111 protein-coding genes and 1 tRNA gene (2 of these 112 only partly in view) are annotated in these 113,140 nt (G+C 67.6%); 47 read left to right on the forward strand and 65 right to left on the reverse strand.

What is annotated here, in order from left to right; translation table 11 throughout:
- The 15 genes from ilvC to VFB33_06545 form a co-directional block, all read right to left on the reverse strand.
- A protein-coding gene (gene ilvC / locus VFB33_06475; protein ID HZO81324.1) for a ketol-acid reductoisomerase crosses the window boundary here: on the reverse strand, window positions 1-959 show its 5' portion. Its footprint begins 58 nt before the window's first position; the window shows 959 of its 1,017 coding nt (coding positions 1-959); it begins with the start codon at window positions 957-959; the stop codon falls past the left edge of the window.
- A 9-nt stretch (window positions 960-968) separates the two neighbouring features.
- A complete protein-coding gene (ilvN, locus tag VFB33_06480; protein ID HZO81325.1) occupies window positions 969-1,493 on the reverse strand; it encodes an acetolactate synthase small subunit in 525 nt (174 codons plus the stop codon).
- 44 nt (window positions 1,494-1,537) lie between these two features.
- Window positions 1,538-1,768 carry a hypothetical protein gene (locus VFB33_06485; GenBank protein HZO81326.1) on the reverse strand — a complete coding sequence of 77 codons (231 nt, stop codon included), beginning with the start codon at window positions 1,766-1,768 and terminating at the stop codon, window positions 1,538-1,540.
- Window positions 1,711-2,478, reverse strand: a complete 768-nt coding sequence (gene tsaB / locus VFB33_06490; protein HZO81327.1) for a tRNA (adenosine(37)-N6)-threonylcarbamoyltransferase complex dimerization subunit type 1 TsaB — start codon at window positions 2,476-2,478, stop codon at window positions 1,711-1,713. The genes VFB33_06485 and tsaB overlap by 58 nt, the downstream gene beginning before the upstream one ends.
- 34 nt (window positions 2,479-2,512) lie before the next feature.
- Entirely contained in the window at window positions 2,513-3,886 is a 1,374-nt protein-coding gene (gene rseP, locus VFB33_06495) for an RIP metalloprotease RseP (GenBank protein HZO81328.1), read from the reverse strand.
- 54 nt (window positions 3,887-3,940) lie between these two features.
- Window positions 3,941-4,726 (reverse strand): phosphatidate cytidylyltransferase, encoded by a 786-nt coding sequence (locus tag VFB33_06500; protein ID HZO81329.1) that lies wholly within the window; start codon window positions 4,724-4,726, stop codon window positions 3,941-3,943.
- Window positions 4,713-5,504 carry an isoprenyl transferase gene (locus tag VFB33_06505; GenBank protein ID HZO81330.1) on the reverse strand — a complete coding sequence of 264 codons (792 nt, stop codon included), beginning with the start codon at window positions 5,502-5,504 and terminating at the stop codon, window positions 4,713-4,715. Before VFB33_06505 ends, VFB33_06500 begins: the two co-directional genes overlap by 14 nt.
- 49 nt (window positions 5,505-5,553) lie before the next feature.
- Complete coding sequence (frr, locus tag VFB33_06510) at window positions 5,554-6,126, reverse strand: ribosome recycling factor (protein HZO81331.1); 573 nt, start codon at window positions 6,124-6,126, stop codon at window positions 5,554-5,556.
- On the reverse strand, window positions 6,116-6,865 hold the full coding sequence (pyrH, locus tag VFB33_06515) for a UMP kinase (protein HZO81332.1): 750 nt from the start codon (window positions 6,863-6,865) through the stop codon (window positions 6,116-6,118). Before pyrH ends, frr begins: the two co-directional genes overlap by 11 nt.
- A gap of 31 nt (window positions 6,866-6,896) precedes the next feature.
- Window positions 6,897-7,514: a translation elongation factor Ts gene (gene tsf / locus VFB33_06520; protein ID HZO81333.1), complete on the reverse strand. Its 618-nt coding sequence runs from the start codon at window positions 7,512-7,514 to the stop codon at window positions 6,897-6,899.
- A gap of 95 nt (window positions 7,515-7,609) precedes the next feature.
- Window positions 7,610-8,365 (reverse strand): 30S ribosomal protein S2, encoded by a 756-nt coding sequence (gene rpsB, locus VFB33_06525; GenBank protein HZO81334.1) that lies wholly within the window; start codon window positions 8,363-8,365, stop codon window positions 7,610-7,612.
- Window positions 8,366-8,471: 106 nt separating this feature from the next.
- The gene (gene rho / locus VFB33_06530; protein HZO81335.1) at window positions 8,472-9,980 is read right to left on the reverse strand and encodes a transcription termination factor Rho; all 1,509 of its coding nucleotides are present in this window, start codon (window positions 9,978-9,980) and stop codon (window positions 8,472-8,474) included.
- 275 nt (window positions 9,981-10,255) lie between these two features.
- On the reverse strand, window positions 10,256-11,269 hold the full coding sequence (locus tag VFB33_06535; GenBank protein HZO81336.1) for an RluA family pseudouridine synthase: 1,014 nt from the start codon (window positions 11,267-11,269) through the stop codon (window positions 10,256-10,258).
- Between the two features lie 69 nt (window positions 11,270-11,338).
- The gene (leuD, locus tag VFB33_06540; protein HZO81337.1) at window positions 11,339-11,929 is read right to left on the reverse strand and encodes a 3-isopropylmalate dehydratase small subunit; all 591 of its coding nucleotides are present in this window, start codon (window positions 11,927-11,929) and stop codon (window positions 11,339-11,341) included.
- Window positions 11,930-12,148: 219 nt separating this feature from the next.
- Window positions 12,149-12,640 (reverse strand): hypothetical protein, encoded by a 492-nt coding sequence (locus VFB33_06545; protein HZO81338.1) that lies wholly within the window; start codon window positions 12,638-12,640, stop codon window positions 12,149-12,151.
- A 504-nt stretch (window positions 12,641-13,144) separates the two neighbouring features.
- Between VFB33_06545 and VFB33_06550 the strand changes: the two genes are divergently transcribed.
- Entirely contained in the window at window positions 13,145-13,660 is a 516-nt protein-coding gene (locus VFB33_06550) for a hypothetical protein (GenBank protein HZO81339.1), read from the forward strand.
- Between the two features lie 90 nt (window positions 13,661-13,750).
- Here the strand turns inward: VFB33_06550 and leuC are convergent, their stop codons facing one another.
- The gene (gene leuC, locus VFB33_06555; protein ID HZO81340.1) at window positions 13,751-15,157 is read right to left on the reverse strand and encodes a 3-isopropylmalate dehydratase large subunit; all 1,407 of its coding nucleotides are present in this window, start codon (window positions 15,155-15,157) and stop codon (window positions 13,751-13,753) included.
- A gap of 105 nt (window positions 15,158-15,262) precedes the next feature.
- Here leuC and VFB33_06560 point away from each other — a divergent pair, with 105 nt between their 5' ends.
- Complete coding sequence (locus tag VFB33_06560) at window positions 15,263-16,297, forward strand: lysylphosphatidylglycerol synthase transmembrane domain-containing protein (protein ID HZO81341.1); 1,035 nt, start codon at window positions 15,263-15,265, stop codon at window positions 16,295-16,297.
- 24 nt (window positions 16,298-16,321) lie between these two features.
- Here the strand turns inward: VFB33_06560 and dinB are convergent, their stop codons facing one another.
- The 4 genes from dinB to hemE are packed head-to-tail and all read right to left on the reverse strand — an operon-like array spanning window position 16,322 to window position 21,963.
- The gene (dinB, locus tag VFB33_06565; protein HZO81342.1) at window positions 16,322-17,593 is read right to left on the reverse strand and encodes a DNA polymerase IV; all 1,272 of its coding nucleotides are present in this window, start codon (window positions 17,591-17,593) and stop codon (window positions 16,322-16,324) included.
- Complete coding sequence (gene hemG, locus VFB33_06570) at window positions 17,590-19,035, reverse strand: protoporphyrinogen oxidase (protein HZO81343.1); 1,446 nt, start codon at window positions 19,033-19,035, stop codon at window positions 17,590-17,592. Before hemG ends, dinB begins: the two co-directional genes overlap by 4 nt.
- Before the next feature lie 28 nt (window positions 19,036-19,063).
- Complete coding sequence (hemH, locus tag VFB33_06575) at window positions 19,064-19,990, reverse strand: ferrochelatase (GenBank protein ID HZO81344.1); 927 nt, start codon at window positions 19,988-19,990, stop codon at window positions 19,064-19,066.
- A complete protein-coding gene (gene hemE, locus VFB33_06580; GenBank protein ID HZO81345.1) occupies window positions 19,987-21,963 on the reverse strand; it encodes a uroporphyrinogen decarboxylase in 1,977 nt (658 codons plus the stop codon). Before hemE ends, hemH begins: the two co-directional genes overlap by 4 nt.
- Before the next feature lie 146 nt (window positions 21,964-22,109).
- Between hemE and VFB33_06585 the strand changes: the two genes are divergently transcribed.
- From VFB33_06585 to VFB33_06595, 3 genes are all read left to right on the forward strand, one after another.
- The gene (locus VFB33_06585) at window positions 22,110-23,792 is read left to right on the forward strand and encodes a tetratricopeptide repeat protein (GenBank protein HZO81346.1); all 1,683 of its coding nucleotides are present in this window, start codon (window positions 22,110-22,112) and stop codon (window positions 23,790-23,792) included.
- A 121-nt stretch (window positions 23,793-23,913) separates the two neighbouring features.
- Window positions 23,914-24,684 (forward strand): enoyl-CoA hydratase, encoded by a 771-nt coding sequence (locus VFB33_06590; protein ID HZO81347.1) that lies wholly within the window; start codon window positions 23,914-23,916, stop codon window positions 24,682-24,684.
- Window positions 24,685-24,755: 71 nt separating this feature from the next.
- The gene (locus tag VFB33_06595; protein HZO81348.1) at window positions 24,756-25,634 is read left to right on the forward strand and encodes a hypothetical protein; all 879 of its coding nucleotides are present in this window, start codon (window positions 24,756-24,758) and stop codon (window positions 25,632-25,634) included.
- Window positions 25,635-25,652: 18 nt separating this feature from the next.
- Here VFB33_06595 and VFB33_06600 read toward each other — a convergent pair whose 3' ends face one another.
- The 7 genes from VFB33_06600 to tolQ form a co-directional block, all read right to left on the reverse strand.
- A complete protein-coding gene (locus VFB33_06600) occupies window positions 25,653-26,576 on the reverse strand; it encodes a bifunctional riboflavin kinase/FAD synthetase (protein HZO81349.1) in 924 nt (307 codons plus the stop codon).
- A gap of 83 nt (window positions 26,577-26,659) precedes the next feature.
- A complete protein-coding gene (gene bamD, locus VFB33_06605) occupies window positions 26,660-27,577 on the reverse strand; it encodes an outer membrane protein assembly factor BamD (GenBank protein HZO81350.1) in 918 nt (305 codons plus the stop codon).
- A 47-nt stretch (window positions 27,578-27,624) separates the two neighbouring features.
- Window positions 27,625-28,167 carry a peptidoglycan-associated lipoprotein Pal gene (gene pal, locus VFB33_06610; protein ID HZO81351.1) on the reverse strand — a complete coding sequence of 181 codons (543 nt, stop codon included), beginning with the start codon at window positions 28,165-28,167 and terminating at the stop codon, window positions 27,625-27,627.
- On the reverse strand, window positions 28,160-29,491 hold the full coding sequence (gene tolB / locus VFB33_06615) for a Tol-Pal system beta propeller repeat protein TolB (protein ID HZO81352.1): 1,332 nt from the start codon (window positions 29,489-29,491) through the stop codon (window positions 28,160-28,162). The genes pal and tolB overlap by 8 nt, the downstream gene beginning before the upstream one ends.
- Before the next feature lie 83 nt (window positions 29,492-29,574).
- On the reverse strand, window positions 29,575-30,615 hold the full coding sequence (locus VFB33_06620) for a TonB family protein (GenBank protein ID HZO81353.1): 1,041 nt from the start codon (window positions 30,613-30,615) through the stop codon (window positions 29,575-29,577).
- A complete protein-coding gene (gene tolR / locus VFB33_06625) occupies window positions 30,596-31,057 on the reverse strand; it encodes a protein TolR (protein ID HZO81354.1) in 462 nt (153 codons plus the stop codon). Before tolR ends, VFB33_06620 begins: the two co-directional genes overlap by 20 nt.
- A gap of 26 nt (window positions 31,058-31,083) precedes the next feature.
- On the reverse strand, window positions 31,084-31,797 hold the full coding sequence (tolQ, locus tag VFB33_06630) for a protein TolQ (GenBank protein ID HZO81355.1): 714 nt from the start codon (window positions 31,795-31,797) through the stop codon (window positions 31,084-31,086).
- A 311-nt stretch (window positions 31,798-32,108) separates the two neighbouring features.
- On the opposite strand from tolQ, the gene gap reads away from it, so the two are divergent.
- The 5 genes from gap (at window position 32,109) to VFB33_06655 (ending at window position 35,731) form a co-directional block, all read left to right on the forward strand.
- Window positions 32,109-33,113, forward strand: coding sequence for a type I glyceraldehyde-3-phosphate dehydrogenase (gene gap / locus VFB33_06635; GenBank protein ID HZO81356.1), 1,005 nt, complete (start codon window positions 32,109-32,111; stop codon window positions 33,111-33,113).
- 42 nt (window positions 33,114-33,155) lie between these two features.
- Window positions 33,156-34,334, forward strand: coding sequence for a phosphoglycerate kinase (locus VFB33_06640; protein ID HZO81357.1), 1,179 nt, complete (start codon window positions 33,156-33,158; stop codon window positions 34,332-34,334).
- 59 nt (window positions 34,335-34,393) lie between these two features.
- Window positions 34,394-35,167, forward strand: a complete 774-nt coding sequence (gene tpiA, locus VFB33_06645) for a triose-phosphate isomerase (GenBank protein ID HZO81358.1) — start codon at window positions 34,394-34,396, stop codon at window positions 35,165-35,167.
- A 34-nt stretch (window positions 35,168-35,201) separates the two neighbouring features.
- Window positions 35,202-35,591 (forward strand): preprotein translocase subunit SecG, encoded by a 390-nt coding sequence (gene secG / locus VFB33_06650; protein ID HZO81359.1) that lies wholly within the window; start codon window positions 35,202-35,204, stop codon window positions 35,589-35,591.
- Window positions 35,592-35,644: 53 nt separating this feature from the next.
- Window positions 35,645-35,731, forward strand: a tRNA-Leu gene (locus tag VFB33_06655).
- Here VFB33_06655 and VFB33_06660 read toward each other — a convergent pair.
- Entirely contained in the window at window positions 35,710-36,735 is a 1,026-nt protein-coding gene (locus VFB33_06660; GenBank protein ID HZO81360.1) for a radical SAM protein, read from the reverse strand. The two genes, VFB33_06655 and VFB33_06660, sit on opposite strands and share 22 nt — an antisense overlap.
- Window positions 36,736-36,919: 184 nt before the next feature.
- Between VFB33_06660 and VFB33_06665 the strand changes: the two genes are divergently transcribed.
- Window positions 36,920-37,381: a universal stress protein gene (locus tag VFB33_06665; protein HZO81361.1), complete on the forward strand. Its 462-nt coding sequence runs from the start codon at window positions 36,920-36,922 to the stop codon at window positions 37,379-37,381.
- Window positions 37,382-37,396: 15 nt separating this feature from the next.
- Here VFB33_06665 and VFB33_06670 read toward each other — a convergent pair whose 3' ends face one another.
- Together VFB33_06670 and VFB33_06675 are read right to left on the reverse strand one after the other, a co-directional pair.
- Window positions 37,397-38,425, reverse strand: coding sequence for a hypothetical protein (locus VFB33_06670; protein ID HZO81362.1), 1,029 nt, complete (start codon window positions 38,423-38,425; stop codon window positions 37,397-37,399).
- A 217-nt stretch (window positions 38,426-38,642) separates the two neighbouring features.
- The gene (locus VFB33_06675; protein ID HZO81363.1) at window positions 38,643-39,563 is read right to left on the reverse strand and encodes a methionyl-tRNA formyltransferase; all 921 of its coding nucleotides are present in this window, start codon (window positions 39,561-39,563) and stop codon (window positions 38,643-38,645) included.
- A gap of 177 nt (window positions 39,564-39,740) precedes the next feature.
- On the opposite strand from VFB33_06675, the gene VFB33_06680 reads away from it, so the two are divergent.
- Window positions 39,741-40,577: an enoyl-CoA hydratase-related protein gene (locus VFB33_06680; protein HZO81364.1), complete on the forward strand. Its 837-nt coding sequence runs from the start codon at window positions 39,741-39,743 to the stop codon at window positions 40,575-40,577.
- 94 nt (window positions 40,578-40,671) lie between these two features.
- Here the strand turns inward: VFB33_06680 and VFB33_06685 are convergent, their stop codons facing one another.
- Entirely contained in the window at window positions 40,672-42,000 is a 1,329-nt protein-coding gene (locus VFB33_06685; GenBank protein HZO81365.1) for an alkaline phosphatase family protein, read from the reverse strand.
- Window positions 42,001-42,099: 99 nt separating this feature from the next.
- On the opposite strand from VFB33_06685, the gene VFB33_06690 reads away from it, so the two are divergent.
- Window positions 42,100-43,932 (forward strand): alkaline phosphatase family protein, encoded by a 1,833-nt coding sequence (locus VFB33_06690; protein HZO81366.1) that lies wholly within the window; start codon window positions 42,100-42,102, stop codon window positions 43,930-43,932.
- A gap of 34 nt (window positions 43,933-43,966) precedes the next feature.
- Here VFB33_06690 and VFB33_06695 read toward each other — a convergent pair whose 3' ends face one another.
- Window positions 43,967-45,265, reverse strand: a complete 1,299-nt coding sequence (locus VFB33_06695) for an MFS transporter (protein HZO81367.1) — start codon at window positions 45,263-45,265, stop codon at window positions 43,967-43,969.
- A gap of 110 nt (window positions 45,266-45,375) precedes the next feature.
- On the opposite strand from VFB33_06695, the gene sppA reads away from it, so the two are divergent.
- Window positions 45,376-47,127, forward strand: coding sequence for a signal peptide peptidase SppA (gene sppA / locus VFB33_06700; GenBank protein HZO81368.1), 1,752 nt, complete (start codon window positions 45,376-45,378; stop codon window positions 47,125-47,127).
- Between the two features lie 62 nt (window positions 47,128-47,189).
- Window positions 47,190-47,606 carry a DUF6306 domain-containing protein gene (locus VFB33_06705; protein HZO81369.1) on the forward strand — a complete coding sequence of 139 codons (417 nt, stop codon included), beginning with the start codon at window positions 47,190-47,192 and terminating at the stop codon, window positions 47,604-47,606.
- On the opposite strand, the gene VFB33_06710 is transcribed toward VFB33_06705, so the two are convergent.
- The 4 genes from VFB33_06710 to VFB33_06725 form a co-directional block, all read right to left on the reverse strand.
- The gene (locus tag VFB33_06710; GenBank protein ID HZO81370.1) at window positions 47,603-47,872 is read right to left on the reverse strand and encodes a hypothetical protein; all 270 of its coding nucleotides are present in this window, start codon (window positions 47,870-47,872) and stop codon (window positions 47,603-47,605) included. The genes VFB33_06705 and VFB33_06710 overlap by 4 nt on opposite strands.
- Window positions 47,873-47,923: 51 nt before the next feature.
- Window positions 47,924-49,195 carry a CoA transferase gene (locus tag VFB33_06715; protein HZO81371.1) on the reverse strand — a complete coding sequence of 424 codons (1,272 nt, stop codon included), beginning with the start codon at window positions 49,193-49,195 and terminating at the stop codon, window positions 47,924-47,926.
- Window positions 49,196-49,337: 142 nt separating this feature from the next.
- On the reverse strand, window positions 49,338-49,832 hold the full coding sequence (locus tag VFB33_06720; GenBank protein ID HZO81372.1) for a Fur family transcriptional regulator: 495 nt from the start codon (window positions 49,830-49,832) through the stop codon (window positions 49,338-49,340).
- A 15-nt stretch (window positions 49,833-49,847) separates the two neighbouring features.
- Window positions 49,848-50,144, reverse strand: a complete 297-nt coding sequence (locus VFB33_06725; GenBank protein HZO81373.1) for a hypothetical protein — start codon at window positions 50,142-50,144, stop codon at window positions 49,848-49,850.
- Between the two features lie 66 nt (window positions 50,145-50,210).
- Here VFB33_06725 and VFB33_06730 point away from each other — a divergent pair, with 66 nt between their 5' ends.
- Window positions 50,211-51,047, forward strand: a complete 837-nt coding sequence (locus VFB33_06730; GenBank protein ID HZO81374.1) for a universal stress protein — start codon at window positions 50,211-50,213, stop codon at window positions 51,045-51,047.
- 108 nt (window positions 51,048-51,155) lie between these two features.
- Here the strand turns inward: VFB33_06730 and glmS are convergent, their stop codons facing one another.
- The 3 genes from glmS to VFB33_06745 form a co-directional block, all read right to left on the reverse strand.
- Entirely contained in the window at window positions 51,156-52,991 is a 1,836-nt protein-coding gene (gene glmS / locus VFB33_06735) for a glutamine--fructose-6-phosphate transaminase (isomerizing) (GenBank protein HZO81375.1), read from the reverse strand.
- Between the two features lie 85 nt (window positions 52,992-53,076).
- The gene (gene glmU / locus VFB33_06740; protein ID HZO81376.1) at window positions 53,077-54,519 is read right to left on the reverse strand and encodes a bifunctional UDP-N-acetylglucosamine diphosphorylase/glucosamine-1-phosphate N-acetyltransferase GlmU; all 1,443 of its coding nucleotides are present in this window, start codon (window positions 54,517-54,519) and stop codon (window positions 53,077-53,079) included.
- Window positions 54,520-54,588: 69 nt separating this feature from the next.
- Entirely contained in the window at window positions 54,589-54,885 is a 297-nt protein-coding gene (locus VFB33_06745) for a hypothetical protein (protein ID HZO81377.1), read from the reverse strand.
- Window positions 54,886-54,989: 104 nt separating this feature from the next.
- Between VFB33_06745 and VFB33_06750 the strand changes: the two genes are divergently transcribed.
- The 13 genes from VFB33_06750 to dapA all read left to right on the forward strand — a co-directional run bounded on the left by VFB33_06750 (window position 54,990) and on the right by dapA (window position 68,007).
- Complete coding sequence (locus tag VFB33_06750) at window positions 54,990-55,892, forward strand: tyrosine recombinase XerC (GenBank protein HZO81378.1); 903 nt, start codon at window positions 54,990-54,992, stop codon at window positions 55,890-55,892.
- Complete coding sequence (gene hslV / locus VFB33_06755; GenBank protein ID HZO81379.1) at window positions 55,879-56,433, forward strand: ATP-dependent protease subunit HslV; 555 nt, start codon at window positions 55,879-55,881, stop codon at window positions 56,431-56,433. Before VFB33_06750 ends, hslV begins: the two co-directional genes overlap by 14 nt.
- 63 nt (window positions 56,434-56,496) lie before the next feature.
- Window positions 56,497-57,867, forward strand: a complete 1,371-nt coding sequence (gene hslU, locus VFB33_06760) for an ATP-dependent protease ATPase subunit HslU (GenBank protein HZO81380.1) — start codon at window positions 56,497-56,499, stop codon at window positions 57,865-57,867.
- A 116-nt stretch (window positions 57,868-57,983) separates the two neighbouring features.
- The gene (gene argB / locus VFB33_06765; protein ID HZO81381.1) at window positions 57,984-58,835 is read left to right on the forward strand and encodes an acetylglutamate kinase; all 852 of its coding nucleotides are present in this window, start codon (window positions 57,984-57,986) and stop codon (window positions 58,833-58,835) included.
- A gap of 239 nt (window positions 58,836-59,074) precedes the next feature.
- Window positions 59,075-60,277 (forward strand): acetylornithine transaminase, encoded by a 1,203-nt coding sequence (locus VFB33_06770; protein ID HZO81382.1) that lies wholly within the window; start codon window positions 59,075-59,077, stop codon window positions 60,275-60,277.
- Between the two features lie 29 nt (window positions 60,278-60,306).
- On the forward strand, window positions 60,307-61,314 hold the full coding sequence (argF, locus tag VFB33_06775; protein ID HZO81383.1) for an ornithine carbamoyltransferase: 1,008 nt from the start codon (window positions 60,307-60,309) through the stop codon (window positions 61,312-61,314).
- A 31-nt stretch (window positions 61,315-61,345) separates the two neighbouring features.
- Window positions 61,346-62,578 carry an argininosuccinate synthase gene (locus tag VFB33_06780; GenBank protein HZO81384.1) on the forward strand — a complete coding sequence of 411 codons (1,233 nt, stop codon included), beginning with the start codon at window positions 61,346-61,348 and terminating at the stop codon, window positions 62,576-62,578.
- A gap of 15 nt (window positions 62,579-62,593) precedes the next feature.
- The gene (locus tag VFB33_06785) at window positions 62,594-62,770 is read left to right on the forward strand and encodes a hypothetical protein (protein ID HZO81385.1); all 177 of its coding nucleotides are present in this window, start codon (window positions 62,594-62,596) and stop codon (window positions 62,768-62,770) included.
- A 105-nt stretch (window positions 62,771-62,875) separates the two neighbouring features.
- Window positions 62,876-64,333, forward strand: coding sequence for an argininosuccinate lyase (argH, locus tag VFB33_06790; protein ID HZO81386.1), 1,458 nt, complete (start codon window positions 62,876-62,878; stop codon window positions 64,331-64,333).
- The gene (locus VFB33_06795) at window positions 64,330-64,845 is read left to right on the forward strand and encodes a hypothetical protein (protein ID HZO81387.1); all 516 of its coding nucleotides are present in this window, start codon (window positions 64,330-64,332) and stop codon (window positions 64,843-64,845) included. The genes argH and VFB33_06795 overlap by 4 nt, the downstream gene beginning before the upstream one ends.
- A gap of 104 nt (window positions 64,846-64,949) precedes the next feature.
- Window positions 64,950-66,218, forward strand: coding sequence for a diaminopimelate decarboxylase (gene lysA / locus VFB33_06800; protein ID HZO81388.1), 1,269 nt, complete (start codon window positions 64,950-64,952; stop codon window positions 66,216-66,218).
- The gene (dapF, locus tag VFB33_06805) at window positions 66,218-67,117 is read left to right on the forward strand and encodes a diaminopimelate epimerase (protein HZO81389.1); all 900 of its coding nucleotides are present in this window, start codon (window positions 66,218-66,220) and stop codon (window positions 67,115-67,117) included. Before lysA ends, dapF begins: the two co-directional genes overlap by 1 nt.
- Before the next feature lie 17 nt (window positions 67,118-67,134).
- The gene (dapA, locus tag VFB33_06810) at window positions 67,135-68,007 is read left to right on the forward strand and encodes a 4-hydroxy-tetrahydrodipicolinate synthase (GenBank protein HZO81390.1); all 873 of its coding nucleotides are present in this window, start codon (window positions 67,135-67,137) and stop codon (window positions 68,005-68,007) included.
- Between the two features lie 16 nt (window positions 68,008-68,023).
- Here dapA and VFB33_06815 read toward each other — a convergent pair whose 3' ends face one another.
- The 4 genes from VFB33_06815 to VFB33_06830 form a co-directional block, all read right to left on the reverse strand.
- Entirely contained in the window at window positions 68,024-68,308 is a 285-nt protein-coding gene (locus VFB33_06815; GenBank protein HZO81391.1) for a cupin domain-containing protein, read from the reverse strand.
- 24 nt (window positions 68,309-68,332) lie between these two features.
- A complete protein-coding gene (locus tag VFB33_06820; GenBank protein HZO81392.1) occupies window positions 68,333-69,484 on the reverse strand; it encodes a hypothetical protein in 1,152 nt (383 codons plus the stop codon).
- Window positions 69,485-69,609: 125 nt separating this feature from the next.
- Window positions 69,610-70,851 carry a cytochrome P450 gene (locus VFB33_06825; GenBank protein ID HZO81393.1) on the reverse strand — a complete coding sequence of 414 codons (1,242 nt, stop codon included), beginning with the start codon at window positions 70,849-70,851 and terminating at the stop codon, window positions 69,610-69,612.
- 65 nt (window positions 70,852-70,916) lie between these two features.
- Window positions 70,917-71,111, reverse strand: a complete 195-nt coding sequence (locus tag VFB33_06830) for a ferredoxin (GenBank protein HZO81394.1) — start codon at window positions 71,109-71,111, stop codon at window positions 70,917-70,919.
- Window positions 71,112-71,290: 179 nt separating this feature from the next.
- Between VFB33_06830 and VFB33_06835 the strand changes: the two genes are divergently transcribed.
- The 3 genes from VFB33_06835 (at window position 71,291) to VFB33_06845 (ending at window position 74,062) form a co-directional block, all read left to right on the forward strand.
- Complete coding sequence (locus VFB33_06835) at window positions 71,291-71,560, forward strand: hypothetical protein (GenBank protein ID HZO81395.1); 270 nt, start codon at window positions 71,291-71,293, stop codon at window positions 71,558-71,560.
- 67 nt (window positions 71,561-71,627) lie between these two features.
- Window positions 71,628-72,764, forward strand: a complete 1,137-nt coding sequence (locus VFB33_06840; GenBank protein HZO81396.1) for an FAD-binding oxidoreductase — start codon at window positions 71,628-71,630, stop codon at window positions 72,762-72,764.
- Window positions 72,765-72,874: 110 nt separating this feature from the next.
- The gene (locus VFB33_06845) at window positions 72,875-74,062 is read left to right on the forward strand and encodes an acyl-CoA dehydrogenase family protein (GenBank protein HZO81397.1); all 1,188 of its coding nucleotides are present in this window, start codon (window positions 72,875-72,877) and stop codon (window positions 74,060-74,062) included.
- 27 nt (window positions 74,063-74,089) lie between these two features.
- Here VFB33_06845 and VFB33_06850 read toward each other — a convergent pair whose 3' ends face one another.
- On the reverse strand, window positions 74,090-74,908 hold the full coding sequence (locus VFB33_06850) for an SDR family NAD(P)-dependent oxidoreductase (protein ID HZO81398.1): 819 nt from the start codon (window positions 74,906-74,908) through the stop codon (window positions 74,090-74,092).
- A 164-nt stretch (window positions 74,909-75,072) separates the two neighbouring features.
- Between VFB33_06850 and VFB33_06855 the strand changes: the two genes are divergently transcribed.
- Window positions 75,073-76,104, forward strand: a complete 1,032-nt coding sequence (locus VFB33_06855; GenBank protein HZO81399.1) for an NAD-dependent epimerase/dehydratase family protein — start codon at window positions 75,073-75,075, stop codon at window positions 76,102-76,104.
- A 35-nt stretch (window positions 76,105-76,139) separates the two neighbouring features.
- On the opposite strand, the gene VFB33_06860 is transcribed toward VFB33_06855, so the two are convergent.
- Genes VFB33_06860 through VFB33_06880 form a run of 5 tightly spaced genes read right to left on the reverse strand, consistent with a single transcriptional unit; the run spans window position 76,140 to window position 83,825 of the window.
- Window positions 76,140-76,988 carry an SDR family oxidoreductase gene (locus tag VFB33_06860; protein HZO81400.1) on the reverse strand — a complete coding sequence of 283 codons (849 nt, stop codon included), beginning with the start codon at window positions 76,986-76,988 and terminating at the stop codon, window positions 76,140-76,142.
- 7 nt (window positions 76,989-76,995) lie between these two features.
- Window positions 76,996-79,620, reverse strand: coding sequence for a hypothetical protein (locus VFB33_06865; GenBank protein ID HZO81401.1), 2,625 nt, complete (start codon window positions 79,618-79,620; stop codon window positions 76,996-76,998).
- A 57-nt stretch (window positions 79,621-79,677) separates the two neighbouring features.
- On the reverse strand, window positions 79,678-80,715 hold the full coding sequence (locus tag VFB33_06870; GenBank protein ID HZO81402.1) for a polyprenyl synthetase family protein: 1,038 nt from the start codon (window positions 80,713-80,715) through the stop codon (window positions 79,678-79,680).
- A 24-nt stretch (window positions 80,716-80,739) separates the two neighbouring features.
- Window positions 80,740-81,594, reverse strand: coding sequence for a hypothetical protein (locus tag VFB33_06875; protein ID HZO81403.1), 855 nt, complete (start codon window positions 81,592-81,594; stop codon window positions 80,740-80,742).
- Window positions 81,591-83,825 (reverse strand): NAD(P)-binding protein, encoded by a 2,235-nt coding sequence (locus tag VFB33_06880; protein ID HZO81404.1) that lies wholly within the window; start codon window positions 83,823-83,825, stop codon window positions 81,591-81,593. Before VFB33_06880 ends, VFB33_06875 begins: the two co-directional genes overlap by 4 nt.
- A gap of 206 nt (window positions 83,826-84,031) precedes the next feature.
- On the opposite strand from VFB33_06880, the gene VFB33_06885 reads away from it, so the two are divergent.
- The 5 genes from VFB33_06885 (at window position 84,032) to VFB33_06905 (ending at window position 88,250) form a co-directional block, all read left to right on the forward strand.
- Complete coding sequence (locus VFB33_06885; protein ID HZO81405.1) at window positions 84,032-85,639, forward strand: sigma 54-interacting transcriptional regulator; 1,608 nt, start codon at window positions 84,032-84,034, stop codon at window positions 85,637-85,639.
- A gap of 43 nt (window positions 85,640-85,682) precedes the next feature.
- The gene (locus VFB33_06890) at window positions 85,683-86,078 is read left to right on the forward strand and encodes a hypothetical protein (GenBank protein ID HZO81406.1); all 396 of its coding nucleotides are present in this window, start codon (window positions 85,683-85,685) and stop codon (window positions 86,076-86,078) included.
- Window positions 86,079-86,439: 361 nt separating this feature from the next.
- Complete coding sequence (locus VFB33_06895; protein ID HZO81407.1) at window positions 86,440-86,895, forward strand: hypothetical protein; 456 nt, start codon at window positions 86,440-86,442, stop codon at window positions 86,893-86,895.
- Window positions 86,896-86,925: 30 nt separating this feature from the next.
- A complete protein-coding gene (locus VFB33_06900) occupies window positions 86,926-87,270 on the forward strand; it encodes a hypothetical protein (GenBank protein ID HZO81408.1) in 345 nt (114 codons plus the stop codon).
- Between the two features lie 71 nt (window positions 87,271-87,341).
- A complete protein-coding gene (locus tag VFB33_06905) occupies window positions 87,342-88,250 on the forward strand; it encodes a Tad domain-containing protein (GenBank protein ID HZO81409.1) in 909 nt (302 codons plus the stop codon).
- Window positions 88,251-88,424: 174 nt separating this feature from the next.
- Here VFB33_06905 and VFB33_06910 read toward each other — a convergent pair whose 3' ends face one another.
- The gene (locus VFB33_06910; protein HZO81410.1) at window positions 88,425-89,765 is read right to left on the reverse strand and encodes a sigma-54 dependent transcriptional regulator; all 1,341 of its coding nucleotides are present in this window, start codon (window positions 89,763-89,765) and stop codon (window positions 88,425-88,427) included.
- Between the two features lie 604 nt (window positions 89,766-90,369).
- On the opposite strand from VFB33_06910, the gene VFB33_06915 reads away from it, so the two are divergent.
- The 8 genes from VFB33_06915 to VFB33_06950 all read left to right on the forward strand — a co-directional run bounded on the left by VFB33_06915 (window position 90,370) and on the right by VFB33_06950 (window position 98,592).
- Entirely contained in the window at window positions 90,370-91,482 is a 1,113-nt protein-coding gene (locus VFB33_06915; GenBank protein ID HZO81411.1) for a cobalamin-independent methionine synthase II family protein, read from the forward strand.
- A gap of 115 nt (window positions 91,483-91,597) precedes the next feature.
- On the forward strand, window positions 91,598-93,268 hold the full coding sequence (locus VFB33_06920; protein HZO81412.1) for a L,D-transpeptidase family protein: 1,671 nt from the start codon (window positions 91,598-91,600) through the stop codon (window positions 93,266-93,268).
- Between the two features lie 71 nt (window positions 93,269-93,339).
- A complete protein-coding gene (locus tag VFB33_06925) occupies window positions 93,340-93,855 on the forward strand; it encodes a hypothetical protein (protein HZO81413.1) in 516 nt (171 codons plus the stop codon).
- A 72-nt stretch (window positions 93,856-93,927) separates the two neighbouring features.
- Window positions 93,928-95,382 (forward strand): amidase, encoded by a 1,455-nt coding sequence (locus tag VFB33_06930; protein HZO81414.1) that lies wholly within the window; start codon window positions 93,928-93,930, stop codon window positions 95,380-95,382.
- Window positions 95,383-95,441: 59 nt separating this feature from the next.
- Window positions 95,442-96,404 (forward strand): ABC transporter ATP-binding protein, encoded by a 963-nt coding sequence (locus VFB33_06935; protein HZO81415.1) that lies wholly within the window; start codon window positions 95,442-95,444, stop codon window positions 96,402-96,404.
- A complete protein-coding gene (locus VFB33_06940) occupies window positions 96,397-97,419 on the forward strand; it encodes an ABC transporter ATP-binding protein (GenBank protein ID HZO81416.1) in 1,023 nt (340 codons plus the stop codon). Before VFB33_06935 ends, VFB33_06940 begins: the two co-directional genes overlap by 8 nt.
- 13 nt (window positions 97,420-97,432) lie before the next feature.
- Window positions 97,433-97,870: a polymer-forming cytoskeletal protein gene (locus VFB33_06945; GenBank protein HZO81417.1), complete on the forward strand. Its 438-nt coding sequence runs from the start codon at window positions 97,433-97,435 to the stop codon at window positions 97,868-97,870.
- Window positions 97,871-97,887: 17 nt separating this feature from the next.
- Window positions 97,888-98,592, forward strand: a complete 705-nt coding sequence (locus VFB33_06950) for an iron-containing redox enzyme family protein (GenBank protein ID HZO81418.1) — start codon at window positions 97,888-97,890, stop codon at window positions 98,590-98,592.
- 71 nt (window positions 98,593-98,663) lie between these two features.
- On the opposite strand, the gene rplS is transcribed toward VFB33_06950, so the two are convergent.
- The 3 genes from rplS to VFB33_06965 form a co-directional block, all read right to left on the reverse strand.
- Window positions 98,664-99,005: a 50S ribosomal protein L19 gene (gene rplS, locus VFB33_06955; protein ID HZO81419.1), complete on the reverse strand. Its 342-nt coding sequence runs from the start codon at window positions 99,003-99,005 to the stop codon at window positions 98,664-98,666.
- 120 nt (window positions 99,006-99,125) lie between these two features.
- Window positions 99,126-100,184, reverse strand: coding sequence for a hypothetical protein (locus VFB33_06960; protein HZO81420.1), 1,059 nt, complete (start codon window positions 100,182-100,184; stop codon window positions 99,126-99,128).
- Window positions 100,185-100,409: 225 nt separating this feature from the next.
- Window positions 100,410-101,300 (reverse strand): hypothetical protein, encoded by an 891-nt coding sequence (locus VFB33_06965; GenBank protein ID HZO81421.1) that lies wholly within the window; start codon window positions 101,298-101,300, stop codon window positions 100,410-100,412.
- Window positions 101,301-101,903: 603 nt separating this feature from the next.
- Here VFB33_06965 and VFB33_06970 point away from each other — a divergent pair.
- Window positions 101,904-102,962: a NosD domain-containing protein gene (locus VFB33_06970; GenBank protein HZO81422.1), complete on the forward strand. Its 1,059-nt coding sequence runs from the start codon at window positions 101,904-101,906 to the stop codon at window positions 102,960-102,962.
- A 57-nt stretch (window positions 102,963-103,019) separates the two neighbouring features.
- On the opposite strand, the gene VFB33_06975 is transcribed toward VFB33_06970, so the two are convergent.
- From VFB33_06975 to VFB33_07030, 12 genes are all read right to left on the reverse strand, one after another.
- A complete protein-coding gene (locus VFB33_06975; GenBank protein ID HZO81423.1) occupies window positions 103,020-103,247 on the reverse strand; it encodes a hypothetical protein in 228 nt (75 codons plus the stop codon).
- A 50-nt stretch (window positions 103,248-103,297) separates the two neighbouring features.
- A complete protein-coding gene (locus tag VFB33_06980; GenBank protein ID HZO81424.1) occupies window positions 103,298-103,855 on the reverse strand; it encodes an RNA methyltransferase in 558 nt (185 codons plus the stop codon).
- A gap of 9 nt (window positions 103,856-103,864) precedes the next feature.
- A complete protein-coding gene (gene trmD, locus VFB33_06985) occupies window positions 103,865-104,563 on the reverse strand; it encodes a tRNA (guanosine(37)-N1)-methyltransferase TrmD (GenBank protein ID HZO81425.1) in 699 nt (232 codons plus the stop codon).
- Between the two features lie 17 nt (window positions 104,564-104,580).
- On the reverse strand, window positions 104,581-105,201 hold the full coding sequence (gene rimM, locus VFB33_06990; protein ID HZO81426.1) for a ribosome maturation factor RimM: 621 nt from the start codon (window positions 105,199-105,201) through the stop codon (window positions 104,581-104,583).
- 6 nt (window positions 105,202-105,207) lie between these two features.
- Window positions 105,208-105,444: a KH domain-containing protein gene (locus tag VFB33_06995; protein ID HZO81427.1), complete on the reverse strand. Its 237-nt coding sequence runs from the start codon at window positions 105,442-105,444 to the stop codon at window positions 105,208-105,210.
- Between the two features lie 24 nt (window positions 105,445-105,468).
- Entirely contained in the window at window positions 105,469-105,714 is a 246-nt protein-coding gene (rpsP, locus tag VFB33_07000) for a 30S ribosomal protein S16 (GenBank protein HZO81428.1), read from the reverse strand.
- A gap of 25 nt (window positions 105,715-105,739) precedes the next feature.
- Window positions 105,740-107,077 carry a signal recognition particle protein gene (ffh, locus tag VFB33_07005; protein ID HZO81429.1) on the reverse strand — a complete coding sequence of 446 codons (1,338 nt, stop codon included), beginning with the start codon at window positions 107,075-107,077 and terminating at the stop codon, window positions 105,740-105,742.
- A gap of 288 nt (window positions 107,078-107,365) precedes the next feature.
- On the reverse strand, window positions 107,366-108,781 hold the full coding sequence (locus VFB33_07010; GenBank protein HZO81430.1) for a DUF2330 domain-containing protein: 1,416 nt from the start codon (window positions 108,779-108,781) through the stop codon (window positions 107,366-107,368).
- Entirely contained in the window at window positions 108,705-109,673 is a 969-nt protein-coding gene (locus VFB33_07015) for an RnfABCDGE type electron transport complex subunit D (protein HZO81431.1), read from the reverse strand. Before VFB33_07015 ends, VFB33_07010 begins: the two co-directional genes overlap by 77 nt.
- 113 nt (window positions 109,674-109,786) lie before the next feature.
- On the reverse strand, window positions 109,787-111,613 hold the full coding sequence (locus tag VFB33_07020; protein HZO81432.1) for a hypothetical protein: 1,827 nt from the start codon (window positions 111,611-111,613) through the stop codon (window positions 109,787-109,789).
- 59 nt (window positions 111,614-111,672) lie between these two features.
- A complete protein-coding gene (locus VFB33_07025; protein ID HZO81433.1) occupies window positions 111,673-112,536 on the reverse strand; it encodes a sigma-70 family RNA polymerase sigma factor in 864 nt (287 codons plus the stop codon).
- 98 nt (window positions 112,537-112,634) lie between these two features.
- Window positions 112,635-113,140: the end of a YifB family Mg chelatase-like AAA ATPase gene (locus VFB33_07030; GenBank protein HZO81434.1), read on the reverse strand. The gene runs 1,027 nt beyond the window's last position; 506 of the gene's 1,533 nt are visible here — the last part of the coding sequence; its start codon lies beyond the right edge, outside the window — the gene reads right to left on this strand; its stop codon occupies window positions 112,635-112,637.

A 113,140-nucleotide genomic window follows, 5' to 3' on the forward strand; every position in this document is an offset into this window, starting at 1 on the left:
AGCCGACGGCCGACCTCCTCGAGCGGATGCTTTTCAGCCTCCTTACGCAGCTCGCGAAAGCGCGGCAGCCCAGCGCGATACTCGGAGATCCATTCGTTGGCGAACTTGCCCGACTGGATGTCGGCAAGGATCTGCTTCATCGCCTCGCGCGAGGCTGGGCCAACCACCTTCTTGCCGCGGGTCATGTCGCCGTACTCGGCGGTGTTGCTGATCGAATAGCGCATGTTGGCGATGCCGCCCTCGTAGATGAGGTCCACGATCAGCTTGACCTCGTGGACGCACTCGAAGTAGGCCATCTCGGGCGCGTAACCGGCGGCGACCAAGGTCTCGAAGCCGGCGCGGATAAGCTCGGTCAATCCGCCGCAAAGCACCGATTGCTCGCCGAAGAGGTCGGTTTCGGTTTCCTCGCGGAAAGTGGTTTCGATAATCGCCGCGCGCCCGCCGCCGATCGCCGCGCCGTAGGCCAGCCCGATCTCCTTGGTGTCGCGCGAGGGATCCTGCTCGACCGCGAGCAGGCAGGGCACGCCGCGCCCCTTGACGTACTCCGAGCGCACCAGATGGCCGGGGCCCTTGGGCGCGATCATGAAGACGTTCACGCCCGCCGCCGGCTTGATGAACTTGAAATGGATGTTGAAGCCGTGGCCGAAGGCGAGATACTTGCCCGCGGTCAGATGGGGAGCGACTTCGGCGCTGTAGATGTCGGCGCCCATCTCGTCCGGCACCAGCATCATCACGATGTCGGCCTGGCGCGCGGCCTCGGCGGTGTCGAACACCGGCAGGCCCTGTTTGGCGGCCTTCTCCCACGAGGGGCTGCCCTTGCGCAGGCCCACTCGCACGTCCATCCCGCTGTCGCGCAGGTTGAGCGCATGGGCATGGCCCTGGCTGCCGAAGCCAAGGATGGCGATCTTGTGGGGGCGCAGCCGGCTGAGATCGGCGTCGCGATCATAATAGACCTGCATGGCAGTCTCCTAAGTGGTTTCGCGCGCGGAGGCGCGATGGTTGGTCTCGTGCTGCACCGCGCGGGCCATCGCGATCTTGCCCGAGCGCACGACCTCTTTGATCCCGAGCGGGCGCACCAGCGCGATGAAGGCCTTGATCTTGTCCTCGTCGCCGGTGATCTCGACCGTCACCGAGCGCGGCCCGATATCGACCACGTGGGCGCGGAAGGCGGCGACGATCGAGTCGAGCTCGGCGCGCGTGCGCTCCTCCACCGCCACCTTCACCATCACCATCTCGCGCTCGATGATGCTGGTGTCCTTGAAGTCGATGACCTTGATCACCGAAACGAGCTTGTTGAGCTGCTTGTTGATCTGCTCGAGCACCTGCTCGTCGCCGCTGGTGACGAGCACGATGCGCGAGACGGTGGGGTCGAGCGGGTCTTCGTTGACGGTCAGCGACTGGATGTTGAAACCGCGGCTGGAGAACAGCCCGGCCACTCGCGACAGCACGCCGAATTCGTTTTCGACCAGGACCGAGATGGTATGGCTTGGCATCAGTGGGTGATGGCCCGCGCGCGCCCCCGGGGCGCGCCGCGAGCCTAGGGCGCCTCGTGCTGATGGCGATGCAGGATCGCCATGATGCGATCCTTGGAGGCCAGTTTCAGCTTCTGAATCCTTTTCTTTTCCAGTTCCTCGTCGGTTGTCAGATAGAGCTTGTTGCGGAACGACTCGAGCCGGTGTTTGAGCTCGTTGTGCTCCTCGTACGCCGTCCTTAGTTCTTCGTCATAGGGCGCATACTGAAGGATGAGTTCTTCTTCCTTCCGCTCCATTTCCCGTCGCTCCCGAAGTTAGACTGACCGGACCCGAAGATCGCCTCCGCAGAGCGCACGTACAGCGCCTGCAGGGCGAAGGTGTTGTCAACCTCCCCCGCCGCGACTCTGACGGCACCCAACGCCGCCACCGCCCGGCCGCGCAGGCGCAGCCGGGCCATTTGCAGGCTCATCGCCTGGCCTTGTGCACCGGTAACCAAAGAGCAGGCTTCCGCGGCCTTGCAGTCGCCGACCAGCACAACGTCGACGTCCAGACGCGGGGCCAAATTCCCGAGCGCAAGCACGAGGTCATCCGATAGCTTTTCTAGCCCATCGCCACAGACCCGGTAAAGGGCAGCATAGACTTCGCCCTTGCGAGCGTCCAGCACTGTGCAAATCATCCGCCCCGGCGGGCATTCGGCCTCGGCCATCGCCGCCAGCGCCAGCGTATCGAGGCTCGACACTCCCACCAGCGCGCATCCCGAAGCCATCGCTACCCCCTTGGCGTAGCTCAACCCCACGCGCAACCCGGTGAAGGAGCCCGGGCCGATCCCGACCGCGATCCCCTTCAGATCCCCGGTTGTGAGCGCGGCCTGCTCGAGCAGCGCTGCCACCGCCTCGGGCAACTCGGCGCCGTGCGAGGCGACCGGGCGCGAGCACTCGGCGAGCACCCGTCCGCCGGCGACGACCGCAAGCTCGGCCTGCGCGCCGCCGGTTTCGATTCCCAGCACCGGCCCCGCCGCGGATGCGGCGTGCAGAGCGGTGTCAACTGCGCATAATGTGCGAGAGGTCATTCACGATCACGAAGGTCATCAGCGCCACCAGCAACAGCAGCCCGATCTGCATCGCGAACTCGCGATGGCGAAGCTGCAACGGCTTACCGCGCAGGCCCTCGAGCAGGAAGAAGAACAGGTGCCCGCCGTCGAGCAGCGGCACCGGCAGCAGGTTGATAATTCCCAGCTCCAGGCTCAGCATCACGGTGAACCCGGCAAGGTCGGCGAGCCCGCGATGGGCCTCCTTGCCGGCCATCTTGGCGATCATGATCGGCCCGCCCAGCGCCTGGCGCGCCGGCGTGGTGCCGTTGATCACCATCGCGATTCCCATCACCAGCTGGTAGCTCAGGTTGGCGGTCGCTGTCAGACTCGCGCCGACCGCGCGCAGCGGCCCGTAGTGCAGCGTGCCCTCGTCGCCGCGCGGCCCGACGCCGATGAGCCACACCGGCATCGTCGTGCCATAGATGGTTTTCTCGTTCTGGCGCACCGGCGTGACCTCGATCGCCAGCCGCCTCGGCGCGCCGCCCGCAGTGGGACGCGCGATATCGATCTTCAGCCGCGCCCCGGCGCTCGATTTGATCGCGTCGGAAAGGTCCGCCCAGCTCTCGACCTTGCGCCCGTCCACCGCCAGCACCTCGTCGCCCGAGCGCAGCCCGGCGGTCGCTGCTGGCATCCCCTGCTTGACCATGCCGACGATCGGCTTGGTGTACGGCACACCGTAAACATAGACGAGCGCCATCAGAATCGGGGCGAACAGGATATTCGACACCGGGCCGGCCATCACGATCTTGGTGCGCCGCCACAAGCTCTGGGTCGGAAAAGCCTGCGCGCGGTAACACTGCATCAGCGCCGCCGGCCGGCGCTCGACCAGATTCTTGACCGCCGTCTCGACCGAGCCGCATCGCTCGACCTCTTCGAGCAGAAGCGCCTCGTCCGGACGCACCTCGCGCCCGAGTATTGCGTCGGCGCTTTCAGCCGGAGGCTGATCCGCGGACGATACGACGCGCCGGGCCAGCGCGAGCAGCGCTTGGTCGCGTTCGGCGGCCGGACGCGCGGGGGCGCCGCGGTGCCGACGTTCGGCGTCCAGAAGATCGGCCTGAAGCTCGCGCAGGAAGCCCTCCAGCGTATCAGCGTTGGGTTCCTCGGCGACCTCGTCGCCGAGCATCCGGACGTATCCGCCGAGCGGGGTTGCGCCGATCGCGTAATCGGTCTGGCCGCGCCGGATTCCGAATAGCCGGGGCGGGTAGCCGATCGAGAAGCGCAGGACCCGCACTCCGGAGCGCTTGGCCATCACGAAGTGGCCCGCCTCGTGGACGAGGATCAGGAGGGCGAAAATGATGACCGCTGAAACGATGGATGTGATCATAATTGGCTGAAAAGGCGGGGGTGCCTGCGCGCGGGGACGAGCGGCTCCACAGGGTCACCTGCTCCAATAATAGGCCAAAGCCACGGCGAAAACCATGCTGCACGTGCGGTCCAGCAGACCGCCGTGCCCGGGGATAATCCAGCCCGAGTCCTTCACGCCCGCGCTACGCTTGAACGCCGAGCCGGCCAGATCGCCGAGCTGCGCCAGAATCCCGAACGCGGCCGAAAGCGCCAGCGTCTTGGCGGGGCTCCACTGCGGCACGAGCGGCGCGCGCAATCCAAGGCCCGCGGCGACGCAGAGCACCAGCCCGCCGACTGCCCCTTCGACGGTCTTGTTCGGGCTCAGGCGCGGGGCCAACTTGGTCCGTCCCAGCCACGAGCCCGCGAAATAGGCTCCCGTGTCGCTCGCCATCACCAGCAGCAGGACGAGAACCAGGGTCGCGATTCCAGTGGGGCCATTGCGCAGCAGCGCGAAATAGGGGAACAGCGCGCCGACGTAGAATGCGCCGAGCACGGTCAAGCCGAGCCCGGGCGTCGAGGGGGCCGCGCCATTGAGGCCGACGCGCGCCGTGAAAGTGAGCATCGCGAGCACCACCGCAAGCGGGACGAACCACAGCGGCTGCGGCGCGCAACTCAGCACAAGTGCGGTTCCTCCTCCGGCTACCACGAGCGCCGCCAGCGGCGCTGCGCCGCATGCGCGAGTCATCGCGGCGACCTCGTAGAGCCCCCATGCCGTCAACACGCCGATAAAGGCGCTGAAGGCCGCGGGCGGCGCGAACACCACCACCGCAAAGAGCGCGGGCAGCGCGATCAGCGCGGTCCAGACCCTAGTTCGCAGCACGCAGGCGTTGGTTGCCGGTAGAGGCGGCGTCGAGCGCGCCGAAGCGCCGCTCGCGCTGCTGGTAGGCCACGAGTGCTTGGAGAAAATCGCGTTCGCGAAAGTCGGGCCACAGGGTGTTGGTGAAATACAGCTCGGTGTAGGCAAGTTGGTAGAGGAAGAAATTCGAAATCCGCTGCTCGCCGGAAGTCCGGATCAACAGGTCGGGGTCGGGCAGGTCGCAGCCGCCGGCGAGCCGGCTCGCCACCGCCTGCTCGTCCACCTCCTCGGGCCGCAGCCGGCAGGCGGCGACGTCCTCGGCGATCCGCCGCGCGGCCCGCGCCACGTCCTGACGCCCGCCGTAGGAGAGCGCCAGCACCGCGGTCATCGAGCGGTTGTTCGCTGTCGCCGCGACCGCGCTGTCCAGCGCGCGGCGCACCGGCGGCGGCAGCCGATCGAGGTCGCCCAGCGCGATCACGCGGATGTCGCGCTTCATCAGCCGCTTGGTCTCGGTGAGCAGGTAGCGATGGAACAGCTCCATCAGGAAACGCACCTCGGTGCTCGGACGCTGCCAGTTCTCATTGGAGAAGACGAAGAGGGTGAGATAGGCGATGCCGATCTCGCGCGCGGCTTCGACCACTGCGCGCACCGAATCCTTGCCGCGGCGATGGCCCGCCGAGCGGGTGAGCCCGCGTTGGCTCGCCCAGCGGCCGTTGCCGTCCATCACGATCGCGACGTGACGGGGCAGGCGCGCCGGGTCGAGCGAGAGTCCGGGAAATTCGTCGAGTGGGAGTGAAGCCACGAACCGGGTTAGTCGCGCCGCAGCGCCAGCGGGGGCCTGCCGGGCGGTTTCAGACCTCCATGATCTCGGCTTCCTTGGCGGCCAGCACCTTGTCGATCCTATCGATCACCTCGGTGGTCAGCTGCTGCACCTTGGCTTCGGCGGCGCGCAAGGCGTCGTCGGTGAGCTTCTTGTCCTTGTGCAGCCGCTTGAGCTCATCATTGGCGTCGCGCCGATGGTTGCGCACGCCGACCCGATGCTCTTCGGCGACCTTTCGCACGTGGCGTACCAGTTCCTTGCGCCGCTCTTCGGTCAGCTCGGGAATTGGCACCCGGATGATTTTGCCGTCGTTGATCGGCGTGAGTCCCAGGTCGGAGGTCTGGATCGCCTTTTCGATCTCGTGCAACGCGCCCTTGTCATAGGGCGTGATCACGAGCAGCCGCGGCTCGGGCGCCGACAGCCCGGCGAGCTGGCGCAGGGGAGTCTTCGCGCCGTAATAATTGACCTGCAGCCCCTCGAGCAGCGCGGTCGAGGCGCGCCCGGTGCGTACCCGCGCGAACTCGTGGCGCAGCGACTCCAACGCTTCCTCCATCTGGAGGCGCGCCATCTCAATGACTTCGGCGTGGGCTTCTTCAGCGGCCACTTTGCACCCAGGTCCCGATCGGCTCGCCCATCACGGCCCTTTTTATATTACCGGTCTGGCGCAGGTTAAACACGATGATCGGCAGGTTGTTGTCCATGCACATCGAGATCGCCGTCGAGTCCATCACCTTGAGGCCGCGCTCGAGCAGGTCAAGGTAGGTCAGGTGGTCGAAGCGCCGGGCGCCCGGCTCGCGCAGGGGGTCGCGGTCATAGACCCCATCGACGTGATGGCTGGCCTTGAGGATGACCTCGGCGCCGATCTCCAGCGCGCGCAGGCTGGCCGCGGTGTCGGTGGTGAAGTAGGGATTGCCGGTGCCGGCGGCGAAGATCACCACCCGGCCCTTTTCCAGATGGCGCACCGCGCGGCGGCGGATGTAGGGTTCGCACACCGCCTGCATCGCGATCGCCGAGAGCACGCGGGTGGTGACGCCGGCGCGCTCGAGGGCGTTTTGCAGGGCCAGCGCGTTGATCACCGTGCCCAGCATCCCCATCTGGTCGGCGCTCGCGCGGTCCATCCCGCGCGCCTCGTATTCGCTGCCGCGCAGGATGTTGCCCGCGCCGATCACCATCGCGAGCTGCACCCCGAGCGCGCTTACCTCCTTGATTTCCAGGGCGACCGCGGCGAGCGTGTCGAGGTCGATGCCGCTTGCACCGGCGGGCGCCAGCGCCTGTCCCGACAGCTTGAGCAGCACGCGGCGGAAGCGGGGCTTTTGTGCCGCGCCGCCGACCGCCTCACTCATCGCCCTACCCCTCCTGAGACAGCCGCGCCGGCTACGCGCCGGCGGCCGAGGCGCCGTCGCGCGCCTCGCCGAGCTGGAAGCGCACGAAGCGGCGAATCTCGATCTTTTCGCCGAGCTTGGCCACGTACTCGCCGAGCAGGTCCGTGATGGTGCGGTTGGGGTCGCGCACCCAGGCCTGCTCGTTGAGGCAGACGTCGCGATAGAACTTCTCGAGCTTGCCCTCGACGATCTTTTTGACCACCGCCTCGGGCTTGTCGGCCGCCTGGGCGGCGTAGATCTGGCGCTCCTGTTCGATGACCTCAGGGGGCAGCTCGTCGCGGCTGACCGAGCGCGGGTTGGTCGCCGCGATTTGCATCGCAATCTCCTTGACCAGGGTCTGGAACTCGGGCGTCTTGGCCACGAAATCGGTCTCGCAGTTGACCTCGACCAGCACCCCGAGCTTGCCGCCGGCGTGGATGTAGGCGCCCACCGCGCCCTCGGAGGCGAGCTTGCCCGAGCGCTTGGCAGCCTGCGCGATACCACGTTCGCGCAGCCAGACGACGGCCTTTTCGAGGTCGCCCTTCGCCTCGGCCAGCGCCTTCTTGCAATCCATCACGCCGGCTCCCGTCTTGTCGCGCAGCTCCCTGACCAGGTTTGCGTTGATGTCCATCCCGAATCCGAAATTCCCTGTACGTAGTATTCAAGCTTGCGGCGCCCCGCCACCCGCTTGCGGGGTGCCTCGGGGTGCCGGAAATAATCCTGTGTCTAGACCGACTGGCTGGGCGGCTCGGGACTGGGCGCGCCGTCGGCGCTAGCGCCCAGGTCCTCCTCGCCCTTCTGTCGCTCCTCGGCGAGGCGCTTGCCTTCGAGCACCGCGTCGGCCATCGCCGCCGTGAACAGCTTGATCGCGCGAATGGCGTCGTCGTTGCCCGGGATGCGGTAGGCGATGAGGTCAGGGTCGCAGTTCGTATCGACCACGGCGACGACCGGAATGCCGAGCCGCTTGGCCTCGGCGACCGCGATGTCCTCCTTCTTGGTGTCGATCACCCACAGCGCGTCGGGCAGCTTGCGCATGTTCTTGATCCCGGCCAGATTCGCCATCAGCTTGGCGTGCTCGCGCGCGTTCTCGCTCATCTCCTTCTTGGTCAACGCCTGGATCATCTCGGGGTCGGCCATAATCTCCTCGAGCTTCTTGAGCCGCTCGATGGAGGCGCGGATGGTCTGGAAGTTGGTCAGCATCCCGCCCAGCCAGCGGTTGTTGACATAGAACATCCCGCAGCGTTCGGCCTCCTCACGGACGATGTCCTGGGCCTGTTTCTTGGTGCCGACGAAGAGCAGGGTGCCGCCCTGAGCCGCGAGGTCGCGCACGAAGTCGTAGGCTTCGCGGAACATGCGCACGGTCTGCTGGAGGTCGATGATGTAGATGCCGTTGCGGGCGCCGAAGATGTAGGGCTTCATCTTCGGGTTCCAGCGACTGGTCTGGTGGCCGAAGTGGACCCCAGCCTCCAGGAGCTGTTTCATGCTGATTTCGGTCATAATTCCCCTCTGGCGTCCGCGCGCAGGGGCGCCGCGGGCCGCCTTCAATAATTATCAAGCCACCCGCCGACTTCCTAGCGCGCCGGCCCGCCTAGGCGTTCATCGATTCGAGGAACTCGTCGTTGGTCTTGGTGCCCTGCATTTTGTCGAGCAGGAACTCCATCGCCTCGACCGCGTTGAGCTGCGAGAGCAGCTTGCGCAGGATCCAGACCCGGTTGAGCGTGCTGCGCGGCAGTAGTAGCTCCTCCTTGCGGGTCGAGGAGCGCTGGATGTCGATGGTTGGGAAGATGCGTTTTTCGAGCAGCCGGCGGTCGAGCGCGATCTGCTGGTTGCCGGTGCCCTTGAACTCCTCGAAGATGACCTCGTCCATCCGGCTGCCGGTATCGACCAGGGCGGTGGCGATGATGGTCAGCGAGCCGCCGTCCTCGGTGTTGCGCGCGGCGCCGAAGAACTTCTTGGGCTTGTGCAGCGCGTTGGAATCGACGCCGCCCGAGAGGATCTTGCCCGACGGCGGGACCACCGTGTTATAGGCGCGCGCCAGGCGTGTGATCGAGTCGAGCAGGATAACTACGTCGCGCCCGTGCTCAACCAGCCGGCGCGCCTTCTCGATCACCATCTCGGCCACCTGCACGTGGCGGGTGGCGGGCTCGTCGAAAGTTGAGCTGACCACCTCGCCCTGCACCGAGCGCAGCATATCGGTGACTTCCTCGGGGCGCTCGTCCACCAGCAGCACGATGAGGATAATCTCGGGATGGTTGCGCGCGATCGCCTTGGCGATCGCCTGCAGCATCATGGTCTTGCCGGTGAACGGGGCGGCGACGATCAGCCCGCGCTGGCCCTTGCCGATCGGCGCGACCAGGTCGATTATCCGCGTGGTGTAGTCCTCGCGGTCGTACTCCAGCTTGATCCGCTCCTGCGGGTAGAGCGGAGTGAGGTTGTCGAACAGGATCTTGTCGCGCGCCTTGTCGGGATCCTCGTAGTTGATCGACTCGACCTTGAGCAGCGCGAAGTAGCGCTCACCCTCCTTGGGCGGCCGGATCAGGCCTGAGACGATGTCACCGGTGCGCAGGTTGAACTTCCGGATCTGACTGGGCGAGATGTAGATGTCGTCGGGACCGGGCAGATAATTGTAATCGGGCGCGCGCAGGAAACCGAAGCCGTCGGGCAGAATCTCAAGCACGCCCTCGCCCAGGATCGAGCCATTGCGCGAGGCCTGCGCCTGCAGGATAGAGAAAATCATCTCCTGCTTGCGCATGTTGGTCGCGCCGTCGATGTTGTATTCGCGCGCGATCTGCGCCAGCTCGGTTATCTTGGCGCCCTTGAGCACCTTTAGGTTGAGCGCGCCACCGTCGCTGATGATTCCAGCAGCGTGCCGCTCGGCCGCGCCCGGCGCCTGCGCGCCGCGCGAATGCTGGCTTTCGGGCGCTTCTCCGCCGCTGCCCTCGCCGCCGTTATTACGCGGCTCGGCGTGCTCGGCCGTCGCCCCGTTGGCCTCGCCCATCGTGACGGCCTGGGTGCCGCGCACGTGCGCCTGATGGCCGCCGCGCAGCTCTTCGGCCTGTCCCGAAGCATCACCCCTTGCCCCTCTGCCCTTGCCCATATGCCTTGTCCGCAAAATCGCTGACTCCAATCCTGCTAGAGAACTGCTGACCGAAGAATCAATTCGCCGCCGGCCGCGGCTGCCGCGGCTCTCCCCAAATGGCCGCTCTGCGTCGTGTGGAGCCCCAAGCGAAACCCGAAGCCGGTTCCTCCCGCGAACTCAGGAGCTGGGATGGGGGGCTGCGCCCGGCCTTGGGCGGGTCATTCGACGGCGGCGGCGGGCGATTATCGGATTTGGCCTGCTTCGGCTCAACGCGCAGGTCCTTGAAAATCAGGCTACCGGAGCCCCCTAGGGCTGTCAACGGGCCGCTCTGCAAGCGGGCGGGCGCGCGCGGCGATCCATCGCTCGACCGCCGCGCGGTCAACCGCAACGCCGCGCGCGGCGAGAAAGTCGGCGAAGTCAGCCGGCAACGGGGCGACGAAAGTCAGCCGCGCGCCGGTGCGTGGATGGCTGAGCGTCAGCGCGAGCGCATGCAGCGCCTGACGAGCAAACGGCGCCGCCTCGCCGTCCGTGTGCCGCCCCTGGCGTCCGCCGTAGAGCGGGTCGCCGAGACAGGGATGGCCGATCGAGGCGAGGTGGACACGGATTTGATGGGTGCGGCCGGTCAGTGGACGCACGCCAACCAGCGTTGTCTCGCCCTGTGCGGAAGCCATCCGCGCAAGCACGGCGACTTCGCTTACCGCTTCGCGCCCGCGCGCCGAGCGTACCGACATCCGCTTACGCTCGACCGGATGGCGTCCAATGGGGCGCGCGATCAGAAAGCGCTCACGGGCGACGCGCCCACGCACAATCGCCAGATACAGCTTGTCCACCGAACGTTCCTTGAACTGGCGCGCGAGCTCCATGCGCGCATACGGCGTGCGCGCGACCGCCATCACGCCCGTAGTGCCCTTGTCGAGGCGATGCACGATACCGGGGCGCATCACGCCGTCCGCCTCCGCCATCACGGCCATCTCGGGAAAGCGCGCGAGCAGTGCGTCCACCAGCGTGCCGCCCGGATGGCCAGGCGCGGGATGCACCGTCATTGCGCCAGGCTTGTTGACCACCACCAGCTCGTCGTCGGCGAAGAGCACGTCGATATCCGGCGCGGCGGCCGTGTCGCGTGCAGACGGCGGCGCGATCGGTTCGGGCGGGTTCAGGATTTCGACCCTGTCGCCCGGGCGCACGATATCGGCGGCGCGGCCCGGCGCGCGGTTGAGCCGCACAAGGCCCGCCTTGATCATGCGGGCGGCCTGCGAGCGCGAGTGCTCGACACCGAGCGCGGCGGCGACGAAGACGTCGAGCCGCATGCGCGGCTGCCCGGGCGCTGCCGTCACCGTGCGCGGAGCCACGGCGCGATTATAGCAGCCGCAGATGTCTCAGAGCCGGTAGGGCAGCGGATGCGCCGCCTCGTAGGCGGCGATGTCCTTCTCGTGGACCAGGGTCAGCGCGACGTCGTCGAGTCCTTCGAGCAGGCACTTCTTGGCGAAGGGGTCGATGTCGAAGTGAGCCGACCATCCGAACTGGTCGGAGGCCTTCTGCGCGGCGAGATCGACCGTCAGCGAGTAACCTTCGTGCTGCTTGATCGCCTGAAAGATAGCTTCGACCTCTTCGGGCTTGAGCACGATTGCGAGCACGCCGTTTTTCAGACAGTTGTTGCGGAAGATGTCAGCGAACGACGGCGCGATCACGACCTTGAAGCCGAAGTCGGCAAGCGCCCACACCGCATGCTCACGCGAGCTGCCGCATCCGAAGTTGGCCCGCGCGACGAGGATCGAGGCGCCTTTGAAGCGCGGCTGGTCGAGTACGTAGTCTTTGTCGGGTTGGTTGCGCCAGTCGTAGAAGAGCCCCTTGCCCAGCCCGCTGCGCACCACGGCCTTGAGAAACTGCTTGGGGATTACCTGGTCGGTGTCGACGTTGGCACGATCCATCGGGGCGACCAGACCGGTGAAACTCTTGAACGGCTGCATCAGCGTCCTGCTCGGGAGCGAGGGTTTTCGCTCGGCGCCACCAGCGCCTGCGATTCGCTCCGCGCGGATCGAAATATCACAAACTCGCCCGCGATGCAGAAGGGCAGACAACCGCACCAAGCACGGCCTAAGAGACCGCGCTTCCGGGTTGGCACCACCGCGTACACGCCGCTGTCCGGCGGTGCGCGCTTGTCTGAATTGCTCGGCGGCCGCCCCGGCCTAGGCGGCAGCCGAGTCGTGGGCGACGTTCGCGCTTTCGTTCTCAGGCTGTCCGGGCGCAAAGGCGCGCGACAGTTCGACGAAGCGGCGCTGCAACGACTTGGCCGGCTCGAACGCCTTGATCAGGTGGACCAGCTGGTCCTGGAACGCGGTCGCCGGTTCCATCGCCGCCGCCAGCTCGACGAGCTGCGCCTGGAAGGCGCTCGCCACTTTCTGGAGCTGGCTCTGGAAAGCTCGCATCGGCTCAAAGCGACTGGCGAGGTTTTCCAGATGGCCGTGGAAACTCTTTATCGGCTCGAAGGCCGCCGCCACGTCCGCCAGCTCCTCCTGGAACTTGCGGATCGGTTCGAAGACGTCCGCCAGCTGGGCGAGTTGGCCCATCGGTTCCAGTACCTTGGCCAGCCGCGCCAGCGTGTCCTGCGCCGAGCGCATCGGCTCGAACACCTTGGCCACCGCCTGGTCGGGTTGAAGGGTGATGAATGACTCGTCCAACTCCCTGCCTCCTCTAGCGTGTGAGTTGCCCATCAGCGTTGACTCCCTATCGCTCTCAGCATTTGAATAGCGCTTCCTCACCCGTGCTCGGCTGGTCTCATCCGCGCCCGCCCTCTGCACGCCCGCGGGGTTTGGGGGAGCCGGATGCTTAGCCGCACGCAGCCCTGGCTTATGTCCCGGCGGCAGCCCCCGCGCTGCCTTGAACAGCAAAGGCCATCTGGGGCCAACTCAAGTTTGTGCCGAACAGCAAAGCCGCCTTAAGATGAGCCCGTAACTAGTTCAGTGGCACAATCCGGGCAAGCTCCCCTTCGCACATCTATCCACTGCCTGGTCCGCCGTCCGGTGAGCGTAAAGCGCCGCCGGTGCCTGCTTGTTACCGCGCGCGCGCGGGTTTAGACTTCGCGTCGTGGCGCCCAGGCCTCAGCCGATACCGGACGGGGACGAAGGTCTGAATCGCTGTCGCGCCCTGCGAAACCTTCGATCCTGCGCGCCGGAGGCAGCCCGATGAGCAGCCCCGAGCAGCCAGGCGACGGCAATCCCGAGGCGACGATTGGCCGCTTTCGCGCGGCCGTCGAGCGGCTGAAAGACGCCGCTTCCGAGCCTGCAAGCGGGCGTCCGGAGGCGGCGCAGAGCGCGCCCGAGCCGTCGGCGGCGGTGCCCAGGGAGATCGCGGCTGAGCGTTTCGTGCTGGTCGATAGCGCCGGGAACGAGCGGGCCAGGCTGGCTCTGGGAGCCAACGAGATGCCGTCGCTCGCGCTGTGCGACGCGCGCGGACGAGTCCGCGCCGAGATTCGGCTGGCGGCCAACGGCGCACCCTCGGTGGTGCTATACGACGGCGCGCGCCGGCGGCGGATCGAAGTTGCGCTGCGCCCCGACGGTGCGGCCGGCCTCGGCCTTTACGACGAGGCGGGCGAGGGGCGTGCCGAGCTGATGGTCTCGCCGAGCGGCACGCCCGCGCTTTCGCTGTTCGGCGCCAACGGGCGGCGCGTCACGCGCCTGCCAGGCAAGCGCGATCCCTGATTCAGGCGGGAGCGCGGGTTGTTAACCGCAAGTGGACAAGCTGTTGATACACGGCACGCGAAACTCGACGTCAACAACTCGACGGCTCGTTTAGCGCGGCGGCCATTCGCGCACGTCCACGAAATGGCCCGCGATCGCGGCCGCCGCCGCCATCGCCGGGCTCACCAGGTGAGTGCGGCCGCCCTTGCCCTGGCGTCCCTCGAAGTTGCGGTTCGAAGTGCTCGCGCATCGCTCGCCCGGCTTGAGGATGTCCGGGTTCATCCCGAGACACATGCTGCATCCCGACTCGCGCCATTCGAAGCCGGCGTCGAGGAAAACGCGATCCAAGCCGAGTTTTTCCGCCTCGGCCTTGACCTGCTGCGACCCCGGCACCACCATCGCATGCACGCCCTTGGCGAGCTTGCGCCCGCGCACCACTTCGGCGGCCGCGCGAAGGTCGCTGATACGCGAGTTGGTGCATGAGCCGATGAAGACGCGGTCGATCCGGATGTCCTGGATCGGCGTGCCCGGGCGCAACCCCATGTACTCCAGCGCGCGCGCGGCGCCTTGGCGCTCGGTGACACTCGCGAAGCTTGCGGGGTCGGGCACTTTGCCGGTGACCTCGACCACCATCCCGGGGTTCGTACCCCACGTCACCTGCGGCGCGAACGAGGCCGCGTCGAACTTGACGCTGCGATCGAAGCGCGCGCCCGGGTCGGTGCGGAATTCCAGCCAGCGCGCGGCCGCCCGCTCGAACTCTGCGCCCACAGGCACGTAGCGCCGTCCGCGCAGATATTCGACCGTCTTGTCATCGGCCGCGACCATTCCGGCGCGCGCCCCCGCCTCGATCGACATGTTGCACACGGTCATTCGCTCTTCCATCGAGAGCGCCTCGACCGCCGAGCCGCGGTACTCGACGACGTGCCCGGTGCCGCCGTCGGTGGTGATGCGACCGATGATGCCGAGGATCAGGTCCTTTGCGCTCACGCCCGGCCTCAGCGCGCCGTCAACCCGAATCTCCATTGTGCGGGGCTTCATCTGCCACAGGCACTGGGTGGCGAGCACGTGTTCGACCTCGCTGGTGCCGATGCCGAAGGCGAGCGCGCCCATCGCCCCGTGCGTCGCGGTATGGCTGTCGCCGCATACGATCGTCATCCCGGGCTGCGAAAGTCCCAGCTCGGGGCCGATGACGTGCACGATCCCCTGCTCCGTCGCGCCGAGGTCGAACAGGCGCACGCCGAACTCGCGGCAATTGGCCCGCAGCGTCTGCACCTGCAACGCGGATTCGGCATCCGCGATCGGCTTGGAGCGGTCGGTGGTGGGAACGTTATGGTCCTGGGTGGCGAAGGTGCGGTCCACCGCGCGCACGCGCCGGCCGTTGGCGCGCAGCGCCTCGAAGGCCTGCGGCGAGGTCACCTCGTGCACGAGGTGGAGATCGATGTAGAGCAGGGCGGGCTCGCCGGGCTGCTCGCGAACGATATGGTTGCGCCAGATTTTCTCGAAAAGCGTCTCGGCCATAACGAAAAGCGCCTCTGTCGTCGTAACGGATGGAGCTAGCATTATGCCGCGCCGCCGCTCGCCGTCAAACCTGGGCGGCTGGACGCTCGTCCGCCGGCGTGCGCGATGCCCCTGCCGCGGCACGAGATGCTAGCCTTTCCTCAAAGGCGCTGCCCGATTTCGCCGCGCGAACGTCCGCCGATGCGCACGCACCTGCTCCAGAGCCTGCTCCTGTACGCAATTGCCGGCGTCATCGTGTGGGCGGTCGCACGCGGGGTGTCGTGGCGCGAAGTCGCCGAGGCCGCCGAGCGCGCCAACCCCTGGATGCTGATTAGCGCGAGCCTGATTGGCTTCGCTGGCTGGTTCGCGGGCGAGACCCTGTTGTACTCGCGACTGTTCACCTACTTCCATCGCCGAACCACCTTTGCCGAACTGCTGCCGAGCGTGGCTGCGGTCTATTTCCTCCAGGTCGTCAATTCGCTGGTGGCGAGCAGCGCCTTTGCGCTGTTCCTACATACGCGCGAGCGCGTGGGATGGATCACCTCGGGATGCACGCTGATGTTCCAGGCCTACGTCGATCTGATCCTGCTCGCGATGCTCTCGATCATTGCGATCGCGCTGGTGCCCGACACGCCGATGCGTCCGGGGCTCGACTACGCCGCCGTCGTGCTGGGCGCGTTCTGCCTGATCGCGGCGCTGTGGCTGTTCTGGGAGCCGCAGGGCACGGGGTGGGCGCGCTGGCTGTACGAGCGGCCGGCGATGGTGAGCTTTCGCACCGCGCGCCCGTGGCATTACGTGCGGCTGATGGGGATACGGCTGGGGATTTTCGTGTGCGCCGGGTTCGCGCTCTACGGCCAGTTCCGCGCCTTCCATCTCGCAGTGCCGCTGGTACAGGTGCTCGCGCTGACCCCGTTCGTGATGGCGGTGGGCAACGCGCCGCTCTCGCCTGCCGGGATCGGCACCACCCAGTTCGTTTTCGAGGTCGGCTTCGCGCGGTTTGCCACGCGCGAGGACCTGATGGCGGTGTCGCTGGCGGTGACCGCGCTGAATTTTCTGTTTCGCGTGCCGATGGCGCTCGCCTCGGGCGGATCGTTGATCGACGAGATCGCGCAGGTCTCGCGCGAATTCAGGGGCCGGGGCCTGCTCAGCGGAGACGGTTGAGCCGCGCGGGGCTGGCTGGGGTCGCTACTTGATACGATGGGTGGGCGTGGCGCGTTCGGCGCGGGCGAGTCCGCGCGTCACCGCCTCTTCGCCGAAGCGCTCGCTTATCCGGTCGAGCGCGCGGTTGAGCCGGTCGCGGCGCGCGGCGCGCTCGGCCGAGCGATCGAACAGCCCGAGCTGCGGCGCCGCCGCGCTCTCGTCGCGCACCAGGTTGTGCACCTGCACTCCCGCAAGCCGCACCCGCTCGCGTTCGCGCACCCGAGCGAGCAACGCCCGCGCGACGCCCGCGACCTCGGCGCCGTCGTCAGTGGGCGCTTCGAGCGACTGGCTGCGGGTCAGGATGGGGTAGCGTCCCTGGCCGAGCGGGCGCGCCAGCTTGAGCTTGAGCGTCACTGTGCGCGCGCGCACGCAGTCGGCGCGCAGGCGCCGCCCGATCGCGTCGGAGTGCGCGACCAGCACGCGCGCAAGCTCCAGCGAGTCCAGCGCGAGGTCGTGCTCGAAGGTGCTCTCCTCCCCGTAGGACTTGCGCTCGTAGTTTGCGATCACCGGTCGCGTGTCGTGGCCGAGCGCGAGCTCGTGCAGCTGCGGCCCGACCGCACCGAACATCGCGCGCAGCCGCGCGACTTCGGCGCGCGCGAGGTCGCCGATGGTCAAGACACCCGCCCGATGCATCCGCGCGAGCGTCACCCGCCCCACGCCCCACAGCCGCTCGACCGGCAGCGGCTCGAGGAAGGCGACCAGCTCGTCGGGCCCGACGCACAGGAGGCCGTCGGGCTTGGAGAGGTCGCTCAGGATCTTCGCCCCCATCTTGGTCGGCGCGATCCCGACCGAAATCACCAGCCCGGTGGCCTCGCGCACGCGCCGCTTGAGTGCTCGCCCGGCCTCGAGCGGCGAGATGAACAGGCGATGCGTTCCGGTCAGCTCGAGAAAAGCCTCGTCGAGCGAAAGCGGCTCGACGATCGGACTGAACTCGCCGAACACCGCGCGCACCGTGCGCGAAACCTCCGCGTAGCGCGACATCCGGCCGGCCACGAAGGTGCCGTGCGGGCAAAGCCGATGGGCCTCGGCTGCCGGCATCGCCGAGCGCACGCCGAAGCGGCGCGCCTCGTAGGAAGCCGAGGTCACCACCCCGCGCCGGCTGCGCCCGCCGACGATCACGGGCAGCCCGCGCAGCTCGGGATTATCGAGCTGCTCGACCGAGGCATAGAAGGCGTCCATGTCCGCGTGCGCGATCACGCGCGGCCATCCGGCAAAGCTCGCTGCCCCGGGCGGCGCCTGGCCGCCGCGCGCGCTCATCGGGGCGTCGCTCCCGGCGTCGCGAACACGCGCTGCGCGGCGCGCTCGCCGCTCGCGATACAGTCGGGAATGCCGACGCCGTCGAGCGCCGCGCCGCACAGCGCAAGCGCCGGCAGCGCCGCCGCCGCGCGCTCGATCGCGGCCGCGCGCTCGCGATGGCCGACGGTGTACTGCGGCATCGAATCCGGCCATCGGGCGACATGCGTCCACATCGGCTTCGCGCGCACACCCAGCAGCGCCCGCAACTCCGCGCCCGCGGTCTCGACCATCGCGGCGTCGTCCAACGCCATCATCTCGCGCTGGAGCGCGCCGCCGAGGAAGACGCGCACCAGAAGCGTGCCGGCGGGAGCGCGCCCGGCGAACTTGAGGCTGGTGAAGCTCGCCGCAATGATGTTGCGCCGCTCGACGCTGGGCACGACGAAGCCGAAACTCTGCGGCGCGGCCGGGAACTCGCTCTCGCGATAGGCGAGGTTGACCACCGCCGCCGACGCGTACTCGATTCGGCCAAGACCGCGGGCAAGCTCGGCCGAATGCGGCGCCAGCAGGCGCGCCGCGCCGGGCGCCGGCAGCGCCAGGACAACCGCATCGGCATCCAGCCGCGCGCCGTCGGTGGTCACAACGCGCCATCGCGCCGCGCCGTCGCCGCGCTCCAACGCGACGGCCTCGACGCCCTGCCGCACGCTCTCGCCGAGCCGCCGCGCGAGCGCATCGACCAGCGTCTGGATGCCGCCGCGAAAGGTCTGGAACAGGCTCCATCGCGCGCCGCTGGTGCCGCGCGCGGATAAGCCCTGGCCGCGTGCGGCCTTGCGCAGGCCGATAATCACGCTGCCATAGCGGCGCTCCATCTCGGCGAACCGCGGCAGCGTGGCGTGCAGGCTCAGCCGCTCGGGGTCGGCGGTGTAGATTCCGCCGGCGAGCGGCTGCGCGATGCGCTCGAGCACTTCGCGACCGAGCCGGCGGCGGACGAAGCAGGCGAGGCTCTCGTCGCCGGGCGCGCGGCGGCGCGGAATCAGCGGCTCGAGCGCGAGCCGCAGCTTGCCCTTTGCGCTCAGCAGCGGGCTTCTGAACACCGGCCCCAGGCGCGCGGGTGCAAGCAGCGAGAAGCCTTCAGGGATCTCTGTCAGCCTGCCGCCCCGCACGACGTAGGTGCGGCGGAACTGCTCCCGCGTGCCGACCAGTTCGCTTTCCAGGTTCAGGCGCCGGGCCAGATCGCGCGCCCACGGCTTTTCGGTCAGAAACGAGTCGGCGCCGGCCTCGGCGATGAGACCGTGCTCGCGGAGCGTCCAGAGCGGGCCGCCCAGACGCATCCCGCGCTCGAGCAGCGTCAGGTTGATTAGCCGCCGGTCTTTGGCCGCGAGTTCAAGCACGCGGAAGGCGGCGCTAAGCCCACTGATCCCGCCGCCGATAACCACGATCCGGGACGCGGCGTCGTTGGCAGACATAAAGTCGTAACCGGCGCGCGGGAGCGGCTCACGCGCACAGCCGCTCGGCGATCAGCGCCGCCGTCATTTCGATGAAGCGCGGATGGTCGCCGACGGTGGCCGCGCGTACCATCGTAACGCCTACCTCGCGCGCCACCGCCTTAGCCTCGACGTCGAGGTCGTAGAGCACTTCGACGTGGTCGCTGAGAAATCCAATCGGAGCCACAACCGCCGCTCGTCCGCGAAGCCCGCGCAGGACGTCGCGCACGTCGGGCTCCAGCCACGGGTCGCGCGGGCTACCGCTGCGGCTCTGGAAGGCGAGTGTCCATGCGGGCCGGCCGAGCCGCTCGGCAATTAGGCGCGCGGAGTCGGTGAGTTCCTCGACGTACGCACTTGCGGCGGCCATCGCCACCGGGATGCTGTGCGCGCTGAAGATGACCTGCGCGCGGCCGCGGTCGGCGGGCTCGAGCCGCGCGAGCGCGTCGGCCACGCGCTCGCTGGCAGCCTCGATGAAGAGCGGATGGGCGTGCCAAGGTCCAACGTAATCGACCGCGGGCGCGGCGGCGCCGATTCTTGCCCGCGCCGCCTCAATGTTTTGCAGGTAGCGGTCCCAGCTCGCTTCGCATCGATAGGCCGCGAGCACGAAACCGAGCACGCGGCGCACGCCGTCGCGCGCAAGTTGCGCGAGCGTGTCTTCCAGACAGGGCGCGGCGTTGCGGAACCCGATCACGACCGGGGCGCCGATTGCCGCGCGTCGGAGCTGCGCGCGCAGCGCGGCGGCCTGGCGGTTGGTGACCTCGTTGAACGGCGAGCGCCCCCCGATCGCCTCGTAATGGCGCACGACCTCCTCGTAGCGCTCGCGCGGAATCGGCCGCCCGCGCGTCACCCGATCGAGAAACGGACGGATTTCCTCGCTACGCTCGGGGCCGCCGAAACCGATCAGCAGCACCGCGCCGTATCGCGCGCGCGGGCTCATCGCCGGCTCATCTCGTGCACCGCGTCCACCAAGGCGCGCACGTGATCGACCGGAGTTTCGGGCAGGATACCGTGGCCGAGGTTGAAGATGTGGCCCGGGCGACCGGCTGCCTGGTCGAGAATCGCGCGGGCGCGGCGTCGGATCTCGTCAACATTGGCGAACAACGCGATCGGGTCGAGATTTCCCTGCACGCCGACGTCGTAACCCAGGCGCGCCCACGCTTCGGCCAGATCAACGCGCCAGTCGAGCCCGATCACGTCTCCGCCCGCCTCGCGCATCAGTTCGAGGAGATTGCCGGTGACGGTGCCGAAGTGGATGACCGGAACGGTGGGGCGAATCGCCGCGATCACCGCCGCCGTATGCGGCAGGACGAAGCGGCGATAGTCGTCGGGGCCGAGGCTGCCGACCCAGCTGTCGAAGAGCTGGATGAGGTCGGCACCGGCCGCGACCTGCATGTTGAGGTACTCGGCGGTCACCCGCGCGAGCAGGCGCATCAGACGATGCCAGGTCTCGGGCTCGGTGTACATCATCGTCTTCGTCGCCTGGTACTGGCGCGAAGCGCCGCCCTCGATGAGATAGGAGGCGAGGGTGAACGGCGCGCCGGCGAAACCGATGAGCGGAGTGTGTCCGCCGAGCCCGCGGCGCGCGAGCTTGATCGCTTCACCGACAAAGCCGAGCGCGTGCGCCGCGTCGAGCGGCGGGACTCTATCGAGGTCGCGCGCGCTGCGAATCGGGCGCTCGACGACCGGGCCGTCGCCCTTTTCGTAGCGCAGCCCGACCTCCATCGGGATGAGCGGGAGCAGGATGTCGGCGAAAATAATTGCGGCGTCCACGCCCAGGCGCTCGACCGCGGTGACCGTGACCTCGGCGGCGACATCCGGCCGCCGGCACATCTCAAGAAAGCCGAACCGCTCGCGCACGCTACGATACTCGGGCATGTAGCGCCCCGCCTGGCGCATCAGCCAGATCGGCGTATAGGGGACGGGCTCGCGCCGGCACGCGCGCATCAGGGGATGGTCGCTCAAAGGCTCCGCCAGGGCGGGGCCGGCAGACGGCGCGCCGCCGACGCGCGCGGGCTTGGCACCGGCGCCCGCCGCCGCGCCGGCGCGCTTTTGCGCAAGTAGCGCGCCCGCGCGCTCGGCGGCTTCGCGCACCAGGTGGCCGAGCCGCGGATGCGCCGGTTCGAGGTCCACGGTCACGCCGTGTGCGCGCAGCTCGGCCGAGCATACCGGGCCGATCGAGCACACGACGGTCGTCGCTAGCGCCCTGCGCAGCTCGGCGCCGAGGCCGTCGGCCTCGGCCGTCTGCATCGCGTTGACGACCTGCCCGGAGCTGGTGAACAGCAAAACATCGGCGCCATCCGCAGCGATCGCGCGAATCGCCGCGCGCAGCGGGCCGCGGTCCTCCGGCAGGGCCCATCGATAGACCGGCACGCTCACGACGGCAGCGCCGCGCGCCTGGAGGCCCGCGATCAGCTCGCGGTTGCAGACGCCGGATTCCTGTACCGCGACGCGCTTGCCTTCGAGGTCCTCGGCCTGCGCAACGCTCGCCAGCACTTCGCGCCAGGTGTTGGGCTCGGGGATCGCGATGTTGGGTGCGATTCCCAACTCGCGCAGCGCGCTGACGGGTTTGGGACCGCGCGCCACGGTCACGGTTCGGCCCAGCGCCTCGACAATCGCGGCGCGCGGATGGCGTGTTTCGATAACGCGAAACAACTCGCGCACGCCGACTCCGGTGAGAAAGATTGCGAGGTCGAATTCGCCCGCCAGGAGGCGGCGGGCGAACTCGAAGGCGGCGGGATTGTTCTCCAGCGGCACTTCGCGCATCGAGGGCGCGACCCTGGCGACGCCGCCGAAGCGGCGGATCATCGCGGCGGTCTCCTCCGCCATCCGACTTTCGAAGGCGAACACGCGCAGGCCGTTGAAGCCCGCCGACGAGGGCGCCGGCGCTTCGGATTCTGCCTGAGGGGTCATCCGTGCACGCGAAAAAATCGCTGCGACTATCTTGGCGGCGGCGACCGCCCATGTCCATCGGGCTTCGGAGCCTGCTCTTCTCGCATAAATGCCGCTGGTAGGCTGCGCCGCGCATCCTTATACTGGCCGACAAAGGAGCGTCCCCGATGATACGCAAGGCCTGCTTGGCGCTGATGGCCGTGATCGTTGTTATCGCTGGTCTCGCGCTGGCCCAAAGCTCATCGCCGCAAGACAAGGACGCCGCTCGGGAAGCGGGCTCGATGCCGCTGTACAAGGGGCTCGGCCGCGTGCATCACCCGGTCACTACTTCCTCGCCGCTTGCCCAGAAATACTTCGACCAGGGGCTCGCGTTCGCCTACGGCTTCAACCATCAGGAGGCCGAGCACTCCTTCGAGCAGGCGGCGCGGGTGGATCCGCACATGGCGATGGCCTATTGGGGGAGCGCGCTGGTGCTGGGGCCCAATTACAACCTGCCGCAGGGTGAGAACACGGCGAAAAAGGTGCGCGCCGCGCTCGAAAGCGCGCGCAAGGCGGAAAGCGGCGCCACTGCCGAGGAACGCGACCTGATCGACGCGCTCTCACGCCGCTACGGCAGCGACGGCGTCGGCAGTCCGGCGGCCGATCAGGCCTACGCCAACGCGATGCGCGCGGTGGCGCATCGCTACCCCGACGATCTTGACGTGCAGACGCTGTTCGCCGAATCGCTGATGGACCTTCATCCGTGGCAGCTCTGGAGCCGCGATGGCAAGCCCGGCCCCGACACGCTCGAGATCGTCACGACGCTGGAGATGGTCCTGAAGAAGGATCCCGATCACATCGGCGCCAACCACTACTACATCCATGCGGTCGAGGCGTCGGCCGACCCCGCGCGTGGCACGCCGAGCGCCGAGCGCTTGGGCGCGCTGGCGCCGGCGGCGGGCCACCTGGTGCATATGCCGGCGCATATTTACATCCGCACGGGCCGCTTCCACGACGCCGCCCAAGCCAACGTCCGCGCGATCAAGGCCGACCAGGATTTCTTCGCCGCAAGCAATGAAACCGGCGTCTATCCGCTCGTTTACTACACGCACAACATCCATTTTCTCTGCTACTCGCAGATGACCGAGGGGCGCGGGCGCGAAGCACTTCTAAGCGCGCGCCTGCTCGAAACCAAGGTGCCGCTTGACGCCGTGCGCGAGATGCCGATGGCGGAGTTCTTGGTGCCGATGCCATACTTCACCGAGGCGCGCTTCGGGATGTGGGACGCGATCCTCAAGGAGCCCGCGCCGCCCAAGGACCTTCCGTTCACAACCGCGATGTGGCATTACGCGCGCGGACTTGCGTTCAGCGCCCGCCACGAGTTCGACAAGGCGGCGCAGGAGCAGAAGGAACTGGACGCCGCAGTCGCCGCGCTGCCCCCGGAGCGCCCCATCGGAACAAGCAACCGGGCCAAGGCCGTGGCGCAGGTTGCAACCGCCGCGCTCGAAGGCGAAATCGCCATCGCGAAGGGGAATCCTGCGGAGGCGATTGCGCAGCTGACCGACGCAGTACGGCGCCAGGACGCGCTCATCTACGAGGAGCCGCCGATCTGGTATTACCCGGTGCGCGAATCGCTGGGCGCGGAGCTGATGGCGGTTGGGCGGACGCAGGAGGCGGAAACGGTCTATCGCGAGGACCTGAGAATCAATCCCGGTAATCCGCGCTCGCTGTGGGGGCTCGAGCGATGCCTGCGCGCCGAGGGCAAGACTAAGGAAGCTGCAAAGGTCGCGAAACAGTTTCGCAAGGCCTGGCGCTACGCCGACAGCGATCCGGCGCCGCCCAAGCAAGTCGCGACGCGCTCCCGCGGCTGAGCCGGGTTTCCGGCGACCGAACGGCCGTGCATCTGTGCCATAAGCGACGCCCACGCGCGACGCGTTTTGCGCGGCGTGCGGGGCCTGTGTTAGCTCTGGGCGGCGGAGGTTTGCCGCCCCGATGAGCCAGCCGCTCGTTCTGGTAACGAAAGATGACGGTGTTGCGACCGTCACGCTCAACCGCCCCGAAAAGCTCAACGCGCTCAACCGCGAGCTGCGTGGAGGTTTCTGCCGCACGATGCAGGAGCTGGGCGCCGATCCGCAGGTCGGCGTGGTGATCATCACCGGCGCCGGGCGCGCGTTCTGCGCCGGGCTCGACCTCAACGAACTGGGCGTCGAAGGAATCCGCGAAGAGGGCGGCGCGACCTTCATCTCGGTGGTCGAGCGGATGGAACAGCCGGTCATCGCCGCGGTCAATGGCTATGCGGTCACCGGCGGCTTCGAGCTCGCGCTCGCCGCCGACATTATAATCGCCTCCGAGAACGCGCAGTTTGCCGACACGCATGCGCGGGTGGGCGTGATGCCGGGAGGCGGGATGTCGGCGCGGCTGCCGCGCGCGGTCGGCGTGCGCAAGGCCAAGGAACTTTCGCTAACGGGAAACTATCTGAACGCGCGTGACGCGGAGCGGCTGGGACTGGTCAACCGGATGGTCGCGCCGGATCAACTGATGGCCGCGGCGAGCGAGATGGCGCGGCAGATCCTGAGCGCCGACCAGCGCGTGGTGCGCCAGATGAAGCGGCTGATCAACATGGCGACTGAGGCGCCGCTCGGTGAGGGGCTGCGGATCGAGCAGGACTTCTTCCGCGCGTTCAACCAGAGCCGCAATTTCGCGACGGTGGCCGAGCGGCGCGCGTCGGTGGTCGAGCGCGGACGCTCACAGACGCGGGGTTGACCCGCGCGCCACGCATTTGTGCGCCACTGGCCGATGGGCCGTTCTCAGGCGGATTCGGGACGGGAGCTGCGATGACGACGAGGCGACTTTCACTGACGATGGCGGCGCTGGCCGTCACGGCGACCCTTGCGATGGTTGCGGCGTCGGCTGCCGCGGCGCAATCCAACTTCACTGCGGCGGACGCTAAGGCCGAGGCCGGCGCGCTACATCAGGGCGCGATCCCGGCCGCCGAGATTCCCAAGGCAATCGTTGACGCGGTGAACTCGCCCGACCGTCCCGCCGCCGACCGCGCGCTCGACGCCGGGCGCAAGCCCGAACAGTTGCTCGCCTTTTTTGGTATCGCTCCCGGGATGCACGTGGCCGATCTGTGGGCGGGTGGCGGTTGGACCACGGAGCTGCTTGCGCGCACGGTGGGACCGACCGGCAAGGTCTACTCGCAGAACGGGCCGTTTTCGGCGCGCTTCAAGAAGGCCGAGGAGGCGTGGAAGGCGCGCGTCAAGGAGCCCGGGATGAGCGATTTGGTCGAGCTGGAAAAGCCCTTCGACCATCCCGAAGACATCCTGCCCGTGCCAGCCGGGTCGCTCGATGCCGTGCTCATCAACATGAACTACCACGACATGGTCGGGCGCGGCTTTGACCGCGCGAAAATCAACGCTGCGGTCTTCAGGGCGCTCAAGCCCGGCGGCGTTTACGGCGTCGTTGACAACAGCGCGCCTGCGGGCAGCGGCGCCGCCGACGCGAATACGACCCATCGCATCGACGAAGCCTTCGAGATCAAGGACATCGAGAAGGCGGGCTTCAAACTGGCGGCGGCCTCCAACGCGCTGCGCAACCCGAAGGACGATCGCACCTGGCCGGTGTTCCAGCATCGCGGCGAGGAGGACCGTTTTGTGCTCAAGTTCGTCAAGCCCACCGGCGCGGGCGGCGTCGGCGCGGGACTCCCGCGCTGAATATGTGAGGCGCCGGGCTCAGGCGGCGGCGAGGATTTCGCGCGCGCGCTTGAGGTCCTGTGAGATCTGCGCCGCCAGCGCCTGGCCGGATTCGAACTTGCGCTCGCCGCGGATGCGCTCGATGAGGTCGAGGCGTACCCTGGCGCCATAGATGTCGCGATCGAAGTCGAAGACGTGCGCTTCGATCGTGCGCGCGGGCTCGCCGAACGTCGGCCGCATCCCGATGTTCGTGATCGACGCGAACGCCTCGTCGCCGATAACGACGCGCGTCGCGTAAACGCCGTCGGGCGGCAGGCATTCGGTTGCGCTCTCGATATTGGCGGTGGGAAATCCGATCGTGCGGCCGCGCTCGCGCCCATGCACGACGGTGCCGCTCACAAAATGATTGCGGCCCAGAAGCCGCGCCGCCTGGCGCATCTCGCCCGCCGCTATAAGCTCGCGAATCCGCGTCGAACTGACCTCGTGGCCCTCGACCGCCACCGGTCCGACCACCTCGGTTTCGAAGCCCATCTGCCGCCCCAGCTCGGCCATAACTTGCGCGTTGCCCGCGCGCTGATGGCCGAAGCTGACGTTGTGGCCCACGACGACGGCGCGCGCGCCCACCCTGCCGAGCAGGTAGTCGCGCACGAATTCTGTCGGGCTGAGCCGGCTAAGCGCCGAAGTGAAGTTGACCACCACCACGCCGTCGATTCCCGAGCGGCGCAGCAGCTCGAGCTTGTCTTCGGGCGCAAGGATCAGCCGCGGGGCGCGCTCGGGCACGAGCACCTTGGCCGGAAGCGGGTCGAAGGTCAGCGCGAAGGCGGTGCCGCGCGCGGCGCGCGCGCGATCGATTGCGCGCTGGAGGATCGCACGATGGCCGAGATGGACGCCGTCAAAGTTGCCCAGCGCGACCACCGGACACGGATGCGGCGCAAGCCCGTCTGTCAGTCGAAATATCTCCATCGCTCGGACGCGGCGGGCAGCCCTGCGCACTCGCAGACGCGGCGCGCGATGCAACGGCGGGCCGCCGTCCGCCCAATCTGAGGCTAGTTGGCCGCCATGCTCTTCATCATCACGCTCGCTGCCGACGCTTCGGCGGTTCCCGGATGGTCACGCACGAGCTTCTGGAGCGTGAGCCGCGCGTCGAGCGGATCATTGGTTCGCAGGAAGGCCTGCGCTTCGCGCAACTGGGCGCTGGCGGCGAAGCGTCCGCGCGGATAGCGCATCGCGAGGTCGTTGAATTGCAGGATCGCCTGGTTGTAGTTGGCTGAGTCGCGCGCGCCGAGCTCGAAAAGCGCGTTGGCCGAGAAATACTCGGCCGGCTCGGTCAGGGCCGACTTCGGATGGGTGCGCTGGAAGGCCTGGAATTTCTTGATCGCATCCGGATAGCGGCCGGCTTTCATGTCCACCAGGCCGTCGTAGTAAAGGCGCGAGCCCGGCTCGGAGCTGTTGCGCGCAGCCGCTATCTCCTGGCCGATCAGATCTCGCCATGAGGGAATCTCGGGCAGCGAAGGTGGCGGCGTGGCAGCCGGTATGGCGGGAGCCGCTGCGCCGGGGGCGAGCGCCGCCGTCGCCGCATTCGAGCCGGTACCTGCGGTCCCGGGTGCGCTCGCTCCCGCAGCACCCGGCACTCCGGTCGCTTCGGGGACGCCTGCGGCCCCCGGCACGCCGGGGGCTCCGCTCGGCACGGCAGCCGAGGCGCCGGTAAAGGTGTTCATCTGCGATTCGAGCTTGGCCAGGCGATCGTTGATTGAGGCGAGCTGTTTGCCGCCGCGTGCGCCGCCGCTGTGCTGCAATTCGGTTACGCGGTCGTTCAGCCGCGAAACTTCTTCCTGCAACTGGTTCATCTGCTGGCGATCGTTGGCGATCATCTCGCGCAGCGATTGCTCATTCTGCGAAAGGGTGTCCATGTCTGCGCGCGCGGCGCATCCCGCACCCAGCGCGGCGGCGACGAGCGCCGCCAAGGACCATCGGAGACGGCGGTTATCGAGAAACACGGCGCGGACTCCGGCTATTGGCCGACCACGAAGTGGTCGCGACGGTTCTCCGCCCAGCATTGGTCGGTATCTTCGGTGCAAAGCGGAAGCTCCTTGCCGTAGCTGATGGTGGACATGCGGTCGGCCGCGATACCCAGCGTGCTCAGGTAGTCCTTGGCAGCCTGGGCGCGCTTGGCGCCGAGGGCCAGATTGTACTCCTCGGAACCGCGATTGTCGCAATGGCCCTCGATCTGAACGCGCGCCTTGGGATTCTTGGTCAGCCAGTCGGCATTGCTCTTGAGGATCTCACCGTCCTGCGGGCGGATCGAGTAGTCGTTGTAGTCGAAGTGGATGTCGCTGAGCGGTCCCTGTCCGCCCTTGCCAAGCATCCCTTTCTGGAATTCGGCAAGCGAGCTGCCGCCGCCTGCGCCGACCCCAGTCTCGCCCATCCCCGCGCCGGCGGCGCCTTGGCCGGGCTGCGTAGCTTGCTGCGAGGAGCAGCCTGCGGCCAGCGCGAGAGCCAGCGCGGCCGCCGCCGTGACGAACGCGGCGCGCCCGAATCCTTGCCTCCTAACCACCCATCCACCACGACCACGCGGGAGAACTGTCATCGCCATTATCCTCCATCAAGGCAGAAATGATCTTGCCGGTTTGCGTTTGCGTATTGACCTGCATCAAGTACAGCCGCTCGACGCCGCCGCGGCGCGAGCTGAACACCAGGTAGCGGCCGTCGGGCGACCACGACGGCGACTGATTTGACCCCGTCTGGGTCAGTTGGGTCGCCTGCCCGCCGGCGGTCGGAATCAGGAAGATGTTGAACGCGCCGCCAATGCGGCTTTGGTAGGCCAGCCATTTGCCGTCGGGCGAGAGCGCCGGCGAGGTGTTGTAGTTGCCTTGGTAGGTGACCCGGCGTGCGTCACCGCCGGACAGGCTCATCACGTAGATCTGCGGTGTGCCCGAGCGATCCGAAGTAAAGGCGAGTATGCCACCGTCGGCGGAAACCACCGGGTTGACGTTGATCGTGTTGCCCCGCGTAAGCGGCCGAATCTCCTGGCCGCTACGATCGAGCAGATAGAGATTGGTGTGACCGCCGTGCTCGATTGCCGCGACGACTCGGGCGCCGTCAGGCGTTAGTGTGCCGCCCACCATCATCCCGCGTGCGCTCTGGATCCTGATTTCGGTCCGCCGGGCGATATCGAACAGGTACAGCGCCGGCTCGCCGGTCTTGTAGGACAAATAGAGCACCTCGCGCGGGCCGCGCGCGAACTGCGGAAACAGGTTAATCGTCGGGTTGTCGGTGACGCGGAAGAGGTCGCCGCCGTCGGGCGCCGCCAGATAGACTTCCTTGAAGCGTCCGCCGCGGGTCGAGACGAACGCGATCCGGCTGTCGAACGGGCCCCTGGTGCCGGTGGCCGCCTTGAGCACCGAGTCGGCGAACCGTCGCGCCATCTGCGCCACGTCGGCCGGCCCCCCGTTGAAGCGCGTGCCGAACATCCGCCGCTGCTGGGCGACGTCGAAGAGCAGCGCCTCGAGCGAGATCTGGCCGTCCTTGACAGTCACCGCCCCCTTGACCAGGAAGTCGGCGTTGATCGAGCTCCAGTCAGCGAAGTTGAACTGGCCGAGGTCGTAGCCCGACTTTTGCGCATCCTCGATGTAGGCTTTAGGCGGGATGAGCCTGAAAAAGCCGCTGAGCTCGAGATCGCGGCGCAGGACGCGCACGAAATGGTCGGAGACCGTCTGCTGATCATCACCCCCGAGGTTCTTGAGTTCAGAGACCGCGATCGGGGCGAGTGTCGAGCCGGGGCCGACGATCGACATCTTGATCGGCTGCGCCGATGCGCGCGAGGCGCTCGCTACGAGGGTCAGCACGACAGTCAAGAGTCCAGGGATAAGCCGCCTCATCATTTCCTTCCACCCGCCGCCTGCGCCCGCGCGCCGCGGCTCGTGCCGCATGCGCGCGCGGATCTGCCGCCTCCTCCTTCAGCCTAGGATTTTAACTCGCCCAACTTGAAGACCGCCTCCACCCCTTCGGCAAACTGCGGGCGGTACTTTTCAGGCGGCGGCGGAAACGGCGCCGCGCGCCGGATCGCGCGGATCACCGAGTCGTCGAAGGCCGGGTCGCGCGAGCTCTGGGTCACCTTCACCCCGGTCAACTGGCCGTCAGTACCGATCGCGAAGGTCACGCTGGCGGTGAGGTCGCTGCTGCCGCCGCCCGCGAAACTCCAGGCCTTCTTAATCCGCTCCTGCACCGTACGATAGTAGAGCAGAAACTGGAGGTCCTGTTGAATCCCCGCGCTGCCGGTGCCCGCGCCGACGCCGTAGCCCGAGCCTTCGCTCGGCACGTTGGCAACCACCGGTCCGCCGCCGGCCGGCCCGTTGGTCTTTTGCGCCTCGGAGAGTTTGCGATGTTCGAGGTCTTCCTTGAGCAGCTGCTGCTTGAGCGCGGCGAGCCGCGCCTTTACGTCGGGCGTGGGCTCCGCGCGTGCCGTCACGATCTTGCGTTCCGGCTCGCGCCGCCGCTCGCTGCGCTTGGGCGTGGGCGTCGGAGTGGGGCGCTGGCGGTGGCGCCGCGGCTTTGGTGTCGGATGAGGAGTCGGCGCGCGGGCCGGCTCGGGGGTCGGTTCGCGGGTAGGCTCGGGCGTAGGCCTGGGCGTGCGCTCGGCAATCGGTGTGGGAGTCGGAGTGCCGAGCGTGTTGAGCGCGATCACGTTCTTATCGTTCTCCGGCGCAGGAAGCGGGGCCTTGGGGCGTTCGACGGCCGGTTTCTTGTGTTCCTCCCTGCGCGCCTTAGCCCGATGCTCCGGCCCCAGGCGCGGCAGATGGGTACCGAGGTCGCCGGCCGGGAGCTGATCGACGATCTTGACCGTATAGCTGGGCGGCGGAGCGCTCGGTTGATGGAAGTATGAGGGCAGAATAACCAGCACCAGCGCGAAGAAGATCGCGTGGCCGAGCCCCGAGAGAATGATCGCGCCGGTGTAGCCCCAGCGCTCCGAGCGCTCGCGGCCCTCAAGGTTTGGTGCTGCCACCGCGCGACTTGCCAGCCGCCGCTGCGTCCTCGCCCGGCGCCGGCATCTCCGTCACCATCCCGACGTTCTCGATTCCCGCCGCCCGGATCGCCGCCATCGTCCGAATCACCGCCCCGTACGGCACGTCCTCGTCGGCGCGCACGAAGACCTGGCGATCGGGCCGCTCGCCCGAGATCGCCTGGAGCTTCTCGGTGAGCTGATCGAGGGTGAGCCGGGCGTCGTTGAGATAGACGTCCTGGCTGCGCGTGATAGAAACCACGAACTGCTGTTCCTTGCCCGGCAGCGCGGCGGCCTTGATCCGCGGCACGTTGACCTCGACGCCCTGCTGGATGATCGGCGCGGTGACCATGAAGATCACCAGCAGCACGAGCATCACGTCCACCAGCGGCGTGACGTTGATCTGCGAGACGAACTGGCCGCGCTGTCCGGGTTCGAAAGCCATCGCTTGCGCGCTCGGCGCGGGCGCCCCTAGGTCAGGAAGTGGCGCTCGGCGATATTGAGAAACTCCGAGGTGAAGTTCTCCATCTCGGTCGCCAGCTCGCGCACGCGCGCGATGAAGTAGTTGTAGAACATCTGCGCCGGAATCGCGGCAACCAGCCCCACGGCGGTGGTGATCAACGCTTCGGCGATCCCGGGCGCGACCGCCTGGATATTCGACGAATGCGCGGCCGACAGTCCGATGAATGCGGTCATGATCCCCCACACCGTTCCGAACAGCCCGATGAACGGGCAGGTCGAACCGGTGGTGGCGAGAAAGGTGATGCCTTTTTCGAGCTTGGTCGTCTCGACGTTGGCCTGGCGGCGCATCGCGCGCGTTACGTTGTCCACGCCGCCGAGGTCGGTCGAAAAGCCGCCCTCGGCGCCGACCGCTTGGCGCTTGGCGCGGGTGAGCTGGAGCAGCTCCTGATAGCCTGCGCGGAAGACCTGGGCGACCGGGCTGCGGGTCAGGCCGACGCTGCCGCTATGGATCGCGGCGAGGTTCTTGGATTCCCAGAAGAGCGTGATGAAGCGTTCCGACTCACGCCGCGCGTGCGAGATCTGGTTGAGCTTGTAGATGATGATGCCCCAGCTCACGACCGAAAACGCGACCAGCGCCCAGAGCACCCCCTGGACTACCGGGCCGGTGCCGAACAGCAGTTCGGCCACCCCGATTCCGCCGGGGCCACCTAACTCATGGGGCATACCACTTCCACTCCACCGTGGGATTGAACGTATTATACGGATTTCCTTGCAGTCAATTCACGATGCGTCGGCGGCGATCAACGCCGCCCGGCGGCTAGTCTATCGTGCGCCGTGCGATGCACGGATGGACGCCGCACAGCCGACGCAGCCATTCGGCAAGCCGCACCGCGCGTTGCACATGGACGATCGAAAAGCTGCCCGCTTGCACAAAGTATGTTAGTCTGCTTTTTGAATCGATGCCCGGCCGCCGCGCCGGGATTTTGTTGAAGTCCACGGAGAGCTCGGAGAGTTTTATCGAGGAGGATCGCGTTGTGGCGACCAGGATTGGGATCAACGGTTTCGGCCGAATCGGCCGGATGGCATTGCGGGCGATGTTGAGCAAGCGCGAGCTCGAGGTTGTCGCGGTCAACGACATCACCGACGCCAAAACCCTAGCGCATCTGCTTAAGTACGACTCGGTGCACGGCCCGCTCGCGCAGCAAGTCAAGAGCGAGGGCGACCAGATCATGGTCGACGGGCGCGCCTTCCGCGTGCTTGCCGAGCGCGATCCGGGCAAGCTCCCGTGGCACGAGCTTAAAGTGGACGTGGTGGTCGAATCGACCGGGCTGTTCACCGCGCGCGACAAGGCCGCGCTCCATCTCAAGGCCGGCGCGCGCAAGGTCGTGATCAGCGCGCCCGCCGACGGGGTTGACGTGACGCTCTGCATGGGCGTCAACCAGCAGGCCTACGATCCGGGCAAGCATCATGTGATCTCCAATGCCTCGTGCACGACCAACTGCCTGGCGCCGGTCGCCAAGGTGCTCCACGAGAGCTTCGGCATCGTGCACGGCCTGATGACCACCGTTCACGCCTATACCTCCGACCAGATGCTCCAGGACGGGCCGCATCGCGATCTGCGCCGGGCGCGCGCGGCGGCGCTTTCGATGGTGCCGACGTCGACCGGCGCGGCGCGTGCGATCGGCCTCGTGTTGCCGGCGCTCAAGGGCAAGCTCGACGGCATCGCCGTGCGGGTGCCGACCGCCAACGTCTCGGTGGTCGATCTGACGGCGGCGGTCGAGCGCGACGCCGACGAGAAGGCGGTCAACGCGGCGATGAAGGGCGCGGCAGAGGGCGAGCTGCGCGGCATCCTGGCCTACTGCGAGGAGCCGCTGGTGTCGGCCGATTTCAATGGCAACCCGCACTCGTCGATCTTCGACGCGCCGCTGACCAAGGTGCTGGACAAGCGGCTGGTCAAGATCTTCTCGTGGTACGACAACGAGTGGGGCTACTCGAATCGGCTTGCCGACGTGACCGTCTTCGTCGCAAGCAAGCTGTAAACGCGCCACGCGCGCACATTGGTTACCGGTTACCGCTGAGTTATGCCCGCGCTTGAGCTGACCCAACTTAGGCTCGACGGCCGCAAGGCGCTGGTGCGATGCGACTTCAACGTGCCGCTGCGCGAAGGGCGCATCGCCGACCCGGCGCGCGTGGAGGCGAGCCTCGACACCATCCGCTACATTCTCGCCCAGGGCGGCGCCGCCGTGCTCTGCTCGCATCTCGGTCGCCCCAAGGAACGGACGCCCGAGCTCAGCCTCAAACCGGTCGCCGAGTATCTCAGCACCGCGCTGGGAGTGAAGGTTGCGCTGGCTCCTGATTGCATCGGCGAGGTGACGCTGCGGATGGTCGCCGGGCTCAAGCCCGGCGGCGCACTGCTGCTCGAGAACCTGCGCTTCCATCCCGAGGAGGAGGCCAACGACCGCGACTTCGCGCACGAGCTCGCCCGCGGCAAGGACGTTTACGTCAACGACGCTTTCGGCTCGGCCCATCGCGCGCACGCCTCGACCGTCGGGGTGACGCGCTATCTGACCGAGCGCGCGGCGGGCTTCCTGATGATGCGCGAGCTGAAGGCGCTGAGCGTGTTGCTCGAAAATCCGGCGCGCCCCTACGTCGCGATTCTCGGCGGGGCCAAGGTCTCCGACAAGATCGAGGTCATCCGCAACCTGCTGACGCGGGTGGACGCAATCCTGATCGGTGGCGCAATGGCCTACACGTTCCTGCGCGCGCGCGGCGTCGACGTCGGCCGCTCGCGCGTCGAGGAGGACAAGCTCGAGCTCGCGCGCGACCTGATGTCCGAGGCGATACGCCGCAAGCTGAGGCTCGTGCTGCCAGTCGATCACGTCGTCGCGGCCTCGCCCGAGGAGGGCACCGCCGAGACCGCCGAGACGATCCCGGCCGACCGGATGGGCCTCGACATCGGGCCGCGCACCATCCAGGAGTTCATCGCGCACTTGGCCGGGGCGAAGACCGTGGTGTGGAACGGCCCGCTGGGCTACTTCGAGCTGCCCGCCTTCGCCCACGGCACGCTGCGAGTGGGCGAGGCATTGGCCAACCAGCCCGGCGTTTTCAGCGTGATCGGCGGGGGCGACACCGCGGCGGCGCTTTCGGGCCATCCGTGGTCGGCGCGCTTCAGTCATATCTCGACCGGTGGCGGTGCGACTCTGGAGTACCTCGAAGGGCGGGAGCTGCCGGGAGTCAAGGCGCTCGAAACCCAGAGCTGAGGCGCCGGCGCGGCGCCGCGGTGCGACCGAATCGATCGTTGAGAGCGGGAGAGAACGCGATGCGCAGGAAAATGCTTGCCGCAAACTGGAAAATGAACCTGACGCCGCTCGAGGCGCGCCAGCTTGTGCGCGCGCTGCGCGCCGTGCTCGATCGCGAGGCGGCGGCGCTCGCACGCGACCGCGACGTCCTTGTCGCGCCGCCCTTCATCTCGATTCCGGCGGTTGCCCAGGAGCTGGCCGGCTCGAATATCGCCCTCGGCGCGCAGAACATGCACTTCGAGGAGAAGGGCGCGTTCACCGGCGAAATATCGGCGCCAATGCTGCGCGCGCTCGGCGTTACCCACGTCATCCTTGGCCACTCCGAGCGCCGTCACCTCTTCGGCGAGAGCGACGAACTGATAAATCGCAAGGTCCGCGCCGCGGTCGCCCACCGCCTCGTCCCGATCCTGTGCGTCGGCGAAACCCAAGCCGAGCACGACGCCGGTCGCACCACCGAGGTGGTCCTGCGCCAGACACTGCTCGGGCTCGACGGGCTGGAGGCGAAGGAGGCGGCGCGCGCGATTATGGCCTACGAGCCCGTGTGGGCGATCGGGACCGGGCGCAATGCCACTCCCGAGCAGGCTTCGCTCGTCCACGGCGCGATCCGTCACGTCCTCAGCGAGCACTTTGGCAAGGAGACCGCCGAGACGATCCGTATCCTGTACGGCGGCAGCGTTACCCCCGACAACGTCGACGCGCTAATCGGAAGCCCCGATATTGACGGGGCTTTGGTCGGCGGGGCAAGCTTAAAGGCCGATTCGTTCGCCCGCATCGTGCGGGCGCGGATGGTCTGAGGCGCAAAGCCGAAGGAATCAGGTAGAAGTTCGGATGGTTACGGCCGTAATCGCGGTCCACGTCATAATCTGCATCGCGCTGGTCGTGGTGATCCTGCTCCAGCAGGGCAAGGGCGCCGAGATCGGCGCGGTCTTCGGCGGCTCCAGTCAGACCGTCTTTGGCGCCAGCGGCGCGGGCAACGTGCTGACCAAGACAACGTGGGCGATGGCCGCGGTGTTCTTCGCGACCTCGATCTTTCTCGCCTACGCTTCGGCCCGGCGGATCACGGGCAGCATTTTCGGCTATGGCGGCCGGAGCCTGATGAGCAAGAAGGTCACGGTACCGGCGGCGCCTCCGCTGCCGTCAGCGCCGGCCGCTCCGAAGGCGCCGGTACAGGGCGCGCCCGGTGCTCCCGCCCAGAGCGCCCCGCAGCCGAAGCACTAACGCCCCGGTCTGGGCAGCGCCGAGGAAAGGCGGCCGCGAGCGCGGCAATCAGTGCGCGGGTGGTGGAACAGGCAGACACGCGAGTTTGAGGGGCTCGTGGTAGAAATACCGTGCGGGTTCAAGTCCCGCCCCGCGCACCACCAACCAAACCAATAGGCGCGGCCTCTTTTGGCGCTCGTCGCATCCCGAGTGCGAGCTGCGTGCCGTGCGCCGTCGCGGCCATCGCGGCGGCGCGCTCCAGTTCGGTGCGGCGCTCGCGATGGCCGACCGTGAAACCGTACTTCGCGCGCATCCGGTCGAACAGCGCTCCCAGATACTCGTCGTATGCCCGCGGCGCATAGACCGCGCGTGCGTAGAACTCGTCGATCCGCGGCGCGACCTCGGGAAACTGCTGCTTGACGAACGGGATGAAGCGCGCGGCGGCAGACGGTTTGAGAAATAGCGAGCGCCACCAGACCTCGCTTGCGCCGGCGCGCCGCGCCGCGCGAATTACGGCTTCGATCGCAGCCGGCGCGTCGCTCAGGCCCGGAATCACCGGCATCATCAGCAGGTTACATCGGATGCCCGCACGGCTGAGCACGGCGAGCGCGCGCAGGCGCAACTCCGGGCGCGGCGCGCGCGGCTCGAGCGCGCGCTGGAGGCGGCGATTTAGCGTGACCAGCGAGAAGTTGACGCTGAGGTTCGAGCGCTCGTTGATCCGAAGCAGCAGGTCGAGGTCGCGCGCCACCAACGCCGACTTGGTCGTGATCGAGAGCCGCAGGCCGCCGAGCTGCGTGAACACCTCAAGCATCGAGCGCGTAAGCCCGAACTTGCGCTCGGCCGGCTGATAGGGATCGGTGGCGGTCCCGATTGCGATCGGGTCGGAACCGATTGGCGTGCGCGCCAACGTATGCGCAAGGACCTGCGCGGCCATCCGCTTGACGAAGATCCGGCGTTCGAAATCCATCGGGTCGCGCAGTTCGAGGAACTCGTGGGTGTAGCGCGCGTAGCAGTAGGCGCATCCGAACTCGCATCCCCGATACGGATTGATCGTCCACCGAAACGGCATCTGCGGATTCTGGCAGCGGTTGAGGATGGTGCGCGTGGGCATCTCGACGAACTCGACGTCGCGCAACGCCGCCACCCCTGCACCCTGAGGTTTCACGAACAGCTGCGCGTGGGTGGGCTCCATGGCGATGATTTTCGCCTTCTCTTCGCTTTAATGTCAAGAGCGTGCAGTCACCCCCTTGGAACAATGGCCACTGCGGAATCGCGGCGGTTGACCGATGATCCGAGTCGCAATAAACAGGAAAAAACCGACGTCAGCCTTGGGTGTAAGGAGAGGGTCGATGTCCTACCCGTTCAAGAAGATTCTGTGCCCGGTGCAGTTCGACGACCCCGAGTTCGTTGCGCTCGGGCTGGCGAAGCAGATTGCTCGCGACAGCGGCGGCACGATTTACCTGCTGCACGTGGTGCCGATAATCCCCGCGATTGGCGAGCCCGAGACCGGGGTTACAGTCCATGCGCGCGCTGAGGACGACGCCCGCAAGCGGCTCCAGGAAGTAGCCGACCGCCAGCTAACCGGGCTCAAGTCCGAAATTCTGACCCGGGTGGCTGGCCCGGGCGAAACCGCCAAGGCGGTGCTGGAGGCGGCCGGCGACGTCGACGCCGACCTCATCGTGATGAAGACGCACGGGCGGCAGGGCCTTGCCCACTTCATCATGGGCAGCGTAGCCGAACAGGTCGTGCGCCAGGCGCACTGCGCGGTGTTGACGCTTACCTCGACGGCCAAACAGCGCCATGCCCGCTAGGCGGGCCGCGGCGCGCTATGGCAGCGGCGCGAGGTCGTAGGCCGAGGGCAGATGGCGGGCAACGACCCGGGCGCCGGCGCCGTGCGGCTGGACGCGAATCACGCTGCCGTCGGTAGTAACCGCGAAAAAGCCGCCATCGTTCTCCGGATCGCGCCGAAACCGCATCACCATCGAGCGCTCCGGCATGATCGGACCCTCCGCGCCCAGCGGCGCGAAGCTCATCCCATAATCGACGCTGTGAAAAATCAGCGCGTCGGCGCCAGCCGGTCCTGCCGACCAGAACGGCGGTGGTCCCGCTGCCGCCGCAGTGTAGATTTCCTGGGGCTCGCCCGGTGCGACGAACAGCGGCACCGTGTACGTGCGGGTCAGCCCTCGTTTGCTCTGACGCCATGAGCCGCCGCGGTTTTCCGAGAGGTAGAAGCCGTTGCCGGTGGTCGCGTAGAGCCGGCGCGGATTCTGCGGATCGACCGCCAGGCAGTGCACGTCCTCGTAGATCGCATTGTTGAGCAGCTCGAAACTCTCGCCGCGGTCGCGCGAGCGCGCGACGCCGCCTTCTTCAATCCCGATATAGATAGTCGCGGGCTCGCGCGGATCGAATTCTATCGCGCGGACGTGCGGGATGTGCGGGGGCGGCGGAAAGCTCCAGCGGTCGCGTCCGGGCAGCTTCAGAAAGCTTGAGCACTCGCGGAAGCTCCGCCCGTGGTCGCGGCTATGCAGCAGGCGCGCATGCGAAGTCCCGATGAACAGTTCGCCCGGCGCGTCGGGCGCTGTTGCCACCGCCCAGACGTCCTCGGTGCGCGCAAGGCCGGGCGTGATATCGGCCCATGTGCGCCCGCCGTCGACCGAGCGCGCTAGCGTGCCCTTGCCGCGCGCGGCGCCCATGTGCGCGTGGTCCACCGCGCCGGCGTAGATCACGCCCGGGTCGCGACAATCCTGCGCCATGCACCACACCGAGGACGGATCGGCCAGGGCGAGAAGCGGCGTGCCTCTGCGCTCGGCGTCGAGGATGACGATGCCTTTCGCCGTACCCACGCACAGTTTCATCTGCCTTCCTCCCCGTGCGCCGCGATGATGGCTGGCCCGGGATGCGCGCGGCCCGGGACTAATCGCGGCGCGCTCCTCCACCGGCGCGCGCATAAGGTGCATCGATCCTAGGACGCAAATTGTCGAAAAGCATCACCGTCGCGGCGTCGGCGGACCGTCGGAATCATTGAGGGTTTGGGCTGGATGGCGAAAATTGCGTGGATAAGCCGACAGTTGCTCATTCGAGCCGCATCGCGCGCGCGATCCGACCGCTGCCGGCGAGCTCCAGCGGCGCGACTTTTTTCGGACTCGAGTCAAAGCGTGCTCGCCGTATCGTGATCGTCCCGCCGCGTGCAGCAACCCGCATGCCGGCCGCGTCGATCGACAGGATCGTCCCGGGCGCGCATCGCGTATGCTCGGCGTCGAGCAGCGGCTCGTACAGGCGCAGCCGTTCGCCGCCCAGGCTGGCGTAGGCGCCGGGCTGCGGATCACATCCGCGAATCAGGTTATGCACCTCACGCGCGGTGCGGCTGAAATCGACCCGCGCATGTTCGTCGCGGCATGGCGGTTCGTAGGTCGCACGGGCTTCGTCCTGCGGCGTCGCGGGGGCATGGCCACCCTTGATCATCTCGACGGCATCGACCAGCGTCTCGATTCCAAGCGGGAACAGCCGGTTGAAGTAGAGCGAGCCGACGGTGTCATCGTCGCGAATCGGCTCGCTGCGCTGGATCAGAATCGGGCCGGTGTCGATTCCCTTGTCGGGCCAGAACCAGGTTACGCCGGTGACCGGGTCGCCCTGGATGATCGCCCAGTTGATAGCACTGGCGCCGCGATGGCGCGGCAGGAGCGAGGGATGGAAGCAGATCGTCTTGTGGCGCGGCGCGTAAAGCACTCGCTCGGGCACGATCAGCGTGACGAAGGCCATCACCGTCAGGTCGACGTCGAGCGTGCGGAACTGCTCGTACACCTCGTCGGTTTTGAAGCTGGCGGGCTGGCTGAGGGGCAAGCCCAGGGCGAGCGCCTTGGTCTTGAGCGGATCGGGGCGGCCACCTGCGACGTCGGGCGGCGCGAAGACGTGAACGATCTCCTCGCCGCGCGCGTGGAGCACCTCCAACGCGCGCTCGGCAAACGCCGCCTGCCCGATGAGCGCGATGCGCACCTCTTTAGACCTCCGCCGCCGCGATTTCCAGCACGAGGCCAAGCTACCAAATCGAGCAACGGCAGGCACGCGCGCGCCGCCGCCGCCGCGCGCATCGGTCCACAGCGGCGCGCGCATTGGCGCGGCGGGGCGCTCCCGATGTATAGGTGAGCCAAACCGAGGCCGGAGGTAATCGCGATGCCGGACTACAGCCGCTACGAGTTCATCAAGGTGGAGAAAGCCGAGCGCGTCGCCACCGTGACGCTCAACCGCCCCGACCGTCTCAACGCCGTCAACCCGGGGCTCCACCACGAACTGATGACGATCTGGAACGATCTTGCCGAGGACCGCGAGGTTAACGCGATCATCCTGACCGGCGCCGGACGCGCCTTCTGCGCCGGTGGCGACGTGAAGGGGATGGCTTCGCGCTCCAGCGGCGACAAAGAAAAGTCCGCGCAGGAGAGCGCCGCCGAGTCCCGCCGCCACAACCTCGTCACCCCAGCCGAGGCCCGCCGGATCGTGCAGAACATGCTCGACGTCGAGCAGCCGATCATCGGCGCGATCAACGGCGACGCGGTCGGGCTCGGCGCGACGATCGCGCTGCTGTGCGACATCATCGTGGCCTCCGAGAAGGCGCGCTTCGCCGACACCCACGTGCGCGTGGGAATCGTCGCCGGCGACGGCGGCGCGGTGATCTGGCCGCTGTTGATCGGTCCCGCGCGCGCCAAGGAATTCCTGATGCGCGGCCATTTCGTCAATGGCGCCGACGCCTACAAGATGGGGCTGGTCAATTACGCCGTGCCGCCCGAGCAGGTGATGTCCCGGGCGCGCGAGCTGGCGCAGGAGCTGGCTGATGGTCCGACCTGGGCGATTCGCTGGAGCAAGCTCGCCGTCAACAAGTGGCTCAAACAACAGACCAACCTGATCCTCGACGCCTCGCTGGCTTACGAGATGGTGACCTTCACCACCGAGGACCATCGCGAGGCTGCGCGCGCCTTCGTCGAGAAGCGCAAGCCGCGCTACCACGGGGCGTGAGGCGAACGGCCGCGGCGCCCAGGTCGGCGACTTCCAGGCGGCGCGAATCCAGCTTGCGACCGGTTCGACGACGCACCTGATGCGCTGAGCTGCCTTAGAGCAGGTGCCAGTCGGCGAGCCTGCGTTTGATCGCGTCGGTGCCGGCCGCGGCGGTGCGAATCTCGCCCAGCGCGTTATGGAAGGCGCGCCCGTTGGGTGAGAGCTCAGCCCCGTAGGGCGTGGGCGGCATCGCCGCCGGCGACGCGCCGAGATGGCCGGGGACTTGCGGCAGACCAGGCCGCGGGCTCGTTCGCGTCAGTGCTTTGGCCAGACTCTCAAATGGCGTGCGCGCCGCGACGTCGGCCGAGTAGTCCTTACCCGGCGTGAACTTGTCCGCGAGCATCTTGAGGATCGAGGTGTGATCGAGTTGGCCCGAGTGCGGGGCGCCTGCTTCCACAAACGGCGAGACCAGCAGCGCCGGGACGCGCACGCCGGAGGTCGTGAACGGCGCGTACGGCTCGCGGTGATTCTGCGGCGTCGTGAACTCGACCGGGCGCACGTGGTCGAAAAACCCTCCGTGCTCGTCGTAGGTGATGACGAGTAGCGAGCGCGACCATGCCTCGGGGTTCGCGGTCACCGCGTCGTATACGCGCCAGAGGAATGACTGACCCGCGGTCACGGGCGTCACCGGATGGTCGTCGTCACCGGAGTCGAGATGCAGGCAGCTGTAAGTCGGCTCGATGAAGATGACCCGGGGGAAGTCGGCGGCGGACGAGGTGACCAGGTCCTTCTTGAGATGTCCAAAGCCGCGAAACTGGCGGCCCGAGTCGTTGAAGAAAATTCGATCGCGCACCTTGGACATCAGGGTGAAAAACGGCAGCGCTTCCGAATATACCCGCCACGACACACTGTTCCGGTCCAGCCAGTCGTACACCATGTCTTGGTCTTCCAGGAGCGGCCAGGCCGCGGTGTAGTCGCGCAGCGCATACCCGCTCATCGCGACCAGCCGATTGGGCTGGGTGCTCGTCGGTAGCGCGGCGAACCAGTGGTCGCAGACACAGTAGTTCTGGGCGAGGAACTGCATCGTCGGCAGCTCCGCCTGCGTGTAGAAGCCCATCACCGTGCCATAGTCGCGCGGTTGCACCCGGTGCCCGCTCGCGTAGCTCTTGACGAAGCCGTCCATCGCGATCGGAGTGCCGATCTGAACTGCCATGTCCTTGCGCTCGTGTGGCGGATCCACGGGCACCGCAGGGTCGGTGCGATGCTGCGGCGTGTAGGTCACGCCCTCGAAGACATTGTGAAAGTCGCACTGCCAGGCCTGCTTTATTCCATCCACTGGCTGGTTGTACGGCGGTAGGCTGAGATAGCCGAGCATGTGGTCGAAGGAGCGGTTCTCCATCATCACGATGAAAATATGGTCGATCTGTTCCAGCGCGGTCGCCATCGCGTCGCCCCCCCTTTCTGAGCGTCGACGGAAAGACTGATCCGGGGTCCCGTGTCCGGTTGACACGTCCCATCGCAGCACAGTTTAGTGGCCGCTGCGATGAAATCCATCCTGACGGCCGTCGCGCGCGTCGCCCCGCGGGCGCTGGCGGCGCTGCTCGCTCTCGCAGTCCTGATTGGCGCGCGCGGCCGTTTTGCCGCAGGCTGGCCGCGGCCGGCGCGGATCTTCGTGCTGATGGTGTGGGACGGGTTGCGGCCCGACATGGTGACCGCCGGGTGGACGCCCAATTTGTTCGCGATCGAGAACGAAGGCGTGCGCTTCGCGCATCATCATTCGGCCTACCCGACAGTCACGATGGTCAACGCGGCGGCGATCGCGCTGGGCGCCGGGCCGGGCCGCACCGGCATCATCGGCGACGACATGTACCTGCGACCGCGGCTGCTCGCCGAAAGGGTCCGTTTTCCCGCCGCCGCGCCGTGGGCGACGCGCCCGGTGGACCTCGAGGACTCGGCGCTCCTCGCGACGCTCAACGGCCCCGCGGCCTTTGCCGGCCGCCTCTTCGGATTCGATACCTTGGCGCAGCAGCTCCGCCGCGCTGGCGGATATCTCGCGATCCTCGGTAAGGACGGACCGACCTTCGTGTTCGACGACAGCGTCACTGGCGAGCCGGCGGCGCGAGGTCCGATCACCGGCCAGGATTACCTTTTCCTGAGCGACAAGCTGGGTGCGCCCGCGCCGCTGGAGGGCGAGCCCGGGGCGGCGCCCCCGATAAGGGCGGGCGCGGGCGCCCTCTCGATCGCGCGCGACGCCTGGTTCACGCGCGTCGCGATCGAGCGCGCACTGCCGGCAGCGAAGAGGGCAGCGCAGGGCGGGCGCCCCGCGCTGATCGTGCTATGGCAGCACAATCCCGACCTCACGCAGCATCGCCGCGGCCTCGGCACGCAAGCCGATATTGACGCGCTGCGCGCGGACGACACGAACCTCGCGGCTCTACGCTCGGCGATCGCAAGCCTGGGCATCGCGGATCGCACGGATCTGATGGTGGTTTCGGACCATGGCTTCGCGACGATCCGCGCCCCGGTGCCGCTCGCGCGGCTGCTCGTCGCGCAGGGGCTCAAGAAATCGTCCGACAGCGACGACGTTATCGTGGTCGCCGACGGCGGCAGCGACCTCGTCTATCTCTCTCGCGCCGCGTTCCCGACGCCCAAGTCGCGTGCCGCGATTCTTCAGAAGATCGTCGATTTCGCCGACACCCAGCCGTGGGTCGGACCAATGTTCACGCGCCAAGAGCCGCATCAAGAGGGCCTGGGCTGGGTCAAAGGCACGTTCGGTCTTGAGGCCGCCGGACTTGCCGCGGGCGACGGCGCGCCCGACCTCGTGCTTTCGTTTCGCGAGCTGTCCGACGCGGACAACCGCGCGCTCACCGGCCCTGGCGATCCGATCTATACGTTCGACTCCCATGACGAGCGGCGTGTCCTTTCGGGCAACCGCTCCGCTCCGCTGGTGGTGCCGATCAAGGGTGTAATCTACGCCGACAACGGCCGCTCACCGTACACGACGGGGATGGGGATGCACGGGGCGGCAGGCGCGCGCGAGCTGCATAACTTCTGCGCCGCGGTCGGGCCGGACTTCCGCCGCCACTTCGTCGATCAGTACCCCACTGGCAACGTTGACCTGCGGGCGACGATCGCACGCGTGATCGGGTTGTCGGGGGGCGACGCTCCGCCCCGCTCGGGAGCCGGACGTTCGCTGGACGAGGCGCTCGCGGGCGGCCGTTTCGACGGCTCCACGAGCGAGCGTCGGCTCTCGGTCAGCCGCAGTCTGCCGGCGATGGAAACCACGACAACGCTGGAGTTTGCCGAGTTGGCCGCGGGTGGCCTGAGCTGGTCGTATCTCGATGGGTCGAGCGTCGCGCAGCGCGCGGCGCCCTAGCGCGGTTGCGCAAGCGCGCCTGCCGCGATCGCTGTCAATCGGCGGCCGAGGCGAGCGCCTCGTCGAGCCCGGTAATCACGCGCCCGCGCGTTTCGGGAATCAGCCAGATCAGGATCGCGCCGACGGCGGAGAAGGCCGCGCCGATTGCGAGCGCCGCGCCGAAGCCGATCGAGCGGCTGAGCAGCGCGATCGCCATCGGAGTAAAGAATTGCAGCCCGCGGGTGACGTTGAGCAGCACGCCGAGCGCCGAGTTGCGCACTTTGGTCGGCAGCAGCTCGGAAACGATCGGCCCCACTCCCGACCAGATGCCCGTGCCGACTCCCGCGAATACCATCGCGCCCGCCACCAGTCCTGGCACGCCGCTCGCCCAGGGCCACAGAATCGTTGGCGGCAACAGCCCGATCGCCATCATCGCGGCGAAGGCCGAGAACACCGGGCGGCGGCCGAAGCGGTCGGCGAGCATGCCGAAGCTTGCGTAGCCGACCACGGCGCCCGCCTGCATCCCCATCATCAGATGGCTCGCTGCGCGGCTCCCGAGATGGCGCGTCAGTTCCAGGTAGCCGGGCATCCAACTGTATGTGAACCAGTAGGCCTCGGAGTTGACCCAGATCACGAAGAACAGCAGCGCCATCACGCCCGCGTACGGTCTCAGCGCGCGCAGCTCGGCGCGCGTCAGCCATTCGCCGCCGCCCATCCGTTGCCGCCAGACGTCGCTCTCCGGCAGCCATCGCCAGACCGCCGCCGCGACCGCGAACGCCGGCACCGCCGAGAGCGCGAACGTCGCGCGCCATCCGATCGCCGGCGCGGCGTAGCCCGCGAGCAGCGCGGCGAGGAAGACACCCAGCGGCGCGCCCACCTGCACGTAGGCCGCATAACGCGCGCGGCGCTGGGGCGGCACGCTTTCCGCGACCAGGCTCTGCCCAGCCGCCCATTCGCCGCCAATTCCCACGCCGGTCAGCGAGCGGAAGATCAGCAGATGGGTCAGGGTGAAGCTCGCAGCGCACAGCAGCGTGCCTGCGCCGTAGATCAGGACGGTTGCGATGATCGTCGGGCGCCGCCCGAAGCGATCGCCGATAAAGCCGAAGAGCAGCCCGCCCAGCGCCGTCATCAGCAGCGACGTGCCCAGCGCGAACGATGCCTCCAGTGTGCCGAGATGGAGGTCGCGCGCGATCGGCACCATCAGGAACGAGTAGAGAATGAGATCGTAGAAATCAAAGATCCAGGCGAAGAAGCACAGCGCGACGATCCGGTAATGCGCCGGTCCCATCGGCTGCTCGCTGAGCAGCGCCGCCGGCGCGGCGCCCGCCACGATTGCGCCTGAGTCCTGCCGCACTGGTCCCCCTCGCGTGGTTATGGTTGGCTATCATCGGGGTTCACCCCCATGGTTTTCAAGAGAGGCGCGGCCGCGCGGCGGACGCCGCAACGCCACAACGGAGGACTGCGATGCTCAGACGGATGCTTCGGTACCTGGTGCGGGTCGTCGCGCTGCTCGTCGCACTGGCGATCATTGGCCATCTCGCCGACTGGTGGTCGCATCGCGTGGCGCCCGGTTCGGTGCTCGTGCTCAAGGTCAAGGGCCCGGTGATCGAGCGCGGCAGCGTGGGGTTCCGCGGCTTGCTGGCGGCGCGCGAGACGCCGCTCAACGTGGTGCGCCGCGCGCTCGACGAGGCGGCGCAGGATCCGCGGATCGTGGGGCTGGCGGTCAAGATCACCGACCCCCAGATGGAGTTCGCGCAGGCGCAGGAGCTGTGCGGGCTGATCGCCAATTTCGACGGGCACCATAAGTGGACCGCGGCCTATCTCGAAACCGCGGGCGAATTCGGTTCGGGCAACCTGCCCTACCTGGTGGCGAGCGCGGCGGACGAAGTCTCGATGATGCCGCAGGGCGAGATCGATCTGACCGGGGTGAGCATGCGCGAGGTGTTCGCGCGCGGGCTGCTCGACAAGCTCGGCGTGCGCCCCAACTTCGCCGCGATCGGCAAGTACAAGAGCGCCGCCAACGTCTTCACGGAGAAGGATTTCACCCCCGCCCAGCACGAGGAGGACGACGCGCTGGTCGGCGACCTCTTCGGCCAGATCGTCGATACCGCCGCGCGCGAACGCCATCTCGAGGCGGCGCAAATCCGCGCGCTCATCGACCAGACGCCGCTCACCGCGCGGGCTGGGCTGAAGGCCCATCTCGTCGACCGGCTGGAATACGCCGATCAGTTCAGCGACCGCATCAAGGAGTACCGCGGCCATCATCATAAGCTCATCGATTACACCGCCTACGCGCAGGTCCCGCTGATCCCACACGTCGGGAGTGAGCAGAAGATCGCGGTGGTGTACGCCGACGGCGCGATCCAGCGCGGCGAGGGCGGTTTCGACCCGCTGCTCTCGCCCGGCGGCAACGCGGTCGGCTCGAACGAGCTGGTCGCGGCGCTCGACCGCGCGCGCAACGACGACTCGGTGCGCGGGGTGGTGCTGCGGATCAATTCGCCCGGCGGCTCGGTGATCGGTTCCGAGCTGATCCGGCGCGCGGCCGAATTGTTGGCCAACGACAAGCCGCTGGTGGTCAGCATGTCGGGCTACGCGGCCTCGGGCGGCTATTGGATCGCGACGCCGGCGGCACGGATCTTGGCTGAGCCGGGCACGGTGACCGGCTCGATCGGCGTGCTCGGCGGTAAGTTCAACATCGCGCCGATGATGACTTCGATCGGGGTCAACAGTGGCGCGATTTCGCGCGGCGCCAACGCCTCGATGTTCGACGCGTTCACCGATTTCACCCCCGCCCAGCAGCAGCAGTTCCAGAACCAGATCCTGGGCGACACCTACCGCTATTTCGTCTCGCTGGTCGCGCGGCGGCGCAAGCTCAGTCCGGCGCGCGTCGATCAGATTGCGCAGGGCCGGGTGTGGAGCGGCGAACAGGCGGTCAAGCTCAAGCTTGCCGACGGGCTCGGCGGCCTGGATGCGGCGATCAAGGCCGCGCGCGAGCTGGCCAAGATCCCCGAGGGCGTGCCGCTGGCGACGCTCGAGCTACCCGAGCAGCCGAACCTGCTGAGCGCGCTGATGCAGGGCAAAGTCGGCGGCGCAAGCGCGCTCGGGCTTGACGTCTCGCCGCGCCTGCGCGCCGCGTTGTGGCTGCTCGACGCGGCGGTCGAGCGGCGCAACGGTCTCATCCGTGCCGCGCTCTGCCCGGTCGCGCCGGTGCTGTGAGCGCCGCGGTTTGGCGCGCGCAATCGGCCTGTGCAAGGATCGCGGTTGGAGGAGTTTCAGCGATGGACGCGCAACTCGAGAGCTTTCTCAACATCCTGGGCGAGGCCGAGCGCGCCGGCGGGCGCGTGCTGCACGAGCTGACTGCCGAGGCGCGCTCGCCCGAGCTTCGCGAGCTGCTCAAGAAGACCGGCCATGACGAGGGCTATTGGGCGGGCGAGCTCGGCGCGCACGTGCGGCGGCTGGGCGGCGCGGCCTCCAACAAGACCGGTGACTTCGTCGAGAAAGTGCGCGCGGTGGGCGACTTCCGCGGCAAGCTGGAGCTGCTCAACCGCGGCCAGCGATGGGTGATCCGCAAGATCGAAGAGAACCTGCCGACGATTTCCGATCCTGACCTGCGCGGCTTCCTCGCCGTGATGGCCAAGGGCCATCACATGAACATCGGCGCGGTCGAGGACGCGCTCAAAGAGGGGCTGCTCTAGCCGGCGGACTTCACGGTTCCCACCGCTGCCCGTACGCTGCGCAGCAGTCGCGCCGATTCGGCGGGCGTGTTGACCGGATAGCGTTCGAAGTCGCCGTCGCACTTGAGGTCGGCAAAAAACCCCGTCGGATCTTCGTGGAAATGGAGAAAGGCGGTCGCGCCGCAATAGAAAACTCCGCGCTTGCGCTCGACTAGACCGGGGATGGCGCGGAGTTCTTTCAGCAGCGGCTGCAAAGCGTCGAGCGCCCGTTGCCCTGCATGCTTCATCGCCTGCGGCCGGGGGCTGACATGGCCGGTCCACTCCACTGCAAAAGGGGCTTACCCCTGATGTGACGGGATAACCACGTTGGCGGCGGCGACCTTTTCCTTGTCGGCGCCGCCGCCGCGCAGCAGCACGCCCTCGGCGTAGAGCGTGGCGATCTCGCCATCCGACAGCCCCAGCATCTCGCGCATCACGTCCTCGTTGGCTTCGCCCAGACGCGTGGCCCTGATCTCCGGCCGGCCCTGCCAGTCGGAGAACTTCACCGGCATCCCGGGGATGTCGAACTCACCGAGTTCGGCGTCGCGCACGCGGCGGATCGTCCTGCGCTCGCGCAGATGCGGATGCCCCATCGCCTCTTCGAGCTTGAGCACCGGCGCGCACGGCACGCGCTCGCGGTCGAGGATTGCGACCGCCGAGTCGCGGTCAGGAAAGCCGCCGAGCCATCGCTCGATAATCTCGCGCAGCGCCTCCTTGTTCTTCACCCGCCGGCTGTTGGTCGAAAAGCGCTCGTCGGTGACCAGCTCCGGCATCCCCATCGCGCGCGCCAAGCGGGGAAACTCGTGCTGCTGGACGATCAGCATCACGTAGCCGCCGTTGGCCTTGTACACGCCGCACGGCTGGCCCGCCGGATGTAGCGAGCCGGCGCGATTTGGATGGTAGCGGCCGGGGCGCAGCGAGAGCACAGGCACCAGCAGCTCGTGCATGTGGAAGTAGGTGTCCATCAGGGAGGCGTCGATATACTGGCCCTTGCCGGTGCGCTCGCGCGAAAGCAGCGCGAAGCCGACCGCCATTGCCGCCGCGACGCCGGTCGAGATGTCGCCGATCGCCATCGTGGGCACGATCGGCGCGCGGTCGGGCTCACCGAGCAGGTCGGTCACGCCGGCGAGCGAGGAGCCGATGAAGTCGTAGCCCGGGCGGCGGCTGAGCGGTCCGGTCTGTCCAGCCGCCGAGATCGAGCACATGACCAGCCGCGGACTGATGGCCGACAGCGCCTCGTAGCCGAAGCCCATATCCGCGATCACGCCGGGGGCGAAGTTCTCCACCACAACGTCGATCTTCGGGATCATCGCGAGCAGCAGTTCCTTGGCGCGCGGCTTGCGCAGGTCGATCGCCAGGCTGCGCTTGCCGTGGTTGTGCTGGAAGTAGTAGCTGCTCATTCCGTCCTTGACGATGCCCAGCGCACGGACGTGATCGCCCTCCAGCGAGCGCTCGACCTTGATAACGTCGGCGCCGAGTTCGCCCAGGATGCGGGTGCAGGTCGGGCCTGCCACATAATGGGTGAAGTCGAGAACGCGGAACCCCTCGAGCATCTGCGGCTGCTTGTCCATCAGCGATCCTCCCGGAAGGTGGCGATGCGGCCGCCGCGGCCGGATCCGCCCGGGCGCAATGATACAAAGGTGCACCCCGCGATGTCCAAGGCGGCGGGTCAATAGCGCCGCCAGAGGCCGGCCACTCAGATGGAAACTGGAGCTAACCTGGGCGCGCGCGGCAGTCGGGGCACAGCCCGTAGAGTTCCATCTTATGGCGGGTCAGTGTGACACCGAGCTCGCGCGCGACTGCCTGCTGCTGGCGCTCGATCGCGTCGTTGTGGAACTCGATGATCCTGCCGCAGCGCTCGCAGATGAAGTGGTCGTGATGGTTGCCGCCGGCGGCCTCGTAGCGCGCCTGGCCTTCCTCGAAGTGGCGCTCGTAGAGCAGGTCGCACTCCTTGAGCAGGCGCAGGGTGCGGTAGATGGTGGCGTAGCCGACGTGCGGGTTGACCTTCTTGACCTCGGCGTAAAGCTCCTCGGCGCTGATATGGCGGCCGAGGTCGAAGAAGACGCGCGCGATGTCGTCGCGCTGGCCGGTGGACTTGAGCCCGCGCTCCTTGAGCCGCGCGTGAAAGACGCCGAGCCGCTGCTCGGCCTGGCCGGTCGGCGGATGGCTGACGACGGTGCGCGCGGTGCCTTCCTCGAGGCGTGGCATGGCGAAGGTTAAGGGCTAGCCCGGCGCGCCGCCGTCCTGGAGCAGCCGCCGCGCGGCGGGCGATAGATAGAGCGCTTCGAGGTCACGCTCGCGCAGTGCCTCGAGCAGGACTTCGAGCTGTTCGGCGGGCGGCTGAGCGGAATCGAGGATGACGAGGTCTTTTTCGCGCAGGCGGCAAGCGCCGCCGCGCGCGCGGTAGCCGACCTCGCGCAGCAGCCGTTCGCGGCGGACCTTAAGTCCCACCCGTTCGGCTGCCTCGGCCAGTTCTTCGACCAGGCTTGCGATTCGCGCTCCGCCCCGTGCCTCGCCCATCCGGAACACCCCTTGTGACAGCCCTATACGCGTGATATCGCGGTCCTGACGGCGGAGGCCGCGCCGATGATCAAACGCATCCTGGTCGGCATCGACACCTCCGAGCACTCGCGCGTCGCTCAGGCCTACGCCTTCGCGCTGGCGCGCCGCCTTGGCGCCACCCTCATCGGATTGCACGTCGTTGACATCGTCTCGATCGAGGGTTCGTTTTTCCATGATATCTCAGGCTCACTCGGACTTGAACCCTATCTCGACTTCTCCTCAAAGATGCGCGAGGTGCTGACCGCGCGCGGGCGCGCGGTGGTCGAGCAGTTCTGCGAGGCCGCGCGGCGCGAGAACCTTGCGGCGGAGCCAATGCTCGATATGGGCGTGGTGGCCAACCAGATATGCGAACGCGCCAAGGGCGCCGACCTCGTCGTGATTGGCCATCGCGGCGTGCACGAGCGCTTCTCCACTGGTCTGCTGGGTTCAACCGCCGAGAGTGTTGCGCGCAAGAGCCCGCGCCCGCTGTTCGTCTCGCCGATGCGCCTGCGCGAGATTCGCACGCTCGCGCTCGCCTACGATGGCAGCGAGCGCGCGTCCAAGGCGATGCGCGCGGCGGCGGAATTTGCCACCGAGCTGGGCGCGCCGCTGCGCGTGATCACCGTCGCGCGCGACGCGCGGCTGGGTGAACGCACGCTCGACGAGGCGCGCCACTATCTCGAGCCGTACGCGCTCAAGGCCTCGTTCAAGCTGCTCGCCGGCCACGCCCACGAGGAGATCGTGCGTTTCCTGAGCGAGAGCGAAACCGACCTGCTGTTCATCGGCGCTTACGGGCACAGCCGGATAATCGAGATGGTGCTTGGCTCGACCACCGAGTACGTGCTGCGCAACGCCCCTTGCCCGGTGTTCCTGTCGCGTTAGTTTCCTTGTCTGCTGTCATGCGGCGCGCGTGGGGGCGCGCCAGCAACTCCCGATCCAAATAAGCAGGCGGGCATGGCAGTCAGCGCCACCGGATGATTGTGCCCACCCCTACTCGACGGTGACCGACTTGGCGAGATTGCGCGGCTGGTCGACGTCGGTGCCGCGGTACACCGCGATATGGTAGGCGAGCAGTTGCAACGGCACCGTGGTCAGCACCGGCATCAGCATCCGATGCGTGCTCGGGACCTCGATTATCTCCCACGCCACCTCTTCCAGTTCGGGCGTCGGATGGTCGGTGACGGCGATGATGCGGCCATTGCGCGATTCAACCTCTTTCAGGTTCGAGAGCGTCTTTTCGTACACCGAGTCGCGCGGGATGATCACCACCACAGGCATCTCTTCGTCGATCAGCGCGATCGGCCCGTGCTTCATCTCGCCAGCCGAGTAGCCTTCGGCGTGAATGTAGGAGATCTCCTTGAGCTTGAGTGCGCCCTCCAGCGCAACCGGATAGTTGATGCCGCGGCCGAGGTAGAGAAAGTCGCGCGCCTTGCCGTACTTGCGCGCGATCCGCTCGATCTGCCGCTCGCGCCGCTCGAGCACTTCTTTGATTTGGGCCGGGATCGCGAACGCCGGCTGAAGCATCGTGTTGACTTCGCTCTCGCTCAGCCGCCCCAGGCGCGCGGCCAGATGGATCGCGAAGAGGTAGAACGCCTCGATCTGAGTCAGGAAGCACTTGGTAGTGGTGACGCTGATCTCGGGGCCGCAGCGGGTGTAGAGCTGAGCGTCGGCCTTGCGCGCGATCGAGGAATCGACGGTATTGGTCAGCGCCAGCAGATGGCATGCGCGCCGTCGCCCCTCCTCCATTGCGGCCAGCGTGTCCGCGGTCTCGCCCGACTGCGAAACCGCGATCATCATCGTGCGCGCGTCGATCGGCGGGCGGCGGTAGCGGAACTCGGCCGAGTAGTCGACCTCGACCGGTATTCCGCACAGTTCCTCGATCATGAACTTGCCGATGAGCGAGGAGATCCACGAGGCGCCCGCGCTGACCATCACGATCCGCCCGATCGCTTCCGGCCCGGCCGGAGGCAGAAGCTCGCCTTCAAAGCGCACCGCGCTCGAAGCGGCGGTCGCGCGCCCGCTCAGCGTATCGATCCAGGCCTGCGGCTGTTCGGCGATTTCCTTGCGCAGGTAATGTTGAAAGCCGCCTTTGGTCGCGGCGACCGCGTCCCATTCGATCTGCCGCGGCACGCGCTCGACCGCCGCGCCGTCGAAGGTCATCAGACGCACGCTGGCGGGCCCGACTTCGGCCAGCTCGCCGTCTTCGAGCACCAGGGTCTGGCGCGTATGGCCGAGGATCGCCGGGATGTCGGAGGCCACGAAGTTCTCGCCCTTGCCGAGGCCGAGGACCAGCGGCGTCGCGGTCTTGGCCGCGACCAGCTTGTCGGGTTCGGTCTCCGACAGCACGACGATCGAGAACGAGCCGCGCAGTTGTCGCACCGCCTGGCGCACGGCCTCGGTCAGCCCGTCGCCAGCGCGCACGCGCTCCTCGATTAGATGCGAGATCAGCTCGGTGTCGGTTTCCGAGCGCAGCTTATGGCCGCGCGCGACCAGGGCGGCGCGCAGCTCGACGTAGTTTTCGACGATTCCATTGTGAATTACGGCGACCGGGCCGGCCTTGTGCGGATGGGCGTTCTCCTCGGAGGGGCGGCCATGAGTCGCCCAGCGCGTATGGCCGATTCCGATCGAACCGCCCAGCGGCGAGCCGTCGAGCGCGCGGCGCAGGTTTTCCAGCTTGCCGACCGCGCGCCGGATGCCCATCCCGGCGCCGTTGGCGATTGTCGCCACGCCGGCCGAGTCGTAGCCGCGATACTCAAGGCGGGCCAGTCCGCCGAGCAGAATCGGCACCGCCTCGCGCGGGCCGACATATCCGATGATTCCGCACATCGCAACGCTCCCGCCTTTCCCGACCCACCTTTAAGTTTGCCGGGCCACAAAGCCTACCGCCAGTGGGCGGGAGATCCTGGCGCGGCTACTCCGAGCCGTCGGATTCGGCGCGGCCGGCATGGCGCCGACGCCATTGCTCGACCCATCCGGGCTTGATGCGCTGCGGATGATGCGAGACGCACAGCGCGCCGTCGGGGATCTCGCGCAGAATCGTGGTGCCGGAGGCGACATAGACGTCGTCGCCCACCTTGACCGGCGCGACGAGCTGGGTGTCGCATCCGACCATGCATCGGCTGCCGATCCGCGTGAGATGCTTGTCGTAGCCGTCGTAGTTGACGGTGATAACGCCGCATCCGATGTTGGTGTCGCTGCCGATCACCGCGTCGCCGAGGTAGCTTAAATGGCTCGCTTTGGTTCCACGGCCGAACCGCGCCTTCTTGGTCTCGACGAAGTTGCCGATACGGTTGCGACCCTCGAGCTCGGTGCCGGTGCGCAGGTTGGCGAATGGCCCGATCTCGCAATCCGGCCCGATCCGGCATTCCTCGGCGCGCACGCCTATCTTGATATGGCATCCGTCGCCGATTTCGACATCGCGCAGCCACGCGGTGCCCTCGATCCGTACGTCGGCGCCGATACGGCTGCGCCCGAGAATTTGCACGTTGGGGCCGATGATCGTGTCGCGCCCAATCTCGACGTGCTCCCCGATATAGGCGCTTGCCGGATCGATGAGGGTGACCCCCGACTCCATCAGCCTGCGGTTAACCGCCGCCCGAATGTCGGCTTCCATCACTGCCATCTCCATCCGTGAATTCACCCCTTCGAACTGCCACGACTCGCCACACAGCCACGCGTGTACAGAAAGCCCTTGGCGCCGAGCGATCGCGACCGCGTCGGTCAGGTAGTACTCGCCCTGCGCATTGTTCGGCTGAAGCTCGTCAAGCAGGGTTCGCAGCGCGTCCGCGCGGGCGAGATAGACGCCGCTGTTGACCTCGCCGATCGCGAGCTCGGCCGGCGTGGCGTCGCGCACCTCGACGATCGCGCGCACCGCTCCTGCCTCGTCGCGGATCACACGGCCATACGGCCCCGGCGGATCCATCATCGTGCTGATGAACGATAGCGGAGCGCCTGAGCGCCGATGCTCGGCGAGGAAGGCCGCGAGCGCCGCCGCGCGCACCCGCGGCATGTCGCCGTACAGGATGAGCACGTCGCCGTCGAAATCCGGGCCCATCGCGGCCAGGCCGCATCGCGCGGCGTCGCCGGTGCCGCGCTGCCCAGGCTGGCGGGCGAAGATCAGATTATCGCTCGGCGCGAACCTGCGCGCGGCGGCGGCGACTTCGTCGGCCAGATGTCCGACGACCACGACCAGCGGCGCGGGCCGCAGCGGCGCCAGCGCACCCATCACCCGCCCGATCATCGGCTCGCCCGCCAGTTCATGCAGCACCTTGGGACGCGCCGAGCGCATCCGCGTGCCCATCCCGGCCGCGAGCACTATCGCCGCGACGCGCTCCATCTCAGCTTTGTTCTCCACGCTCCTGCAGCATCGAAATTCCTTACTGCCCTTGGAATGAGACGGAAACAAGGCGCGCGCGTGTGCCGCTCATGGCTTTTTCTTGAACAGCGCTTCGAGCCGCTCGCGCGCGGCACGCTCGGGTGTCGACTGCGTCGCGGCCAGGCCGCCCGAGCCGACGGCAGGCGCGAAGTATTCGCAGAAGTTGGCGCGCTCCTTGTCCACGACGCGCTCGGCCATCGGCTCGCGGCACTGATTGTTGTAAGCGGGGTCGTAATGTGCGCAGTTACGGCAGACGTGCAGCGGCCGCTCGCATTTCGGGCACTGCTGGCGGAAACCGATTCGTTCGAGCGTCTCGATCCGGGTGCCGCATTTCCAGCAGTTCATGAGCGGGTGAGCGCCCTCCGGGCGGCGATTGCCCCGCGCGCGAAGACCTGCTTTTGCGCATGGGGACTGCTTGCTAGCATAACCTGCGGATTGGACCCGAGTCGATGCTGGCCGAGATAGAGGCGTTCGCGGCCGCGCTGGGCAAGGCTTCGCGCGCTGCCGATCATACGGTCGTGAGCTACCGGCACGACCTCGGCGATTTCCGCCGCTTCCTGGTCGAACGCGGGGCCGCGCTCAGAGCCGGCGGCGAGGAAATCGATCCTGCGGCGATAACCGCGGACCACATCCGCGCTTATCTGTCCGACGCGATGAAGCGACTGCGGCGCAGCAGCGTCCAGCGCAGGCTGTTCGCGATCAAGGCCTTCTTCCGATGGCGCGAAAACGTAGCCGACGCCCCCAGCCCGGCGCGCGCGCTGCGCTCGCCCCGCGTCCCGCGCCGCCTGCCCTCGATCCTGCCCGAAGACGACGTGCGCCGCCTGCTCGAAGCCGACGACGGTAACCGCAGCCCAGCCGCCCTGCGCGACCGCGCCATCCTGGAGACCCTGTACTCCTGCGGCCTGCGCGTGAGCGAGCTGGTCGGGCTCAACTGGCGCGATATCGACGAGGACGTTGGGATGGTGATGGTGCGGTCAGGCAAGGGCAACAAGGATCGCCTGGTGCCGATCGGCGAGCCCGCGCTCGAGGCGCTGCGGACGTGGCGGCGCGCCATGCCGGTGGCGTGGGAGCACGACGGGCCGGTTATCACTAACCTGCGCGGCGGGCGACTGACGACCCGCGCGGTCGAAAACATCCTGGCCCGGCGCATCGTCAGGGTCGGGCTGGACGCCTCGATCACGCCGCACGGCTTGCGCCATTGCTTTGCGACCCATCTGCTCAATGCCGGCGCCGACCTGCGCTCGATCCAGGAGATGCTCGGACACACCAGCCTGGCGACCACCCAGCGCTACACCCACGTCAGCGTCAACCATCTCAAAGAGGTCTACCGCCGTGCCCATCCGCGCGCCTGAGCCCGACAACATCGTGCGCGCGACGACCATCCTGTGCGTGCGTAACGCCGGCCACGTGGTGATGGCCGGCGACGGGCAGGTCAGTGTCGGCCAGACGATCATGAAGCACGGCGCGCGCAAGGTCCGCCGGCTGCACGACGACCAGGTGCTGGCGGGCTTCGCCGGCTCGACCGCCGACGCGCTGACCCTGTTTGAGAAGTTCGAGGCCAAGCTTCAGGAATTCAACGGCAACCTGCGCCGGGCTGCGGTCGAGCTCGCCAAGGATTGGCGCACCGACCGCGTGCTGCGCCGGCTCGAAGCGATGCTGGTCGTGGCCGACCGCGAAAGCTCGCTGCTAATCTCGGGCCTCGGCGACGTGCTGGAGCCCGACGACGGCCTGCTCGCGATTGGCTCCGGCGGCAACTATGCGCTGGCCGCGGCACGCGCCCTGGTCCGCCATGCGCCGGCGATGAGCGCGCGCGCGATCGCAGAGAGCGCGATGCGGGTGGCGGCGGAGATCTGCGTGTACACCAACGATCGGTTTATAATGGAAGAGCTGTGAGGCGCGGGCCGCGCGCGCTGGCGTGCGGGCATGCGCGCAGGATGCGGCCCGGTTGAAGGAGAGATGGCAGGCCCCTACGTGATGACGCCGCGCGAAATCGTCTCGGAGCTCGACCGCTATATCGTCGGCCAGCACGAGGCCAAGCGCGCCGTGGCGATCGCGCTGCGCAACCGCTGGCGGCGGCAGAATGTCGTCCCCGAGTTGCGCGATGAGATCGCGCCCAAGAATATCCTGATGATCGGTCCCACCGGCGTGGGCAAGACCGAGATCGCGCGCCGCCTTGCCCGCCTGGCCCAGGCACCCTTCGTCAAGGTCGAGGCCTCGCGCTACACCGAGGTCGGCTACGTCGGACGCGACGTCGAATCGATGATCCGCGACCTCGCTGAGATCTCGGTCAAGATGGTGCGCGAGGAGGAGCGTGAACGCGTCGCGATCCAGGCGCGCGAGGCGGCCGAGGAGCGCCTGCTTGACATCCTCTATCCGCCGCCGACCAAGGTCCGCCGCGCGGTCGGCATCACGCCTTCCGGCGCTTCCGCGCCCGAGAGCGACTCGCATGCCGAGACGCGCGAGAAGCTGCGCCGCCTGCTGCGCGGCGGTCATCTTGACGAGCGGGAAGTCGAGGTCGAGGTCACCGCGCAGACGACTCCGATGGTCGAGGTGCTGACGCCGCAGGGGATGGAAGAGATGGGCGTGAACATGCGCGAGTTGCTCGGTCAGTTCATGCCCAAGAAGACCAAGCGCCAGAAGGTCAAGGTGCCGCAGGCGCTGGAGCTCCTCACCCAGGAGGAAGCCGCGCGGATGGTCGACATGGAAAAGGTCGCTCACGAGGCGATTCATCGGGCCGAGCAGTCCGGCATCGTCTTCATCGACGAGATCGACAAGATCGCCGGGCGCCAGGCGGCCCACGGCCCCGACGTCTCACGCGAGGGCGTCCAGCGCGATCTGCTGCCAATCGTCGAGGGCTCGACCGTCAACACCAAGTACGGCGCGATCCGCACCGACCACATCCTCTTCGTCGCCTCTGGCGCTTTCCATACCACTAAGCCCTCCGACCTGATCCCGGAATTCCAGGGGCGCTTTCCGATCCGCGTCGAGCTGCGCGCGCTCAGCCGCGACGACTTCATCCGTATCCTCACCGAACCGGAAAACGCGCTGACCAAGCAGTACGTGGCGCTGATGGAAACTGAGCGGGTGCATCTTGGCTTCACCGATGACGGCGTCGCCGCGCTAGCCGAGATCGCCGCCCAGGTCAACGCGCGCTCCGAGAACATCGGCGCGCGCCGGCTCCATACCGTGCTCGAACGGCTGCTGGAGGACCTCTCGTTCAGCGCGCCCGAGCTGGCCGAGCGCACGGTGACGGTCGACAGCGCCTACGTCCATCAGCGGCTTGACCCGATTGTGAAAAACGAGGATCTGTCGCGCTACATCCTCTAGAGCGGGGGGAGTCGCAGCTCGCAGCGGAGGGCGTGCCCCCGCGGCCGACGGGCCGCCCGCGCCGCTGCTCCCCCTGCGGAGAAGCAAAGTTGCAGGACCCAATCGCAAGAGCGTCGGTGCTAGTTGAAGCGCTGCCCTATATCCAGCGCTTCCGGGGCAAGACCTTCGTCATCAAGTACGGCGGTCACGCGATGGAGGCGGCCGAACTGCGCGAGAGCTTTGCTCAGGACGTAGTCCTGCTCAAGACCGTCGGGATCAATCCGGTGGTGGTCCACGGCGGCGGTCCGCAGATAAGCCAACTCATCGCCCGCCTGGGTCTGAAGTCGAGCTTCGTGCGCGGGATGCGGGTGACAGACGCCGAGACGATGGAAGCGGTCGAGATGGTGCTTCAGCGGCTCAACAAGGAGATCGTCGCGCAGATCTCGCGCCATGGCGGCCGCGCGGTGGGGCTCTCGGGCAAGGACGGCGAGCTTATCGTCGCGCGCAAGCTCGAGATGACGGTCAAGGACGAAAGCGGCGCGCCGGCCAAGGTCGATATCGGGCTGGTCGGCGAGGTCGCCGAGATCAACCCGCAGGTGCTGGTGCCGCTGGAGGCCGCGGGTTTCATCCCGGTGATCGCGCCGATCGGCTACAGCCGCGACGGTCAGACCTACAACATCAACGCCGACGTCGCCGCCGGCGATATCGCAGCCGCGCTCGGCGCCGAGAAGCTCATCCTGCTGACCGACGTCGAGGGAATTAAAGACAAAGACGCCAAGCTCGTCTCGACGCTTACCGTGGATGAGGCGAAAGAGATGATCGCCAGCGGCGCGATCAGCGAGGGCATGATTCCGAAGGTCGAATGCTGCATGGCGGCGCTGAGGGCCGGCGTGCGCAAGACCCACGTGCTCGACGGACGCAAGCCGCATGCGGTGCTGCTCGAGATTTTCACCGAGTCAGGAATAGGCACTGAGGTTGTGGCCGAGTGAGGTCGCGGGCGACAAGGCCCGGACGCGAGCGGCCGCTGGCGGCGGCAGCCGCGACATCGGTTTGCACTGTCGGCGGCGGGGTCGGGTGAGGATGCTCAGGTGCGGGACGAGCATTCCGCCGCGCGCTGTGGCATAGAGCTTAGACGGCGTGCGCGCCGGGGCTGCTCGTGGGCGCCGCGCGCCAGCGCCGATTCGTGAGGCGCCGGATACGGCCCGGCCCGGCGGAGGGAAAAGAACGCATGAATAACGCCGAGATCGTCGAACTTGCCCATCAGAACCTGATCAACACCTACGGATGCGTGCCACTGGCCTTCGTGCGCGCCACCGGCGCCTACCTCTATGACGCCGACGGCAACCGCTACCTCGACTTCTTCTGCGGGCTTGCGGTCAACAATCTCGGCCACGGCAACCCACGTGTAGTGCGCGCGATCAAGGAGCAGGCCGAGAAGGTCACCCACGTCTCCAACGTGTTCCATACCGAGCCGATGGCGCGGCTGGCCGCACGCCTGTGCGCGCACTTCGGCGACGGGCGGGTCTTCTTCTGCAACTCGGGCGCCGAGGCCAACGAGGCCGCGCTGAAGCTGGCGCGGCGATGGGGCCACGACCGCGGCGGCGGCCGTTTCGAGGTCATCTCGACGCTCGGTTCCTTCCACGGCCGCACCTTCGGCACGCTGAGCGCGACGGGCCAGGAGAAGTATCATATCGGCTTCCAGCCGCTGGTGCCGGGCTTTCGCCTCGTGCCGTACGACGATGCCGGGGCAATCGAGAAGTCGGTCCACGATGAGACGGTTGCGATCCTGGTCGAGCCGATCCAGGGCGAAGGCGGCGTGGTGATGCCGCACGGTGACTATCTCAAGCGTCTGCGCGACCTGTGCGACCGGCGCAGGCTCCTGCTCATCTTCGACGAAGTGCAGACCGGGATGGGCCGTACGGGCAGGCTGTTTGCCTGGCAGCATGCCGGCGTCAAGCCCGACATCATGACCCTTGCCAAGGCGCTCGGCGGCGGCCTGCCAATCGGCGCCGCGATCGCGAAGGCCGAAATTGCACAAAGCTTCACCCCGGGAAGCCACGGCTCAACCTTCGGCGGCAACCCGGTCTCCTGCGCCGCCGCGCTCGCGGTGCTCGACGCGCTCGAGCAGGACGGCGTGCTCGAAAACGCCACGCAGGTCGGAGCCTACATGCTCGAGCGGCTGCGCAAGTTTGGCAAGGGATGCAGCCGGGTCAAAGAGGTGCGCGGCCTCGGGATGATGATCGGCATTGTACTCAAGGGCGAGGCCAAGAGCGCCGCCGACGCTTGCATCCGCCAACGGCTGCTGGTCAACGCCACCGCCGATAACGTGCTCCGCCTGCTGCCTCCGCTGACGCTCACCCGTGACGAGGCCGAGGCCGGGCTGGCGATAATCGAACGCGCGCTGTCGGCCGGAACCACGGCTGCAGGATGAGTGCGGCGGGCAAGGCAGGGCAGGCTCCCGTGGGCGCGCCGCGTGCCGCCGCCGCGCGGCTTATCCGGCCACGCCGCGCGCGCGTCAAGCGTGACCTGCTCGATCTGAGCTCGCTTGCGCCGGCCGAGGCGGACGGAATCCTCGGCTTGGCCGCGCGGCTCAAGGCTGAGCTGCGCGCCGGGTTCGAGCATCCGTACCTGCGCGGCCGAACGCTTGCGATGATTTTCCAGAAACCGTCGCTGCGCACCCGGCTGACGTTCGAGACCGGGATGGCGCAGCTCGGCGGCCACGCGATCTACCTCGCCCCGCAGGACATCGGGATCGGCGAGCGCGAATCGGTCAAGGATGTTGCGCGCAATCTCTCGCGGTGGGTCGATCTGATCATGATCCGCACCTTCGCGCACGAGATCTGCGTCGAGCTGGCGCAGGAGGCGAGCGTGCCCGTTATCAACGGCCTCACCGACCTGCTCCATCCGTGCCAGCTGCTGGCCGACCTGCTGACCCTGCGCGAACACTTCGGCGATCTGAAGAAGCTGCGCGTCGCTTTCGTCGGCGACGGCTTCAATATGGCGCAGAGCTGGGTCGAGGCGGCCGCGTTGCTGGGCTTCGAGTTGCGCGTGGCCTGTCCGCCGGGCTACGAGATGCAGGGCGAGTTCGTCGAGCGGATGCGTCGCGGCAAGTTCGGCCTGCTCACGCACGACCCGGTCGAGGCGGTGCGCGGCGCCGACGCCGTGTACACCGACACGTGGACCTCGATGGGGCATGAGAAGGAGGCGGCGCAGCGCCGGCGCGACTTCAAGCGCTTCCAGGTCAACCGCGAGCTGCTCGCGCATGCGCGTCGTGGCGCCTGCGTGATGCACTGCCTGCCCGCCCATCGCGGCGAGGAGATTACCGACGACGTGCTCGACGGCCCGCGCTCGCTGGTGCTCGAGCAGGCCGAGAATCGGCTCCATGCGCAGAAAGCGGTGATGGTCTGGCTGCTGCGGCCGGCGGTGATCGCCACCGGCGCGGGCCCGGGCGAGGCCGCCCCCACTTAAGGCGCGCCGCCGAATTTCCTAAGATGGCTCCGTGGCGACTTCCGGCATAAGCAAAGTGGTACTCGCCTACTCCGGCGGGCTCGATACTTCGGTCATCCTGCGGTGGATTCGCGACTGCTACGGATGCGAGGTGGTGGCGTACTGCGCTGACGTTGGCCAGGCCGAGGAGGTCGCTGGACTCGAAGAAAAGGCGCTCAGGACGGGCGCGAGCAAACTCTATCTCGAGGACCTGCGCGAGGAGTTCGCGCGCGACTTCGTCTTCCCGATGCTGCGCGCCAACGCGGTGTACGAGGGCTACTACCTGCTGGGCACCTCGATCGCGCGCCCGGCGATCGCCAAGCGCCAGGTCGAAATCGCGCGCGCCGAGGGGGCCGACGCGGTCGCTCACGGCGCCACCGGCAAGGGCAACGACCAGGTGCGCTTCGAGTTCGCCTTCGCGCGGCTGGCGCCCGAGCTCAAGGTGATCGCGCCCTGGCGCCATCCGCAATGGCCCTTCCGCGGCCGCGCCGACATGATCGCCTACGCCGGCGAAAAGAAAATCCCGGTGCCGGTCACCGCCGAGCGACCCTACTCGATGGACCGCAACCTCGTCCACATCAGCTACGAGGGCGGCATCCTCGAAGACCCCTGGCGCGAACCGTACGACGACATGTTCCGGCTGACCGTTGCGCCCCAGAGCGCGCCCGACGCGCCCGAGTACGTCGAGGTGGACTACCTGGGCGGCGATCCGGTCGCGATCAACGGTCAGCCGCTCGATCCCGCGCCGCTCATCGAGCGCGCCAACGCTATCGCCGGCCGCCATGGCGTCGGCCGGGTTGACCTGGTCGAGAACCGCTACGTCGGGATCAAGTCGCGCGGTGTGTATGAAAGCCCGGGGGTGACGATGCTGATGCACGCGCATCGCGCGGTCGAGCAGCTTGCGCTCGACCGCGAAAGCCTGCATCTGTGCGATTCGCTGATCCCGCGCTACGCCGAGATGGTGTACAACGGGCAATGGTTTGCGCCCGAGCGCGAGGCGCTCCAGGCGCTGGTCGATCGCGCGCAGCAGACCGTCACCGGCACCGCGCGGCTGAAGCTTTACAAGGGCGGAGTTCGGATCGTCGGGCGCAAGTCGCCCAATTCGCTCTACGACCCATCCTTGGCAAGCTTCGAGGAGGCCGGCGGCTACCGCCAGGCCGACGCCGAGGGCTTTATCCGGCTCAACTCGATGCGCCTGCGGGCGCTGGCGCGGCTGGGCGGGCGCAAGCCCGAGGGTGGACGCTGAGGGGGAGCGGGCGCGATGGGCAAGGTGATTCAGTTCAGGCCTCCGCGTCCCGCCCCGCGCCTGGTCCCGCGCCCGGGTACCGGGCGCTGCCCCAAGTGCAACCACAAGATGGACGTCCACGTGACCCATCCCAACGGCGTGATGACCTGCGCGGCGCGCGGCTGCCTTTGCCGCACCGCAACTCCGCGCTGAACGCGGTGCGCGGCCGCGGGTGATCGCGCGGATGGCCGGCGCGAGGGAAGCGGGGCGCACCACTTGTGCCGGCCGCTCGATTTGGGCAACTTCGAAGCTTCCGCAGTGAAAAAAGCGCGTCGCCTGACAAAACCTGCCGCCTCGCACCGCTCGCTCCGCGCCGGCGCCGCAGCTTCCCACGCAAGTTCAGCCAAGCCCGGCGGGCTTATCCGCGGCCGCTTCGTGCGCGCGCGCTTGCCCGAGGTCGAGGCGTTTACTGCCTCGTTGCCGTTCGACCGCAGGCTTTACCGCCACGATATTCGCGGCTCGATCGCGCACGCGCGGATGCTCGCCCGGGTCGGGCTGCTGAGCCGGAGCGAGGCGGTAAAGATTACCGCCGGCCTGCGCGCGATCGAGCGCGAGATCGCGGCTGGCCGCTTCCGTTTCGACCTCGCCGACGAGGACATCCATCTTGCGATTGAGCGCCGGCTGACCGAGCGAATCGGTGCGCCCGCGCGCAAGCTCCATACCGCGCGCTCGCGCAATGACCAGGTCGCGCTCGATCTGCGCCTGTACCTGCGCGACGAGCTCGGCGAAGTGATCGCGCTCATCGACGGGCTGCGCCGCACGCTCGCCGCGCTCGCCCGCCGCCACCTCGATGCGGTGATGCCCGGCTACACCCATCTTCAGCGCGCCCAGCCGGTGACGCTCGCGCACCATCTGGGCGCCTACATCGAGATGCTCGGGCGCGACCGCGAGCGCTTCGTTCAGGTGCGGGAGCGCACGGCGGTGATGCCGCTGGGGGCGGGCGCGCTCGCCGGCACCACCTTACCGATCGATCGGCGCGCGGTCGCGCGCGAGCTGGGCTTTGCGCGAATCAGTGAAAACAGCCTCGACGCGGTCGCCGATCGCGACTTCGTCGTGGATTTTCTCGCTGCCGCGGCGCTCTGCGCCGTGCATCTGTCGCGGATGGCGGAAGAGGTCATCCTGTGGAGCAGCTCCGAGTTCGGCTTCGTCGCCCTGCCCGACGAATTTTCCACGGGCAGCTCGATGATGCCGCACAAGAAGAACCCCGACCTGCTCGAGCTGGTCCGCGGCAAGAGCGGGCGCATCGTCGGCGATCTGGTCGCGATGCTTACCGTGCTCAAGGGGCTGCCGCTCGCGTACAATTCCGATCTCCAGGAGGACAAAGAGCGCGCCTTCGACGCGCTCGACACGCTCAAGCCCGCGCTCGCGCTGCTCGCAAAGCTGTGGCCGCGGCTGGCCTTCGACCTGGCGGCGATGCGCGCGGCGGCGGGCGGGTTTGCGCTCGCCACCGATATTGCCGAGTACCTGGTGCGCCGCGGCGTTCCGTTTCGGCGCGCCCATGAGATCGTCGGCGCGCTCGTACGCGAGGCGAGCGAGGCCGGGCGCCGGCTGGAAGACCTGACGCTTGCGGATTTGCGCCGCCATTCGGACGCCTTCGGGCCCGACGCGCTTCGCCGCTTGAGCGCGGCGGGCTCGGTGCGCGCGCGCAGCCTTGCGGGCGGTCCGGCGGCGGTCGCGATGCGCCGTTACCTGCGGAGATTTGAGGAGCAGCGATGAAGAGAATGCGATGGCGGGCGGTGGTTGCGGCAGCGGCCGTTTTCGCGCTTGCGGTGGGCGCGGGATGCGGCGCGAAGAGCCGCCCGATACCGCCCTCGCAGACCCATCCCGAACGCGTTAACGACCTCTCCGCCGAGCCTGATCCTCATGGCGTGCGGCTGAGCTGGAGCCGGCCGATGAAATACACCAGCGGCAGGCAGTTGCGCGATCTCGCCGGCTTCCGCCTGATGCGCGCTGAGGGCGCGGGCCGGTTCAGTGAGCTGGCCGAACTGCCGGTGACCGACCAGGAGCGCTTCCAGAAGGTGCGCCGCTTCACCTACGTCGATCGCAGCGCCGTGATGGGCCACACCTACCGCTATCTCATGATTGCCGAGACCACCGACGGCTATCAGAGCGAGCCCTCCAACGTAGCCGAACTGATCCGTACTACGCCCAGGCCGCCGCCGAGCCCCGAAAGCTTTGTGCTGCCCACACCGAGCGCGCAGCTTCCGGCGCCGGTGTCGACGCCCTGACGGGCGCGTTGCGCGAAGTGGCAGTTTATCGACTCGGTGCGGCTGTGATAGAAACGTAGCGCGCCGGCACGGGCTGCGCCCACCTGGCGCCCGCAATTTCACGCATGAACTATTTCGCCTATAAGGATAACCGCCTGTTCGCCGAGGAAGTCGCGATTTCCGATCTCGCCGAGCGCTTTGGCACTCCGCTCTACATCTACAGCACGCGCACGCTGCGCCGGCATTTTCGTGTGATGGACGAGGCCTTCGCCGGCAGCGACCATCTGATCTGCTACGCGATGAAAGCGCTCTCCAACCTGAGCGTGCTCGGCCTGTTCGCCGCGATGGGCGCGGGTTTCGATATCGTTTCGGTGGGCGAGCTGATGCGCTGCCTGCGCGCGGGCGCCGACCCGCGCAAGATCGTGTTCTCGGGCGTCGGCAAGACCGAAGAGGAGATCAAGGCGGCGATCGAGGCCGGCATCCTGATGATCAACGTCGAGTCGCGCCCCGAGCTGCATCGTGTGGCCCAGGTCGCGCGGCGGATCGGGCGGCGCGCACCGGTCAGCCTGCGCGTCAATCCCGACCTCGACCCCGGCACCCATCCGCACATCTCCACGGGCCATCGCGACAGCAAGTTCGGCGTGCCGCTGTCGCAGGTTGACGAGTACTACGCAGAGGCGCGCGCTCTCGGCGACCTCGAGCTGGTCGGGCTCAGCACCCATATCGGATCGCAGATAACTGAGACCTCGCCGTTTTCCGAGGCGGCGGCCAAGGTCGCCGGGATCGTAACCCGCTTGCGCGAGACAGGCGTGGCGCTGCGCTATCTCGACCTCGGAGGCGGACTCGGAATCCCCTATCAGGAAGAGCCGCCGCCGCCAGCGGAGTACGCCGCCGCGCTGCTCGGCCCGCTGCGCAGGCTGGGGCTCAAGATCATCATCGAACCCGGCCGGGTGCTGGTCGGCAACGCTGGCGTGCTGGTCACCCGCGTGCTCTACGTCAAGGAAACCGACGTCAAGCGCTTCATCGTAGTCGACGGCGCAATGAACGACCTGATTCGGCCGGTCTTGTACGAGGCTTATCACGAGATACTGCCGGTCGAGCGACGCGCCGGGGGGCGGATGGTCACCGCCGACGTCGTCGGCCCGGTATGCGAGAGCGGCGACTTCTTCGCGCGTGAGCGCGAGATTCCCGAGCCGCGCGAGGGCGATCTGTTCGCGGTGATGAGCGCGGGCGCCTACGGCTTTGTGATGGCGTCAAACTACAATAGCCGCCCGCGTGCCGCCGAGATCATGGTGGACGGCGCGACGGTCCACGTCGTGCGCGAGCGCGAGCGCTTCGAGGACTTGGTGCGCGGCGAGAAGCTGGTGCGCCTGCCGGCGGACGGGGCCTCCTGATGGCGCGCCTGAAGTTCACCAAGATGCACGGCTGCGGCAACGACTATATCTACGTCGTCGCCGACCGCGTGCGTCCCGCCGATCCCGCCGCGCTCGCACGCCGGCTTTCCGATCGGCACTTCGGCATCGGCGGCGACGGGCTGATCCTGCTCGCGCCCGCCAAGTACGCCGACGTGCGGATGGAGATGTACAATGCCGACGGCAGCCGCGGCGACATGTGCGGCAACGGGATCCGATGCGTCGCCCGACTGCACTACGAGCGCTGCGCCCATCCGCAAAGCCCGCTGCGGATCGAGACGGACGCGGGGCTCAAGACCGTCGCACTCAGGCTCGACGGCGGCGGCGGCCGCGTCGCCGCTGCGACCGTGGACATGGGCGAGCCGATCCTGGAAGGACGCGAGATTCCGGTCGCCGCGGACGGGCGCATCGTCGACTATCCGCTTGAAGTTGCCGGGCGCTTGTGGCTGATCACCGCGGTTTCGATGGGCAATCCGCACTGCGTGGTGTTCATTGACGACGAGGCGATCTTCGCGCTCGATGATTACGAGTTCGCTCGCCTCGGCCGCCAGTTCGAGCACCATCCGTTCTTCCCCCGTCGCGTCAATACCGAGTTCATCCTGCCGCGCGCGCGCGACCAGCTTAAGATGCGGGTCTGGGAGCGCGGCTCGGGCGAGACGCTCGCCTGCGGCACCGGCGCCTGTGCCTCGCTGGTCGCCGCCGTGCTGACCCGGCGCGCCGAGCGGCGCGCGACGGTTGAACTGCGCGGCGGGCGGCTGGAGATCGAATGGCGCGAACGAGGCGAGGGCGCCAATCACGTGATGATGACCGGCGAGGCGGTCGAAGTCTTCAGCGGCGAGGTCGAGGTCGGCGACGGCGAACTGGTGCCCGTCACGGCCTAGGCCAGGAGGGCGAAGCAATGTTCAACGGCGCACTGACGGCGATCGTAACTCCCTTCCGTGACGGCGAGGTTGACGAGCGTGCGCTGCGCGAGCTGGTCGAGTTCCAGATCCAGGGCGGCGTCGACGGCCTGGTGCCCTGCGGCTCCACCGGCGAGTCGGCCACCCTCACTCATGCCGAGCACGACCAGGTGGTCAAGATCGTGGTCGAGCAGGCGCGCCGCCGCGTGCCGGTGGTCGCCGGTACCGGCTCGAATTCGACCGCCGAGGCGATCCGGCTGACCGCCGCCGCGCGCGAGGCCGGCGCCGACGGCGCGCTGATGATCTCGCCCTACTACAACAAGCCCACCCAGGAGGGCATCTACCGCCACTACCGCACGGTCGCAACCGCCGTTGATCTACCGATTATCGTGTACAACATCCCGGGCCGCACCGCCTCCAACATCGCGCCCGAAACCTTCGCCCGCCTGTGCGAGGTGCGCAACATCGTGGCGATCAAGGAAGCTTCGGGCTCGATGGACCAGGCTTCGGACATCCGGCGCTTGTGCGGCGATCGTCTGACGATCCTCTCAGGCGACGACTCGCTCACGCTGCCGCTGATGGCGCTTGGGGCCAAGGGAGTGATTGCGACGGTGAGCAACGTGATGCCGCGCGAGACCCACGAGCTGGCGGCGGCGGCGCTGGCGGGCGACTTCGCCCGCGCGCGCGAGCTGCACTACAAGCTGCTGCCGCTGGTCCGCGCGCTGTTCGTCGAGACCAATCCGATCCCGGTCAAGCAGGCGCTCGCGTTTATGGGCAAGTGCACGGCCGAGATGCGGATGCCACTGTGCCAGATGTCGCCTGGCCCCGCCGAAAAGCTCCACGCAGCGATGAAGGAGCTGCGGCTGATCTGAGCGGGCGCGCCGCGCGCTACTTCAGTTCGATCTCGATGAAGCGGAAGGTGAAGGGATTGGCGTTGACCACGTCATGGGAGACGCCGGCATCGCGCGCGTAGGGGACGCCGGTCACGAGCCGAGCGTCACCTGCATTGCCGTCTGTGTCCACAATTCTGAGAGTGCCGCTGGTCAGCGGGACCACCACGTAGTCGTGCGCGTGCGTATGGAAACCGGTGGCGTCGCCCGGCCTGAAGCTCCACTCGGTGACGATCACCCTGCGGTTGTCTATAAGCCGCGTCGCCTTTGCCCTGGCCGCCATCGCGATTAGCCGCTTGCCCGCAGACTAGACCAGTTTAGGATCGAGTTTGCCGGCGAGGATGTGCAGCGCCTCGAAGAGGTAGTAGCTGCCGAATATCAGTTCGTTGCGGGTAACCGCATCCTGGTTGCGCGAGTCGTTGCGCTTGTTGAAGCAGCCTTCGGTCAGGATTCCCGGCACGCGGCGGTCGTCCTTCCCGGTCGGAGTCAGATAGCGTTGAACGAGCGCGGCTACGGTTTCCTCGGCGAAGCGCCGATACTGACTCTGTTTAGCCGGATCTGAAAGGACAGCGCTCAGCTTGAGCAGGCCCGCCGACATCGCGGCGGTCGCCGCGGTGTCGCGCTCGACCTCAGGGATCGCGGGATCGTCGAAATCCCAAAACGCCACGCGGTCGGCGGGTACATGGGCCATCCACCAATCGGCGCCGCGCTGCGCCGCCGCAAGCCATCGGCGCTCGCCCGGCTCGCGAATGTAGCTCATCGCCGAGAGCAGCACTCCCCATGCCTGCGCGCGTGCCCAGGTGCTGCGGTCGCTGTATCCCTTGTGCGTATAGTGGCGAAGAACAGCGCCGCTTGCGGAGTCGAGCGTGGTGGACTGGATAAAGGTGCCGTCGTCGCGCAGATGGAGGTCGATCACGCGCGCGGCGTGGCTGCACGCGATCTCGCGCATCCGCGAATTGCCGCTCTCGCGCGCCGCCCACAGCAGAAACGGTGTCGCGAAGAGGCTGTCGATGCTGCTCTCGGCGGGGCCGACGCGGGAGCCTTCCTCGGCCTCGGCGCCAAGCGGCATCAGCCCGAGCGCCGGATTGTACAGTCGTATGAGGCTCTCGGCCGCGGCGAGCGCGATCTCGCGCCCGGCCGCGTCGTCGAGCAGGATGTGTCCAAGGCTGCCGCCGTAGTAGAAGGGCACGGCCTTGAAGACCGAGGCCAGGTTAATCCGCGCGCGCAGCTTGTCGGCGAGTTCGGCGGCGCGGCGGCGGTAGGATTGCTCGCGGATATCGCGGCAGGCGAGCCAGAGCATCGCGATCCAATAACCGCCGGTCCAGTCGCCGTCCGCGGTGACCGTCCATGCTCCGGTTTCCGGATTGCCCCAATGCGGAAAGCCGCTTTGCACGCGCTCAACCGTGTCGCGCACGCGCGCCAGCATCCGCTCGATTCCGTTCTCCCACAGCTCGGCCATGGCTATCTTCCTCGCCCAAAGCAGCGGGCGCGTCAAGCTGCGGGAGATTCGACCGCAACCCTCACGCTCCTATGGTTTCGGGGCTGCGGGTCGCGCAGCCTGGGGGGCGGATCGAGGGAAGTGGACTACTGGCGCGGGCGGATACGGTAGCGGATCGGCATGTGCTTGATGCCGCCGACGAAGGACGAGCGCATCCGTTGGACCGGCCCCGCGAGTTCGACCCGCTCCAGTCGCGCGGCCAGCTGCCGGAACATCGACTGCAACTCCAGCCGCGCCAGGTTTGCGCCCAGGCAGTAGTGCTCGCCGATGCCGAAGGCGATGTGATAGTTGGGTGAGCGCGCGACGTCGAACTCGAACGGCCGCTCGAAGATTTTCTCGTCGCGGTTGGCCGACGGGTAGAACAGTGCCAGCACGTCGCCCTCGCGGATCTTCTGCCCGTGCAGCTCGGTGTCGGCGTTCGCGATGCGCGCGAACTGGATCACTGGCGAGGTCCAGCGGATGATCTCCTCGGTCGCCGAGGGGATCAGCGCGGGGTCGCGCCGCAGCCGCTCGAACTGATCCGGATGTGTTATGAGCGCGTGGAGCCCGCCGGTGGTCGCGTTGCGCGTGGTCTCGTTGCCCGCGATTATCAGCAGGGCGAAGTAGGACAGCAACTCGAAGGGCGGCAGCGCCTCGCCGTTGACCTTGCCGTTGGCGAGGGCGCTGGCGAGGTCGTCGCGCGGCGCGCGCCGGCGGTCCTCGCAAAGCTGCGTGAAGTACTGGAAGAACTCCATCCGCGCGCGCTCGAGGTTCTCCTTGATCGTCTCGCTGCCGCCGTATTCAGGGTCCGCGGGGCCGATCATCGCGTTGCTCAGCCGAAACATCATGTCCCAGTCGGCGCGCGGGATCCCGAACATCTCGGCGATCACGGCCAGCGGCAGCTTGGCCGAGACCTCGGTCACGAAGTCGCACTCCTCGCGGCCAATCAGGCCGTCGAGCACTTCGTCGGTGATCGAATCGATCTGGCCGCGCAGTTGCTGGACCGCGCGCGGCGTGAAGCGCCCGCTGACCACCGAGCGATAGGCGCCGTGCTCGGGCGGGTTCATGTTGAGGAGCTGGCGCAGGATCGCCTCGTCGGCCGCAGGCGCGCCTTCTTCGTCCATCGAGACGAACAGCAGCTGGCCGCTGCGGAACAGCTCGGGTTGGCGCGAGACGGTCACGATGTCGGCGTGGGTGGTGACCGCCCAGAACGGCTCGACCCGCGCTCGTTCGTAGCGGAAGACCGGCGCCTCGTGCCTGAGCAGCGTCCATTCCTCGTGCGGGTAGCCGCGCTGCACGTAAAGGTCGGGATCGAGTATGTCGATCGTTTCGAGGCTCAGAGCTGCCATTGATTGGTTAATCCTCGCGGGGCGCTGAATTCCGTATCGTCCCTGCCGGAGGGGCCGCCTGCCGGCTATTCCTCGATTATCCGGATGGCCTGGCGCGGACAGAGGCTCACCGCCAGTTCGACCTTGGCGCGCAGCGCCTGCGGCGGGCGTTCGATCAGCACGTAGCTGCGGTCGTCGTCGCGCAATTCGAAGACCTGCGGCGCGACCTCGACGCAGCGGGCGTTGCCTTCGCACAAATTATGATTGACGACGACCTTCATCGCGGGCTCCTCGAAAGCGGCTGCTTGGGTGAGAAGCGGGGGCTTCGCTTGCAGCGCCCCCCGCGCACCACGATATCGGCCCTCCACAAACGGCGCAACGGCCTCATCCGTGCAGGAAAATCACGCCTGCTCGTTCGCTCTTGACGAGCCTTGGGCTTGCCCTCCTACTGTGGAGCGCGATGTACGTCGCCGTGTTCTACCGCCGCGGCAGGCGCGAAGCGCGAAGCTTCTCCAGCTTCGAGGCGGCGCGCGGCTTCATGCACGACGGCGCGGCGCGGCAGGTGCTTTCGCCGATTGCCATCTGGCAGGCGGACAGCAACCGCCTGTGGCTGTGGAGCGGATACTCGCGCGGAGCGCTCGACCGCAGTCGGGCGCTGCGCGACGCCAAGGCGGCGCTGTCGCTGCCGGCTTACCATCTTTTCGGCGCTATCGAGGAGTTCGACGACTAGGCCGTCGCCGCGCCGGGCGTGCCGATTGCCGTTGACCGGCCCCGTGCGCCCGCCGACAATCCGAGTGATGCGCTCGTGGGGCGAACCGCCATGGCGGCGCGTCGAGCTTCCGACGCGCTCGCTTCAGGATTCGGCGCCCGAGGTTGCGATCGTCGGTGGCGGCCTCACCGGCGCTTCCGCCGCATACCACGTCGCGCGGAGCGGCATACGCGCGGTGCTGCTCGAAGCCGCGCGCGTGGGCGACGGCGCCAGCGGACGCACCGGCGGGATCGTGCTGGAGGGCACCGCGAGAGGAGTTCTCAAGGGCGTCGGCCAGTGCGTCCCGCAGCTTGCGCGGCTGGTCGAGGACGCGAAGCTCGACTGCGATCTGCGGCTGCCCGGTTGCTGGGAGATAGAGCATCGCGACGATGCCGATGACGACGGATGCGACGATCATCCCGGCACGCCGAGCGGCGCGCTGCCATGGAAGGACGCCGGCGTCGGGATCCGGATCGCGCGAACGGTCGTGGGCGGCACGGTTGACCCGATGGCGCTGCTCTGCGGCCTCGTGCGCGCGGCGGCCGACGCCGGCGCGATTGTCCATGAACATGCCGCAGTGCGCCGCATCGACGTCGCGCCGGAACCAGCGCTCGAACTCGATGGCGCGACGATCCGGCCGCGCCGAGTGATCGTCGTTGTTAACGCATGGACCAGCGCGCTGCTCCCGGACGTCCGGCACGTTGAGAGCGCGCTGACCTTCGCGCTGGCGACCGCGCCGCTCGCCCCGTCCGTGATCGACGAGATTGGCCTGGGCGCGGGCTTTCCCTTTTACACAATTGACACGCCGTACTTATGGGGCCGGTTGATGCCGGACGGCGGCGTGATTTTCGGCTCCGGCCTCGCCTACGGCCGGCCCCGCGAGCTCGAGAACCTCGATCTCGAAGCGGCCGACGCCGCGGCCGCGCTGGCGCGTCTCGAAGCACGTGTGCGCAAACTCCATCCGGCGCTCCGCAAGGTGCGCGTCGCGAACCGATGGGCGGGGCCGATCGGGATCCCGCGCGGGATGGTTCCGCTCGTGGGACCGATGCCCGACGCGCCTGCGGTGCTGGTCGCCGGCGGCTACGCCGGGCACGGCGTCGCGCTTAGCGTATGGATGGGATGGATGCTGGCGCGCGCGATCGTCGAGGACGAAGCGCTGCCGCCGTGGGGCGGCGTCGCGCCGTAGCCTGGACCCGACGATCAGACATTGGGCGGCCTGTCTGTGCTAATCTGCAGCCGTAGTCGGCATTGCGACCGCGAGCTCGGCATGGCGGCCATCGCAGAAGGGGCGCGCCGATGGACTTTAAGTTCAGCGAAGAGGACGAAGCCTTCCGCCTGGAATTCCGGAGTTGGCTGGAGCGCAATCTGCCGCGCGACTGGCGCGACGACGGCGAACTGCACGATCCCGACACCCGCGAGGAGTTCGAGCGCCGCCGCGCATGGCATCGCAAGCTCTACGATGGCGGCTGGATGTGCATCCACTGGCCCAAGGAGTACGGCGGACGCGGCGCGACCCTGCTCCAGCAGATCATCTACCAGCAGGAGCTCGACCGCGTGAAGGCGCCGCCGACGGTCAACTTTCAGGGTATCGCCCGCGTCGGGCCGACCCTGATGCAATGGGGCACGCCCGAACAGAAAAGGCGCTACATCCCGAAAATCCCCCCGGCCGAGGAGATCTGGTGCCAGGGGCTTTCCGAGCCGAACCACGGCTCCGACCTCGCCGCGGTCGAAACCCGCGCCGTAGATCAGGGTGATCACTTCGTCGTCAACGGCTCCAAAGTATGGACCTCGAACGCCCATCACGCCGACTTCACCACGCTGCTCTGCCGCACCGACCCCAGCCTGCCCAAGCATAAGGGGCTGAGCTATCTGCTGGTCGATCTGAAAAGTCCCGGGGTTACGATCCGACCGCTCATCCAAATCACCGGGGAGCATGGTTTCAACCAGGTTTTCTTCGAAGACGTCGCGGTGCCCAGGGCCAATCTCGTCGGCGAGAAGAACCAGGGATGGCTGGTCGCGATGACCAACATGATGTTCGAGCGGACGATCCACGGCGGCCGCACCGACATGATGGTCGAGGTGCGCCAGTTGCGCGACCTCGCGGCCCGGGTCGAGCGCAACGGCCGGCCGGCGTGGGAGGACGCTTATGTGCGCCAGCGTATCGCGCGCTTCGCCTGCGAGGCGGAGGCGCTCAAGTACACGAGCTATCGCCAGCTGACGCGCCAGCTCAGGGGGCTGCCGCCCGGCCCCGAGGGCTCGCTCATGAAGCTGGGCACGACCGACCTCAACCTGCGCATCCAGACGTTCGCGATGGAGCTGCTCGGGCCCTACAGCCAGTTCGAGTATCGCGCCCCGGGCGCGCTCGACCACGGCAAGTGGTCGCATCGGATGCTCGCGGCGCGGCGCGGCACGATCGCGGCCGGCACTAACGAGATCCAGCACAACATCATCGGCGAGCGCGTGCTCGGCCTGCCCAAGGGCTGAGCGGAGCGGCCGCGCCCGCGCGGGCGCTCAGTTGCCCCAGACCGAACCGCCGTCGATATTGATCGCCTGACCGGTGATCCATTTGCCGCGATCGCTGACCAGAAAGAGCACGAACTCGGCGCACTCGCTGCCGTCGCCCGCGTAGCCGAGCGGGATGAAACTTTTGATGAAGTTCTTCCAGCTCTCGCCGCGCCCCAGATCGTCCATCCGGAAGGTGTCGATTACGCCCGGGCATACCGCGTTGACCCTGATCCCGTGGCGCGCCAGCTCCAGCGCCATCGAGCGCGCGAGCGCGTTGACGCCGGCCTTGGAGGCCGAATAGGCGGCGGCGTTGGCCCCCGCGATCTTGCTCGCGATCGAGGAGATGTTGACGATGCTGCCGCCCTGGCCCTGGGCGATCATCCGGCGCGCCGCCGCGCGCGAGAGCAGGAAGGTGCCGTCGAGGTTGGTCACCAGCACCTTCTTCCAGACCTCGTAGGGAAGCTCGACCGTCGCGACCCGGTCGGGGCCACGGGCGGCGCTGGCATTGTTGATCACGATATCCAGACGGCCGAACTCGGCCAGTGTGCGCTCGATCAGCGAATCGACGGCACGCTCGTCGCGGATGTCGGAAACCAGCGCCAGGCATCGGCCGCCCGCCCGCCGGATCTCGTCGGCGACGCTCTCGATATCGCGCCATCCCGCCGCCTTCTCGTCGTCGGGGTAGTGCTCGGGCGCGCGTCCGGTGCCGGTGATGACGATTGCGGCGCCCGCCTGCGCGAGCCGCTTGGCGATCGGACGCCCGATGCTGCGCATGCGCCCGGCGCCGGTTACGATTGCGACCTTGCCTGCCAGTTCCTGTTCCATTGCGATCGATTCCTCAGCGCTGCCGATTTTCGATGCAGACAGTAGCCGACAGCCGAGCGCGCGAACAAGCTCGGCCGCGGGGAGTTTGGCCGCCGGGCGATGCTTGGGCTATAGCTCATGCGTCGCGCGCATCCCATTGCTCGCCGCGCGGCGCCGTCCGCGGTATGGCCGTCGGGACCCGCAGCGTCACAGCCGCAGGCACCGAGAAGCGCACAGGGGCGCTCGTACTCGGCGCAACCGGCCATATCGGCAGCGCCATCGCTCGCGAACTGCTCTCGCGCGGCTATCGGGTCACGGCGGCGAGCCGGCGCGCCGAGCCGCCCCTCAATCTCCAGGGCCTTGCGGTCGCCCGCGTATGCGGCGACGCCGACGCCCCGGGCCAGTTGGAAGCGTGGGCCGAGGGCCACGGCGTCGTGGTGGACGCCGCTGCTCCCTATCCGTTGCGGCTGCGTCGATTATTCGACCGCGCGGAGCCCGATCCGATCGCGTATGCGCGCGAACGCACGCGGCGTCTGCTCGCGGTCGTGCGAACGCATAGCGCGCGGCTCATTTACGTCAGCAGCTTTACCACGATGGTTCGTCCGCGGGCCGGATTGGGGGGATGGCAGGCCGCGCTGGCGCGCCGGCTTCATCCGTACTTCCCGGTGAAGGAGGCGATCGAATCGGAGCTGATTCGCGCGGCGCGCGCGGGTATCCCGGTGGTGATCGTCAATCCCACCGTCTGCCTCGGCCCTGGGGACCTCAAGGAGCGCGAGCGATGCTTCGTGCCACGCCTGTTGTGCGGCGAGATCCGCCTGATGCCGCGGATCGTGCTCAACGTGATCGACGTGCGCGAGGTCGCGGCGGCTGCGCTCGACGCGCTGGAGGCGGAGCGCTACGGCGCGCCGGCACTGCTTGCCGGGCACGACATCGCGGTTGATGCGCTGTTCGACTGGATCTGCGAGCTCGGCGGATGCGCGCCGCCGCGCTACGAAGTGCCGCCCGCCGCAGCTGTGCTGCCGGCATGGCTGGCGGAGCTGATGCTAAGCGCGGCGGGCGCGGAGCCTCCGATGCTTTCGCTTGTGCCGGCCCTGCTTGCACAGCACGATTGGCTCAATCCGCAGGCGCCGCGCAGCCAGCTCGGATTCCGCCCGCGTCCGCTCTCGCAGACCCTGCGCGACACCATCGATTGGTACCGTCGGCTCGGCTATTGCTGACGGCCCTGCGCGCTGACGTCGCGCACGCCTACCGCTCAGTGCCGGCCCGTCATCCAGTCGGCGAAGCGGCCGCCGAGCGCGAGCAAGGTGTCGGTCAGTGCAGGGAACAGCGCCGCAACCTTCTCTGCGATTGCCGCGCCGGGCGGCACGTCAACTTCGTTGAGTCCCAGCGCGATCGCCGCGAGCACCGCCCACGTGACCCACTGCACCGGTAGCGAGCGCATCGCGGCCGGAATCCCCCCGAAGTGTTCGGAGCCGATCGCCGCGCGCGTCATCGGCGTATCCACCACACCGGGCATTACCAGCGCCACGCGGATACCGCTGCCGAAGAGTTCGACCCTTAGCGCTTCGGTCAGTCCGACCAGGGCGAACTTGGTCGCCGCGTAGCCGCCCAGTGGCGGCACGCCGCGCCGTCCGGCGAGCGAGCCGATATTGACGATCGTGCCTTCGCCGGCCCGGCGCATCGCGGGCAGCACGGCATGAATCGTATGCAGCGTGCCGTACAGGTTGACCGCCATCATGCGCTCGAGCTCGGAGGGGTCGAGTTTCTCGATCGGTCCTGCGTGCAGCAGCCCGGCGGAATTTACGACGATATCGATGCGGCCGAAGCGCGCGAGCACGCGCCTGATGGCGTCGAAGACGCACGCGCGCTCGGTGACATCGGCGCTCAGCGCCAGCGCCTCGCCGCCGCCGGCGCGGATTTCTTGCGCAAGTTGGTCAATGACGCGGGCGCGCCGGGCGAGCAGCGCGGTCCGCGCACCCATCCGCGCCATCGTCAGCGCGACGTCGCGGCCGATGCCACTGGAGGCGCCGGTGACCAGCACCGTGCGGCCCCGGAAATAGCCGCGTTCCGGCGCCGAGCGCGAATTTGCCCGCTTCGTCATCGCTGGCCTAGGTCGATTCGTGTTTCGACCGGGGTTTACGCGCGGCAGGGGAGCGGCTTGTCTGCGGCGCCGCATAGAGTCCGGGTTGCACTTCGCTCAGCGGCGCCGGCGGAGGCCATCCCGCGACCGGCGCGGCCGCGCCGATCGAATCGGCGCGGAGCGCGAAGTCGGGTTTTCGTCGAAGCGGCCTATCTCCCGGCGCAGGCTCCGCCGCCAGGCTCTTCAGGCCGCGGCTGAGCATCGCTTCGATCACCATCTGCGGCTCGATTCGCTCGACCGCGCGGACGGCCTCATCGGCGGTCAATGGCGCGGGCGCACCCCCACCGCACCCGAAGAACGGCGTGCGCGGCTCGTCGTCGTAGCGCCATTGCCGCGTGGTTCGCTGGCAGATGTTTTTGCCAAGCCGCTCGCGCAGCGAGATCTGCGCGCGGAACGGGCGAATCGGCTCGAGCACGTCCACCGGCACTTCGCCGCCGGCCTTGGTCCATTTCACCTTCAGCCCGAGCAGCTCCACCACCGGCTGCATCGCGTAGCGGTGGATGTGCAGATGGACTTTGCGCCGATTGTCCTCGTCGAGCGAACTGATACGGTCGATATACCTGTGGGCGAGGACCAGCGCTTGGTAGCAGGCGTACTGGTAGTGGGCTACGTCCCTGAACTGTTTGAGGCCGATGCTGTTGATCGGCGCGCCGCGGGCGAGGATTTCGAGCGCGAGCACGCGCGCATTTTTGAAGTCCCGCGGATGGGCCCGTGCGGCGCAGTGCTTGCGCCGGTAGTCGGCGAGCAGCTCGCCGCCCCAATCCTCGGCGACCCGCGCCCATTGCTGGGCGTCGTCGGCCGGCAGCGGATCTCCGTCGAGCACTTCGATGAGCTTGCATTCCCTCGCCTCGGCGCCGACATCGAACTTCGGAAATATCATCGCGCTGATGGTCAGCAGCCGTTCACGCTCGCGCTCCTCACCGTCGCTGCCTATCCATCGGCGGTTCATCTCGAACCGCGCGGCGGTCGCGCCGAGGCCGCTAACCTCGCGGAGGGTGATTACGGCGGTTTCATTGTTGATGTAGGCAAACGGCGACACCGTCGCGATCGACAGCAGGCGGCCGTCGGCGTCGTACCATTTCACGGGTAGGGCGAAGGTCGCGTCGCGCACCGCACGCAAGCTGAACTCGTCGGTCTCCGACGAGAGCTCGTCGATACCGATGAGCACGAAGTAGGTGTAGGAGCCCCACGGCTCGAAGCGGTAGCGCTGGTTGTCGAGGTAGGCGCGGCAGAATTGCGCAAGCCGCGCCGCGTCGGCCATCAGGGGCAGGACGCGCACGCTCGCGGCGGGATAATCGAAGGGGCCGCGGATTTCCTGCGTGGCCCTTCCCAGCGCGGTGTTGTAGCGCGACCGTAGCGGCAGCGGTGATGCCGGGCGATGCGTCGACAGCGATGCCGAGCGATCCCGCGATGGCGCAGGCTTCGGCGCGCGCCATGCGCCGTGCGCGGTGCGCCAACTCAGCACTTCGCCGGTGGAATAGCCGAGGTCGGCGTTCAGCCAGAAGGGAAAGGCCGGCCGCAGCGTCGCAACCCGCGTATCGCCGCGTACGGTTTCTTCGCTCACTTCCAGCCCGAGTGATTCGATGATCGGATGGTCGGGCAGCCGATGAAGCCCGACGCTGACGCCGCAGGTGAGATCCGGGGGCACGAGCGGGGACAGCGAGACGTGGTTGAGGCGCGCGGCCACGATCTTCGAGCGCACCAGCGCCTGGTAGCAGGCGAGCTCGGGCACCTCGGCGTCGCGGAACTGCTTGAGCGTGATGTAGTTGAGGTAGGAAAGCGGCGAGTCGAGCTCGATCCGGCCGCTGTGCTGCGGCGCCGCCGACGGACGAAAGAGAAACCCGGACATCAGGTTGCCCGCGTAATCCAGGCCGCGGCGCGCCATCGCGAACAGGTTGTACAGATCGGGCGGTCGCTCGTAACCGAAGACCGGCGCACCGGCCAGCGATGCGAGCGAACCCCACAGCGCCGTCGCGGAACGCACGAGCGCATCGGGAAGCGCGGACAGCGGCCCCTCCCCGCGCGCTTCGCGCCGCAACTCGAGCAGCGTGCGGATTCGCCCGCCGTAGCGCCGGCCCGGCTCCGGGACGCCGAGCGCAAAAAAGCGCGACGGCCGCCCCGCCGCCGACGGCGCGTCATCCGCGGGCAGCAGCTGCGCCGCCGATTTGGGCCAGCCGTATACCTCGCGTCCGCCCTCGATCGACAGCGGATTGTCGACGTAGATGAACGGCGTGAACAGCGCCCAGTCCTTGAACACCAGCCGCTCGTTCTCGACCGCGTACCATTCCAGCGGCACGTCGAAGACGATCTCGTGCTGCGAGAGCCAGCCCATGTTGTGGCCCGTAAACGCCATCCGCGGATAATTCAGAATGCCGAGCAGCACACAGGGCAGCGCGGCCCTGAAATACACCGGCGGGCGGTCCTCCTCGCCGATGAAATTCAGGTAGGCGTCGCAGAACTCCTGGAGCCGGACGAGGTCGGCCCTCAGCGGATAGACCTGCGCGACAACGCCCGGGATGAAGCCGCTCAGCCCCTCGGCGTACATCCCAGGGCCGGTGGCCGTGTTGAACCTGGGCATGTCGATGTGAGGCAAGTGCCCATCCCCCCTTGTCCGCTGTGAACCGCGCGGCACAAAGGCGCAGCGCGCGTCCTACGTCCGCTCGATCACCCAGGTCGCCATCTCTTCGATGAAGCGCTTGTCGCGCGAGCTGGGCAGCCCACGGTAGAGGAGCGAGTATTCGTGGAGCGCCGCGCCGGCGAGCCCCTGCGCGATCCGCCGCGCGTATTCGATGCAGCCGTAACGGTCCATCAGCTCGCGCACCCAGCGCACGTCGGCGTCGGTGCGGCGCTCGCGCGGGCCGCCGAAGACGGTTCCAAGCCGCGCGCGCTCCTGCGCGGTTGCCTCGTGGAAGAGGCGAATCAACATGATCGTCCGTTTGCCCTCGCGGATGTCGCCGTCGCGCTCCTTGCCGTAGCGCTGCGGATCGCCGACCAGGTTCAAAAGGTCGTCCTGGATCTGGAAGGCCGCGCCGAGGAAGAAGCCGAAGCGCATGAACAGTTCGGGATCGAGCGCGCCGCGGCTGCCGATAAGCGCGCCGACACGGCTCGGATGGATGGTCGCGAGCCAGCAGGTTTTCTTGAGCACCATTTCGAGGTAGTCGGTTTCGCCCAGGTCGGTGACGTTCTCCTGCCGCCAGCCAATCTCCATCGCCTGGCCTTCGGCCGACTCGAGCGCCATCCGTTCGGTCTCCTCGATGATCCGGATCGCGAGCTGCGCGCCGATCACCTCGCGGTTTTCCATCAGCGGGCGCAAGCTCAGCAGGGTCAGCGTGTCGCCCGCGTTGATTGCGAGCGGGACGCCGTGCAGCACATGCAGGGTCGGCGCACCGCGCCGTTCCTCGCTGCCGTCCTGGATGTCGTCGTGGATGAGCAGGGCGTTGTGCAGAAGCTCGATCGAAACCGCGCTCCCCAGCGCCTCTTCCAGGCGCGCGCCGAAGGCGCGAGCGGTCGCTATGCACAGCGCCGGACGCATCATCTTCCCCGCGCGCCGTGGATAGTCACCGAGCAGGTCGTAGAGATAGCGCCGCGGCTCGCGCGCCGGGAGATATTCCCGCAGCCTGGCCTGCGTGATCGCGCCGTACTCACGCAGCATCGCCGAGACCAGCCCCGGGCCGCCGTTCGACGTCATCGGAGCCCCCCTTCAGGACAACTGTCAGCCAGCGGCGACGCGCACGCTCAGCGTGCCGCATGGTTCGCCGCTGACCGTGTCGATCACCACGCCGGTGTAAAGGTCAGCCGGCTGCTCGTCGGGAACGCGGATCCGCATTGTGGGGCCGTCGCCGTTCTCGCCGGCGATGAACGCGACGTCGCCGAGCGCAGGCCGCCCGTGGTCAAGCGCGCGCAGTCCGCCGGCGGCCAGCGCAAGCCGCCCCGAATGGCGAGCGCGCAGGTCGAGCCTGACGCGCGCTGGACGTGAGGAAACGACCTCGATCGCCACTGCCGCGGAATCGCGATCGGAGCCGCCGTCACGCTCGGCGCCGGCGGCCGCTTCGTCGGCCGACGACCGCTCCGCGCCGGTATGCGCGCCGTTCGTGGAGCGAGCGCCATTGCGTGGATGCGCTTCCCATTGCCTGAGCAGTTCGCGCAGCAGCTCCGGCGCGGCGGCGAGCCCGTTGGCCGCCTCGAGCCACTGCGGAACCAGGCTTGCCGAATAACTCAGCAGCCGCTCGACCAGCTCCGTGAGATCGTCGGCCGCCGCCTCCGGGCCGTAGCGGCTTCGCCTTGCGCTCTCGTACGCGCGGCGGTTGAAGCGGGATGCGGCGCGCTGGCCTTGGCGAACGTGCTCGTCGATCACGCGATAGCCGAGCTCGACACCGTGGGCGACCACCTCATCAACGGCGCCGGCGTAGCCGGCGCGCTGCGTGTCTTGAGCCGCCGCACGCTCCTCGGAGTTGGTTGCGTCAGGCGGGCGATAGAGGTTGGACCAGTCGCGCAGCGGCCCGCTGCGCTTGGGGTCCTTGCGATGTTGGCGCGGGCGACCGGTGGCGGGCGCTTTCGTTCGCTTCATGGATGATCGTAACCGACGATTTCTTCGAGCGCGGGCGAGGACGAAATCGCATGGGCGGCGAGCCGCCCCGACATCACCGCCGCTTCGACGCAGCCCTCGTTGAATCCGCAATCGGTCCAGTCGCCGGCGATTGTCAGGTTGTCATAGGTGTTGTCCAGCGGCGAGATGCGGTAGCGCGCCGTGCCCGGGAGCGACAGCACGTAGCGCTCGGACGGGTTGGCGTTGGCGGTCCAGTACTGCGATTTAAACCGCTTCGCGTCCGCCGCGCCCGCCGCGGCCGGTGCCGTCTCCTCGGGATCGGCCAGCAGCTCCCAGCGAAAGCCGCCCCGCGGCGCAACCGAGTTTGGCCATAGATGGCCGATCTGTTCGTTGAGGAAGCGGATGGCGTTGCGCCGCACCAGCTCACGCTGGCGATGAAGGTAGCCGCGGTCGGAGGGGTCGGGCGCCTCCGCCGGGTCGCCCATCACGCTACAGAAGTAGGCGAGCGCGCGCGGCGGCAGCGTAAAGCGCTCCTCGGCAATCAGGTGGTGCATGTCGGCCCAGGTCTCGAAGGGCTGGACGAAGGCGGCGATATTGACCGGCGGGTCGTGCCAGCCGAGCGCGGCCATGTCCTCGCGCATCCAGAGTTGGAAGCCCTGGGTGACGATGGTCTTGAGATGGGCGACCATCTCGCGCCATCGCCGATCGCGCTCGATGAGCTCCCCGCATACGAAGGGGATCGCACCGAGGCCGACGCCAAGCACGACAAAATCGAAGTCGTCGATCACGCGCAGCGTGAGCCGGCGCTCCCGTCTGCGGTCCCAGTGCGACTCGAACTCCCGCCCTTCGCGCGCCAGCCGCTCGCCGTCGACGAGTTGTGTCCAGTCCGGCGCCGCAGGCCAGCAAGGCAGGCCGTCAACATCGATCAGCGGCTGATACTCGCCGCCGCCCCTGACTTCGGCCTGAACGTCGAACTCGAGGGCCTCGATGTAGGGGCGCTCGCCGGGGGCAAGCGTTTTCGGATCGCAGAGCCTCACGTTTTCCAGGCGATGGAAGAATTTGAAGCTCACGCCGCGCCGCCGCAGCACTTCGTAGAACGGGGCGAAGACCACGTCGCCCATCCCGGCCCGCATCTTCCAGAACATCGAGCCGCGATAGGTGAAGTACATGCGAAACGCACTGCGCAGGGTTTGCCCTGCGGCAATCCGCGGGCGGCTGAAATCGCCATCCTCGTACGCGAAGGCGAGGTCGTACATGCCGCGCATAAAGGCCGAGTTCAGCGAACTCTCGCAGGCTCCGTTCAGCCGCAGCCACTCCCGGCAGTCATACTCGTCAATCGCGTCGAAGCCTCTGGGGTCGTTTATCAGACGGTGGCGGATGATGCCAACCAGGGTTGCTAGCACCAGGTCGATAATCTCCCAGAGCCGGCGAAGCTCGTGGTCGCGCTCAAGCAGCGCGGCCATCTGCCGCCGCGCGCTGGCGGCGATCGCTTCGAGCAGGCGCAGGATTGCGCCCTCGGAGCTTCCGCTGAGCGAGACGAGAGCCGCCTGGAGCAGTTCCGCGCCCTTGATAAGGCCGCCGATCGTCGCCAGCCTCCCGTACTTGAGCAGCTGCGCCGCGGCATCAGCAATCTCGCGCGCCGAGGCAACGAACGCTTGTATCGTCTGGCCCGCCGGGGAGCACGACCCGCCTGCCCCATCCTGTGGCGCGGTCCCATCGGCAGACAGATCTTCTTGCGCGGTGGCGGAACTCTGGCGCGCCTGCACGGAGAGCAGCAGCGTGCGCAGCAAGTTGGCGGTGCGCAGCAGATAGCTGGAGATGGTGAAAGGATTACGATGGGTCAGCGGATCGCCGGGCAGGCCGTCGCCCGGCGGAAAACATGCCATCCAGTTAAGCCATGTGCCGCGGCCGTTCGCCCGGTCGGCGACGCTGACGAAGGGGGCGGGAAAGAAGGCGTCGCGCCAGTCGGCGAGCCTGCATTTGGCGGGGTCGCGTTTGAGCTCCGCGTAACACTCGCGCATGAGCCGGAACGCATTTTCGTAAAACCCCATCCAGATATGCAGCCCGTGCTCCTCGATCCGCTTCGCAGGCCCGCGTCCCGACGCGCCCTTGCCTCCCAGACGCCATCCCATCTGGTAGATGCTGACATGGTACTTGCCGCGATGCTCGGGGCGGGTGAGCTCGAAGGCAGCGGCGACTGCGGCGCATCCGCCGCCAATGACCGCGACTTCGACCGGTCTCCTTCTGCTCACGACTGCGACTGAACATCCGCGCCTACGCCCGATCAGTGGTGGCGTGGCGATACGTGCCAGCTTAGCGCATTAAACAATCAGTAGCGAAGCAATGCATATAAGCGCAAAATTCCGTCGGGACGCATATGCGGAGTGGGGTTTGTAGGAGCGGCTCGAGCCACTTAAATTATTGAAGCCGCGACGCCCGACCGGCGCCGCCCATCACGATGGACACTTCGACTGACATCGCCCGCAACCAATTGATCTACGAGTTGGGCAACGCTTTCACCTCGCATCTGGGACTCGAGGAATTGATCCCGCTGGTCATCACCAAGTGCCGCGAGGTCCTCAACGCCGACGGCGTTTCGATCCTGTTGCTCGACGAAGCGCGCAACGAGCTGTACTTCCCCTATGTTTCGGAAGATGACCCTGCGGTGGCCGCGCGGCTGCGCGGCTTGCGCTTTCCGGCCGACCGCGGAGTGGCTGGCGCCGTGCTGGCCAGCGGCCGCGCTGAGAAAGTGGACGACCCGCAGAGCGACCCGCGCTTCTATTCGGGTGTCGATCGCAAGACCGGGGTGACGACCAGATCGCTCCTGGCCGCGCCGTTGTTCGCCGGCCAAACCCGCCTGGGCGTAATCGAGGCGGTCAACCATCGCGACGGTACTCCCTTCGGCAGCAGCGATCTCAGCCTGCTCGAAAAACTCGCGGAAAGCGTGGCCGTGGCGATTCACAACGCCCGCCGCTTCGGCGAGGTCAAGGAATCGGCTGAGCAGTTGCGCGTGCAGGTGGGCGCGCTGCGCCGCGACCTCGCCCGGCGCGACCGCTTCAACGAGATAGTCACCGCGAGCCCTTCGATGCTGGAGGTTTTCCGGCTGATGGAGAGCGCGGCGTTCTCATCGATCCCGGTCCTGCTCGAAGGCGAGACCGGCACCGGCAAGGAACTGGTCGCCCGCGCGATCCATCGCGCCAGCCCGCGCGCCGACGGCCCCTTCGTCGCGGTCAATTGCGCGGCGCTGCCCGAGGCGCTGCTCGAGAGCGAGCTGTTCGGTCATCGCCGCGGCGCCTTCACCGGCGCGGTTGACGATCAGCCGGGCCTGTTCCGCGCCGCCGCCGGCGGGGTCATCCTGCTCGACGAAATCGGCGAGATGCCGCGTGCGATGCAGGCCAAGCTGCTGCGGGTGCTCCAGGAGAGCGAAGTCACGCCGATCGGGGACACCCGGCCGGTCAAGGTCAATGTGCGCGTGATTTCGGCCACCAACCGCGACCTCAGCGCAGCGCTGGGGAGCGGCGCGTTCCGTGAGGACCTCTACTACCGGCTCGCGGTCTTTCCGATCAAACTGCCTCCGCTGCGCGAACGGCGCGAGGATATCCCGCTGCTCGCTGCTCGCTTCCTCGATGTAGCGGCCCAGCGGCATGCCAAAAACCTGCGCGGTTTCGCTCCGGGCGTGGTCGAGTTGCTCGCACGCGCCCCATGGCCGGGCAATGTGCGTGAGCTTCAGAACGAAATGGAGCGGGCGGCAGCGCTCGCCGCCGACGGCCAAGCCGTCGGTTTTGAGCATCTTTCGCCCGGCTTGCGCGCCGCCGCTGGCGCCGGCGCACCGGCGGCGCCGTCACCTCTCGGTTCACCGGTCAGGCCTCCCGCTCCGGTCAACGACGGCACGCTGCCGAGCGCGGGTGCGATTGCCTCGCTTGCGGAGGTGCGCGCGGCGGCTGAGCGGCAGTATATCGCCGAGATTCTCGGGCGACATGGCGGCAACGTCTCACACGCGGCCGCGGCACTCGGAGTTTCGCGGGTTGCCCTACAAAAGAAGATGAAAAGGTACAGTCTGCGCTAACCCTCGTTAGCACCAGCAGGTCGCACGGCTAAGCCGAAGCAGCATGCTTCCGACGAAAAAGCCGCTGAAATTATCGCTCCGCCTTTCGGCATCTCGCTTGCTTCGAGCCCCTTTCGTGCTGCTCACGACAGAGGCAATCAAAATGAATGCGCCGTCAATCGCGATCTTGGCCATTGGGATGGACGTTGCGGCGATTGCGGAGGTCGCCCTGTGGCTCGTTTCGGGTTGGACGCTCAGGGTCGCGAACACCAGCCAGGAGTTGCTAGAGCTGTTTGAAGATGAGGCTACGTTGCGTCGTGGCGGGCCGACGCTCTCGGCCTTTGACGCAGCGCACCACGGCGCAGGGATCTACAGCCATCACGCATCGACCGCGGCCGGCCGAACGGTGGCTGCCGCGCGGGTGCGTCGTCGGTGGGCGGACGCAGTGCCCGCCCAATGATATAGGCCAGTCCCCGAAGCACGGCCGAGCCGGGCACGTGGGTTGTCACTCCACAACCCCGTGTTCCGGCCGGCCGCGAGTCTTTTATATGCTATATCTAGATTTATACATCTTAATAATCATATAAAATTCCGATTGCATCCAATCTTTGCAGATCTACGGAAGCGGTCTCAATCGTTTCCATAGGACACGATTCGTTTCCGCTTGCTACGCATTCGTATCCTATCTCTGTAGCCTTGATTGAGCTTTAATTCCCAAATTAGGCCGTATCCATAAATAATCATCTCTGGTACGTCTTCTGCTTGTCTAAAAAGACGAACGGCTGCTTGGTTTCCCCAATTACAGGCAGCCCGAGCCTTAGATGAAGAAGCGGACCTACAAAACCCTACTGCAGAGCCTGCGGGGTTTCCGCTTCGCCTGCGGGCGGGCCCTGTGGTGCGCATCGCGCGGGCAGTCGGCCACCGAGATGGCGATGATGAGCCTGGTCGCTGCGGCCCTCATCGCTGTCGCGCTGCAGGGCGCAATCACGCTAAACCGCGGGATGGCGGTGCGGGAGCTCGCCTATCAAGGTGCGCGTTATGCGGCAGCCAACCCGAATTATGACAGCTCGACCGTGATCAGCTACATCCGGCGGTCGGTGCCGTCGGCGCTCGCCAACGGCGAGCTCGACGTCACGATGAGCCCTAGCTCCGCTCCGCGGTCACAAGGTTCGGCGGTGTCGATCACGATCGCGTTTACCGGCTCGACGGTGGCGATTCCGTCGGTCATTTCGTTTCCGGCAACAGTCAGTGCGACTGACATTGCGATGAGTGAGTAACGGGATTCTGAGGTTAGGAGGAGCGAATCTATGAACCCCCTGCACGACGTCAACATTCTGTTCAGCAGCCTGATCTTCGGCAACGCGGTGGCGATGTACCTTGCCGCGCTCGCGATCGCGGACCGCCTGCACAAGCGGGCGTATTCCCGGCGTCTAGCCAACCTGCCTCCGTCCGCCCTGCAGCAGGAGCGTAGCAAGGGCGCGGGCGCTTCGCTTAAGCCGCAGACCACGATTTTCCGCAGCCGCAGCAAGGTGCTGTCAGCGAGACTCTCGCTGGAAAGCGCCTTCAGCTCGCCGCGCTCGGCGGCGGTCACGCAGCTCGCGCGCTCGCAGAGCTTTGCGTCGCGTCCGCGCCTGTTTAACGAAGCCGCCTGACATTCGGCCGGGAAGAGCAAGCTTCGCCGGAAGGCGCTCCGATGAAAGCAACACGCCAGAGGCTGCGCGCGATGGCCAGGGGACAGGCAATGTTCCTGATCACGGCGGCCCTGCCGGCCATCATCGGTTCGCTGACTCTCGTCCTCGATGTCGGCGACTTCTACTACAACCAGACAGGTCTGCAGACGGCGGCGGACACCGCGGTCCTGGCGGGCGCGACCTTTCTGCCGGCCGACGCCGCAGCGGCCGAATCGGCCGCGCGCGATTATGTCACCCGCAACGGCGTCAAGTCGGACGAAATAACGTCGGTGTCGGTGGCCTCCGGCAACAAATCGATCAGCATGAGCGTGGCGCGCACGATGCCGTGCTACTTCTGCGTGCTGCTCGGGATGGCCAACGCCGACGCCCGCTCGGCGGTCACGCTGCATGCCAGCGCAACGGCCGCCGCCCAGGCGGTGCGCTCCGCAAACGGCGCGGTTCCGCTCGGCGTCGACTACCAGACCAGCTACACCTACGGGACCCAGATGGTGCTCAAGAGCGGCCAGGTCGGTCCCGGCAACTGGGGCCCGCTGGCCTTTGGCGGCACCGGCGCCTCGAATTACCAGTCCAATGTTCAGAACGGCTACTCGGGTGCGGTGAGCATCGGCGACATGGTCCAGACCGAACCCGGCAACATCGTCGGCCCCACCCGCACCGCGGTCCAGTACCGCCTCAGCATGGGGCAGAATCAATATTCCACCGGCACTTTCCAGAGCCACGATCCCAACGATCCGCGGATCATGCTGATCCCGCTGATGGACTTTGCGGGTGCCAACGGCCGGTCGTCAGTGCAGGTGATGGGCTTTGCGGTGGTGTGGGTCTCCTCGATCGACTCCAACGGTGCGATCACCTGCTACTTCATCCAGCAGTCGGTCCCCAGCGCGAAGCCCGACAGCAGCTTGACCTCGGGCGGCGCTACGACGCCCACCCTTATTGGTTGACGGTTCGTTCAGGCGAGAGCGCTTCGCGCGCGCGAATATTCGCCAGCCCAGCCGCAGACCAGCACTCGAGGCCCGCGCTAAACTAAAGGCGCGGCCCCGGCCACGGCGCCCCGTGAGGGACGGCCGACAGCCGGCGTCTGTATGAGTGAAAAGGACAGCCCGGCGAGCCGCCGCTCAACCGATTTTGGCGGCCAACGGGGGCGAGAGGAGGTGTTCGCGATTGGCGCGCCGGTTGCCCGTCTTGAGCCCATAGCGGGCCAGGCGCGCATACAGCTTCTTGCGCGAGATGTGCAGGAGTTCCGCCGCGAGCGTCTTGTTGTTGCCAGCGATGCGCAGCGTGCGCACGATGAGCTCGCGCTCGGTTTCCTCGAAGGTCGTGGGCGGGCGGGATTCGCCGGCGACCGCAACTTCGCTGGCTTGTGCAACGCCTTCGCCCGCGAAGAAGGCCGGCTCGTTGTCGCGGATCGCCGCCGGCAGGTCGTCGAGCCCGATCCGCTCGCCGCGGCCGAAGGTGATCGCGCTTTCGATGGCGTTGGACAGCTCGCGCACGTTGCCCGGCCACGAGTACCGCAGCAGCGCGGCCATCGCCTCCGCGTCGATCCCGCTGACCGCGGTCGGCCGCGCGGCGCGCGCGTTGAACAGGCGGACGAAATGGTTCGCTAGCGGAGGGATGTCCTCGCAGCGCTCGCGCAGCGGCGGAATCTCAATCACGCTCGCCTGCAGGCGGTAATAGAGGTCCTGCCGAATCAGCCCCATCCGGACTGCCGCGTCGGGCCGTCGATTGGTCGACGCGATGAGCCGCACGTCAACCGGAATTTCAGTCGTCGAGCCGACCGGACGCACGCTGCGCTCCTGCAGGACGCGCAGCAGCTTGCTCTGCGTCTCCAGGCTCATCTCGGTGACTTCATCGAGTAGCAGCGTGCCGCCGTCGGCCGAGCGAAATAGTCCCGGATGGTCGAGGTTGGCGCCGCTGAAGGCGCCGCGCCGGTGGCCAAACAGTTCGCTCTCGATCAGGTCGCGCGGGATAGCCGGGCAGTTGACCGCCACGAAAGGCGCGCCCGCTCGCATCCCGGCTTCGTGAATCGCACGCGCCACCAGCTCCTTGCCAGTTCCGCTCTCGCCGACCAGAAGCACTGTGCCCCGCGTGCGAGCCGCGGCGGCGATCCGGTCGAAGATGCGTCGCATCGCGGCGCTCCTGCCGACCAGGCCGTAAAACTCCGCGCCTTTGCCTTTATTCGCTGACTGCTGCGCCCGCGTCTCATCCTGTGCGTGCTGGGAGCGCGCGCGGAAGTAGGCCTCGGCCAAAAGCGCAGCACGAATCTGAGTCAGGCTGTCCAGGAGCCTGTAGCGCTCGGGCGAAAGCTCGTCGGCGCAGACCGACGAGATGCTCTGCTTGCACAGATGCAGCGTGAGGGTGACTTCGGCAAACGGCACTCCGGCGCAGGCCAGCCGTTCGCTCAACTCTTCGATGCTGGCGGCGAAATGGTCGAAGCGATTATCCAGGACCGACCGCATGGCGGACCTGAGGTAGGGCGAGAAGATAGCGGAAAACTGCGTTTGTGTGAGTCGTCGCGATCGGCCGAGCTTCAGGCAGCAGAGCTCATACCAGTGGTTGACGATCGCGTCGCATCGCGTCGCGATTGCCGAAGCCAGAGTATGTAGCTCCTCCCGCTGGTATTCCCAGAGTGCTCGCAGGCAAGGTTCGCGGTCGACCGCGTCCCCGGACAAGTCAGGAATCACATCACCCATGATCTCCTCCCTGCGACAACCCACACTGGCCATCGAAGCGGCTCGTTGGCCGCTGTGAAAGGCATTTTCCGTGCCAAATCGGTGATTTACGTTTTAAAGATTCCGTAAGAAGGAGATTAGCTAAATTAGATGAAAGATCAGACAGTGAAGAAATAGAGCTAAGCGTAGCGTTTATGCAACGCCTAAACCGCGAATCTATCGCTAATTAGTTCAGATTAAAGCTTCCGCGCCCCTGATTCCTCACCCCAGGACCGCCCTTCCAAAACAGCCTCGCTCCCGACTTGGCTCACGTCCGCCTCGGCGCGCCCGCCGCTTTGCGATCGCGAATCGATCCTCAGTAAAGTTGCGCTGCCCAGGGAGGCGCGCCGCCATGTCAGTACTCTATCGCGCGGAAGTGATCGGCTCGATGTTGCGGCCGGGGTATCTCAAGGCCGCGCGCAAACAGATGGAGTCCGGCCGGCTTCGCGTGCGCGAATTCAAGCGCCTCGAGGACCGCGCGGTGGACGAGGCGATCGCGCTCCAGGAGCGCTGCGGCGTCGACGTCGTTACCGACGGCGAGATGCGGCGCACGCACTTCATCGCGCCGCTGACCGACGTTATCACCGGGGTCAAGCCGATCCCCGCCTTCACGCGGACGTGGCGGCGGCCGCACGAGCAGGACCGGCCCGCCGAGGAAGTCCAAATCCAGGTCCAGTACGCAGTGGTGGATCGGATCCGGCGCACGCGCTCGCTTACCGCCGAGGAGTTCGCCTACGCCCGCGGGCGCGCCACCCGACCGCTTAAGGTCACGCTGCCAAGCCCGTTGATGATGACGCTGCGATGGTCGCCGCAGTACTCGCGCGACGCTTATCCCGACCCCTTCGATCTCTTCGCCGACGCCGCCGAAATCGTCCGCCAGGAGGCCCAGGAGCTGGCCGCGCTCGGCTGCGAGTACATCCAGATCGACGCGCCCGAGCTCGGCATGCTGTGCGATCCGGAGCGCCGGCGCGAGGACTTCGCCGAGCGCGGGATGGATCCCGACCGGCTGCTCAGCGAAGGGATGGATCTAATCAATTCGGTAGCCCGGGTTCCGGGCGTCACGTTCGGACTCCATCTATGCCGCGGCAACAACCGCGGCTACTACGTTGGCGAGGGCGGTTATGAGGCGATCGCGTCGCAGGTTTTCAAGCGCGCTGGCAACTTCGCCCATTGGCTGCTCGAATTCGACGATTGGCGCTCGGGCTCCTTCGCACCCCTGCGCGAAGTGCCTTCCGACAAGGGCGTGGTGCTCGGTCTGATCTCGACCAAGCGTGCCGAGCTGGAGCCGGCCGACGCGATCGTGCGGCGCATCGAAGAGGCCAGCCGCTTCGTCGGGCGCGAGCGGCTCGCGCTCTCAACCCAATGCGGCTTCGGCACGGTATGGGAGGGCAATCCGATTTCCGAATCGGCGCAGGAAGGCAAGCTGCGCCTGGTCGCCGAGATCGCGCATCGCGTGTGGTCCTAGCCCAAACGGTCTGCGAATGATTCTCGTGCGGGTGCCAGTCCGCGGCGCGCGCGGCCCGCTCGACACGCTCAAAAAACTGTGGCCTTGATCGTGGCTTATGCGTCGCAGCCTCAGCATGCCACTGTTGCCGATCCTGATCGCGCTTGCACTCGCGCTGCTCGCTCCGCTGCGCGCGCAGCCACTCGCGGCCGGCGCGCCGACGGGGGTTCGAGCGGCGGCGCAGGACGAGCTGCGCGCGTTGCTCGAGTCGGGCGCGCTTGCTGACCTGCGCTGGCCCAACTTCACCGACGTTCGCGACGACGCGGGCAGGTTCTACGCGGCCGGCGGCTATTCCCTGGCATGGATGAGCGGCGGGCGGCCGACTCCGCAGGCGCTTGCGATGGTCGCGCTCTTCAAGCAGGCTGCGCTCAAGGGACTTAATCCGGAAGACTACGACGCCTCGCGATGGGACGCGCGGACAGCCCGGCTGGGGCGGCCGGAGGGAACCGACGGCGCACATTTCGATTTGGCGCTGACGGTGTGCGCGATGCGCTACATCGCAGCGCTGCGCATCGGGCGGGTAAATCCGCGCCACTTCAGGTTCGGCCCGGTCGGGCCCAAGCATGACGACCTGCCCCATCTGCTGCGCAACTCGATCCTCAACGCGCCGGATGTCGGCGCGGCGCTCGCGATGGTCGAGCCGCGATACGCCGGTTACCGGCGCGCGGAGGCGGCGCTCGCAACGTACATGAAGCTCGCGCAGGAGGGCGACGCGCCGCCGATTCCGATTCCCGCAAAACCGGTCCGCCCGGGCGACTCGTATCCTGCGCTGGCGCGCCTCGTAGGGCGCCTGCGCCAGCTCGGCGACCTGTCTCCAGCCGGCGCCGCGGCCGCGCCTGCCGCAGCGTACGACGGCGAAGTGGTGGCCGCGGTGAGACATTTCCAGCGCCGCCACGGTCTCGATGTTGACGGCCTGCTCGGCCCGCATACCGCGGCCGAGCTGGACAAGCCGCTCAGCCTGCGCGTGCGCCAGCTGCAATACACGCTGGAGCGCTACCGATGGATTCCACGCAGCTTTCCGCAGCCCCCGATCGTGGTCAACATCCCGGAGTTCCGGCTGCGCACGATGCGTCGGCAGCCGGCCTATTTCCTGTCGATGAAGGTGGTGGTCGGCAAGGCCTACGGCCATCACACGCCCGTGTTCGCCGACTACATGCGCTACTTGATCTTCCGTCCGTACTGGAACGTGCCGCTGTCGATCCAGCGTGCCGAGTTGGTGGCGAAAATCAGGAGCGACCCCGATTACCTCGCCGAGCACGATTACGAAGTGATCGACGGCGACGGACAGGTAATCACCGATGGTCCGGTTGACGGCGATATTCTCAGCGCGCTGCGCTCGGGCACGCTCAGGATTCGCCAGAAGCCGGGGCCCGAAAACTCGCTCGGCCTGGTCAAGTTCATTTTCCCCAACAATTACAACGTCTATCTGCACGGCACCCCGGCGACCGAACTGTTCGAGCACGCGCGGCGCGACTTCAGCCACGGATGTATTCGGGTCGAGCATCCGGCGGCGCTCGCCGCATGGGTCCTGCGCGACCGTCCAGAGTGGAGCGAGGCGCGGATCCGCGCTGCGATGAACGGCGCGCAGACCTTGCAGGTGAACCTCACCAAGCCGATCCCGGTGCTCATCCTCTACAGCACGGCGGTCGTCGAGCCCGGCGGCGAAGTCCACTTCTTCGACGACATCTACGGCTACGACGACGACCTCGAACGCGCGCTGGCGACCGGCTATCCGTATCCGGGCTGAAGCCCGCGCCGCACGCGGGACACAAGCCGCGCTTGCCCCCAGCGCGGGGCGTTGGCTAGCCTGCTTGGGTCGTGAAACTCAGAAGAAAATTGATCGTTGCGGCGGCCCTGCTCGTGGCCGTCTTCGTGATTGGCGGCCCGGCGGCGCACGCGGCCGCCGCCGCCGCCGCCGTACGCACCAACATCGACGTCGATTGCCGCTGCACCGATCCGGTGGGCAAAAGCCTGTGCACGGCCTTCAAGCAGAAGGTGCACGATTCGGTCGGCTATGAGCTGGTCGGGGACACCGGCGGCTTCGGCGTGGGCGTGCACTTCTCCTGCGTCGACATCTGGCAAGGCATTGACAACCAGCTTGTCGGCCGGATGTCGGCGGTGTCGGTGGCGTTCACGATTTATTCCGACAAGCTGCCGGGCGAAGTTTACGAGGACGCCTCGGTCTTCCGCGTCGGCAGGGACGCGGTGCCCGAGATGTCGGGGCAGATCCTCGCCGCGCTCGGCCAGATCATCAATACCAACGCGAAGTTCTTCGACAGTATGCGCGCCGTCGCAGGCGCCGGCGCGGCGCCTTCGGCCGCAACCTCGCCATAAGCGCGGCGTAGGGCGCATGCGCGGCCCGACGGATGGGCCGGGAACGGGATCCGACGCGGAGGAATCGCAAGCATGAGCGGCAACGAACTCGTTTGGCTCGACGCGACCGCGCAGGCCGAGCTGGTCGCAAAAGGCGCCATCAGCGCGGCGGAACTGGTCGAGGCCGCGATCGAACGGATCGAGCGGCTCAACCCCCAGCTCAACTGCGTCATCTACCCGCGTTACGACAAGGCGCGCGCCGACACACGCGAGTTCGCGCGGCGTGCGACGGCGCCGCTGGGCGGCGTGCCGTTTCTGATGAAGGATCTGAATCAGACGATCGCCGGCGAGCCGTTCAGTTGGGGATGGAAGCCGCTGCGCGAGGCCGCCCTTACGGCGGGCGGGACCACCTACGTCGCAGCCAAGTTCCTCGACGCGGGCCTCGTCGCGCTCGGCCAGACCACGGCGCCCGAATGGGGCGCGACGCTCTCGACCGAGAGCCGCGCGTGGGGCGCCACACGCAATCCGTGGGACCCCGGCCGTAGCGCCGGCGGCTCCAGTGGCGGCGCGGCCGTGGCGGTCGCCTCCGGGATGGTGCCGATCGCGCATGGCAATGACGCCGGCGGCTCGGTGCGTATCCCGGCCTCCTTCTGCGGGCTGGTCGGGCTCAAGCCGTCGCGCGGGCGAACCTCGCTCGGCCCTGATCACGGCGAGTTCTGGCACGGGCTGTGTGAGGAGGGCGCGCTGGTGCGCTCGGTGCGCGACGCCGCCGCCGCGCTCGATGTTATCCAAGGCTACATGCCGGGCGATCCGTGGACCGCGCCGCCGCCCGCGCGTCCGTATCGCGACGAGGTCGGCCGCGCGCCCGGCCGCCTGCGAATCGGCTTCATGGACCGCGCACCCAATTACCATCCGGGGCTCCATCCCGAATGCGCGGCCGCCGTGCGCGCCGCGGCGCGCCTGCTCGAAGCGCTCGGCCATGCGGTCGAGGCAAACTTCCCGGCCGCGCTCGACGACCCGCGCATCAACTCCGCCTTCGGCAAGGTCGTTGCCGGCGGCGAGGCGAAGCTGGCGGCCGAATGCGAGAAGCTGCTCGCTCGCGCGCTCGGCCCCGACGACTTCGAGGAGTGGACCTGGTTTCTCGTCGAGCGCGGGCGGCGGATGAGCGCGGCGAGCTACCTGCTCGCTTGCGAATGGTTCAACGAATTCTCGCGTGCGGTGGCCGGATGGTGGGCGGGCGGCTTCGACGTGCTGGTGACGCCGACCCTGGCCCAGCCTGCGCCGCCGCTGGGCATCTTCAAGCTGCGCGCGGGCGAGGAGCCGCGCGCGATCGGCAAGCGGCTCAACGAGGTGAGCCCGTTTACTCCGCCGTGGAACATCGCGGGCTTGCCAGCGCTCTCGTTGCCGCTGCACATGACGGCGGACGGGCTGCCGGTCGGGGTGCAGTTCGTCGCCGCCTACGGGCGCGAGGATTTGCTGATACGGCTTGCCGCACAGCTCGAGCAAGCCGCGCCGTGGGCGGATCGCCGCCCCCGCGTGCACGCCTAAGGCGGCAGCGCTCGGCGCCTGCTGAAACCGCGGCGGGCGGATGATAGGTTGGACTGCGCGTGCAGCCGCTGCTCGAAGTCAAGGATCTGCGGACCTCGTTCTTCACCGACGCCGGCGAGGTCCGCGTGGTGGACGGCGTGAGTTTCGCGGTTGCGCCGGGCAAGCTGATGGGCCTGGTCGGGGAGTCGGGCTCGGGCAAGACCGTCAGTGTGCTTTCGATCATGCGGCTTCTGCCCGAGCGCGGGCGGGTGGTCGGCGGCGCGGTGATGTTCGAGGGGCGCGACTTGCTCAAGCTGAGCGAGGCCGAGATGCGCGCGGTGCGCGGCGCGAAGATCGCGATGATCTTCCAGGAGCCGATGACTTCGCTCAACCCGGTGTTCACCATCGGCAGTCAGATCGGCGAGGCCGTCCGGCTCCATCAGCACACCTCGCGCCACGAGACGCTGGCGCGCACGATCGAGGCGCTGCGGATGGTCGGGATCGCCGACCCCGAGCGGCGCGTCAACGACTATCCGCATCAGCTCTCGGGCGGGATGCGCCAACGGGTGATGATCGCGATGGCGCTCGCGTGCAATCCGCGAGTGCTGATCGCCGACGAGCCGACCACCGCGCTCGACGTCACGATCCAGGCGCAGATTCTCGACCTTATCCACGAGCTCCAGGAGCGGCTGAAGCTCGCCGTGATCCTGGTCACCCACGACCTCGGAATCGTCGCCCAGTACGCCGACGACGTCACCATCCTGTACGCCGCGCGCGTGATGGAGCAGGCGGCGGCGCGCGAGCTGTTTCACAATCCGCTCAACCCCTACACCCGCGGGCTGCTCGACTCGATCCCGGGCGTCGGCGGCCAGCGCCATCGCCGGCTGCGCGCGATCCCGGGCACGATTCCGAGCGCGTCCAATCCGCCCTCCGGATGCCGGTTCCATCCGCGCTGCCCGCTCGCCATCGACGAATGCGCGCGGGTGGTGCCGCCGCTGGAGCCCAAGGCCCCCAACCATCTGGTCGCCTGCATCCGTGTCTGACGCCGTGCAAGCAGCCGCGCCGCTCGCCGCGCCCGCGGCGGGCGAAACCCTGGTCAGGACCGAGGGCCTGCGCAAGGAGTTTCCCGCCGGCTCGCTCGATCTGCTCGGGCGCAAGCGGCTGGTGGTGCGCGCGGTGGACGGCGTCGATCTGGCGATCCATGCGGGTGAGACGCTGGGGCTGGTGGGCGAGTCGGGCTCGGGCAAGTCAACGCTGGGGCGGCTCATCCTCAAGCTCATCGAGCCGACCGCCGGGCGTGTGATCTTCGACGGGCGCGATCTCGCCACGCTCTCGCGGCGCGAGCTGCGCGCGCTGCGGCGCGAGATGCAGGTTGTCTTCCAGGATCCCTACGCGTCGCTCAACCCGCGCATGCGCGTGCGCGCGATCGTCGGCGAGGGAATCGAAATCCATCGCCTGGCCCGCGGACGCGAAAAGGAGGAGCGCATCGTGGCCCTGCTCGAGATGGTCGGCCTGGGCGCCGACGCCCTCGACCGCTATCCGCATGAGTTCTCGGGCGGCCAGCGCCAGCGGATCGGGGTGGCGCGCGCGCTGGCGGTTAACCCGCGCTTTTTGGTGCTCGACGAGCCGGTCTCCGCGCTCGACGTTTCGATCCAGGCGCAGATCATCAACCTCTTGCAGGACCTCCAGGAACGGCTCCATCTGACCTACCTCTTCATCGCGCACGATCTCCGCGTGGTCGAGCACATCAGCCGGCGCACCGCGATCATGTATCTCGGCAAGATCGTCGAGCTCGCCGACCGCGACGAGATCTACGCCAACCCGCGCCATCCCTACACCCGCGCCCTGCTCTCGGCGATCCCGACACTGGAGGGTGCCGCGATCGGCGAGCGGATAAAGCTGCCGGGCGAGATGCCGAGCCCGCTCAATCCGCCGCCCGGCTGCAGCTTCCATCCGCGATGCCCTTATGCGAAAGATATTTGCCGGAGCGTCGAGCCGCGGCTGGAGACGGGAAGGGGCGGGCACGCGGTCGCTTGTCACGTTTTCCCCGCGCCGTAAGGCGGCCAAGCCCATGGCAAAGTTCGCCAGCACTGATCCCGCCGGTCCAGGCGATCTGCAACCGCCCCAGCCGACCATCAGCATCCCGCCCACGCCCGGGGCGGCGTGGGTCGAAGAGCGCACGCGCGTGGCGGTCGGGCGCAATATCAACGTCTCGGGCCGCCTGGTCTTCCAGGAGCCGGTTCGCATCGAGGGCAGCTTCCGCGGCGAGGTGAGCTCGAGCGAGCTGGTCGTAATCGCCGACCAGGGCACGCTGGAGGGCAAGGTGCGCTCGCCGCGCCTGCTGGTGCTGGGCGAGTTGCGGGGCGACGTGTTGGAGTCGCGTCTGGTCGTGCTGGGACCCCACGCGCGCGTCATCGGACGCATCCGGGCCGACGCCCTGCGAGTATGCGAGGGCGCGCACCTGGAGGGCGACGTGCGGGTGGCGCCCGGCGCCGGCGCCGCGCACTAGGAAGGGAGAGCCGAGCGATGGATGTCGAGCGGGGTCAACGACAGCTCGAAGCGCTCTTTGCGCGGCTCGATCGCGAACGGCGCACGCTTAAGCATCATCCGACCATCGACAAGATCGAGCGCGGCGAGCTGAGCCCCGCACAGCTACGCCACTGGGCAACCCAGCTCTATATCGGCAACAAGGGCCACAACGCCAACATTCTCGGCCTCATCTACGCCAAGTGCGACGACTTTGCCGCGCGCAGGGCGATCGTCGAGAACCTCAACGAGGAGGAGCTCGGCCGCCAGTCGGGCACCGGCCGCTCGCACATGGAGCTGTACCTCGAATTCGGCGAAGCGCTGGGGATCCCGCGCGCGCAGATGCTGCGGGCGCGGATGTCGCCCGACGCCACTGCGATGGTGCACTGGATGTACTGGCTGGCCGACTCGCGCCCGTGGTACACGACCCTGGCCGGCATCAGCCTCGGCTCCGAACTGCACAACCCCGAGGCCTACCCGCGCGTGATCGCCGGCCTGCGCCGCCATTACGGGCTCGGCGAGGACGCGGTGCGCTTCTTCAGCGTGCACGTCGACGTCGATCGCGAACACGGCGACTCCACCGCGCATTCGGTCTTCCGCGTGATTCCCGAGGATGAGGCGGCCGACGCGCTGTGGGCGGTCGAAACCCACATCGAGTTCATGCGCCGGCTGTGGGCCGACATCAATCCGCCGTCCGTGGAGTAGAGGTCTTTGTGATTTCCGGGCGAGCGGCGAAGCGCTTGCTTCGCGCAGACTCCCGGGCTCGCTCGGCGACGCTACGCCGTGCTGATGCGAGCGGCCTTGCCCGAGCGCTCGCGCAGGTAGTACAGGCGCGCGCGACGCACCTTGCCGCGGCTTAAGACCTGAATCTTCTCGATGCGCGGCGAGTGGAGCGGGAAGATGCGCTCGACGCCCACGCCGTAGGAGATCTTGCGCACGGTGAAGGTGGCGCGGTTGGCCCCGCGATTCATCTTTATCACCACGCCCTCGAAGGACTGGATGCGCTCCTTTTCGCCCTCGACGACCTTGACCTGGAGGCGGACCGTGTCACCCACGCGGAAGTCGGGGAGGTCGGTGCGCAGGGCGCGCTCTTCGAGCTTGCGGATGGTTGAGTTCATGGGATGGCGGTTCCTTGGAGCTTCGAGCAAATAAAGCTACCGGAACCGTCTCGCTTACTCAACTCGGCTGACTCTTGAGACCGCGGGCCGTCCGTGAGCAGAGACGGCCCGTACGCACCTTCAGTTCATGCACGTCGGATGGGCCAGGGTCCACGCGTGGTTTTCGCTGGTCATACTGTTGGCGAGCCAGAAGTTGCCCGCGCAGCCCGCGCCCGGGTTGCCGTCATAGCCGTCGAAGAGCGTGTCGCCCGGTGTAACGCAGCTTCCGTTGGTGTCCGACTTGACGGCATACACGTGGTTTTTGACGTTGCCCTTGTCGATTGCGACCCCGTACGGCTGGTTGTGCTGGGAGTTGCCCGGGCAGCTGCCGACGTACAGCCCCAGGCTGTCACCGCCCTCCAGCGTGTTGCCGTTGCTGGGCGGAGTCGCACAGCCGACGCTGGGCCCGGCGGGATTGCATCCAAGGTAGGCGCCGGCCAAGGTGTTGCCCTCCAAGGCACCGTCTATCACCGTGTTGAACGACGCGCCCTTGAACCAGATTCCGTAGGTGCCGTTCTCGACCGCTTCGGGGCCGCGCAGAGTGACGCCCTGCACGCCGTTGAGCAAGAAACCGCTCATACTGTTGGAGCCCGAGGCCGCTCCCCAGATGAAGGAACCGCTGGCCGCCGACGTCAGCACGATACCGTGCCTGGAGCTTCCTTCGGCTACCGGCTGTACGGCGAAGGCGCCCGGGCCGTTGAAGACGATGCCCTTGCCGTTGAGCACGGCTTCCACCCCGTAGGCGAGGGTATTGGGCGCGTCGGTTTGAAAGCCGACTGCGAACTCCTGGATCGGCGCCTGCCCGGAGAAGATCACATTGGACGCGGTGGACAGCACGTGCACTCCGATACCCGTCGCGCCCGGCCCGGTGAGCGACTTGCCGTTCATGAGGAAATAGATGTTGGGGGCCGAGATGTCGATGCACTCGCCAGGCGCGCTGAGGTCGTTGTTCAGGGCGTATATCTGCCCCGGCTGGTTGGCGACACAGCACTTGCTGATCAGCGCCGGATAGACCGGGCAGGACGGGAGCGCCCAGGCCACTCCCTGTGCCCATAGGGCCGCGATAGCTCCCAGCATCCCTGCCGCCGCGCCACGCCAGGCCACGCCGCCGCGTTTCAGGCGCCCGTACCATTTGTTCATACCGTTCTCCCGCGGCGCATCGTGCGCCGCCGTTCGAAATAAACGGCGGTATTAGTCGCAGGACGCATTAAGCGAGTCAAAGACGAGCGCGGCGCACACGCAAGCGCTGTGGGACGGCGCTCGCGCACTTCTCGACCAGGCCGACGACTCAGCGGTTGTTGGAAAGAACGGGCCGTCCCCTGACGGAGACGGCCCGCGCAGCTCGATTAACTCAATCCTGAGAGGTCAATCCATGCACCAGGGATGCGATGGGTTGGCGACGTGGTTGGGCCCTTTGGTGTAGGCGTTGTCGAACCACACGTTACCGGCGCAGGCAGCACCGTTGTTGTCAAAACCGTCGGATATGGTGTCTCCAGGGGTAGGGCAGTTACTGTTGGTATCGGTCTCGAAAACTACGATGTGGTTCTTCGCGTTCCCCGTATCGATCACGATTCCGTAGGGTTGGGGGTGCGGCGAGGTGGGGCATCCGCTACCAACAACCAGCGGAACCGAATTCGAATCCAAGCCCTCAAGCGTATTTCCGTTGCTCGGCGGGATTGAACAGGCGCTTGAGCTCGGCCCGCCAGCGTGGCATCCGAGGTAGGCACCCGCGATCGTATTTTGCTCCAACACGCCGCCATTCACCAAGTTAAAGGAAGCTCCCTTCAGCCACAATCCGTAGCCCACGTTGGCAATGCCGACCGCGTCCCACAACATGACACCGGTGGTGCCGTTCAGGACGATACCATTGCCGTTGTTGCTCTCACCCACGGGTTCGATCAAAAAGGATCCGTCGGCGGCAGGGGTGACCACGATTCCATTGTGTAGGTTAAGCTCCGCTATTGGCACCAACCCGAGAGCGCCCGGACCGTTGAATACCACCCCACGGTTATTGAACACGGCCTCGGGTTCGATGGCAAATGTGTTGGCCGCATCAGTCTGGAAGCCGGTCGCGAAATGCTCGATGAGGCCGCCGCCGAACACCGTGGTATTCGGAGCGGTTGAAAGCACATGGAGGCCAATCCCCGGTTGCCCCGTCGGCCCGATGATGCTGTGGCTGTTCAGCTCGAAGAGCACACCTGGAGCGGAGATATCAACGCAATCGCCCGCGACGGAGCGGGTGAGGTCATTGGCCATGATATAGGTCTGCCCGGGCGAATCGGCGACACAGCACGCTGTAACGCTCGGCGTGCAGGATGGCAGCGCCCATGCGGGTTGCGCAGCCAACGCGCCCGCGAATAAGAGAGTGGCTGCCGATGCGAGTGATCTCTTTCGCCAAGCGCCGGCTTTCCGAAGGCGCTCAAAGCGCTTTGCCGTCTTCATAAGTTTCCCCCTAAAGAGCAAATAGATTTGCAGCCTGTCGCTTTTCATCCCTGATTGAATCAAAGCGACGCCCTCTAGTAACAAACCGGCTCACGTTAGGTCAATCGTTCAAAACTGTTACCGAGAGCGGTTTTCCACAAAGGTTTCGCGCTCTTCGCCGATACCTGTTCATTTCGCGTCACTACGCGACGCAGGGCTGACCGAAGCAACCGGCTCTCAAATTAGCGGCGCACGACTCGCGACGAGTGAGAATTGAAGATCGGAGTTGCGCGCGCGAAGCGAAAAAATTTCTCTCCGCCTGCGCACCACGCTTACGATCGAGGTTGACGCGCCGCTGACCGCTCGCACATGCGCATCGCTATCGCGCATCGCCGCGACGGCGCGGCGCGCCGCCTCTTGCGGGGAGGTTCGACTTCGATGAGTTTGCAGCAGTCGCTGTCGTTGCTGTCGGCGCCTGGCACGCGCGCGTCGCGCGCGCTCCTCGGGCGCCGGATTGCGGGACTCTCAGCGCTGGCCGCGCTGGCGCTGGCGTCCCCCGCATGGGCCGCGATGCCCGTCTGCGCCAACCCGATCACGTCGTGTCCGTGCAGGATCATCCAGGCCGGCGCGAGCTACGTGCTGACGCAGGATCTGGTCACCACCGGCGGCGGCGACTGTATCCGCATCGCGGCGCCGGGCGTGACGCTCGATCTCGGCAGCGCGACCATCACGCCTTCCGTGCAGAGCCCCGGTTCCGTCGGCGTCCACGTCATGTCAGGGGCCAGGGACACGGTGGTACAAGGCTCGCCCGATGCGCCGGCGATGGTTCAGTTCTTTTCCACCGGCATCCAGGTGGATGCCCGCGGGGTGACGCTCAAGAACCTGAGCGGCCAGAGCAACGAGGTTGGCATCCTGATCCAGGCCGGCGCGGCGTACGGCAACACACTAAGTGCGGTGGACAACACGCGGGTCGGAATCCTGGTTCGCAATGTGAGCTCCGGCCCGCTGCTGGACAATATCGCGGTGAGCAACACCTTCGGCCCCGGTATCAAGTTCAACAACGTGCAGGGCGGCGCGCTGGTCAACGTCACGGCGACGGCCAACCACACCTACGGTGTGTGGCTGCGCGCCTCGTCGCACAACCTGCTCGCCGACTTCACCGCCTCGCAAAACACTACTGCCGGAGTTTACCTGGGATGCTTCAGCAACGGCGGTCAGCTAAGCGGAACCTGTGACCCGTCGGTGCCGCCGAGCAACAGCAATCTCGTCGCCGGGCTGGCCACGCCGAGCCGGGTCTTCGGCCCGACTGCGCCGAGCCAGCGCTACGGAGTGGTGGTCGGCAAGGGCAACAGCGGGAATCGAGTGGTGGACGTGATCGGGTCGAGCAATGGGGTTGCCGACGGCGCCGACTACAACCTCGAATGCGGTAGCGATCTATGGCGCGACAACCAGTTCGCCGTCACCATCCCCGCCGGTATCGACACCTGCATCCGCTAGCGCGCCGCTGCGTCTCCCCCAAACCACAAAATGGGGGCTCAGAACAAGGCAAGCGAATTAGCGATCCAGTGGCGTTGGAGACGTTTGCGCTTCGGGTGGGCGGCGCGCGCGCCGGCGGCTGATCAGGACGCCGCTAGTGAGCAGCGTCGTGCCGAGCACTGAGATGATCACGCCCAGCGGCGCGCCGATCGTCGACTGCGTGCTGGCGGTGTTGATCACGAGGTCGGTCCCGATCGTCAGCAGGATCGCACCGATGAGGATCATCAGGTCGGCTGCGAGGCTCATATCCTGTACGGTATTCCTCGCGTGCGCCAGGGGGAATGCCACGCATCCTGTCAGCGGCCGCGCAGGCGGTCGAGGATGATGCTCGCCGCGGCGCGCACCGAGAGATGGTTGTAGTCGCCAGGCCCGCAGACCGCATCGAGCACGGCGTCGGCGCGCTCGCGCACTGCGGGCGCAAGGCCGAAGCCGGTGCCGAACAGAAGCAGCGCCGGCGGCGCGTCGGTCGCGCCGAGCCGCTCGCGCATGGCGGCGTAGCTCGTGCCCTGCGCGGCGCGCGCCGAGGTGAAGACCAGCAACGGGCGGCGGCCGGCGGCGCGCTCGGCGGCGGCCAGCGCCGCGTCGAGATCGGCCACCAGCTCGATCAGCTCCAGCGCCTCGACCCGGCGCGAGTCGAAGCTGCGGCCGTAGCCGATGCGCCAGTGGTCGATCACGGTGCGGGCGAACTCGCGCTGCTCGGCCACCGGATGGACGACGTAAAACGCGCGCACGCCGAAGGTGCGCGCCGAGCGCGCGATGTCGTGAAGGTCGAGCGAGGTGATGGCCGAGGTGATGATGCGGCCGTTGCGGTCGAGCACGGGATGGTGAAGCAGGGCGAGGAAGAGCTCGGCCACGGCGCGGCGCTAGCGATGGCGCTTGAGCAGGTCGGGGCGGCGGCGGGCGGTGCGCCGCTCGGCCTCGGCCTTGCGCCATTCGCGGATCTTCCGATGGTCGCCGCTGAGCAGAACCTCCGGCACCCGCATCCCGCGAAACTCCTCGGGCCGCGTGTACTGCGGATATTCGAGCAGACCCTCGGCGAACGATTCCTCGGCGAGCGATTGGGGATTGCCGAGCACGCCGGGGACCAGGCGCGCGGCGGCCTCGATTACCACCATCGCGGGCAGCTCGCCGCCGCTCAGCACGTAGTCGCCGATGGAAATCTCCTGGTCCACCAGCGAGCGTACGCGCTCGTCGATTCCTTCGTAGCGGCCGGCGACCAGCAGCAGCCCCGGTCGGCGCGCCGCCAGCTCGCGCACCTTCGCCTGGTCGAGCAGCTCGCCCTGCGGCGTGAGTAGGATACGCCAGAGTCCCGGATGGGCCGCCAGTACGCTTTCGATCGCGGCGCACAGCGGTTCCGGCCGCAGCACCATCCCGCTGCCGCCGCCGTAGGGCGTGTCGTCGACCTGGCGATAATTGCCGAGCCCGTGCGCGCGCAGCGCGTGCGCCTCGAGCTTGACCAGGCCGGCCTTAAGCGCCCGCCCGACCATCCCGGGCCAGTTGGCCGCGACGAACAGCTCGGGAAAGAGCGTGATGACGTGAAATTCCATCTCGGCGGCCGACATTTTCTCGCGGCGTGCGTTCAGTCGAGCAGGCCCGGCACCGGCTCGATCGTAACCCGCCGCGCGCCGACGTCGATACCTCTGACCACGTCGGCGATCACCGGCACCAGCACCTCGCGCGCGCCGTCGCGCACTACCCATACGTCGTTCGCGCCGGCCGAGAAAATCTCGGCGATCGCGCCCAGCCGGCGCCCGTCGGTGAGCATCGCCTCGGCGCCGAGCAACTGGAAGTAGTAGAACTCGCCCTCGCCGAGCGGCGGCAGGTCGGCGAGCGGCGCCATCACGGCGCATCCTTTGAGCGCCGCCGCGGCGTCGATATCGGCGACGCCTTCGAGCACGACGCGGAACTGGCCCGCGCCGAGCGAGGTTGCGCGGCCGAGCCTGAACTCGCGCCGGCCCTCGGCGGTTTCGAGATACAAGCGCTTCAAGGTCGCCAGCGTCGTGGAGGCGGGGTCGTCGGTGCGCACGCGCAGCGCGCCGTGCAGTCCGTGCGGCGCGGCGACGCGGCCGAGGCGCACGAAGCCGTCGGCGACCGCATCGCCTGGCGCCGCGGCGGCGCGAGCGGGCGGCGCGCCCGACCGCGCCGCGGGCGCCGTGCGCGCGCCGTTCAGGCGTGGAGCGCGGCGGCGCAAAGTCGCCATCGGCGGCTACTTCTCTTCGATGATTTCGAGAACAACCTTGCGATTGGTTCGTGAGGCGACCGCATTGAGGATCGTGCGGATCGACTTGGCCGTGCGACCCTGCTTGCCTATCACCCTGCCCAGATCTTCCTTCGCCACCCGCAGCTCAAGCACTGAGGCCGTGTCGCCCTGGGTCTCTTTGACCTCGACCGCGTCAGGGTTGTTCACCAATTGCTGCGCCAGGAACTGAACGAGCTCCTTCATGGCTTGGCTCCTAGAGCGGGTCGGTTAAGCGGTGCTCGCGGCTTGCCGGATAAGCTTCCTCACCGTTTCGCTGGGTTGGGCGCCGGAGCGCAGCCACTTTTCGACCTGCTCCTTGCGCAATTGGACCTTGGGCGGATTGTGGGCCGGGTCGTAGGTGCCGACCTGATCGACGAAGCGGCCGTCGCGGGGCGAGCGGCTGTCGGCGACCACGATGCGGTAGAAGGGCTTTTTGCGGCTGCCATGGCGGCGCAGCCGAATCACGAGTGACATAGGCGACGATCTCTCCTTGGCTATTCTAGCTCCCCAGGCCCAGTCCGCGCATCATCCCCAGGCCCGCTCCACGGGTGAACTTCTTCATTACCTTGCGCGTCTGCTCGAACTGCTTGACGAAGCGGTTGACCTCCTGGACCGAGGTGCCGCTGCCGGCGGCGATGCGCGCGCGGCGCCGGCCATTGAGGATCATATGGTTTTCGCGCTCCTGGCGCGTCATCGAGTCGATGATCGCCTGGATGCGGCGCAGCTCGCGCTTGGCCTCCTCGCTGTCGGCCTGCGAGGCGACCTTTTTGAGCCCCGGGATCATCCCCAACAGCTCGCCCAGCGAGCCCATCTTGCGCAGTGTGCGCAGCTGATCGGCGAAATCGTTGATCGTGAACTCGTTTTTCTTGAACTTGCGCTCGAGCTCCTTGGCCTTGGCCTGGTCGTAGCTCTGCTGCGCCTTCTCGATCAGGCTGAGCACGTCGCCCATCCCGAGGATGCGCGAGGCGAGGCGGTCGGGATGGAAGACCTCGAGCGCGGAGAGTTTTTCGCCGACGCCGGCGAACAGAATTGGCGCGCCGGTCACCGCGCGCACCGACAGCGCCGCGCCGCCGCGCGCGTCGGAGTCGAGTTTGGTGAGGATGAGGCCGGAAATCTTAAGCCGCTCGTGGAAGCCCTGGGCGACGTTGACCGCGTCCTGGCCCGTCATCGCGTCGGCGACCAGGATCACGTGATGGGGCTGGACGGCGGCACGCAGCCGCTGCAACTCGTCCATCAGGTCCTCGTCGATCTGGAGCCGGCCGGCGGTATCGAAGACGATCGCGTCGTAGCCGGCGGCCTCGGCGCGGGCCAGCGCGCGGGTGCCGATCTCGATCGGGTCCTGGTCCTCGCGCGTCTCCAGCACGGGTGCGCCGATCTGGGCGCCGAGCACGCGCAACTGCTCCATCGCGGCCGGCCGCCGCACGTCGGTCGAGACCAGCAGCGGGCGGCGCTTGCGCTCCTCCTTGAGCAGGCGCGCGAGCTTGGCTGCAGAGGTCGTCTTGCCCGAGCCTTGCAGCCCGACCAGCATGATCTTGACCGGCGGCTTGACCTTGAGGTCGAGCTCGCGCGCGCTGCCGCCCATCATCTCGCGCAGCTCGATCGCGACGAAGCGGATGAAGTGCTGCTCGGGAGTCAGCGAGCGCAGCACCTCCTGGCCCATCGCCTTGTGTTTGACGTGGTCGATGAAGTCGCGGACGACGCGGATATTGACGTCGGCCTCGAGCAGGGCGAGGCGGACCTCGCGCAGGGCCTCCTCGATGTTGCGTTCGGTGATGCGGCCCTGACCCTTTAGCTTTTTGAAGACGCCTTCGAGCCGGTCGCTTAGGGTGTCAAACATGGGGAGGGATCGGTTGCTGCGCGCGCGCGGGGCGGCGCGCATCAGGATTTCTTCGGTTGGGTGCTACTTTAGCAGACGAAGCAGGTTAGGTCACAGTACCCCGCATGTCAACCAATTCCCGCACCCTGACGGTTCCTCGCGGGCCGCAGGCGAGCGTGTCATCGAACGTGGTTCTATTCGGATAACTGTCAGCCCCCGCATGGCGCTCGATTCCGGGCGGAAGAGAGTCGGCCCGACACCTCAACGGGGCCGGGCTCGACAGCGATTAACGCTCCGCGCGCGGCGTACCTAGTTCGGCGCCGCGCCCCACAAGCCCTGCCACCATGGCGCCGGGCGGGCATCGGGGCGCAGCCCGGCGCGACGGAGCACGTCCGCAAGGTCCCATCCGGTCAAATCGGCGAGCGCGGCGGCGTCGGTGGAGCGGCGGCTGTGCAGCGCCGCGAAGTAGGCGGCCGCGGCAGGGCAGGCGTCGGGAGCTCCTGTCCACGGATGGCGGGTAACGTAGCGGGCCTGGAAATTCTGCTGGTCCTGCGTGGTTTGAAAGACCAGGTCCTCGGGGAACGTCGCCGCCGAGTAGCGGATATGCAGCCGGGTCAGAATCACCTGCGCTGGCGCCGCCGCGGGCATCGGATAACCGGGAATGTAGGCGGGCTGGGGGAAAGGCGCCGCTGGACCTTGCGCTCCGCTGTCGAGCCAGAAGACGCCGAGCTGGCGCAGCTCCTCGCGGCCAAGCGGCGGCGCCGCGCACGGATCGCACCAATTCATGTTCCATACGTACTCGGTAAACACCGTGCGCATCCGGTCGCGCTTGACTTGTTCATCAAACATCGCTTGGTAGAACTTGCCGAACTCGCCCTGCACGAACTCCGGCAGATCCATCCCGCTCGGCACCCTGACCGTACGGTAGTTGGTGCTCTCGACCCGCCCCTCGCGCGTGATCGCGTACACGACAAGGTCCTGCGGCCCGCGCGCGTTGAGCATTCCCAGCCGAAGCGGCAGCATGAACTTCTCCGATTCGAAGGCGAACTGGATCGGGCGCAAATAGCTGAGCCCGGTGCGTTCATGCTCCTTGAGATCGACCCGCGCGACGAAGAACTTCATCCGCTGCCGGACATACGGGCGCAGCGCTTCTCCCAGTCCCTTGGGAATCCGATAGCCGCTCTGTGCCAGCCAGGTCTCGAGCCCGTCGGATTGGAGCGCCGAGAGGATCACGATGTCGTATTCGCCGACCGAGTATTGGGCTTCGACCGTCACGCCGAGCGCGCGCGCCGTGTCCTTGGCGACTCGTCCGTTGGCGCTCAGCAGCGCCTCCATGCCCGGACTCGCCGCCCCCGCCATCGGACGCATCGGCAACGGACACGGGCTGGGGTCGTAGTACTCGACCAGGCGCGGTGCGCTGTAGGCTTCGAGCCGCTGAAAGAGCTCGCGGTTGCCGATATGGATCTGGCCGCGCCGGAGCACGACCGGCACCGGGATGACGAGGGCGAACTCCGACGGCTCGCCCTGGTAGTCGTTCATCAGGCTGAGCACGGTGCGCTCGCCGTCGCGCACCATGACGACCTGGGAGGCATGGTTGTAAAGTCTGGCGTCGGCGCGTCCGACGTAAAAGCCGCAAAACGCACGCGCATTACCCGGCGCCCACAGCGCCAGCGCGCACATCGTCAGCATCGTCAGGCCGGCCGTTGTCAGTTTGCAGCGTTCCATCGGTGAGCCCTCCTGTGGATGTCCATTCGAACTTCGGCGCGGGCCATAGCGCGTCCCACACCGGCACCATCGGCGCCGCCGCGAACAGCGCCCAGATCACGGCGTTGGTGCGGAACAGGCCGAAGCCCCACGCGTAGGCGACCGCGGCGACCAGCGTGGCGTGCGCCGCGCGTCCCCTGGGATGGTCGGGCGTGGTCTTCGGATCCGAGATCATGAAGAAGGCGAACAGCAGCAGCGCGCCGCTTTGCAGCTGGTGCGCCCACACGGCCCATCGCTGGCCCAGCCATTCGAGGCGCGCGGCCAGCGCGCTCAGGTAGAAGAGCAGGAACAGCCAGCTCGTATCGGCTCGCCGCGCGCGTTCGGCGACCAGCGCGCCTAGCCCGATCAACCATCCCGCCAGCGCGACGTCGTTGCCCCATTGCCCGGGCGAAATCCACGTTCCGGGCATCAGCACAATCGCCGCCACGACGCCGAAGTTGGCCGGGTTGAAGAGATGTTTGCCGCGCGCGCGGATGAGGAACTTGGAACCGATCGCCGCGGCCGCCGCCGCCGGCATCGCCCACAGATTGTCCGCGCGCAGGAGCAGGCTCACGCTGAGCGAGGTGATGATCGCGCTGCGCAGCGTGCGCCCGCGCGTCGCCGCAAACGCGTCGAGAGCGCGTTGGGCGCCGACTCCCGCCGCGAACGTAAGCAGGACCTGCGCCGGGCGCAGGCTGAAGTCGCGCAGCCACGCGCCCGCGGCGAGTAGCGCCCCGAGCGCGGCAATCTGGAGCAGGCGCGGATCGTCAGGCAAAGCCGCATGAAGCCGGCGCGCGGCCACGCTCGGAAACGACGACGAGCCGCACACGGTGTCGGCAGCCGCAGTTGGCGAAAGGCGTATCGCTCCGGCCATGCTCGCGTTCCTCGACAGATGGAACGGAGTAGGCGGTAGTCCTTTGCGATCTTTGTGGCGGGCCTGCGGCCTCCGGCGCGATTTGGCCGCCGGAGGCCGCGCTCAGCGGCGGCTTACTCCAGGCGCTGCCATGCGCCGGCTTCGCTCTCGCCCTCCTGCCAGTTGCTGCCGCCGTCGAAGGTACTGTACTGCTTGCCGTCGCTGGCGACGACCGTCGCGACGTCGGCGCTGGCGGCCTTGACCTGCACCAGGTCGGCGCTGGTGGGCGATTTGATCTGTGTCCAGTGGACGCCGTCGGTCGTGAGCAGCACCGTGCCGCGGCGGCCGACCGCCCAACACACGGCGCTGGAGGGCGCCGCGCCCGCAAGCAGGTCGTTGTCGGTGCCGCTCGCCTCGCGTATCCAACTGGTGCGATCGGTCGAGCGGTAGATGATCCCGAAATCTTGGAGCGCCCAGTACACCGTATGGTCTGGCGCGGCGACCAGAACCGAGCGCGGCGGCTTGGGGATTCCCGGCGCGACGGCGGCGACCACCGGTGCGACCGTAACCGCGCTGGCGACGACAGGGTTTGCCGTCGCGGCGGCGCTCGGCTGCGATGGCGCAGGACTGCCGCCCGGCGCCGCGTGCGCCGCCGGCGCTGCGCTGCCGTGCTGCGGGGTCAGCGCTCCGCTGGCGGGCGCGGCTGCAGTGGCCGAGGCGGCGCCAGCGGCGGCCTGCATCTGTTCCGAGGTCGGCGCGGACTTCGACGCGAGCCGGGGACGGGTCGACGCCGTCGCAGCGAGCGACTGTGGCGCCGACCCAACTGCTTGCGGTGCGCTGGCGATCGTCTGAGCCTGCTGCGCCGACTGCGGATAGGTCTTCTTCGACTTCTTCGCCCCCGCCTGGGCTTGCTTCGCAGCGGATTTGTCCTTTGCCGGCGCCTTGGCCGGACGTCCAGGCTCCAGGGCGTGAGTCGGACCTTCGTGGGACGGGGCAGCCGATTCTGCCGTCGCTCGAGAGGCTGTTTGAGGCTCGTGCTCGGCGAGTTGGGCAGACGCGATCGCCGCGGCGCCTGTCGCTGCGGCCGGCGCGGTTTGATCGGCGGGCGGCGGCGGTGCGGGTTCGGTCGTTGCGGGCGGCGATGGCGGCGTCACCTGTGGCGGTTGCGTAACGGCCGATGGCGCGGGTTTCTCAGCAGCCGCCCGCGGCTGGGATGGCTCGGCCGGGGCTTGTTCGCCCTGGAACAGCGGATTCGCGTATACGGTCTGCGGCGCAGAGGGCGGCGGCGCGGAGGCCTCACCGCCCGTGCTCGCTTCACCGGATTCGCCCGCCTGCATCGGCGCGGAGGCCGGCGGTCGGGGCATGGCCGGTTCGGCGCGCTCGTCGCGTGAGGTTTGCGCTTCGCCTTGAGGTTCGTTCAGCGCCAACTCGTTATCATCAACCGTGGAAGGGGCCGATTGCGCGCGATGGCGATGGTGGCGGGCTCTGCCCTTGGACGCGGCGATTTGGACCGCTTCGCGCTCCACACTTCCGCGGCGCATCTGGACGTCGGCGAGGATCACCACTGCGAGCATCGCGGCGCACGCCGTCGCCAGTCCGGCGATTCGCCATACGCGGCCGCGGCGAGTCGCCAGCGCTGCCGCGGGTGGGGGTCGGAGCCTGTGCGGGGCCGCGCCGTCGGGCTCGACGAGTTCAGCCTCGGCCACGCGCGCGGCCGACTCGGGCGAGAGCTCGACGACCGGCGTCGCGCGCATCAGCGCGGCGAGCGTCTCCTGGCATCTCGCGCAGGCGGCCAGATGGGATTCGCAGCGCGCGCGTTCGACCCGGTTGAGCGCGTACTCGTAGTAGGCGGCGATCTGTTCGGGAGTCAGGCAGTCGGGCCCGGCCGGCTTGCGCGAGGCGCCCAGCGCGAGCTTGACCGCGATCTCGAACCGCTGCTCGATGTCATTGTCCAGCGCCAAACCGCTTCTCCATACAACCGCGCCGCACGTAGGTCAAAGATTGCGCTGGGTGCGGCGCTCTACTCCGATTCCGAAAGTGCGCGGCCGAGGTCGAATGGCCACTGCTCGGCGGCGTAATCATAGCACAGCCGGATTTGTTCCTCGTTGAGGTTCTGCTCGCGGCGCAGGCGGCGCTCGACCTCGCGCTTGAGCGCCGAGCGCGTGCGCTCGAGCGCGCGCGAGACGGTCGAGGGATGTTCGGCGAGCAGGCGGCCGACCTCGCCCAGGGTCATGTTCTCCAGATAATAGTAGCTCAGCCGCAGGCGCTCGCGCGGTTCGATCGTCGCCAGCGCGGCGGTCAGCGCCGCGCTCAGCGCGTTGAGGTAGCGCGCGCGGTCGGGATCGGGCGGATCGCCGTCGGTGGCGGGCTCGGCCGGGCGCTCCTCGAGCGGGCGCAGACGCTGGGCCGCGCGCGCCGAATCGACGAAGCGCTGGGCGAGCACCGCGCGCAGCCAGGTCGCCAAGGCGCTGCGTCCGCCGAAGTAGGCGAGCAGCGAGCGGCGCTCGCCGTCGCGAGCCTCCAGCCCGTAAAGCTCGGCCCACAGCGAGTCGGCCAGCTCCCCGGCGCGCGCCTCGTCATGGGTGAGCGCCCGCGCGGCGGCGTACAGGCCCGGCCGATAGGCGGCGATGAAGCGCTCCCAGGCGCGCTCGTTGCCGCGCGCGCATGCGCGGGCGAGCGCGAAGTCCTCAGCGCGCAGGGCCTCAAGGTACTGGTCGATCGCGGCCGGTTCTGCATCGGCGTCCCATGCGCGCGCGCTGGCATAAAGCGCCGCCGCAAGCTCGGCCTCGTCCAGGCCAAGTTCGACGCAGCGGCCGCGCCGGTAGAAGCGCGCGATTGCCTGCGCGTGCGCGGTGCGGAATTCGGTCAGCGACCCGGTCGCCATCACGAGTCCGCCGCGCCTCCGGGCGGCTGGGCGGTCCATCGAGATATAGCGGAAAAAGAGACCATAAAGACAGGCGGGCGAACGGAGCCCGCGGCGGTTCATAGCGCGGCGCGGTCGAGCGAGCGATACTGGATCGCCTCGCTGACATGCGGGGCCTGGATCGGACCGCCGCCGTCGAGGTCGGCAATCGTGCGCGCGACCTTGAGGATTCGAGTGTAAGCGCGCGCGCTCAGCCCCAGGCGGTTGATCGCCAACTCGAGCAGGCGCTCGCCGGCCGCTTCGACCTGGCAATGGGCATGCAGTTCGCGCGCCCCCATCTGCGCGTTGCAGAAGATCCGGGTGCCGGCTAAGCGCGTGAGCTGGACCTGGCGCGCTCGGTTGACTCGCTCGCGAATAGCCCCGGAGGTTTCGCCCGGCGTGCGCGCGGTCAGCTCGCGATATTTGACCGCGGGGACCTCGACGTGGATGTCGATGCGGTCGAGCAGGGGGCCTGAAATCCGCGAGCGGTAGCGCTGGATCATCAGGGGCGAGCAGGTGCACTCGTGCTGGGTGTCGGTATAGAAGCCGCACGGGCACGGATTCATCGCCGCCACCAGCATCACGC

It is taken from the genome of Candidatus Binataceae bacterium (genome assembly GCA_035650475.1).
GTDB lineage: Bacteria > Desulfobacterota > Binatia > Binatales > Binataceae > JAKAVN01.

Bases quoted from the DNA above. Each gene is read 5' to 3' on its own strand.
- ilvN (HZO81325.1), bottom strand. From the start codon at position 1,493: ATGCCAAGCCATACCATCTCGGTCCTGGTCGAAAACGAATTCGGCGTG.
- VFB33_06485 (HZO81326.1), bottom strand. From the start codon at position 1,768: ATGGAGCGGAAGGAAGAAGAACTCATCCTTCAGTATGCGCCCTATGAC.
- rseP (HZO81328.1), bottom strand. From the start codon at position 3,886: ATGATCACATCCATCGTTTCAGCGGTCATCATTTTCGCCCTCCTGATC.
- pyrH (HZO81332.1), bottom strand. From the start codon at position 6,865: ATGAGTGAGGCGGTCGGCGGCGCGGCACAAAAGCCCCGCTTCCGCCGC.
- tsf (HZO81333.1), bottom strand. From the start codon at position 7,514: ATGGACATCAACGCAAACCTGGTCAGGGAGCTGCGCGACAAGACGGGA.
- rpsB (HZO81334.1), bottom strand. From the start codon at position 8,365: ATGAAACAGCTCCTGGAGGCTGGGGTCCACTTCGGCCACCAGACCAGT.
- rho (HZO81335.1), bottom strand. From the start codon at position 9,980: ATGGGCAAGGGCAGAGGGGCAAGGGGTGATGCTTCGGGACAGGCCGAA.
- VFB33_06535 (HZO81336.1), bottom strand. From the start codon at position 11,269: ATGCGGCTCGACGTCTTCGTCGCCGCCGCGCTCGGTGTCGAGCACTCG.
- leuD (HZO81337.1), bottom strand. From the start codon at position 11,929: ATGCAGCCGTTCAAGAGTTTCACCGGTCTGGTCGCCCCGATGGATCGT.
- VFB33_06550 (HZO81339.1), top strand. From the start codon at position 13,145: ATGAGCAGCCCCGAGCAGCCAGGCGACGGCAATCCCGAGGCGACGATT.
- leuC (HZO81340.1), bottom strand. From the start codon at position 15,157: ATGGCCGAGACGCTTTTCGAGAAAATCTGGCGCAACCATATCGTTCGC.
- VFB33_06560 (HZO81341.1), top strand. From the start codon at position 15,263: ATGCCCCTGCCGCGGCACGAGATGCTAGCCTTTCCTCAAAGGCGCTGC.
- dinB (HZO81342.1), bottom strand. From the start codon at position 17,593: ATGAGCGCGCGCGGCGGCCAGGCGCCGCCCGGGGCAGCGAGCTTTGCC.
- hemG (HZO81343.1), bottom strand. From the start codon at position 19,035: ATGTCTGCCAACGACGCCGCGTCCCGGATCGTGGTTATCGGCGGCGGG.
- hemH (HZO81344.1), bottom strand. From the start codon at position 19,990: ATGAGCCCGCGCGCGCGATACGGCGCGGTGCTGCTGATCGGTTTCGGC.
- hemE (HZO81345.1), bottom strand. From the start codon at position 21,963: ATGACCCCTCAGGCAGAATCCGAAGCGCCGGCGCCCTCGTCGGCGGGC.
- VFB33_06585 (HZO81346.1), top strand. From the start codon at position 22,110: ATGATACGCAAGGCCTGCTTGGCGCTGATGGCCGTGATCGTTGTTATC.
- VFB33_06590 (HZO81347.1), top strand. From the start codon at position 23,914: ATGAGCCAGCCGCTCGTTCTGGTAACGAAAGATGACGGTGTTGCGACC.
- VFB33_06595 (HZO81348.1), top strand. From the start codon at position 24,756: ATGACGACGAGGCGACTTTCACTGACGATGGCGGCGCTGGCCGTCACG.
- VFB33_06600 (HZO81349.1), bottom strand. From the start codon at position 26,576: ATGGAGATATTTCGACTGACAGACGGGCTTGCGCCGCATCCGTGTCCG.
- tolB (HZO81352.1), bottom strand. From the start codon at position 29,491: ATGAGGCGGCTTATCCCTGGACTCTTGACTGTCGTGCTGACCCTCGTA.
- tolR (HZO81354.1), bottom strand. From the start codon at position 31,057: ATGGCTTTCGAACCCGGACAGCGCGGCCAGTTCGTCTCGCAGATCAAC.
- tolQ (HZO81355.1), bottom strand. From the start codon at position 31,797: ATGCCCCATGAGTTAGGTGGCCCCGGCGGAATCGGGGTGGCCGAACTG.
- VFB33_06640 (HZO81357.1), top strand. From the start codon at position 33,156: ATGCCCGCGCTTGAGCTGACCCAACTTAGGCTCGACGGCCGCAAGGCG.
- tpiA (HZO81358.1), top strand. From the start codon at position 34,394: ATGCGCAGGAAAATGCTTGCCGCAAACTGGAAAATGAACCTGACGCCG.
- secG (HZO81359.1), top strand. From the start codon at position 35,202: ATGGTTACGGCCGTAATCGCGGTCCACGTCATAATCTGCATCGCGCTG.
- VFB33_06665 (HZO81361.1), top strand. From the start codon at position 36,920: ATGTCCTACCCGTTCAAGAAGATTCTGTGCCCGGTGCAGTTCGACGAC.
- VFB33_06670 (HZO81362.1), bottom strand. From the start codon at position 38,425: ATGAAACTGTGCGTGGGTACGGCGAAAGGCATCGTCATCCTCGACGCC.
- VFB33_06680 (HZO81364.1), top strand. From the start codon at position 39,741: ATGCCGGACTACAGCCGCTACGAGTTCATCAAGGTGGAGAAAGCCGAG.
- VFB33_06685 (HZO81365.1), bottom strand. From the start codon at position 42,000: ATGGCGACCGCGCTGGAACAGATCGACCATATTTTCATCGTGATGATG.
- VFB33_06690 (HZO81366.1), top strand. From the start codon at position 42,100: ATGAAATCCATCCTGACGGCCGTCGCGCGCGTCGCCCCGCGGGCGCTG.
- sppA (HZO81368.1), top strand. From the start codon at position 45,376: ATGCTCAGACGGATGCTTCGGTACCTGGTGCGGGTCGTCGCGCTGCTC.
- VFB33_06705 (HZO81369.1), top strand. From the start codon at position 47,190: ATGGACGCGCAACTCGAGAGCTTTCTCAACATCCTGGGCGAGGCCGAG.
- VFB33_06710 (HZO81370.1), bottom strand. From the start codon at position 47,872: ATGAAGCATGCAGGGCAACGGGCGCTCGACGCTTTGCAGCCGCTGCTG.
- VFB33_06715 (HZO81371.1), bottom strand. From the start codon at position 49,195: ATGGACAAGCAGCCGCAGATGCTCGAGGGGTTCCGCGTTCTCGACTTC.
- VFB33_06720 (HZO81372.1), bottom strand. From the start codon at position 49,832: ATGCCACGCCTCGAGGAAGGCACCGCGCGCACCGTCGTCAGCCATCCG.
- VFB33_06725 (HZO81373.1), bottom strand. From the start codon at position 50,144: ATGGGCGAGGCACGGGGCGGAGCGCGAATCGCAAGCCTGGTCGAAGAA.
- VFB33_06730 (HZO81374.1), top strand. From the start codon at position 50,211: ATGATCAAACGCATCCTGGTCGGCATCGACACCTCCGAGCACTCGCGC.
- glmS (HZO81375.1), bottom strand. From the start codon at position 52,991: ATGTGCGGAATCATCGGATATGTCGGCCCGCGCGAGGCGGTGCCGATT.
- VFB33_06745 (HZO81377.1), bottom strand. From the start codon at position 54,885: ATGAACTGCTGGAAATGCGGCACCCGGATCGAGACGCTCGAACGAATC.
- VFB33_06750 (HZO81378.1), top strand. From the start codon at position 54,990: ATGCTGGCCGAGATAGAGGCGTTCGCGGCCGCGCTGGGCAAGGCTTCG.
- hslU (HZO81380.1), top strand. From the start codon at position 56,497: ATGGCAGGCCCCTACGTGATGACGCCGCGCGAAATCGTCTCGGAGCTC.
- VFB33_06770 (HZO81382.1), top strand. From the start codon at position 59,075: ATGAATAACGCCGAGATCGTCGAACTTGCCCATCAGAACCTGATCAAC.
- VFB33_06785 (HZO81385.1), top strand. From the start codon at position 62,594: ATGGGCAAGGTGATTCAGTTCAGGCCTCCGCGTCCCGCCCCGCGCCTG.
- VFB33_06795 (HZO81387.1), top strand. From the start codon at position 64,330: ATGAAGAGAATGCGATGGCGGGCGGTGGTTGCGGCAGCGGCCGTTTTC.
- lysA (HZO81388.1), top strand. From the start codon at position 64,950: ATGAACTATTTCGCCTATAAGGATAACCGCCTGTTCGCCGAGGAAGTC.
- dapF (HZO81389.1), top strand. From the start codon at position 66,218: ATGGCGCGCCTGAAGTTCACCAAGATGCACGGCTGCGGCAACGACTAT.
- dapA (HZO81390.1), top strand. From the start codon at position 67,135: ATGTTCAACGGCGCACTGACGGCGATCGTAACTCCCTTCCGTGACGGC.
- VFB33_06815 (HZO81391.1), bottom strand. From the start codon at position 68,308: ATGGCGGCCAGGGCAAAGGCGACGCGGCTTATAGACAACCGCAGGGTG.
- VFB33_06820 (HZO81392.1), bottom strand. From the start codon at position 69,484: ATGGCCGAGCTGTGGGAGAACGGAATCGAGCGGATGCTGGCGCGCGTG.
- VFB33_06825 (HZO81393.1), bottom strand. From the start codon at position 70,851: ATGGCAGCTCTGAGCCTCGAAACGATCGACATACTCGATCCCGACCTT.
- VFB33_06830 (HZO81394.1), bottom strand. From the start codon at position 71,111: ATGAAGGTCGTCGTCAATCATAATTTGTGCGAAGGCAACGCCCGCTGC.
- VFB33_06835 (HZO81395.1), top strand. From the start codon at position 71,291: ATGTACGTCGCCGTGTTCTACCGCCGCGGCAGGCGCGAAGCGCGAAGC.
- VFB33_06840 (HZO81396.1), top strand. From the start codon at position 71,628: ATGCGCTCGTGGGGCGAACCGCCATGGCGGCGCGTCGAGCTTCCGACG.
- VFB33_06845 (HZO81397.1), top strand. From the start codon at position 72,875: ATGGACTTTAAGTTCAGCGAAGAGGACGAAGCCTTCCGCCTGGAATTC.
- VFB33_06850 (HZO81398.1), bottom strand. From the start codon at position 74,908: ATGGAACAGGAACTGGCAGGCAAGGTCGCAATCGTAACCGGCGCCGGG.
- VFB33_06855 (HZO81399.1), top strand. From the start codon at position 75,073: ATGGCCGTCGGGACCCGCAGCGTCACAGCCGCAGGCACCGAGAAGCGC.
- VFB33_06860 (HZO81400.1), bottom strand. From the start codon at position 76,988: ATGACGAAGCGGGCAAATTCGCGCTCGGCGCCGGAACGCGGCTATTTC.
- VFB33_06870 (HZO81402.1), bottom strand. From the start codon at position 80,715: ATGACGTCGAACGGCGGCCCGGGGCTGGTCTCGGCGATGCTGCGTGAG.
- VFB33_06875 (HZO81403.1), bottom strand. From the start codon at position 81,594: ATGAAGCGAACGAAAGCGCCCGCCACCGGTCGCCCGCGCCAACATCGC.
- VFB33_06885 (HZO81405.1), top strand. From the start codon at position 84,032: ATGGACACTTCGACTGACATCGCCCGCAACCAATTGATCTACGAGTTG.
- VFB33_06890 (HZO81406.1), top strand. From the start codon at position 85,683: ATGCTTCCGACGAAAAAGCCGCTGAAATTATCGCTCCGCCTTTCGGCA.
- VFB33_06895 (HZO81407.1), top strand. From the start codon at position 86,440: ATGAAGAAGCGGACCTACAAAACCCTACTGCAGAGCCTGCGGGGTTTC.
- VFB33_06900 (HZO81408.1), top strand. From the start codon at position 86,926: ATGAACCCCCTGCACGACGTCAACATTCTGTTCAGCAGCCTGATCTTC.
- VFB33_06905 (HZO81409.1), top strand. From the start codon at position 87,342: ATGGCCAGGGGACAGGCAATGTTCCTGATCACGGCGGCCCTGCCGGCC.
- VFB33_06910 (HZO81410.1), bottom strand. From the start codon at position 89,765: ATGCGGTCGGTCCTGGATAATCGCTTCGACCATTTCGCCGCCAGCATC.
- VFB33_06915 (HZO81411.1), top strand. From the start codon at position 90,370: ATGTCAGTACTCTATCGCGCGGAAGTGATCGGCTCGATGTTGCGGCCG.
- VFB33_06920 (HZO81412.1), top strand. From the start codon at position 91,598: ATGCCACTGTTGCCGATCCTGATCGCGCTTGCACTCGCGCTGCTCGCT.
- VFB33_06930 (HZO81414.1), top strand. From the start codon at position 93,928: ATGAGCGGCAACGAACTCGTTTGGCTCGACGCGACCGCGCAGGCCGAG.
- VFB33_06945 (HZO81417.1), top strand. From the start codon at position 97,433: ATGGCAAAGTTCGCCAGCACTGATCCCGCCGGTCCAGGCGATCTGCAA.
- VFB33_06950 (HZO81418.1), top strand. From the start codon at position 97,888: ATGGATGTCGAGCGGGGTCAACGACAGCTCGAAGCGCTCTTTGCGCGG.
- rplS (HZO81419.1), bottom strand. From the start codon at position 99,005: ATGAACTCAACCATCCGCAAGCTCGAAGAGCGCGCCCTGCGCACCGAC.
- VFB33_06960 (HZO81420.1), bottom strand. From the start codon at position 100,184: ATGAACAAATGGTACGGGCGCCTGAAACGCGGCGGCGTGGCCTGGCGT.
- VFB33_06965 (HZO81421.1), bottom strand. From the start codon at position 101,300: ATGGCCAATGACCTCACCCGCTCCGTCGCGGGCGATTGCGTTGATATC.
- VFB33_06970 (HZO81422.1), top strand. From the start codon at position 101,904: ATGAGTTTGCAGCAGTCGCTGTCGTTGCTGTCGGCGCCTGGCACGCGC.
- VFB33_06975 (HZO81423.1), bottom strand. From the start codon at position 103,247: ATGAGCCTCGCAGCCGACCTGATGATCCTCATCGGTGCGATCCTGCTG.
- trmD (HZO81425.1), bottom strand. From the start codon at position 104,563: ATGTCGGCCGCCGAGATGGAATTTCACGTCATCACGCTCTTTCCCGAG.
- rimM (HZO81426.1), bottom strand. From the start codon at position 105,201: ATGGCGACTTTGCGCCGCCGCGCTCCACGCCTGAACGGCGCGCGCACG.
- VFB33_06995 (HZO81427.1), bottom strand. From the start codon at position 105,444: ATGAAGGAGCTCGTTCAGTTCCTGGCGCAGCAATTGGTGAACAACCCT.
- rpsP (HZO81428.1), bottom strand. From the start codon at position 105,714: ATGTCACTCGTGATTCGGCTGCGCCGCCATGGCAGCCGCAAAAAGCCC.
- ffh (HZO81429.1), bottom strand. From the start codon at position 107,077: ATGTTTGACACCCTAAGCGACCGGCTCGAAGGCGTCTTCAAAAAGCTA.
- VFB33_07010 (HZO81430.1), bottom strand. From the start codon at position 108,781: ATGGAACGCTGCAAACTGACAACGGCCGGCCTGACGATGCTGACGATG.
- VFB33_07015 (HZO81431.1), bottom strand. From the start codon at position 109,673: ATGGCCGGAGCGATACGCCTTTCGCCAACTGCGGCTGCCGACACCGTG.
- VFB33_07025 (HZO81433.1), bottom strand. From the start codon at position 112,536: ATGGCGACCGGGTCGCTGACCGAATTCCGCACCGCGCACGCGCAGGCA.